The sequence below is a fragment of the Natrialba hulunbeirensis JCM 10989 genome, assembly GCF_000337575.1.
In the GTDB taxonomy this organism is placed as follows: Archaea; Halobacteriota; Halobacteria; order Halobacteriales; family Natrialbaceae; genus Natrialba; species Natrialba hulunbeirensis.
This window is the reverse complement of record NZ_AOIM01000041.1, coordinates 230687-346029: the sequence shown is the minus strand read 5'-3', so window position 1 is coordinate 346029 and position 115343 is coordinate 230687. Positions and strand designations below refer to the sequence as shown.

Annotated in this window: 96 protein-coding genes, 3 tRNA genes and 3 pseudogenes (2 of these 102 running past the window's edge); 52 read left to right on the top strand and 50 right to left on the bottom strand. The window is 62.3% G+C overall.

Annotated elements, in window-relative coordinates; translation table 11 throughout:
• From C483_RS17730 to C483_RS17720, 3 genes are all read left to right on the top strand, one after another.
• Positions 1-548 carry the 3' portion of an Mrp/NBP35 family ATP-binding protein gene (locus C483_RS17730; protein WP_006654740.1) on the top strand. 529 nt of this gene lie to the left of the window's left edge, so 548 of the gene's 1077 nt are visible here — the last part of the coding sequence; its start codon lies beyond the left edge, outside the window; its stop codon occupies positions 546-548.
• The gene (locus tag C483_RS17725) at positions 545-814 is read left to right on the top strand and encodes a hypothetical protein (RefSeq protein WP_006654739.1); all 270 of its coding nucleotides are present in this window, start codon (positions 545-547) and stop codon (positions 812-814) included. The genes C483_RS17730 and C483_RS17725 overlap by 4 nt, the downstream gene beginning before the upstream one ends.
• 92 nt (positions 815-906) lie before the next feature.
• The gene (locus tag C483_RS17720; protein ID WP_006654738.1) at positions 907-1518 is read left to right on the top strand and encodes a uracil-DNA glycosylase; all 612 of its coding nucleotides are present in this window, start codon (positions 907-909) and stop codon (positions 1516-1518) included.
• 23 nt (positions 1519-1541) lie between these two features.
• Here C483_RS17720 and C483_RS17715 read toward each other — a convergent pair whose 3' ends face one another.
• A complete protein-coding gene (locus C483_RS17715; protein ID WP_006654737.1) occupies positions 1542-1766 on the bottom strand; it encodes a hypothetical protein in 225 nt (74 codons plus the stop codon).
• Positions 1767-1935: 169 nt separating this feature from the next.
• On the opposite strand from C483_RS17715, the gene C483_RS17710 reads away from it, so the two are divergent.
• The 3 genes from C483_RS17710 to C483_RS17700 all read left to right on the top strand — a co-directional run bounded on the left by C483_RS17710 (position 1936) and on the right by C483_RS17700 (position 4310).
• Positions 1936-2709: a hypothetical protein gene (locus C483_RS17710; RefSeq protein WP_006654736.1), complete on the top strand. Its 774-nt coding sequence runs from the start codon at positions 1936-1938 to the stop codon at positions 2707-2709.
• Positions 2710-2749: 40 nt separating this feature from the next.
• A tRNA-Ser gene (locus C483_RS17705) sits at positions 2750-2833 on the top strand.
• Between the two features lie 367 nt (positions 2834-3200).
• Positions 3201-4310: a type I restriction enzyme HsdR N-terminal domain-containing protein gene (locus tag C483_RS17700; RefSeq protein ID WP_241431533.1), complete on the top strand. Its 1110-nt coding sequence runs from the start codon at positions 3201-3203 to the stop codon at positions 4308-4310.
• An 84-nt stretch (positions 4311-4394) separates the two neighbouring features.
• Here C483_RS17700 and citE read toward each other — a convergent pair whose 3' ends face one another.
• Genes citE through glmS (C483_RS17675) form a run of 5 tightly spaced genes read right to left on the bottom strand, consistent with a single transcriptional unit; the run spans position 4395 to position 9827 of the window.
• Positions 4395-5438 (bottom strand): L-malyl-CoA/beta-methylmalyl-CoA lyase, encoded by a 1044-nt coding sequence (gene citE / locus C483_RS17695; protein WP_006654734.1) that lies wholly within the window; start codon positions 5436-5438, stop codon positions 4395-4397.
• A 48-nt stretch (positions 5439-5486) separates the two neighbouring features.
• Positions 5487-6626 carry a 2-methylfumaryl-CoA hydratase gene (gene mch, locus C483_RS17690; RefSeq protein ID WP_006654733.1) on the bottom strand — a complete coding sequence of 380 codons (1140 nt, stop codon included), beginning with the start codon at positions 6624-6626 and terminating at the stop codon, positions 5487-5489.
• Positions 6619-7899 carry a methylaspartate ammonia-lyase gene (locus C483_RS17685; protein WP_006654732.1) on the bottom strand — a complete coding sequence of 427 codons (1281 nt, stop codon included), beginning with the start codon at positions 7897-7899 and terminating at the stop codon, positions 6619-6621. The genes mch and C483_RS17685 overlap by 8 nt, the downstream gene beginning before the upstream one ends.
• Positions 7900-7923: 24 nt before the next feature.
• Complete coding sequence (locus C483_RS17680; RefSeq protein WP_006654731.1) at positions 7924-9363, bottom strand: methylaspartate mutase subunit E; 1440 nt, start codon at positions 9361-9363, stop codon at positions 7924-7926.
• Between the two features lie 8 nt (positions 9364-9371).
• Positions 9372-9827 carry a methylaspartate mutase subunit S gene (glmS, locus tag C483_RS17675; protein ID WP_049912884.1) on the bottom strand — a complete coding sequence of 152 codons (456 nt, stop codon included), beginning with the start codon at positions 9825-9827 and terminating at the stop codon, positions 9372-9374.
• Between the two features lie 136 nt (positions 9828-9963).
• Between glmS (C483_RS17675) and mct the strand changes: the two genes are divergently transcribed.
• Together mct and C483_RS17665 are read left to right on the top strand one after the other, a co-directional pair.
• Positions 9964-11151: a succinyl-CoA:mesaconate CoA-transferase gene (gene mct, locus C483_RS17670; RefSeq protein ID WP_006654729.1), complete on the top strand. Its 1188-nt coding sequence runs from the start codon at positions 9964-9966 to the stop codon at positions 11149-11151.
• A 130-nt stretch (positions 11152-11281) separates the two neighbouring features.
• A complete protein-coding gene (locus tag C483_RS17665; RefSeq protein ID WP_006654728.1) occupies positions 11282-12088 on the top strand; it encodes a methyltransferase domain-containing protein in 807 nt (268 codons plus the stop codon).
• A 58-nt stretch (positions 12089-12146) separates the two neighbouring features.
• Here C483_RS17665 and C483_RS17660 read toward each other — a convergent pair whose 3' ends face one another.
• The gene (locus C483_RS17660) at positions 12147-12620 is read right to left on the bottom strand and encodes a GNAT family N-acetyltransferase (protein WP_006654727.1); all 474 of its coding nucleotides are present in this window, start codon (positions 12618-12620) and stop codon (positions 12147-12149) included.
• Positions 12621-12806: 186 nt separating this feature from the next.
• Between C483_RS17660 and C483_RS17655 the strand changes: the two genes are divergently transcribed.
• The 8 genes from C483_RS17655 to C483_RS17620 all read left to right on the top strand — a co-directional run bounded on the left by C483_RS17655 (position 12807) and on the right by C483_RS17620 (position 19266).
• Positions 12807-13133, top strand: a complete 327-nt coding sequence (locus C483_RS17655; RefSeq protein WP_006654726.1) for a DUF5785 family protein — start codon at positions 12807-12809, stop codon at positions 13131-13133.
• Between the two features lie 145 nt (positions 13134-13278).
• Positions 13279-14043: a GTP cyclohydrolase III gene (locus tag C483_RS17650; RefSeq protein WP_006654725.1), complete on the top strand. Its 765-nt coding sequence runs from the start codon at positions 13279-13281 to the stop codon at positions 14041-14043.
• A 139-nt stretch (positions 14044-14182) separates the two neighbouring features.
• Complete coding sequence (locus tag C483_RS17645; protein ID WP_006654724.1) at positions 14183-14818, top strand: CBS domain-containing protein; 636 nt, start codon at positions 14183-14185, stop codon at positions 14816-14818.
• Between the two features lie 187 nt (positions 14819-15005).
• Positions 15006-16220, top strand: a complete 1215-nt coding sequence (locus tag C483_RS17640) for a phosphoglycerate kinase (RefSeq protein WP_006654723.1) — start codon at positions 15006-15008, stop codon at positions 16218-16220.
• On the top strand, positions 16198-16815 hold the full coding sequence (locus C483_RS17635; RefSeq protein WP_006654722.1) for a GNAT family N-acetyltransferase: 618 nt from the start codon (positions 16198-16200) through the stop codon (positions 16813-16815). Before C483_RS17640 ends, C483_RS17635 begins: the two co-directional genes overlap by 23 nt.
• 107 nt (positions 16816-16922) lie before the next feature.
• Positions 16923-16996, top strand: a tRNA-Thr gene (locus C483_RS17630).
• A gap of 773 nt (positions 16997-17769) precedes the next feature.
• On the top strand, positions 17770-18738 hold the full coding sequence (locus tag C483_RS17625; RefSeq protein WP_006654721.1) for a methyl-accepting chemotaxis protein: 969 nt from the start codon (positions 17770-17772) through the stop codon (positions 18736-18738).
• 243 nt (positions 18739-18981) lie between these two features.
• A complete protein-coding gene (locus C483_RS17620; RefSeq protein ID WP_006654720.1) occupies positions 18982-19266 on the top strand; it encodes a HalOD1 output domain-containing protein in 285 nt (94 codons plus the stop codon).
• Between the two features lie 235 nt (positions 19267-19501).
• On the opposite strand, the gene C483_RS17615 is transcribed toward C483_RS17620, so the two are convergent.
• A complete protein-coding gene (locus C483_RS17615) occupies positions 19502-19939 on the bottom strand; it encodes an acyl-CoA thioesterase (RefSeq protein ID WP_006654719.1) in 438 nt (145 codons plus the stop codon).
• 88 nt (positions 19940-20027) lie between these two features.
• Positions 20028-20780, bottom strand: a complete 753-nt coding sequence (locus C483_RS17610) for a ribonuclease H-like domain-containing protein (RefSeq protein WP_006654718.1) — start codon at positions 20778-20780, stop codon at positions 20028-20030.
• A gap of 158 nt (positions 20781-20938) precedes the next feature.
• Between C483_RS17610 and C483_RS17605 the strand changes: the two are divergent.
• A pseudogene (locus C483_RS17605) lies at positions 20939-21913 on the top strand (DUF7547 family protein); the annotation flags it as partial.
• 207 nt (positions 21914-22120) lie between these two features.
• Here C483_RS17605 and C483_RS17600 read toward each other — a convergent pair.
• The 3 genes from C483_RS17600 to hflX all read right to left on the bottom strand — a co-directional run bounded on the left by C483_RS17600 (position 22121) and on the right by hflX (position 25089).
• Complete coding sequence (locus tag C483_RS17600; RefSeq protein WP_006654716.1) at positions 22121-22480, bottom strand: hypothetical protein; 360 nt, start codon at positions 22478-22480, stop codon at positions 22121-22123.
• Positions 22477-23631 carry a thiolase family protein gene (locus C483_RS17595; RefSeq protein WP_006654715.1) on the bottom strand — a complete coding sequence of 385 codons (1155 nt, stop codon included), beginning with the start codon at positions 23629-23631 and terminating at the stop codon, positions 22477-22479. Before C483_RS17595 ends, C483_RS17600 begins: the two co-directional genes overlap by 4 nt.
• A gap of 156 nt (positions 23632-23787) precedes the next feature.
• Positions 23788-25089 carry a GTPase HflX gene (gene hflX, locus C483_RS17590; RefSeq protein ID WP_006654714.1) on the bottom strand — a complete coding sequence of 434 codons (1302 nt, stop codon included), beginning with the start codon at positions 25087-25089 and terminating at the stop codon, positions 23788-23790.
• 585 nt (positions 25090-25674) lie between these two features.
• On the opposite strand from hflX, the gene C483_RS17585 reads away from it, so the two are divergent.
• Positions 25675-26004, top strand: coding sequence for an FUN14 domain-containing protein (locus C483_RS17585; RefSeq protein WP_006654713.1), 330 nt, complete (start codon positions 25675-25677; stop codon positions 26002-26004).
• A 115-nt stretch (positions 26005-26119) separates the two neighbouring features.
• Here the strand turns inward: C483_RS17585 and C483_RS17580 are convergent, their stop codons facing one another.
• From C483_RS17580 to C483_RS17545, 8 genes are all read right to left on the bottom strand, one after another.
• Positions 26120-26845, bottom strand: coding sequence for a ribosome assembly factor SBDS (locus tag C483_RS17580; RefSeq protein ID WP_006654712.1), 726 nt, complete (start codon positions 26843-26845; stop codon positions 26120-26122).
• A gap of 248 nt (positions 26846-27093) precedes the next feature.
• A complete protein-coding gene (psmA, locus tag C483_RS17575) occupies positions 27094-27849 on the bottom strand; it encodes an archaeal proteasome endopeptidase complex subunit alpha (RefSeq protein WP_006654711.1) in 756 nt (251 codons plus the stop codon).
• 4 nt (positions 27850-27853) lie between these two features.
• Complete coding sequence (locus C483_RS17570) at positions 27854-28366, bottom strand: Rpp14/Pop5 family protein (RefSeq protein ID WP_006654710.1); 513 nt, start codon at positions 28364-28366, stop codon at positions 27854-27856.
• 38 nt (positions 28367-28404) lie between these two features.
• Positions 28405-29034 carry a class I SAM-dependent methyltransferase gene (locus C483_RS17565; RefSeq protein WP_006654709.1) on the bottom strand — a complete coding sequence of 210 codons (630 nt, stop codon included), beginning with the start codon at positions 29032-29034 and terminating at the stop codon, positions 28405-28407.
• Positions 29018-29722 carry an RNase P subunit p30 family protein gene (locus tag C483_RS17560; RefSeq protein WP_006654708.1) on the bottom strand — a complete coding sequence of 235 codons (705 nt, stop codon included), beginning with the start codon at positions 29720-29722 and terminating at the stop codon, positions 29018-29020. The genes C483_RS17565 and C483_RS17560 overlap by 17 nt, the downstream gene beginning before the upstream one ends.
• Before the next feature lie 165 nt (positions 29723-29887).
• Entirely contained in the window at positions 29888-30310 is a 423-nt protein-coding gene (locus C483_RS17555; RefSeq protein WP_049912906.1) for a CoA-binding protein, read from the bottom strand.
• Between the two features lie 268 nt (positions 30311-30578).
• On the bottom strand, positions 30579-31397 hold the full coding sequence (gene tbsP, locus C483_RS17550; RefSeq protein WP_006654706.1) for a transcriptional regulator TbsP: 819 nt from the start codon (positions 31395-31397) through the stop codon (positions 30579-30581).
• A gap of 451 nt (positions 31398-31848) precedes the next feature.
• Positions 31849-34107, bottom strand: a complete 2259-nt coding sequence (locus C483_RS17545; protein WP_006654705.1) for a hypothetical protein — start codon at positions 34105-34107, stop codon at positions 31849-31851.
• Between the two features lie 207 nt (positions 34108-34314).
• Between C483_RS17545 and glyA the strand changes: the two genes are divergently transcribed.
• Complete coding sequence (gene glyA, locus C483_RS17540; protein WP_006654704.1) at positions 34315-35568, top strand: serine hydroxymethyltransferase; 1254 nt, start codon at positions 34315-34317, stop codon at positions 35566-35568.
• A 208-nt stretch (positions 35569-35776) separates the two neighbouring features.
• Entirely contained in the window at positions 35777-36307 is a 531-nt protein-coding gene (locus C483_RS17535) for a hypothetical protein (protein ID WP_006654703.1), read from the top strand.
• Positions 36308-36444: 137 nt separating this feature from the next.
• On the opposite strand, the gene C483_RS17530 is transcribed toward C483_RS17535, so the two are convergent.
• From C483_RS17530 to C483_RS17520, 3 genes are all read right to left on the bottom strand, one after another.
• Positions 36445-36825, bottom strand: coding sequence for a type II toxin-antitoxin system VapC family toxin (locus C483_RS17530; protein WP_006654702.1), 381 nt, complete (start codon positions 36823-36825; stop codon positions 36445-36447).
• 1 nt (position 36826) lies between these two features.
• Positions 36827-37066, bottom strand: coding sequence for an antitoxin VapB family protein (locus tag C483_RS17525; protein WP_006654701.1), 240 nt, complete (start codon positions 37064-37066; stop codon positions 36827-36829).
• 291 nt (positions 37067-37357) lie between these two features.
• A complete protein-coding gene (locus C483_RS17520; RefSeq protein ID WP_006654700.1) occupies positions 37358-37849 on the bottom strand; it encodes a hypothetical protein in 492 nt (163 codons plus the stop codon).
• A gap of 353 nt (positions 37850-38202) precedes the next feature.
• Between C483_RS17520 and C483_RS20555 the strand changes: the two genes are divergently transcribed.
• Entirely contained in the window at positions 38203-38361 is a 159-nt protein-coding gene (locus C483_RS20555) for a hypothetical protein (protein WP_169331436.1), read from the top strand.
• A 55-nt stretch (positions 38362-38416) separates the two neighbouring features.
• On the opposite strand, the gene C483_RS17515 is transcribed toward C483_RS20555, so the two are convergent.
• Complete coding sequence (locus C483_RS17515) at positions 38417-39373, bottom strand: TIGR03557 family F420-dependent LLM class oxidoreductase (protein WP_006654699.1); 957 nt, start codon at positions 39371-39373, stop codon at positions 38417-38419.
• 160 nt (positions 39374-39533) lie between these two features.
• Between C483_RS17515 and C483_RS17510 the strand changes: the two genes are divergently transcribed.
• The 3 genes from C483_RS17510 (at position 39534) to C483_RS17500 (ending at position 42943) form a co-directional block, all read left to right on the top strand.
• Positions 39534-41018, top strand: a complete 1485-nt coding sequence (locus C483_RS17510; RefSeq protein ID WP_049912905.1) for a metallophosphoesterase — start codon at positions 39534-39536, stop codon at positions 41016-41018.
• A gap of 126 nt (positions 41019-41144) precedes the next feature.
• Complete coding sequence (locus C483_RS17505; RefSeq protein WP_049912879.1) at positions 41145-42173, top strand: ABC transporter ATP-binding protein; 1029 nt, start codon at positions 41145-41147, stop codon at positions 42171-42173.
• Positions 42170-42943, top strand: a complete 774-nt coding sequence (locus C483_RS17500; protein WP_006654696.1) for an ABC transporter permease — start codon at positions 42170-42172, stop codon at positions 42941-42943. The genes C483_RS17505 and C483_RS17500 overlap by 4 nt, the downstream gene beginning before the upstream one ends.
• 94 nt (positions 42944-43037) lie before the next feature.
• Here the strand turns inward: C483_RS17500 and C483_RS17495 are convergent, their stop codons facing one another.
• The 3 genes and pseudogenes from C483_RS17495 to C483_RS17485 form a co-directional block, all read right to left on the bottom strand.
• On the bottom strand, positions 43038-45497 hold the full coding sequence (locus C483_RS17495; protein WP_006654695.1) for a PAS domain-containing protein: 2460 nt from the start codon (positions 45495-45497) through the stop codon (positions 43038-43040).
• A gap of 187 nt (positions 45498-45684) precedes the next feature.
• Positions 45685-46402: pseudogene (locus tag C483_RS17490) on the bottom strand (DUF420 domain-containing protein).
• Positions 46403-46533: 131 nt separating this feature from the next.
• Positions 46534-49428 (bottom strand): leucine--tRNA ligase, encoded by a 2895-nt coding sequence (locus tag C483_RS17485; protein WP_006654693.1) that lies wholly within the window; start codon positions 49426-49428, stop codon positions 46534-46536.
• 315 nt (positions 49429-49743) lie between these two features.
• Here C483_RS17485 and C483_RS17480 point away from each other — a divergent pair, with 315 nt between their 5' ends.
• The gene (locus tag C483_RS17480) at positions 49744-51645 is read left to right on the top strand and encodes a polysaccharide deacetylase family protein (protein ID WP_006654692.1); all 1902 of its coding nucleotides are present in this window, start codon (positions 49744-49746) and stop codon (positions 51643-51645) included.
• An 88-nt stretch (positions 51646-51733) separates the two neighbouring features.
• Here C483_RS17480 and C483_RS17475 read toward each other — a convergent pair whose 3' ends face one another.
• Positions 51734-53659, bottom strand: coding sequence for a carbamoyltransferase family protein (locus tag C483_RS17475; RefSeq protein ID WP_006654691.1), 1926 nt, complete (start codon positions 53657-53659; stop codon positions 51734-51736).
• A 616-nt stretch (positions 53660-54275) separates the two neighbouring features.
• Between C483_RS17475 and C483_RS17470 the strand changes: the two genes are divergently transcribed.
• Complete coding sequence (locus C483_RS17470; RefSeq protein WP_006654690.1) at positions 54276-55220, top strand: carboxypeptidase regulatory-like domain-containing protein; 945 nt, start codon at positions 54276-54278, stop codon at positions 55218-55220.
• Between the two features lie 661 nt (positions 55221-55881).
• Here the strand turns inward: C483_RS17470 and C483_RS20135 are convergent.
• The 3 genes from C483_RS20135 to C483_RS17450 form a co-directional block, all read right to left on the bottom strand.
• Positions 55882-56706, bottom strand: a complete 825-nt coding sequence (locus tag C483_RS20135; protein WP_152419904.1) for a hypothetical protein — start codon at positions 56704-56706, stop codon at positions 55882-55884.
• Positions 56707-57024: 318 nt separating this feature from the next.
• Positions 57025-58833, bottom strand: a complete 1809-nt coding sequence (gene glmS / locus C483_RS17460; RefSeq protein ID WP_006654688.1) for a glutamine--fructose-6-phosphate transaminase (isomerizing) — start codon at positions 58831-58833, stop codon at positions 57025-57027.
• A 1076-nt stretch (positions 58834-59909) separates the two neighbouring features.
• Positions 59910-60713, bottom strand: coding sequence for a helix-turn-helix transcriptional regulator (locus C483_RS17450; RefSeq protein ID WP_006654686.1), 804 nt, complete (start codon positions 60711-60713; stop codon positions 59910-59912).
• Between the two features lie 521 nt (positions 60714-61234).
• On the opposite strand from C483_RS17450, the gene C483_RS17445 reads away from it, so the two are divergent.
• The 4 genes from C483_RS17445 (at position 61235) to C483_RS17430 (ending at position 66784) form a co-directional block, all read left to right on the top strand.
• On the top strand, positions 61235-62641 hold the full coding sequence (locus C483_RS17445) for a nucleotide sugar dehydrogenase (RefSeq protein WP_006654685.1): 1407 nt from the start codon (positions 61235-61237) through the stop codon (positions 62639-62641).
• Positions 62642-62756: 115 nt separating this feature from the next.
• Positions 62757-63824 carry a DUF354 domain-containing protein gene (locus C483_RS17440; protein ID WP_006654684.1) on the top strand — a complete coding sequence of 356 codons (1068 nt, stop codon included), beginning with the start codon at positions 62757-62759 and terminating at the stop codon, positions 63822-63824.
• A gap of 13 nt (positions 63825-63837) precedes the next feature.
• Complete coding sequence (locus C483_RS17435) at positions 63838-64815, top strand: glycosyltransferase (protein ID WP_049912877.1); 978 nt, start codon at positions 63838-63840, stop codon at positions 64813-64815.
• Positions 64805-66784, top strand: a complete 1980-nt coding sequence (locus tag C483_RS17430) for a hypothetical protein (RefSeq protein ID WP_049912875.1) — start codon at positions 64805-64807, stop codon at positions 66782-66784. The genes C483_RS17435 and C483_RS17430 overlap by 11 nt, the downstream gene beginning before the upstream one ends.
• 561 nt (positions 66785-67345) lie before the next feature.
• Here C483_RS17430 and C483_RS17425 read toward each other — a convergent pair.
• The 3 genes from C483_RS17425 to C483_RS17415 form a co-directional block, all read right to left on the bottom strand.
• Positions 67346-68587: an RNA-guided endonuclease InsQ/TnpB family protein gene (locus C483_RS17425; protein WP_049912873.1), complete on the bottom strand. Its 1242-nt coding sequence runs from the start codon at positions 68585-68587 to the stop codon at positions 67346-67348.
• Between the two features lie 72 nt (positions 68588-68659).
• Complete coding sequence (locus C483_RS17420; RefSeq protein WP_006654680.1) at positions 68660-68848, bottom strand: hypothetical protein; 189 nt, start codon at positions 68846-68848, stop codon at positions 68660-68662.
• A gap of 73 nt (positions 68849-68921) precedes the next feature.
• Entirely contained in the window at positions 68922-69905 is a 984-nt protein-coding gene (locus C483_RS17415) for a DUF1616 domain-containing protein (RefSeq protein ID WP_006654679.1), read from the bottom strand.
• A 386-nt stretch (positions 69906-70291) separates the two neighbouring features.
• Between C483_RS17415 and C483_RS17410 the strand changes: the two genes are divergently transcribed.
• Positions 70292-70978 carry a DUF7344 domain-containing protein gene (locus tag C483_RS17410; RefSeq protein ID WP_006654678.1) on the top strand — a complete coding sequence of 229 codons (687 nt, stop codon included), beginning with the start codon at positions 70292-70294 and terminating at the stop codon, positions 70976-70978.
• A gap of 28 nt (positions 70979-71006) precedes the next feature.
• Here C483_RS17410 and C483_RS17405 read toward each other — a convergent pair whose 3' ends face one another.
• Both C483_RS17405 and C483_RS17400 read right to left on the bottom strand, forming a co-directional pair.
• Positions 71007-71651, bottom strand: a complete 645-nt coding sequence (locus C483_RS17405; protein WP_006654677.1) for a hypothetical protein — start codon at positions 71649-71651, stop codon at positions 71007-71009.
• Positions 71652-71790: 139 nt separating this feature from the next.
• Positions 71791-73515, bottom strand: a complete 1725-nt coding sequence (locus C483_RS17400; RefSeq protein WP_006654676.1) for an asparagine synthase-related protein — start codon at positions 73513-73515, stop codon at positions 71791-71793.
• 252 nt (positions 73516-73767) lie between these two features.
• Here C483_RS17400 and C483_RS17395 point away from each other — a divergent pair, with 252 nt between their 5' ends.
• The gene (locus tag C483_RS17395; protein WP_006654675.1) at positions 73768-75102 is read left to right on the top strand and encodes a polysaccharide deacetylase family protein; all 1335 of its coding nucleotides are present in this window, start codon (positions 73768-73770) and stop codon (positions 75100-75102) included.
• Between the two features lie 163 nt (positions 75103-75265).
• On the opposite strand, the gene C483_RS17390 is transcribed toward C483_RS17395, so the two are convergent.
• The 3 genes from C483_RS17390 to C483_RS17380 all read right to left on the bottom strand — a co-directional run bounded on the left by C483_RS17390 (position 75266) and on the right by C483_RS17380 (position 79158).
• Complete coding sequence (locus C483_RS17390) at positions 75266-76507, bottom strand: PKD domain-containing protein (protein WP_006654674.1); 1242 nt, start codon at positions 76505-76507, stop codon at positions 75266-75268.
• A gap of 227 nt (positions 76508-76734) precedes the next feature.
• Positions 76735-77973 (bottom strand): sugar-transfer associated ATP-grasp domain-containing protein, encoded by a 1239-nt coding sequence (locus tag C483_RS17385; RefSeq protein WP_006654673.1) that lies wholly within the window; start codon positions 77971-77973, stop codon positions 76735-76737.
• A gap of 105 nt (positions 77974-78078) precedes the next feature.
• On the bottom strand, positions 78079-79158 hold the full coding sequence (locus tag C483_RS17380) for a glycosyltransferase family 2 protein (protein WP_006654672.1): 1080 nt from the start codon (positions 79156-79158) through the stop codon (positions 78079-78081).
• A gap of 162 nt (positions 79159-79320) precedes the next feature.
• On the opposite strand from C483_RS17380, the gene C483_RS17375 reads away from it, so the two are divergent.
• Together C483_RS17375 and C483_RS17370 are read left to right on the top strand one after the other, a co-directional pair.
• Positions 79321-80613: a polysaccharide deacetylase family protein gene (locus C483_RS17375; RefSeq protein ID WP_006654671.1), complete on the top strand. Its 1293-nt coding sequence runs from the start codon at positions 79321-79323 to the stop codon at positions 80611-80613.
• A 78-nt stretch (positions 80614-80691) separates the two neighbouring features.
• Positions 80692-81789 carry a glycosyltransferase family 2 protein gene (locus tag C483_RS17370; protein ID WP_006654670.1) on the top strand — a complete coding sequence of 366 codons (1098 nt, stop codon included), beginning with the start codon at positions 80692-80694 and terminating at the stop codon, positions 81787-81789.
• A gap of 304 nt (positions 81790-82093) precedes the next feature.
• On the opposite strand, the gene C483_RS17365 is transcribed toward C483_RS17370, so the two are convergent.
• On the bottom strand, positions 82094-83734 hold the full coding sequence (locus tag C483_RS17365) for an oligosaccharide flippase family protein (RefSeq protein WP_049912871.1): 1641 nt from the start codon (positions 83732-83734) through the stop codon (positions 82094-82096).
• A 354-nt stretch (positions 83735-84088) separates the two neighbouring features.
• On the opposite strand from C483_RS17365, the gene C483_RS17360 reads away from it, so the two are divergent.
• The gene (locus C483_RS17360; protein WP_006654668.1) at positions 84089-85219 is read left to right on the top strand and encodes a polysaccharide deacetylase family protein; all 1131 of its coding nucleotides are present in this window, start codon (positions 84089-84091) and stop codon (positions 85217-85219) included.
• A gap of 20 nt (positions 85220-85239) precedes the next feature.
• On the opposite strand, the gene C483_RS17355 is transcribed toward C483_RS17360, so the two are convergent.
• The 6 genes and pseudogenes from C483_RS17355 to C483_RS17330 all read right to left on the bottom strand — a co-directional run bounded on the left by C483_RS17355 (position 85240) and on the right by C483_RS17330 (position 93993).
• The gene (locus tag C483_RS17355; RefSeq protein WP_006654667.1) at positions 85240-86919 is read right to left on the bottom strand and encodes a hypothetical protein; all 1680 of its coding nucleotides are present in this window, start codon (positions 86917-86919) and stop codon (positions 85240-85242) included.
• 406 nt (positions 86920-87325) lie between these two features.
• Complete coding sequence (locus C483_RS17350; RefSeq protein ID WP_006654666.1) at positions 87326-87988, bottom strand: helix-turn-helix domain-containing protein; 663 nt, start codon at positions 87986-87988, stop codon at positions 87326-87328.
• Positions 87989-88084: 96 nt separating this feature from the next.
• Positions 88085-89917, bottom strand: coding sequence for an alkaline phosphatase family protein (locus tag C483_RS17345; RefSeq protein ID WP_006654665.1), 1833 nt, complete (start codon positions 89915-89917; stop codon positions 88085-88087).
• A 280-nt stretch (positions 89918-90197) separates the two neighbouring features.
• The gene (locus C483_RS17340) at positions 90198-90908 is read right to left on the bottom strand and encodes a hypothetical protein (protein WP_006654664.1); all 711 of its coding nucleotides are present in this window, start codon (positions 90906-90908) and stop codon (positions 90198-90200) included.
• 173 nt (positions 90909-91081) lie between these two features.
• Positions 91082-91606 (bottom strand): hypothetical protein, encoded by a 525-nt coding sequence (locus C483_RS17335; protein ID WP_193787519.1) that lies wholly within the window; start codon positions 91604-91606, stop codon positions 91082-91084.
• A 195-nt stretch (positions 91607-91801) separates the two neighbouring features.
• Positions 91802-93993 (bottom strand): annotated as a pseudogene (locus tag C483_RS17330) (VWA domain-containing protein).
• A 34-nt stretch (positions 93994-94027) separates the two neighbouring features.
• Here C483_RS17330 and C483_RS17325 point away from each other — a divergent pair.
• The 14 genes from C483_RS17325 to C483_RS17255 all read left to right on the top strand — a co-directional run bounded on the left by C483_RS17325 (position 94028) and on the right by C483_RS17255 (position 109338).
• A complete protein-coding gene (locus tag C483_RS17325; RefSeq protein ID WP_006654662.1) occupies positions 94028-98125 on the top strand; it encodes a cobaltochelatase subunit CobN in 4098 nt (1365 codons plus the stop codon).
• Between the two features lie 51 nt (positions 98126-98176).
• Positions 98177-98938: a precorrin-8X methylmutase gene (locus C483_RS17320; RefSeq protein WP_006654661.1), complete on the top strand. Its 762-nt coding sequence runs from the start codon at positions 98177-98179 to the stop codon at positions 98936-98938.
• Positions 98935-99741: a cobalt-precorrin-7 (C(5))-methyltransferase gene (locus tag C483_RS17315; RefSeq protein WP_006654660.1), complete on the top strand. Its 807-nt coding sequence runs from the start codon at positions 98935-98937 to the stop codon at positions 99739-99741. Before C483_RS17320 ends, C483_RS17315 begins: the two co-directional genes overlap by 4 nt.
• A 381-nt stretch (positions 99742-100122) precedes the next feature.
• A complete protein-coding gene (cbiT, locus tag C483_RS17305) occupies positions 100123-100740 on the top strand; it encodes a precorrin-6Y C5,15-methyltransferase (decarboxylating) subunit CbiT (RefSeq protein WP_006654658.1) in 618 nt (205 codons plus the stop codon).
• A complete protein-coding gene (locus C483_RS17300) occupies positions 100737-101564 on the top strand; it encodes a cobalt-factor II C(20)-methyltransferase (RefSeq protein WP_006654657.1) in 828 nt (275 codons plus the stop codon). The genes cbiT and C483_RS17300 overlap by 4 nt, the downstream gene beginning before the upstream one ends.
• A 2-nt stretch (positions 101565-101566) precedes the next feature.
• Positions 101567-102457 carry a cobalt-precorrin-4/precorrin-4 C(11)-methyltransferase gene (locus tag C483_RS17295; RefSeq protein ID WP_006654656.1) on the top strand — a complete coding sequence of 297 codons (891 nt, stop codon included), beginning with the start codon at positions 101567-101569 and terminating at the stop codon, positions 102455-102457.
• A 3-nt stretch (positions 102458-102460) separates the two neighbouring features.
• Positions 102461-103453, top strand: coding sequence for a cobalt-precorrin 5A hydrolase (gene cbiG, locus C483_RS17290; RefSeq protein ID WP_006654655.1), 993 nt, complete (start codon positions 102461-102463; stop codon positions 103451-103453).
• Positions 103450-104328 (top strand): precorrin-3B C(17)-methyltransferase, encoded by an 879-nt coding sequence (locus C483_RS17285; RefSeq protein ID WP_006654654.1) that lies wholly within the window; start codon positions 103450-103452, stop codon positions 104326-104328. Before cbiG ends, C483_RS17285 begins: the two co-directional genes overlap by 4 nt.
• Before the next feature lie 9 nt (positions 104329-104337).
• The gene (cobJ, locus tag C483_RS17280; protein ID WP_006654653.1) at positions 104338-105375 is read left to right on the top strand and encodes a precorrin-3B C(17)-methyltransferase; all 1038 of its coding nucleotides are present in this window, start codon (positions 104338-104340) and stop codon (positions 105373-105375) included.
• A gap of 21 nt (positions 105376-105396) precedes the next feature.
• Positions 105397-105663, top strand: a complete 267-nt coding sequence (locus C483_RS17275) for a ferredoxin (protein WP_006654652.1) — start codon at positions 105397-105399, stop codon at positions 105661-105663.
• A complete protein-coding gene (locus tag C483_RS17270; RefSeq protein ID WP_006654651.1) occupies positions 105660-106397 on the top strand; it encodes a hypothetical protein in 738 nt (245 codons plus the stop codon). Before C483_RS17275 ends, C483_RS17270 begins: the two co-directional genes overlap by 4 nt.
• A gap of 21 nt (positions 106398-106418) precedes the next feature.
• Positions 106419-107651: a CbiX/SirB N-terminal domain-containing protein gene (locus C483_RS17265; protein ID WP_006654650.1), complete on the top strand. Its 1233-nt coding sequence runs from the start codon at positions 106419-106421 to the stop codon at positions 107649-107651.
• A 70-nt stretch (positions 107652-107721) separates the two neighbouring features.
• Positions 107722-108093 (top strand): DUF3209 family protein, encoded by a 372-nt coding sequence (locus C483_RS17260; protein WP_006654649.1) that lies wholly within the window; start codon positions 107722-107724, stop codon positions 108091-108093.
• A 6-nt stretch (positions 108094-108099) separates the two neighbouring features.
• Positions 108100-109338 carry an outer membrane protein assembly factor BamB family protein gene (locus C483_RS17255; protein ID WP_006654648.1) on the top strand — a complete coding sequence of 413 codons (1239 nt, stop codon included), beginning with the start codon at positions 108100-108102 and terminating at the stop codon, positions 109336-109338.
• 269 nt (positions 109339-109607) lie between these two features.
• On the opposite strand, the gene C483_RS17250 is transcribed toward C483_RS17255, so the two are convergent.
• From C483_RS17250 to ribH, 4 genes are all read right to left on the bottom strand, one after another.
• Positions 109608-109711 (bottom strand) — tRNA-Gln (locus tag C483_RS17250).
• A 172-nt stretch (positions 109712-109883) separates the two neighbouring features.
• Entirely contained in the window at positions 109884-110633 is a 750-nt protein-coding gene (locus C483_RS17245) for an HNH endonuclease (RefSeq protein WP_006654647.1), read from the bottom strand.
• A gap of 94 nt (positions 110634-110727) precedes the next feature.
• Positions 110728-111876 carry a pyridoxal phosphate-dependent aminotransferase gene (locus tag C483_RS17240; protein ID WP_006654646.1) on the bottom strand — a complete coding sequence of 383 codons (1149 nt, stop codon included), beginning with the start codon at positions 111874-111876 and terminating at the stop codon, positions 110728-110730.
• A gap of 64 nt (positions 111877-111940) precedes the next feature.
• Positions 111941-112372 carry a 6,7-dimethyl-8-ribityllumazine synthase gene (gene ribH, locus C483_RS17235; RefSeq protein ID WP_006654645.1) on the bottom strand — a complete coding sequence of 144 codons (432 nt, stop codon included), beginning with the start codon at positions 112370-112372 and terminating at the stop codon, positions 111941-111943.
• Between the two features lie 204 nt (positions 112373-112576).
• Between ribH and tuf the strand changes: the two genes are divergently transcribed.
• The 3 genes from tuf to C483_RS17220 form a co-directional block, all read left to right on the top strand.
• Entirely contained in the window at positions 112577-113848 is a 1272-nt protein-coding gene (gene tuf, locus C483_RS17230) for a translation elongation factor EF-1 subunit alpha (RefSeq protein WP_006654644.1), read from the top strand.
• Between the two features lie 120 nt (positions 113849-113968).
• Positions 113969-115225, top strand: a complete 1257-nt coding sequence (locus C483_RS17225; protein ID WP_275039999.1) for a 5-(carboxyamino)imidazole ribonucleotide synthase — start codon at positions 113969-113971, stop codon at positions 115223-115225.
• Positions 115226-115239: 14 nt separating this feature from the next.
• A protein-coding gene (locus C483_RS17220; RefSeq protein WP_006654642.1) for an AIR carboxylase family protein crosses the window boundary here: on the top strand, positions 115240-115343 show its beginning. 547 nt of this gene lie beyond the right edge of the window; 104 of the gene's 651 nt are visible here — the first part of the coding sequence; its start codon is at positions 115240-115242; its stop codon lies off the right edge, out of view.

Genomic DNA, 115343 nt, shown 5'->3' with positions numbered 1-115343 from the left:
CGGTCATCTGGCGCGGCCCGATGGTCCACAAGGTCATCACGCAGCTGACGGAGGACGTCGAGTGGGGCCACCTCGACTACCTCGTCGTCGACCTCCCACCGGGGACCGGCGACACGCAGCTAACGATGCTCCAGACCATGCCCGTTACGGGCGCAGTCATCGTCACGACGCCCCAGGACGTGGCACTCGACGACGCCCGGAAGGGACTCGAGATGTTCGCCAAACACGACACCGTCGTGCTGGGCATCGCCGAGAACATGTCGACGTTCGCCTGCCCCGACTGCGGCGGCGAGCACGACATCTTCGGCTCCGGCGGTGGCGAGGAGTTCGCCGAGACCCACGACATGCCGTTCCTGGGCTCGATCCCGCTCGACCCTGCGGTTCGGGAGGGTGGCGACGGCGGCCAGCCGACGGTGCTCGATGACGACAGCGAGACGGGCGATTCGTTCCGAACGCTCACCCAGAACGTGGCGAACAACACGGGAATCGTCCACCGGCAGGGCGTTTCCCAGAGCCGACAGCACGACACGCCATCGCTGGATCAATGACGGGAGTTGAAGAGACAGCCGTACTGACGGACGGCGGTGAAAGCGCCGAAGAGGGCGAGTTCGCTCCCGACCCAGAGCGCGTCGAACGCATCCGCGCCGTCGCCGACGACGTCCGCGGCGACTCGAGTGAGAGCAAGCAACTCGCGAACATCCTCTACCGGACCAGCGACCTCTACGACGAGTCCGAGGACACGTCGCCGGAGGAAATCATCCGCAACGTCAAGTTCATTCTCGAGGTCAACGAACGCGGCGGCCTGGGTCGCTGACCCACTACAGCGGCAGTCGCGGCGTTTTTAGTCTCGCCACTCGAGTACCCGCTGTGGACGCGAATCAGCAAACGCGGGTGAATCCGTTTAGCATGGACGAGGAGTGTCGGAACTGTCCGGCGCTCTGCGAGACGCGCACGCAGGTCGTCCACGGCTACGGCGACGTCGGCGCGGACTTCCTGTTCGTCGGCGAGCGACCGACCGCGGCAGCCGACGAGACGGGGATTCCGCTAGTATCCCGACCGTCCGAGGGGAACACAGACTCCGAGACGGACCTCCGACGCATCCTCGAACGCCTCGCGCTCTGCGATGCAACGTCGCCCGCAGATCGGCCCGCACTCGAGAACGTGTACCTGACGAATCTCACGCGCTGTCGCGATCCGGAGCGGCCGCCGACCGACGAGGAGATCGGTACCTGCGAGCCCTACCTCAACGCTGAGATTCGGATGATCAACCCCGAGATTCTGATCCCTGTCGGCGAGCGCGCGCTGACCGAACTCGGGATCGAATACACCACGACGCCCGCAGACGAGTTGACGCTGCCCGACGCACACGCGACGACGATCCGCGGCCGTGGCTTCGAACTGGTTCCGATGATCGATCCGCGCGAGCAGTCACAGGACCAGACGCAGGCGTGGGTTGAGCACTTCGCGTCGCTGATGGCGTCGGATTATCGTCAAACGAAGGGACGGCAGGAGCGGTAACGAACGGGCAAGAAGACGCGATACTACCAGTACGGGTTCTGCCGCCAGCGCTTCGAGCGCGCGCCGAGCACAACCAACACTCCCACGACAACCACCGTGAGCCCGAGCGTCGCAATCGTCGGTACGAACAACGCACCGGGGGACTCGAGTAGGTAGCCAGTGACGAATCCGTAGACACCGAGGACGGCCAGCACGCCGATGCTCAGCGCGCCGAGCAGCCCCGGAATCGTAAGTGATCGAGTAGCCATACGTGAGGGCACAGACTCCACGATTATAATACGTCCGAGTTTCGCGGTGCTGTCGGTATCGTGTGCCCGTTCGGTATGACCTGCTCACATCCACACCAACACGACCCGTCTCCGGCAGCGCGCCCACCAAAACGCCGCGTTCAAGAGTTCACGGCCCCGACCACCGCACATGATCGTCGTCGTTCCCGTCGACCCGCCGCGTCCGGGACTCGTGCTGTCGTCGCTCGTCGAATCGACACCACTCACTGACACCGACGCCGTCGCGCTCTACGAAGCCGCCGTCACCGATACACTCCGCGCCGCCGAGCAAAGCGGCGGCGAGGTGCTGCTCAACTACCGCGACGAGGACACACTTCCCGCCGAATTCGTCGACGACAACACAGACGCCGAAGCCGCAGTCCGAACGCTCGCTGCGGATGCACTCGAGTCGGTCGCCGCCGACAGTGCAGACGATGACAACGCCCCCGTCAGATTCGAACGCCAGGTCGGCTCCACGCACTCGGCGCGCATCGGCAACACCGTCACCCACCTCCTCGAGCGAGAGGGGGCTGACGCCGTGGGGGTACTCGAGCCGACGGTGCCGCTGGTCGCCCGGACCGAAATCGACGGGGCGGCGATGTCACTGCGTCGCCACGACACCGTGATCGGTCCGTCATCGAACGGCCGAGCGTACTTCGCGGGCTTCAGCGAGCCGATCGACTTTACGGACGCCTACGAGACGCCGGCGGTATCGACGCTTGCGACGCAGGCAGCGGCCGCAGACCACAGAATTGGATTCGCGCCGATGCTTCCGACGATCGGGATCGAGGCGGGGCTGTGTGCGACGCTCGCGATGCTCGAGGCCCGCGAGCAGGCCGGGCGATTGAATGCAGAGGCGACGGCAGCGGTGGTCTCTGAGCTGGGACTCTCGGTTGGCGATGACGAGCAGCTCGAGCGGTCGTAACCGATAACCCTTTTTGAGCGCACGAGGAAGACGCATGTGAGGTGGGGTGGCAGAGCGGCCTAACGCGCCTGCCTTGAGAGCAGGTGGCTGTCAAGCCTCATGGGTTCAAATCCCATCCCCACCGCTTTTGCGACGAACAATACGTGAGGAGCAAAGCGAATACGTTGGGATTTGAATTAGGGAGGAGCTTTGCTCCGACCGTGGTTCAAATCCCACTCTCACCATTTTGTGGCAAGTAAGATATGTATGCGGAAAATTCTCTTGATTCTTTTACAGAAGGTTACCAGAGATTAGGTTCGAAGTTAACTAAGTCACGACCTCGACAAAAGATATTCTATTCGGTGCAATACAGACCTCTACTGTAACAGAAAGTCGAACTTATTCGTAGGGTTTGATATAGTACCGATGAGATATGACAGCACAGGATGAATAGAGAGTCTGTTCAAGACTATGTCGACCAATCTGAAGCCGTTTTTGATGCCTCGCCTCAGATGGACGAAGCTAACACCAAGGCTGCTGTTTTGTCTGATTTCCTTGATCTTCTTGATTGGGAAATTCCTTCTAATACACAACTTGAGTACTCAGTTGAGGCATTCGGACAGACATACAAAGTGGATTATGCTCTCATTCTTGAAGAAACACCAGTTGCCTTCATTGAAGCCAAGGGTGTAGACACCTCTTTAACAACGGACCATGAGGAGCAGCTATCGTCGTACATGATGAATAAGAATGTTACTTATGGAATCCTCACAAACGGGAAACAGTATCGGTTTTTCCAACGACACGTAAATGCCTCTAAAGTAAATGTCCAGAAGGTGGGGGACACAGTGCTTAGTAACCTCCCCACTCGGGTTACCGTTTTAAAGGCTTATACAAAAGATGCTATTGAATCAGGGGAATCTGGAAAGATTCTAGACCGAATTAACGAATTACGAAAGGCCCGACAAACCCTCGAGGCCGAGAAAGACACTTTGGCAACAAGCATCACGACTCTTTTGAGCAAAAACGTATCTGATTCAATCTCATCTCTTGTTGAGCCTCAATCTAAAGAAATGATTGACAGAATTGTCCGAGATCTTGAAGAAGAAATAATCTCCGATAAGGACTCCATATTATTTGAGAAAGACAGTGATTCCTATACCACATCCATTACTGAAAGTTCCCAAACTGTACTTGAATTACAGTCAAAAGAGGAAGAGAAGAAAGACAGGGACTCTGAGAATAACTCACCATCTGACAAGAGCGTCGGAATTAACCAATTAGACAAATCTGGGAAGTATATTGTTTCTATCCTTGACGGTGGTAATGAAATTGCAGCAGTTAGTAATCGTGAACAAAGCCAAGTGATGGTTGATACAACAAATATTCTCGTGGACTACTACGACTTAATTGCAAAACTAGAGCCTCTTCCGTGGGTCCCAAGCCATGCAAAAGCTATAATCAATAATAAATCCGAGTGGGACAAGGCTGTACCCGTGTATAAAAAGCTAGCTGATGGAAATTATATTGACACAAAGCTGAACAAAGATGGGAAAAAGAGAGAAATTCGAAGAATGGCTGACAAATGTGGTTTAGAAGTGAGGTTTGAGGGCGATTGGTAAGTTTTGTGGGGGTCATGTATGTGGGGCAATATTTTCTACACTCAGTCAAGCTAGGGCTCAAGACCCGTTAGTGAGGAATAACTACTACCGGTAGGACAACTCGAGTTCCCGCGCGCGCTCCAGCAGTGCGTCGTCGTAGTGTTCCTCGGTCTGGGCGGGCCGCGTCTCGTCGATTGCGCGGACCTGCTGGATCGTGTTGCGGAACACCTTGAACGTGGCTTCGTCGACCATCTGGCCATCGAGCGTCACAGCGCCGGTGCCCTCGCGCTTGGCCTCGTTGAACCGCTCGATTTTGCTCACGTCTCGTTCGAGCTCCTCGGATGTCGGCATGTGGATCGTGTTGGCCTGGATGGTCTGCTTCGGGTAGAGCGACCAGGAGCCGTCGAGTCCGAGGTGTGCTTCGTGTTCGACCTGATCCGCGTAGGCGTCGGCGTTGTAGTAGGTCAGCCCGGCGCGTTCTTTGAACAGGTCGTCGAACGGGCCGCCGATCGAGAGCAGGTTGCCAGCACTGGCTTCGTTCGAGAGCTCCTCGAGAAGGCCGTCCCAACGCGGGCGACCGTCACCGAGGTCGCGGCCGCCGAGTTCAGCGGTGTAGTCGACGGGACCGAAGACGAGCGCGGTGAGTCTGGAGTCCTCGCCGAATGTTGCGATTTTCCGGAGGTCTGACTTCGCGCGTCCCGTTTCGATGATGATCGAGAGACCGATCGAGCCGTCGGGATAGCCGTGTTCGGATTCGGCCTCGGCGACGACCTCGGCGGCGCGTTTCACGTCCTCGAGTCGGCCGACCTTGGGGACGACGACGCCCTCGATTTCGTCGCCGAGTTCGGCGACGAGCTGGTCGATCTGGTTTCGCCCCTTCTCACGATAGTCGGCATCCTCGTAGCTCCACTCGACGCGGGGCCAGATTTCGCCGGGGAAGTCGTACTCGGGCACGCGGTCGATGGTGTTCTCCAGGCCCTCGGCTTTCATGTCGGGTGCGGTGCCGTCCTCTAGGTCGGGGACGAGCCAGTCAGGGGCCTGGAAGCCTTCGGCTGCGAGGCCGGAGACGAGGTATTTCGCCGAGTCGTCTTTCGGAACGGCGGCCGGTGCGGTCTGGAAGGTTCGGCAGAGTCGGGTGTCGTCGGTCATATCTGATGTGGGTGTGTTGTCTGTTGGAAACGTGGTCGCACGTACTCGTTAGGCTGTTCGCTTCTGAATCTCTGCAGTCCTGGTCCCTGAGTAGACGGGTTCGTCGTCCTGGTTGAACGCGATGTGTTCGAACCGGACCGTTCCTGCTGCGTCGGTCGCCGCATCGTCTTCGGCGTCGAGGACACGCGTGAACGCGTAGACAGTGTCGCCGGCCGCGACGAACGTGTGGAACTGCTCGTCGTCGAAGCCGACCTCGCGCCAGGTCTGTTCGTCCGAGCGCGCGTGCCCGAGCGCGGTCGACCGGGTCACGTCGCCGTAGGTGACGATGTCACCGGACGGCGAGTCGGCCATCACGTCGATGTTGTGGTGTTGCTTGGCCGTGTTCAGCGTCGCGAGCGGGAGGGAGGCAACGGTCACGTCGTCCTGTGTGCGCCCGCGCTCGTGGCGGTAGGCGACCGCCGCGTTCTCGTCGTCTCCCTCGGCCGTCTCGAGTGCGTCTACGAAATCCTCGAAGTAGCCGCCCGCAGGGGTAACGAACGTTTCGGGGAGCGTCGGTCCGTCGCCGCCGTTTTCTTCGGCGTCGGCCGCTGTCGTACTCCCGCCGTCCGTCGCAACCGGCTCTCGCCGCGGAATCATATTCGTCCGCTCGTACGAGCAGAGCACGTCACCCGTCTCGGCGTCCGTACCGCGCGTTCGCCACGTGACGATGCCGAACTCGGGACGGGAACTCGAGGTCGCCGTCGAGACGACCTCGCTTTCGACGTGGAGTTCGGTGCCGGCGTAGACCGGCGTGCCGGGGAACCGGACGTCGGTCCGGCCGAGGAAGTAGCCGCCCTTCTCGCTCAGGTCCTCGACGGTGATCCCGAGCGTGGCAGCGGTGAGGTAATCCGGATGAATCGGCGGTTCGTCGAAGCCGCGCTCCGCGGCGGCGTCGACGCGCCAGTAGGCCGGATCGTGGTTGAGTGTCTGGCTCATCCACGACTCGTTGCCCCAGCGGGTGAGCGTGAGTCCGGGGTCGTGCTCGAGGAGGTCGCCTTCCGAAAAGTCCTCGAAGTAGTTGCCCTTCTCCTTCGTCTCGACCTGGTCGAGTGCCTGTGCAAACGTGTCGGGATCGGTCCAGTCGATCGGTCGCGGTTCAGGTTGCTCTCCGCTCCCGTTGTCGGAATCTCGTTGTGACTCGTTAGTCATCTGCAGTAATTTCGTCGGTCTCGGTGGTCTGCTCGCGGTTCCGTCTTCGTCGGGCGATGGTCCGTCGCATCTCGTTCTCGACGATCATGTAGCCCTCGTCGAACCCCATGCCGGGCTTTGCGAGCACCTGTGCGGCATCCGTCGCGAGCGCGACGTGTGCGCAGGCGCGTGCGGACGTTTCCGTCTCGTTGCAGGTCCCGCCGAGATAGGCGCGGATCTCAGTGCCCTCACAGTACCGGACGGCCTGTCCGCTGCGGTGGATCCCGCCGAGGTCGGGCGTCTTGATCTGTACGACGTCGGCCGCGCCCGCGTCGACGAACGCCTGCACGTCCTCGAAGGTGTTACACCACTCGTCGGCGACGATGTCGACGCCGACGCCGGCTTCTCGCAGTCCTGTCCGAAGCTCGACCATCGCCTCGATCTGTGCCTCTCGACTTCCCGCATCCATCGGCCCCTCGATCTGAATCGGGTACGGCGCGGCCGCCGTCTCGAGTGCGGCGAAGTAGTCGATCACCTCGTCGCGGTCGTAGGGCGCGCCGAACACCTCACCGATCATGCCATAGACGTCGATGTGGAACCGCGGTTCGTAGCCGTCGGGACCGAGTTCCTGCGAGCGCTCGGCGAGCCACTCGACGTACTCGAGTAGCGTCTCGCCGTCTTCCCCAATCTTCTCGACGCTGTTGATCAGCGCGTGCGGGAGGACGGGGACGCCCTTGATGAACATCTTCTCGGTGTTGGCGTAGCGGTTGTCACCGGACTGTCCGAAGACGGGCACGGGTTCGGTCGCGGGCGCTGTGCCGAGCGCGTCGGCGAGGACGTCGGTTTGGGTCGTCCCCTGGGCTGTGGCCGCGGCGGCGAGCAGCGCCTGGGAGACGCCGTAGCGGATCGCGGTGTGCAGTCGGTCGCCGCCGATCTCGAGGTCCTCGAGGAGGTCCGCGTTCGCGAGGAACTCGGCTGCGTCGCGTCCGGCGAGTGCCTCGGCGACGGGACCCTCGGCGACAGGGGCGTACTCCGCAGCCTGAAAGAGCGGATCGCGTCCGCCTGTGCCGGAGTACTGGACTGCGGCGCAGTCACCGCGATGGGTAGTTCCGTCTGCGAGTTCGATGTCGACGATAAGGGTCTCGCCGGCCTGGCGAATCTCGTCGAAACCGTCGGTGACGGGGTCGCCGTCGTAGGTGAATCCGTCCTGTTGGGCACCCTGTTTGATCGCGCGCTGGTCGTCGAAGAAGAACCCGGAGTAACCGGGCGTCGCGTGGATGTCTGTGATCTGCATTCTCGTTTGAATTCTGTCGTGTTTTTAGACGTCCCCCGCGTTCTGCGGGCGACCGATGAGTTTGCCGTCGCTGATCGCGTCGACGTCGTCTGCCACCATGCGGAACGACTGATCGCGACCCTCGGTGTCCGCACGCCGCGAGAGTCGGGCCTTGTGGATCTCCTTGATGTCGTCGTCCATCGCGAGGTCGGCCCACTCGAAGATGCGGACGCGGCCGTCATCGTCGCGAGCCGGGAGGACCGCACCTCTCGCGCTGTCGCTCGGTGCGAACGGTACGTCGAGTGCTCCAGAGTCGAACGCCTTGATGGTTCCCTGGACGACGTCGCCGTCGCCGTGCTCGAAGATGGTGTCCATCAGACACCGGGTCTCGCGCTCGATCAGGTCCTGTTCCTCCGCAATGCCGTCGATGTCGATCTCCTGTTCGATCGCCATATCGATGACCTGGCGCGTCGTGCGCAGGCCCGAGGCGTTGGCTTCCTTCGTCGGCACGCCCTGGAACTCCTGGGGCGACTTCGTGATCACCTTGTCCGGCTGTGCGATCGCGGCCGTCATTCCGCCGAGGCTGATCACGCCGTTGGCGCGGGCCTCGTCCGGCGGGAAGCCGCCCATCCACTCGTGGAAGACAGTCGTGACGACGACCTCGTCGGGCAGGTACTCGTTGCCAAGCTTCTTGAGTGCGTTCAGGGCCGCAACATCCTGCACGACGTTGCCGACCTGGCCGTAGCCGAGCGTGATCGAGCGCACGCCCTGCGTGGCGGCGAGCTGGCCCTCGACGATCATGATCGCGATTGCAATCGACGGTGGAACCAGGGTTCCCGTGAGGGGACCGAACGGCTCGCGGTTGATCCGCACTCCGCGCTCCGTGTAGGCTCCTGCGAGCCGGTCGACGAACTGCCACTTCTCGATCGTCTCCTCGAGTCCGTGGCGTTTCGTGTACGGAATATTGTAGGAGATCGGTCCGCCCTCGAAGCTCTGGAAGCCGCCGGCGAAGGTGATCGCCGCCAACAGGCGCGCGTCAGGCGTGCCGTGGCGAACCTCGATCGGAGCGTCGATCGCCTCGATCAGGTCCCGGCAGCCTTCCACACCGTGGTTGACCGCCGGAAATCCATTGAGGGTGTCCTCGCCGGTCTCACGGGCCTTCTCGAGTCCCTCCTGTGCCTTCCCGTACTCATTATCGCGCGTGTACGAGTCGATCGTGGTCGGCAGGAGGTCCGCCTGCCCCGATTCGTGGAGGTACTCGAGTAGCTCGATCTGGTCGTCGAGTCGCGGGACGCCGGCTCGTGGCTGTAAGAGCGGTTTATCCGCGTTCTCGAGGACGTCGGCGAACTGTTTGTGGGCGGGCAGCGACTCGTGGTAGTCGATGGCTTCTTCGAAGTCGACTGCGTCTCCTGTCGGCCAGTCGGACCGGATTTCGTCGTCGATACGCCGTAGCTCGTCGGCTGGAATGCGTTCGTCTCGTATCATCGAGGCCTCTAGGAGCTGATGGTCGCGCGCTCGGCCTCCATCGTCGTGAGCTGGAGGTCCTGTCGGAGCGCAGCGATCGCCTCTTCGGGGTCAGTTTCGGAGTCGAAGACTCGGTCGAAGCCGAGCTCTTCGAACGTCTCCCGCGTCTGCTCGAAGTCATCCTGCCCGACGGCGAGGTTGCCGCCGATGTAGGTGAGCGCGTCGACGCCTTCGGCGTCGAGCACGTCGTGGAAACCCTGGCAGTCCTGCTCGGCGTGTCCGTAGAGCGAGGAGACCAGTACGGCCTCGGCATCGTGTGCTACTGCGGCCTCGGCGAACTCCTCCTGGGAGGTCTGGACGCCGAGGTTGATGACATCGAAGCCTGCTGCACTGAATGCCTGCTCGAGGATCGTAATGCCGACGACGTGGGCGTCAGAGCCGATCACGCCGAGGACGACCGTTTGGGACATCGTATGCAGAACCATGATGGACTTCGGTATAAAGTTAATGATCTTCCATGATAATATTCCTTAAACACCTTAACAGCCCCTCAATGTCACAAGTTCACACCTACATGATCAATGGTAAAGGTTTAGATATCGGTATCGCAACGAGACCACCATGGGCGCACTTTCGAATCTGCGCGTGCTGGATCTGACGCAGGTCCTCGCGGGCCCGTACTGTACGATGTTACTCGCGGACATGGGTGCCGACGTGGTCAAGATCGAACGGCCCGGCGGCGACCTCATCCGCTCGAACCCGCCGTTCGTCGACGATCCCGAGGCGGAAGCCTACGGCGGCTACTTCCAGAGTGTCAATCGCGGCAAGCGCAGCATCGAACTCGATTTCAACGACGAGGGCGACCGCGCGGACTTCCTCTCGCTGGTTGAGGAAGCCGACGTCGTCGTCGAGAACTATCGCGCGGGTACGATGGAGAAGTACGATCTGGGCTACGAAACGCTCACCGAGTACAACCCGCAGTTGATCTACTCCTCGATCCGTGGCTTCGGCGATCCGCGTACGGGCGAGACGGACCGACAGGGCCAGCCCTCCTTCGACCTCATCGCGCAGGCACTCGGCGGCGTCATGGAGATCACTGGCCAGGAGGACGGGCCACCGACGAAGGTCGGTCCCGGCATCGGCGACCTCTTCACGGCCACGTTGAACTGCATCGGCATCCTCGCCGCGGTCAATCACCGCGAACAGACCGGCGAGGGACAGTACGTCGACACCGGCATGTACGACTCCATGCTCAGCCTGACCGAGCGTGCCATCTACCAGCAGTCCTACGCCGGCGAGGCCCCCTCTAGACGAGGCAACTCCCACCCGACGCTGTTCCCCTACGACGCGTTCGAAACCGCGGACGGCCACGCCGTCATCGCCGCCTTCGGCACGAACCACTGGAACGAAGTCTGCGACGCGATGGACCGCGAGGATCTCGCCGAGGCGTACCCGACTGCTGCAGAACGCCTCGCAAACCGAGAGTCCCTGCGCGAGGAGATCGCCGACTGGGCCAGCGGACTGACCAACGACGAACTCGTGGGTGCACTCGAGGGCCGGGTCCCCGTCGCCCCGGTCCAGACGACCGAGGAGATTTTCGAGGATCCGCACGTCGAGACGCGCGAGATGCTCGTGCCGGTGGAACAGCCGGGAACGGACGAGGAAGTCGAGATTGCGGGCTCGCCGATCAAGATGACCGAGACGCCGCCACAACCGCGCGGTCGCGCGCCGCTGCTCGACGAGCACCGCGAGGAGGTGCTCGGTTCGGATGAGGCGACGACTGATGTCGAGCAGGCAGCCGACGACTAGCTGACAACGGCAACAGACTGGCTCCGGCCACAGTTCGGATCAGATACCCACTTTTCAGTTTCCTGGTTTGGTTCCATGATACGGTGACACACATGACTAATGATAAGTGAGTCGCGACCTTGCTCCGGATATGTCACCACCTGACGGCACGGACACCAAGTGGGACAGCACCTCCTACGACGGCGACCACTCGTTCGTCTTCGAGTACGGCGAGGACGTCGTCGACCTGCTGGAGCCAGCGCCGGACGAGCGAATCCTCGACCTCGGCTGTGGGACCGGCCACCTGACCGACCAGATCGCACGAAGCGGCGCTGACGTGGTCGGACTCGACGCCTCCGCGGAGATGCTCGCCGAAGCCCGCGAGCGCTATTCCGACCGCGAGTTCGTTCGCGCAGACGCGCGCAACTTTTCCTTCGAGAGCGAGTTCGACGCCGTCTTCTCGAACGCGGCGCTGCACTGGATTCCCGACCAGGACGCCGTCCTCGACTCCGTCGAGGCGTCGCTGCGACCCGGCGGTCGATTCGTCGCCGAACTCGGTGGCACCGGTAACGTACAGTCGATCGTCGACGCGGTACGCGCCGTCGCTAGCGAACGCGGCTACGAGGTCGACTTTCCCTGGTACTTCCCGAGCGTCGGCGAGTACGCGACGGTACTCGAGTCCAACGGCTTCGAGGTCCGGTATGCGACGCTGTTCGATCGGCCGACGGAGCTCGACGGCGGCGCGGACGGGCTGGCCTCGTGGCTCGCGATGTTCGGTGATGGGTTACTCGCGGCGGTGCCAGAAGGCGAACGCGCGGACGTGATTGCGGCGGTCGAGGACCGGCTTCGCGACGAGTACTTCGTCGACGGGACGTGGGTTGCGGACTATCGTCGGCTTCGTGTCGTTGCTGTTCGGCCGTCACAGCGCGGTCTGGTTCACGAGCCGAGTAGTACGTGACCAATCGGTCGGATGCTGTAGCACAACCAGGTTGCCCGCGTTCAGCAGAGAAATCGCCTCACTCCAGCGGCTCTGCGTAGTCGACCTGCTTCTGTCGGAAGCCCGCCTCACGGTAGAAGCGACGCGCATCCTCGTTGTGCCACTCACAGGACACCTTCAGGTGGTCACAGCCGCGCTCGCGGGCCAGTTCTCGCACGCGCTCGACAACTCGTGAGCCGTGGCCCTGGTTCCGATGCGCCTCGTCGATCGCGAGGTTTACGATACGGAGATACTGGGAGTAGCGCCGCGACGGGTGAGCGCCCTCGCGAAGCGTCACGAAGCCGATAGTGGTGTCCTCGTGAACGATCAGGTAGTCGGTAATCGACTCGTCGTCGAAATGCGCTCGAAAGCCGTCGTCGGGGACATCATCGAGGGCGGTGTACTCGAGTTCGTTCAATTCATCGTGGGCTTCCATCGCCGTTGCGAGTGCGTACCAGCGAGAGACGAGGTCGTCGAGGTCGGCTGCGCTGGCTTCGACGAATTCTGGAGTCATACGTCGAGTGGGTAGCGTTCGTTCTTGAACGTGTGGACGGTGTGGGTCGTATTCACAATCGATTTGTGTTGGGTACCGTTCCGCGTGTGCGTTTCTCCCCGTTGGCGGAGCGAGCCGTTGGAGGGGGAGCGGCAAGCGCCGCGAGTAAAGGTAACCCTTTTGCGGGACCCACACACACGTCCGAGTATGAGTTCGGACTGGCCACACGACCCCGACGGGGAGGAAGGCAGCGAGGGGATGCGCAAGTACGACATGGCGATCATCGCCAAGAAGGTCGACGAGGAGGAAGACTTCCCACTCGAGCGCGACGAGTTCGTCGCGGAGTACGGCGACGATCCAATCCGGGTCAACTACCAGCGAGTCGTTTCGCTCAGCGACATCTTCGAGTACGTCGATCAGGAGGCGTTCGAGACGATTACGGACATGCACAAGGCAGTCGGTGCGGCGATGCGCGAGGGTGACTTCTGGGAGTACCACCCGAAGGGAGCCAACCCGGAGAAGAAGCGCGCCTGAGTGCGGTCTCTGTTCTGTCTCCGTTCCTGTTTCCGTTCAGCAACCAGCTTCCGACGTTGGCTCATAGACCCACGACACCGCACGACACATCACGAATCTGGATTACGTATCACTTATACGACGGTGGCCGAAATCTTCGGGTACCGTGACTAACACGCAGGTAACGCTCGTTCAGATCGACAACTACGGACCGTGGACCGTGACGCCGGAGCCGCGACGCGAGGCCGACCTCCAGACGTTGCAATCTCGCCTCTATGCCGACATCTCGCAGTTCGTCGGCAACCGCGGCGGCTACACCTTCTTCACTCGCTTCGACAACATCATCGCGGTGACCAACGGGCTGTCGATGGACGACCACGAACTCCTCCAGGAGTCCGTCGGCAACCGCTACCCCGTGACGCTCAGTCTCGGCGTGGCGACGGGCACGACGCCCGTGCAAGCGCTCGCCGATGCGACTGCACTCGTCCAGGAAGCCGGCAGCGCACAGGACAAAAGCCGTCGGGAGTGTCTCGGCGGGCGGACGATCGACGACGGCCACCGAACCACCGACGACGTCCAGATTGCCCACTTCGACGTCATCGACGCCACCGGCAACTACACCGACGAGCTCAACGCCTTCGACACGTTCATCGAGATCGAACAGGGCTACGCCGAACTCATGCGCCACATGCGCCACGCCCACGACAGTCTCTCGTTCTTCGTCGGCGGCGACAACATCATCGTCGCCTGTCCCGACCTCACCGACGGCGACTACGAGGACGCCATCTACCACGTCGAGGACGCCGTCGACGTCGAACTCCAGGTTGGCGTCGGCCGCGGCGAGAACGCCCACGAGGCTGGCTTCGACGCAAAGCACGCACTCGAGACGTGTCGGGCTGACGGGACGCGTGTTGAACTCGAGTGGGAGTAAGAACAGGACGACGCGAGAACAGCGGGCAGCATGAACGACAGTAGTCGGCTGGTCTGTCCCGCAAGCAGAGAACTTCGCCGGCTGGCCGCTTAAGTGTAGTGGAGGTAGTTTTTAGCCCGACCACGCGGTTTGTTCACATATGGAATCAGAACTGTCGGTCAGGGACGTCTTGACGAGCGAATACGTTGGCGTGAGCGAGTCGGATACTGTTCAGGGTGCAGTTTCACTGATGCGCGCAGAACAGACGGGCTGTGTGCTCGTCGTCCGTGGCTCCGATCCGGTCGGAATTATGACTGAATGGGACGTGCTCGGCCTCGTCGAGGACGGCGGTGACCCCGCGGAAACGACCGTCGGCGAAATCATGACCTCGCCAGTGATTACGGTCGACCCGACGCGGTCAGTGCCGGACGCAGCGACGATCATGGCGCGTGAGAGCATCCGGAATCTCGTCGTCGACAGCAACGACGAGGTTCTGGGGCTCGTCACCCAGCGGGATATTATTGCGGCCGCGGGCTCGTTCCAGCCGACGACGCAGTCTCGATCACGTACTCAGCCGGGCAACCCGGCGGACGGACTTTCGGAGCAAGAATCCGCAGACGAACGGCTCGCAGCCATGCCGCTTACCGGATCCGATCGCGACGCACAGGACCAGATTCAGCCAAACGGCGGCGACGAGTACTCGACGCAGGGCGTCTGTGAGACCTGTGGTTCACTCGCAGACGAACTCTGGGATTCGAACGGCCAACTCGTCTGCTCGGACTGTCGGAGCGTGTAGCGAGACCCGGATTCAGAATCTGGGTTGCGCTTTGTGGCTGGCCCGACAGTTCGCCTCGTCCGTTTTTGTTCGCAGTTACACTCGCACTCACTCGCGCTCGCGTTCACGTTCGTGTTGTTGAATCAGCAGACGGAGACTATCTCTCCGATAGAAAGACCTTTCGGGTGCCGCGGTGGACTGGTCGACAATGATCGATACCCTCGACGACCTCGACGTCGAAGGGACAACCGTCGGCGTTCGCGTCGACGTCAACAGTCCGATCGACGACGACGGGTCGCTCGCCGACGACGCCCGACTCCGCGCACACGTCGATACGCTCTCGGAACTCGTAGAGCGTGGCGGTCGGGTCGCCGTGCTCGCCCATCAGGGCCGCCCCGGCGGCGACGATTTCGTCTCGCTCGCGCCACACGCCGATCGACTGTCTGTCCTGCTCGATCGCCCCGTCGAGTACGTCGATGCCACCTTTACCGATGCCGCACGCCAGGCCGTCCGCTCGCTCGACAACGGCGAGTGCGTCGTCCTCGAGAACACCCGCTTCTACAGCGAGGAGTACATGGAGTTCGACCCCGAGCGCGCCGCTCGTACACATCTCGTCGAAGGACTTGCGCCCGTCCTCGATGCCTACGTTAACGACGCCTTCGCTGCAGCACACCGCTCACAGCCCTCGCTGGTCGGCTTCCCGACCGTACTGCCGGGCTACGCAGGTCGCGTCATGGAGTCCGAACTCGACGTCCTCGGCACCATCGAGGAGACACCCGAGCCGCGAGTCTACGTCATCGGTGGCGCGAAGGTCCCCGACTCGATCGACGTCGCCTGGAGCGTCCTCGAGAAGGGGCTCGCGGATCACGTCCTCACGGCCGGCGTCGTCGGCAACGTCTTCCTCATCGCCGACGAGGTCGACCTCGGCGACGCGAGTTCGGATTTTATCTACGAGCAGGGCTACTGGGACGAAATCGACCGCGCACAGGACCTGCTCGACGCCTACGGCGACCGCATCGCGCTCCCACGCGACGTGGCCGTCGAGCGCGATGGTGACCGCCACGAGCTCGCGGTCAACGCGCTTCCGCCACGAGACGGTGAGGCTGCGATGGATATTGGTCACTCGACACTCGCCTACTACGAACGGATACTCGAGGACGCCGGGACAGTGATCCTCAACGGACCGGCCGGTGTCTTCGAAGACGAGACGTTCGAAACTGGGACGAAGGAACTCTACGGCGCGGCCACGTCGGTGCCGATGAGTATCGTCGGTGGCGGCGACACCGCCTCGGCACTGCGCCAACTCGGTGTCGAGGGCTTTTCACACGTCAGCACCGGCGGCGGCGCCGCGCTTCGGATGCTCACCGCCGAACCACTGCCTGCCGTGACTGCACTCGAGAATGGTCCCCGAGCTAACGATTGAACACGCCACGGCAGACGACATTGACGCAGTCACCGACCTCTGGGTGCAGTTGGCTTACGGACAGCGCGAACACGATGCTGCCGTCCGCGCCGAAGCCAACCGCGAAATGATGCGAGAGACGCTCGCTGCACATCGTGTTTCTGATGGGCTGCTCGTTGCACGGCTCGTTGTGGACGGTACTGATAGTGACCGTGACCGTGACCATGACGACGACAACGAGACGATAGCAATCAGTAGCAGCATTCCTACCAGTACCACCAGAACCACCGATACCACGAGCCTCATCGTCGGCTTCGCCTCCTTCTCACTCGAGCACGGCAGTCTCGAACTCGACCGGACTCGCGGCCTGCTCTCGAACCTCTACGTCGTGCCATCCCACCGCAGCCAGGGAATCGGCTCGAAACTCCTTGCCGCTGTGGCGAGTGAACTCGAGGACCAGGGTGCGGACGCCCTGTTGCTCGAGGTGATGGCCAGAAACGATGCGGCACAGGAATTCTACCGCTCTCATGGGTTCGAGCCGTATCGTCTCGGGATGCAACGCCCGCTCACTGGGGACGGCGACGACGACAGCGACGACAGTCAGGAGCCCTCCTGAACTCGCTGGAACTCGACTCGAGTACCTGCCAGCCACACGAGGGTGTGCCAACGACGGAAACCGAAAACGATACACACTCAAAGGAGGATTCCTAACCAACGGACAGCGCCAGGGGAGCATGGGCGGTTCATGCACTCGACTTGTAATCGAGACTTCGTGGGTTCAAATCCCACCCCTGGCTTGAATCCCTCTATTCAACGCTTTTACCGCCTGGTATCCCCAGATCCGACCATATCAACATGCTGATATACAGACCACACGGTCACCGCTCATTCGGCTACCGAGTTCAATGGGATGTCATGGCGTGGTAGGCGGCCGTTGCGAAACCCGAGGCGGTACACTGGACAACACGATCCAGCACGTCTCTGAGGACCGTAGTTGGATGAGAGTGATGGGGTTGGGTTGGATTCTGTACAATATTTTCTTCTTCATTCGACAGTATCGTATCCATAGCTGCTAATCTATGGTTATAATCCGAATTAACCATCACATTGATGTATGTGCAGGCTAATGAGTCCACTGACAAGGAAGCCACCGTTACTCGTTGTTGCCAACACTACACTTCAACGATACTGACGTCACAACTTCCTTGTCAGTTTGGCTTGCCAGCAGTTCACCACTATCCTGCTGGCAACCATATTCTAGGTGTCCGGTCTCTGCTTCCAGTAGCACGTCCACAGCTCCATATCTGTCGAATGGCTCGCCCGCGTTGGCAACCGCGCTGATACGAACCGTTTCACGAATTCGTCTTCTATAGGCGGAGCAAGGCGAGAACCCCGACCCTTGAGGTCGGGGTTGTTCACACTGTTCTTCCCATCTTGCCGATTCTACCGTCATCGATCGAAGTACTCTGTGGTACTCTCGAGTTGTGTTACTATGCCAGTCAACCGTTCCAACACATAGCATCATATTTGGGCAGAACGTCTAATACGACGGACTGTCTCGAAACTAAACGTGAGACAGGAGTCTTTCGCAGATCAGGAAATCAGTGACGAACTCGACGCCACAGCAGAGGGGAGCGTCGATACTGACGTCGAGTACGACAACGAAGCCGCAAACGAGATGCAGGAGTCGCTTGCGACACTCGGTGAGAGTACGGCCGAAATTGGGGACCGGCTCGAAACCATCCACGCCGAAGCGAGCGAGCAACACCAGGCGATCATGCAAGTCGCAGACGAGACGTCGAATCTATCAGCGTCCGTCGAGGAGATCGCCTCCTCCGCCGAGGAGGTCTCCGCTGCCGGCGAAACGGCCCGCGATCTGGCCAAAAACGGACAGGAGTCGGCCTCCGAAATCGGGACGGCGATGAGCGAGATTCAGGAGGCAGCGAGTGACGTGTCGAACGACGTAGCGACGATCCAACAAAGCGTCGCCGAAATCGACAAGGTTGTCGAAGTGATCAACAATATCGCTGACCAGACGAACCTACTCGCGCTCAACGCCTCGATCGAAGCCGCTCACGCAGACAAGGCCGGCGACGGCTTCGCCGTCGTCGCAAGCGAGGTCAAGACGCTCGCAGAGGATTCCCAGGAACGGGCGACCGAAATCGAGCGCATGATCAACGACGTCGAGGAGAATACGGCAACGGCCGCCGAGAGCCTCGAAGAAAACAACGACCGGATCGAACGGGGGATCGAATCGGTCAACCAGGCAATCGACATTCTCGAAGAGATCCACGACACCGTCGACGAGGTTTCAGACGGCATTGCCGAGGTGGCCGAAGCAACCGACCAGCAGGCCTCGAGTACCGAAGAAGTCGCAAGCATGGTCGACCAGACCGTCGCTAGCGCCGAAAATATCGCCGAACAGACCGAAGAAATCGCCGGCGAAATTCAGAATCAGACGAATCAGGTCGAGAGTATCGACCAGACACTCGAGTACCTCGCTGACGACCTTGCCCCATCACCGGCTCCGTCGCCGTAAGCGGCAAGCGTCGGTTTAGCTCCCGTTACGTCCTGGTTGGTAATTACGGCTACAATCAGTCACTACAGCAAATATATTGTCGCTTGAAGCGGTACAATTCAGCTGAATGCAACTATATCTGGCCGAATTCTCTCCTAAATAAAGTCATTAATAGACAGGTTCCACCACTTATGCACATATATGGGCCACAAGCATGCGTTGAGGCCAGTGGATTTATATATGGAGAAAGAAAGAGTCCGGGCAATGCTACTCTCAGTCGACCGTTCGGAGGCAACCGATTCGCAGTCGCCGAGCTTTGAAGTGATCGCTGCAGTCGCCGAGCAGGAGGGTGTCGATCCGACCGATATCGAACCGCCAGAGTACCAGGCGCTGTACGATGTCGTCAACCCCGAAGCGCTGGATTCTCTGTTTGCACCCCGACAGGACGGCTCCGACCGGCTTCCGGGACGCGTCGAATTTATGTTTAACGGCTATCAGATCATCGTCGAAGGCGAGGGAGACGTTATCGTACAGGACTCTTCAGTCTAAACAAAAAGCAGCGCGAGTTCCCCGCCCTTCCGAAAACCGCAGGTTTTCGGCGTTCGCAAATCTTTGATTTGCGTCAACACCGTGGGCGGGGGTGAAGCGCGTCACTCCGGTGCGTGTTCCGTCTCCTCGATAACAGCACGGCTGAGGGAACCAACAAAAGCCTCGGGCCACCGCGCCCGAGGTTGTTTACGCAGTGTACGTCCGCTACTCGAGTGCTCCATCTCACATCCTGTCGTTACTCGAGTTGATACTGTTCGAGTCGGGTACGCCACTCGTCCGGGATGGGCCGAGACTGTTCGCTCTCGCGGTCGATAAACACCTGAACTGTGCTGGCAGTGGCGACACGAGAGCCGTCGGCACGGATCTCGTAGCGCATCGGTAGACTGGCCGTCCCGAGGTCACCGACTGCAAGCGCGATGGTGACCGTCGCATCGGCCTCGATTGGCCGTTCGTAGTTGAGTTCGACGTTGGCAAGGACGGTGTCGAGATTGACGAGCGACGTGTCGAAAACGTCCGTGAAGAACGCCTCACGAGCCTGTTCGAGGTACGTTGCGTACGTCGCGTTGTTCACGTGGCCCATGAAGTCGATATCCCGCAGTCGGACGTCGACTTCGACCTCGTAGTCCGCGTCGAACGACTCGTCCGTCTCTCGATTGTCGGTATCTGGAGTCATGGTACCGGCTGACGAAGTCGACCACCGTATCGTTGCTGGTTCAGGCTGCGTTTTCGGTCAGTCTGTTGTTGTGTTCCGACTATGGCTCTCAGGCCGTCCGCTGAACGGATTCGAAGACTTCCTCGTGGAGCCGTGTCGCAACGCGGTCCATCAGTGGTTCCATGTTCTTCGTGTCGGCCCGATTGTACTCGACGAGCGTCTCGAGTGCTCCCTCGTCACCACGTTCATACTCGTGCCAGAGTCGAACCGCGTCGCGGCCGCTGATATCGGGCATCTCGCGCTCGATGCCGAGGTCCTGCTCGATCGCCTTCAGGCCGCCGTCGAGGCCGACCTTCTTGCAGGGGTACATGAGATCGACGTGTGGTGTCGTCACGTCGATGTCGTAGCAGGTCTCGAGGAACGGCACGTCGAAGCGCTGGCCGTTGAAGGTAACGAGCAGCGAGGCGGACTCGAGTTCGGCTGTGAGTCGGTCGCTGGTCAGGTCGCGGTCCTTGACGAACGTCTTCGTCTCGCCGCCGCGGTGGAGGCTGACCGTCGTCACGTCGTTACAGCTCGCGTCGAGGCCGGTGGTCTCGATGTCCAGAAAGCACGTCTCCTCGCGGACGTTCTCGTAGAGTCGCCAGCGACTCGAGGCGGGAAGCGCCTCGGCGAACGGCGTGAGGTTGCCCTGATCGAGGTGCTGGCGGCCGTCTGCGATGAAGTCCTCGATTCGATCGGCGAGCGTGTCACCGACGACGCTGCCGTCGAAGTCGTCCCAGTGGGTGATCCCGTGTTCCCAGAGGCGGCGCTCGGTCGTCTCGCCGACGCCGCGGACCGGGATGAAACTGTTCTCGATTCGCACACCAGTGGAGGGGAGCGGTGGAAGGAAAAGCGCTTGGATCTGTCCGGCCGTCGCGACGCGTCGACCGCCACGCTCTCGTTCCTTGCCCGTCAGCCGTGGTCCTCTTCGACCACCAACACGATGCCCGGATTTTCATACCGGGGCCCCGTAGGATGCGTATGAGCGATCCCGACACTGGTCCCGACGCCGACGCTGGCTCCGGCGGCCCAGAGCCGACGGACGAGCTCGCCGATGCCGTCCACGAACTCACGGAGACGATTGACGAACTGCGCGAGGAACTCGCAAACGGAACCGGCACGCGGCGGAGAACGCCTCCGCGACCCACGTCACGTCTCCGGCCGCCGACACCCGGCGACGTGCTCTCCTTTACCGACAAGGTCGCGATCCCCGCTGCAATTACTGTACTCGAGTCCAGCGTGCGCGCACTCGAGACGTTCCAGCGCGGACTCAAACTCGTCCGGACGGAACGCGAGGTCAGCGACCGTACGAGTGAGGCCGCAGAAGCGACGAGCGAGCGCGCGACCGACCTCCGGAGAACGACACTCTCACAGCTCGATACGGTCCTCTCACAGCTTCAGCGAGCAGCCTCGTCGGGTGCACTTCCGGCGGACGAGGACGCCCGCGACCTGCTCACCGAAGCGCGCGAGCTTCGGGACGAGGTCGATACTCGGCTGCGCGATGCGACGAGTGGGAGTTCGGATTCGGCGGCCAACGCTGGCAGTTCCGACGCGGCCGACGCAACCAACAGCGGCCAGCAGGATGCGGTTCGAATCGATATTACAGATGACGAATCGGAAGCGAGAGCAGACGGCCGTAGCGAGGGTGGGACGGTCGATGTCGAATCGACGAGCGAACCCGAGTCGACCGTCGACGTCGACGCCGAACTCGAGACGCTGCGGGATCGATACGGGTCACCCGACGAACCGGGAGTTGACGAGCCGTCTGCGAACGATGGGGCTGCTGTAGACGATAGTCAGGATGGGCAGGCCGATAACAGCGACAGCACCGACGGCAGTGCTGACACGGATAGTAGCCACGGCAGCACCAGCAACAACGAGAGCACTACCGACGCAGGCAGCAGCAACGACGACACTAACGGCGCAGACAACAGCAACGGCGACACTAATGGCACAGACGACAGCAACGACGACATCAACGGCGCAGACAACAGCAACGACGACATCAACGGCGCAGACAACAGCAACGACGACATCAACGGCACAGACGACAGCAACGACGACATCAACGGCACAGACGACAGCAACGACGACATCAACGGCGCAGACGACAGCAACAACAGCAACAACAGCGACGACTCGCAAAACGGCAACGACCGCTGATCAGACCGGTTCGAACCGGTAGCCGTCCCACTTCTGACTCTCAGGCTCTCGGATTCCCGCACCCGGCTCGCGCAGTTCGTCGACGTGAACGGGCTGAACCTCGTCTCCAGTCTCGACATCACCAGTCGTAAGCTGGCCGAGCGCGCGGACGATTTCGCCATCAACGTCGAACTCGACGATCGCGAGATGGTTCGGCTCACGGACACCTGGCGGGGTCGCCATCGAGGTCGTCCAGGTGACGACCTCCGCGGTGTACGCACTCAGATCGACCGTCTCGACCGGCTCCGTTCCGCCCGGCCCGCGCGGGTGGCCGGGGTAGCTGATCGTGCCGTCCTCGTACCGCGTCGCTTCCATCGTCATTGTGCTGCCTCCATGATGGTCGTAATCACACAGTTACCGAACCCGCCGACGTTACAGCAGAGGCCGACCTCCGCCTCCACCTGTCGGTCGCCGGCTTCACCCATGAGCTGTTCGTAAATCTCGACGCCCTGTGCAACGCCGCTCGCCCCCAGCGGGTGGCCCTTCGATTTGAGCCCGCCCGAGGTGTTGATCGGCAGTTCACCGTCCCGTTCCGTCTCTCCCTCCTCGACCAGCTTCCAGGCCTCGCCGTGCTCGGCGAAGCCGAGTCCCTCCATCTGGAGGAACTCGAGTATGGTGAACATGTCGTGGAGTTCGGCGACGTCGATATCGCCAGGGTCGCGGCCGCTCATCTCGTAGGCCCCGTCGCCGCTCTCGACGACACCGCCCATAATCGTCGGGTCCTCGCGTTCGTGGACGACGTGGGTGTCCGTTGCGCCGTCGATACCCGAAATAACGACGTACTCGTCCGTGTACTCCTGTGCAACTGACTCGGGACAGCACATGAGCGCCGCCGACCCGTCCGTAATCGGACAGAAGTCGTACAGTCGGAGCGGGTCGGCGACGATGGGGGACTCGAGTACCGTCTCCAGATCGACCTCCTTCTGGAACTGGGCGTGGGGGTTGTGGACGCCGTTCGCGTGGTTCTTGACGGCGACCTTCGCGAGACTCTCGCGGGGTGCGTCGAAGCGCTCCAGGTAGTGGCGTGCGGTCAGCCCCGCGAAAGAGGGGAGCGTCACGCCCTGTTTGTACTCCACTGGGTGGGTCAGCGAGGCGATCACGTCGGTCGCCTCGCCGGTCGTTCGGTGGGTCATCTTCTCGCCGCCGACGAGCAGGGTCATGTCGCTGGCACCGCTCGCGACGGACTGCCAGGCGGCGTAGATGCCCGCACCGCCGCTCGAACTCGTCTGGTCGATTCGCTGGGTGTACGCTGGCGTCGCGTCGATATCTTGGGCCAGCGCGTTCATGATGCCGGTCTGGCCTTCGAACTCGCCGCTCGCCATGTTCGAGACGTAGAGGTGGTCGACGTCGGCCGCGTCGACGCCCGCGTCGTCGAGACAGTCAAGGCCGGCCTCCGCGAGGAGGTCCAGAATCCACCCGTCTCGTTGCCCGAACTGGGTCATCGACGAGCCGATTACAGCAACACGTTCCATATCCTACTGCACACAGGTCTGTGTTTTATAAGATTGGGTCACCCGTCCTGCGGTCTCTCCTGCAGCCGTTGGTCCGTTGGTCCGCCGGCCCACCGGCTAACCGGTCTCGGACACGAGCAAGTAAGAAACGTATCGAAGTTGGGTGTGCCAGCAGGGTCAGGCCGAATCCGCCACAGTCGCCTGTAGCTCACTCGCTCGCGAGCGCGCCTGCGAGATAACTGCAGGGCGGGCCTCGAAGGAAACCAGTACGTCCTCGTCGCCGTAAGTCACGTCGTCGACGTGGGCGTTGTCGTGAATCCAGGAGACGACGCTCATCGTCTCGTCCGTCATCGGGAGCATGAGTCGCTCCTCCTCCCAGTCGGGCAGTTCGTCGTCGATCCGATCGAGCAGCGCGTCGATGTTCATCCCCTCCCGCGCGCTGACGGTGACCGGATTCGGTGCAAGTGCCGAGAGCGCCTCGCGCTTCTCCTCGAGTTCTGTCTCGTCGACGGCGTCGATCTTGTTGAGCACGGTAACGATCGGGGCCTCGTTTCGCTCGTAGAGGGTGTCGTGGCTGGTGACGAGTTTTTCGTGGATGTCGTCCACGTCTTCGCTCACGTCGACGACGAGAAGGACGAGATCGGCGCGGTAGACGGAGTCGAGCGTCGACTTGAACGATTCGACCAGCCAATGAGGGAGGTCGCTGATAAAGCCGACAGTGTCCGTCACGAGCACGTCACGCGGTTCGATGGCGGCGCGTCGGGTTGTCGTCCCGAGCGTGGTGAACAGTTTGTCCTGGGACTCGGCGGTCGCGTCGAGGTCCCGGTGGAGGTCCTCGTTCTCCTCGACGTCCAGATCTTCCGAGAGCCGCCGCAGCAGCGTCGACTTGCCGGCGTTCGTATAGCCCGCGAGTGCGACCAGATCGAAGCCGGAATCGCGCCGGCGCTCTCGGCGGTGTTCCTCGGTTTGTTCGATGCGCTCGAGTTCATCATTGATCCGACTGATCTGGTTCTTGATGTCCTGTTCGCGGCTCTCGTCGTACTCGCCCAGGCCCATGAAGCCGGGGTGCTCGTCGCGCTTTGCGAGGCTGGTCTTGGCCTCGGCGCGCGGGAGTTCATAGCGCAGTTCGGCGAGTTCAACCTGTAGCTGTGCCTTCCGGGTCTGGGCGCGCTGGCCGAAGATTTCGAGGATCAGCGTGAACCGGTCGATGACCTCGACGCCCTCGGGCAGCAGTTGGCCGAGGTTGTACGTCTGGTAGGGGCCAAGACGATTGTCGAAGATGACGGTCGTGGCCTCGGTCGCTTCGACGACCTCGGCGAGTTCCTCGGCTTTCCCCTCGCCGAGTTGGAGTGCGGGATCAGCCCGGCGGGACTGGGTAACCTCGCCGGCGACGGTGTACCCTGCTGCGGCTGCAAGGTCGGAGATCTCGCTCGTATCTGGCGTTCCGGAGTCGACGCGCTTTGCGATGATTGCTCTCATGCGGATTTGAGTGTGGGTTCTGTTTCGGGTTCGGGTTCGGATTCGGGTGTGGTTCCAGGTTCGATTTCGGGTTCGAATTCAGACAGAGACACAGACGGAAACTCGGATTCGAAGAGCGGTCGCTCCGTCGTGACTGCGAGCGGACGTTCTGCAGAGACGCGACTGGTTGCGCGTCGCTGTCCGTGTGATGTCTCGTGTGACTGCGGAGAGAAGGGACGATGTCGCCGCGGCGCTCGTGGTGGTTCCCTGTGTCGTCGTCTTCGCAACGCCGCCGGGATGCGATCAACCACGCTCGTCGTGCCGGTCTGCCACCTCCGTTAGACGATCCACAGCCATACTCGCGCGTACGGTTCCAAGCGTCTTGAATCCCGTGCTCGTCCCACAGATTCCTCACGCCACCGCCCTGACAACCCGCTATACACAGTTCACTACACCAGAACTGTCCCACTCGGTTCACCATGCCTACTCCACTCCAGCCAGTTCATCGTCCTGATCCACCCCCAGTTCACCACGCCCAACCTCCCACGCAACGAGACACTCACTCGATCACAACAGTCATTATCGGCGCTACGAATGCTCGCGATAATGGTCTCTGTCGATCCGACGACGCTCGCACTCGAGTTCCTCGCCGGCGCGATCCTTGGCGGACTGCTCGGCTTTGCGACCAAACGAATTGCGAAGGTGCTCGCGATTATCTTCGGTGTGCAGCTGATGGTGGTTCGCTATCTCCAGTCGCAGGAGATTCTCATCGTCGACTGGGATCGGCTGTCGGCGGGGCTTGTGTCGACGAGTGAAGGAGCAGCGGAGACCCACCAGGCCGGGATGGACGTCCACTGGCTCGAGTCGCTGCTCTCAGTTGGGGCGATTGCAGTCGGCTTCACGAGCGGATTTCTGATCGGCTACCACCGAGCCTGACTGGGACCACTGACGAACAGATACACTTCATCGAAATTAAATGCCAGCCGCTCGTCTCACGAACAGACACAGTACACCGCTCTAAAACACTGCTACCGCGCCTGTGTGGCGCAACTCAGCGCGTCTGCAGGTCGTCCTTATCCTTGACCAACTCCGTCTCCGCCTTGCCACTCGAGTGCTCGTTGACCACGTCGTAGAACTCGTTTTGCATCCCTGCCGGGAACGTCACCACGCCGATCCACGAGCCGTCGGGTTGCCACTCCTCGCGTTCCAGGTCGCCGAACTGGCGAACCTGCGCCTGTGCGCTGCCCGCGTAGTCCGCCGGAATCTGGACCGCGATCGTCACTTCTTCGAACCGGATCGGAATCACCGGCCGGAGGTCGTCGAGCGCCTCATCGACCTGCGACTCGACCGTCTCCATCGGGTCGACCGTAAAGCCCGCCTCCTCGAGTGCGTTCTCGATCCGCTCTGGCGGGTGGGGCGCGTTGTCCATCTGCGGGTTGACAGCGTTGCGCGCGATGGTGTTGATCAGCTGTTTGCGCTTCTGTTCTTGCATCTCGCGGCGCTGTTCGGCCGTGATCTGGATCTCTCCCTCTTTGACGACCTCGGGGATGATCTCGAGTGGGTCGGTCGTATCGAAGACCGTCTCGAGGTCGTCCTCGGCGGGGCGGTCCCCGCGGGAGGCGTTCTCGAAGACGTCCTCTGCGGCGATGACGTCCTCCAAGTCGCCGTCGAATTCGTCGCGCTTGATGGCGAGCGCGGCGTCCGGGTCGACCAACACTTCGAAGCGCGCCCCGTGGGATTCGAGTCGCGCTGTCACCGCCTCGTCGAGTGATATCATAGCAGAGAGTTCCGTCGGCCGCCTAAAAGAGTTTTTCCTGCTGGTGGGCTGTTGGGCGGGAGTTGTGCCGGAGAGTTTGGCGACAACACGAAGTTGGGGCCCAGACACGAAGTTGGGACTCAGGTCGGAGTGGCGGGTTCGAAACGGCTGGTCGAGAAGGAGTGCGGTTCGCAGTCCGCGGTTTGCCGTTTGGTGTTCGTCGCCTGTGACGACGTGCGGTCACTCGCCGTGGTGGCGTTCGATTGCGATTACTCGTCTGCGTCCTCCTCACCGTCGTCGAGGAGGTCGTTTTCTTCTAGGTGGTCCGCGATGCGGTCTTGCTCGAACTGCTCGAAACTCTCGCTTTCGGTGTCGATAGTCGCGAGACCGACCTCGCTTGGCAGCAGCGAGCCGTCGTTGACCGACGCGAGTGCGTCGAGGGCGAGCTGGATTCCGCCGTCCAGGTCCGCCTCGTCGTCGTAGTTCTCTTCAAGGTAGTTCTGGAGTTCGCTGCGGTCGGCACCGACAGCGAGGGCCTTCCACTCGTACGGCGTGCCGGACGGGTCAGTCTCGAACAGGCGCGGTTCGCCGTTCTCGACGCCGCCGACGATCAGTGCGACACCGAACGGACGAGCGCCGCCGACCTGGGTGTACTGCTGGATGTGGTCGGTGACCTCCTTCGTCAGCGTCTCGACGCCGATCGGTTCGCCGTAGCGCAGCTGGTTGACCTGCGACTGGCGGCGCGCGAAGTCGATCAGCTGGCGCGCGTCGGCGACGTGGCCGGCGCTCGCGATGCCGATGTGGTCGTCTGCCTTGTGAATCTTCTCGACGCTCGAGTCTTCGAGCAGCGGCGAGGGAACGCGCTTGTCGACGGCCAGCACGACGCCGTCGTCGGTTCGAACGCCAATACTCGCCGTGCCACGCTTGACCGCCTCGCGGGCGTACTCCACCTGGTAGAGTCGGCCGTCGGGCGAGAAGATCGTGATGCCTCGGTCGTACGCCTGCTGTTGGGCTTGTCCCTGCATAGTATCACGCTAAATCGTAATCGTAGTCGGAATCGTCGTAATCGAGGTCTGTCGTCCCCGCGAACGCCGCATCGAGTCGCACGTCTACAGATCCATCGCGCACAACGGCGACTCGCTCCTCGTTCCCGAACACGACGTGTCTCTCTTCAGAATCTTGCCCGCGGCGTCCTAAATACTTTTCTTCAGCGGCACGGATCGTGCCACTGATACCGCTGACCCGCACACCGACCGGCTCGCCGTCGATGGCGTCGATACAGGCGATCGCTGCCCGGGCCTCGTCGCTCCAGCCGTGTCTGACCTTGACGAGCGCCTCGCCGACGCCTGCCGTCGAGTCGAAGTCGAACTGCAACACGGAGAGATCGGCGCGGGCACCCCCCGGATCGCCGAGCAAGTTCTGGCCGGCGTACCAGCACTCGCGCTGAAACGCCCGCCGATCGATCGAGGAATCGGGCCAGCACTCGAGTTCGACTGCCAGATAGCGCCAGCGCGGGCGGAGGTGTTTGGGAAGATGTTTCATTGCGACTTAGGGGGGTGTTTCATTGCGGCTTCGAGGTGTTATTGGGCGTCGGTTTCGTCACGACTGTGGCCACGCTCGGCTACCAGTACGCCCACCTGCTCGTGGACGCGCTCGACGGCTGTCAGCGAGAAGCCGGCATCCGTGAGCGCGTCGGCGAGGAAGCCAACGGTCGCGGGATCGTCGACCTCGGGTGAGTAGAACGGCTCGTCGGGGTTGGGCTCGCCGAAGAACATCACGTCGCCGAGGACGAACCGCTGCGGGCCGAGGCCGCCGATCACGGAAATTGCCTCGCGCTTTTCCTCGTCCGAGAGGTGGTGCATCGCGAAGTTGGAGGTGACGACGCTGACCGTGCCGTCGTACTCCGGCTCGCGGAACGTCCCGTGGCCGAACTCGACGTTGTCGATCCCCTGATCGGCCGCTTTGGACGCCGCTTCCTCCATCATGCCTTCGCTGATATCGCGGCCGACGACGCGTTCTGCGTCGGGGGCCAGCGCAAGCGCAATTGCGCCGGTCCCGGTGCCAAGGTCGAGAACGACCTCGTCCGCGTCGGGCGCGGCGTGCTCGATTACCAGGTTCGCACACGCACGATACTCTTCGGAACTGTCGTCGTCGTACTCGCTTGCGGCCTCGTCGAAGCGGGCGGCGTGTTTCTCAATGCTCTTCTTCATACCTACCCCGTTTGACCCCCGGCTCAATGAACGACTCGGACTGAATCCGACGATTGCGGTCGGCGAGGTGGCCCCACTCGGCGAGCCCCTCCTCGATGAAGGGCTTCGAAAAGCCGATCTGTTCGCCGAGTGCCGCTAGCTCCCTGGGTGCACGCAGTTCGAGGTGCGACCGCGGCGTCGCACTCACGACGTAGGGTGCGTCGTAGTAGCCGATGATATCTTCTAACTTCCGTAGCGACTGGATGATCCGGACTCGCCTGCCGCCGTGGGTCCGGAGCACGCCTGAGAGGTCGAACTCGAATCGGACGCCGTTCTCGGCTGCCGCCTTCGCGAGCACGTGATTCACGTCGCCGCTGTCGGTCATCGGATGGGCGAGCACGTCCACCTTCTCGTTCTCGACGGCAAAGCGGTTCATCGTCGGTGAGCCACCCGAAACCGTGACGATGGTCTCATCAGTTCGGTAGTTCCCGACCGCGCCGCTTGCCTGCTCGACGCTGTCGGCGTTGATCTCGACACCTTCGACGACGTCGACGTCGTACGCCGCACTGATCTCGTCGGCATCGAATTCTGCGCGAGTACTCGAGTCGTTGCGCACGACCACGCCGTCGAACCCGTAGTCAGCCGCCGTTTTCGCGAGTCTGGCGACCGTGCTATCTCCGTCGGGGTGGGCGTGGACGGCCTCATACATACGAGTCCTCTCACGCGGCGCGAACTTGGGGTTTGCGTCATCCGGTTGCGGATCCGCGGCGGGGTTAGCGGTTGCGGACTCGGGGAGAGAGGTGTGAGTCACAGGATGGAAGTTGCGGGCAGAGTGGTGGGACCAGCACCCGAGAACGGGTGTCTGCGGTCCGACTCAGTTCATCGGGTTTCGGATGAGTTGGCCGTGTTCGACTTTCATACAGCGGTCCTGAACGACAGCGATGCCAGCGGCTTCGGCCGCACGTGCTGCCTCGTCGTTCTGCGTTCCTGGCTGCATCCAGATGGCCTTCACACCGTCGCGATCCAGCGCCTGTGAAACGATGTCCGGAACTTCCTCGCTCGGCCGGAAGATCTGGACGATGTCGACGGGGTCCACAACGTCGGACAGTGAATCGAACGCACGTTCTCCGAAAACCTCGCTCGCGTGCGGGTTGACTGGTCGAAGTTCGTACCCGTGTCGCTGGAGATACGCTGGGACGATGTGTGCTGCTTTCTCGTGCGAGGTCGATGCGCCGACGACTGCAACGCGGTCGTATTCGAGAATCTGCCGGAGCTTATCTGGGTCTTCGATTGGCACAGCCATACCTCGTTGCCACGACAAATGAATCCACACCCGACCGTACGACGGCTACCTGACCAGTGTGTAACCAGTCGCAGTTGGTACTATCGGCTGTTCACGCTACCGACTGCGTCGCGTGGACTTACGTGGAAACAGTGGAAGCGGGAATCGGCGTCGAAAGACATCCGCCGCGAACTCGAGTACGGTGGCTCAGTGAAAGACGATACTGTGAGCGGTGTGAATTGCTCAACTGATGATGGGTGAGAAAACCCGTCGCAGTCGGATGCTAGTTCAGAATCGACTGTGCGACCGTCGCGAGCTGTCCGTTGTCGGCCTCGCGCAGGCGGTCGTCGCCGATCTTCAGACGCAGACGCGGGCGGCCAACGTCGATCGGAACCTTCTCGGTGTCGATCAGGCCCATGTCCTCGAGTTTGGTCTTCGTGCGGCTGAACGTCGCCTTGCTAGCGATGCCCACGTCTTCGCCCCACTTGCTGATGTCGTACAGCAGCGCCTCGTTCTTCGCCGCGACGAGCAGCGAAATCGTGACTTCGTCGAGGCCGTCGCCATCGCCACGGGCGGTCTCGAGCGAGTTGAGAATCGCCGTGAAATCCTCTTCCGCGTCGGGACTGATCTCGTCAGCGAGCGTCTCGCGAACGTCCGTAATCGGTGGTGTTCGGAGGTTAAAGGCGGAGGCGTCCTCCCAGCGGGCCGCGTAGGTATCGAAGGTGTCCTCGACGAAGCTGTCGTCGTCGGTGACGAGGCCGCCGACGCGGTCGCCGGCGTGGACGACGGCGATGACGCGCTCGTCAGTGACGAGCAGCGAGTTCTCGGGTGCCTCATCGAGCGTGTGGAGTGCGAGTGCGCCCTCGCTGATGAGGTCCGCTGCGTTCGAGGCGACGATGAAGTCGTCCATGACCGCTTTCAGGGTGCGTTCGTCGGCAAGCATGTGGACCGATGGGAGTGAGCCGTCGAACGCTGTGGCGACGGAAATGAACTCTTCGATGGCCTCCCGTGACGGGTTGACCATGTACACGTCACCGCTTGCGTCTTCGAGAATCGATTCCAGTATATCGTCAATCTGGTGGTTGAGTAAATTCGAAGCCATCTCTCTACAGAAGTAAACGAGAGCGCGGTACTTAATTTTGGTGGCCATCATCACGGCAGAACTTCTCACCTGATTGACGAACCAGTAATTTTTGTCCGTTCGAAGTTCATTGCATCGACACGTTCAACTGATCTACAGAGATGGGTACCGAATCTCAACGAGCCAGGTACTGATGTTTAGTACAATCTCGGAAACCGATAAAATTTGCGTCAGTTATATGTTTTGGTTCTGGCATTGGTAGATTGTATGGACACGATGCCTCCCCGACCCTGGATTGACGCTTGGCCCCTCCACCACTCCGTTCTCGCAGTCTCCGCACAGATTCGGGAGACGCTTCCACGGCTCAGGTCAGAGCGTGTGAGCACGTACGGCGGACCATAGTTCGCGATCGGCACGGCTGTAGTTCCAGTCGCGACGACGGGTCGTGACCCCGCGACACATACTCTGTGACTCACGATTCGAACGTCGGCCAGATCGCATGCGACCACTCGATGTCGCCGTCGTAGATCACCGACGCCGACGTCTCTTTGAGCAACGTTACGAGTTCCGATGCCGAGAGTACGAACGTCGACTCAGAGCCACAGAGGTATGCCAGCTCGTTGTCTGCAGTGTGGGGAAAGTAGTACGACCCCGTGAGACGCGGCGAGTAGCAGTCGAGGGTGACCAGATACTGCACGTCACCAGTTTCAGCGTCAATTTGGGGATCGGTGTTGACTCGGGGGTACTCGAGTACGGTGTCGGTATTGGGTGTCGTGTCGGTATTGGTCCCGGTCCCGGTCTCGGTCCCGGCATCGTTCGTTTCCGGTCGTGGTTCCGACCTCCTTTCTCCAGTCGCTGCATCGAGCTCATCGACACGAACCGTCGTCGGGAGGCGGTGTTCGCCCTGTGTCAGCGAGTGGGTGCCGTCGCCGACGACGGTGTAATCTTTGCCCATGATGATCCGCCGTCGGGCGAGCGCCATCGCCCGCTCGATGCTGAACCCGTGGACCAGCAACTTCGCGAAGGCTGAGCCGACCTTGACGGCGTGTTCGTTCAACACCTTCCTGACGGTGACGGCTCCGGCGACGCTGCCCTTCTCAATCAGTGTCCGCCCCTCGTAGAACGACCCACAGGCGTTGAGAAAGAACGTTTGTGTCTCACAGCGATCGAGACTCGTCATCGACAGGTGGCCGTCCGGACAGCGCAGCCCGGCTTCCTCACAGTGGCCGATGTAGTGGACGAAGTCGAAACCGTCCTCGAAGATTCGCGCGAGTTCGGCCGTCGTAACCCCTTCGGTGACCCTGACAGTCATCGGTAACTCACCCGACCGTGTGCGATAGATTTCCGAAACGTCGTTGTGCTCGCCGGCCATCTCCGGATCGTTCAGGACGACACAGACCGAGGTCTCCTCGCTCGCCCGCTCGAGGTACTCGAGTCGGTTCGCGTACGCTTCAGGGGCGGCGTTGAAGACATCGATCGGGACGCCGTCTGCGAGCCAGCCGTGGACTCGTCCGTGGCGCAGTTCGGGTTTGACGATGTCGACGGAGGCAACCTCGCCGCTGGATCCGGATCTGGATCGCTCGCCACCGCTGTAGGACGCGGTAAGCGACCGGTCGACCAGCTCCTGCCCATCGAGGTGTGAGGTCTCCGGTCGGTAGAGCAGACTGAGTCGATCCAGCAGGAACGGGAGCGTCTCGACGTGCTCGTACTCGGGGGCAACGTACGTCGCGAGGTGCCACTCCGGCAGCTGGGACTCGATGGCCTCGAACGGAACGTCGAGGTAGGCTGCCAGCCGCTCCTGGGGTGTCGCCTCGTAGAGCCGTGCCGGCTCGATGTCGACCCGCTCCTCATCGAGCACCGCCTCCTCCGCTAACGCCGTTCCGTAGGGGCCGGCGTTGCGAACCAGACAGTCGAGGAAGAACGTCTGTCGGAGGAGTTCTGTGACCGCGGACTCGAGTGCGGGCGGGCCGGCGAGGTGGTGGTCGATGCCGAGGTCAGAGAGGCGGAGCACGACACCGGTTTCTGCGTCGGGGTACAGCGACGCGTCGGTCCGAAGCCGTGCCTGCAGGTAGTATGCAAGTGGTGCGACGAGATAGATCGACTCGTAGCAGGGCGGGACGACGAGTTCGATGCCAGTCTCGGGCGTATCGGCTCGGATGCAGTCAGGGACGTGCAGTTCGTCGCCGAACTCGAGAAGCGGCGGGTGGCCGCGCAGGGTTGGATAGGATCGGTCGGCGCGCGTCGTCTTGTGTGAGGAGGATAGATGCGAAATGGCGGTTGCGAGTGCAGAGGGCGAGTCCGGGACGGTAATGCTGCCGGCGGGGAACTCGTGGTGGCTGCGAAAGCCGAGGTCGACGCTGGTCCGTTCGGGAAAGGAGACGACGACGGATTCGAAGTCGTCAGTGCGTTCGATGCGAGCCGAACTGTGAAACTGGAGGTAGCTTTTGATCTCGGTGTCGATGTCCACGACGTACTCACCGGGCGGGAGCGACAGCGGGTCGCCACAGGGGTCGAGTTCGATCGGTGCCGACGCCGAATCCAGTGGGAAGGCGTAGACGACGGCGTGTGGAAAGCGGAGTTTGCTCGCGCGCACCGAGACGGTTTCGTCGACCGGACGTGGGAGTTCGGGATTTCGGTCGCGGATGACAAATTCTTCGCCCGTAATCGCCAGTGTAGCGCTGTCGGTGTCGGTAACGCGAACGCCGTCCTGTCGTTCATCCCACACGAGCATGTCATGCGATAGATCCGACGCAACGCAGTTAGTTGTATCGGATGGTAATCGCTTGCAAGGGACACGATAGTCGGCAACAGACTACCACCGAACGTCGGAACAGCCCACAGTCGAAACCACCATCGTCACCAGCAAACTCGCTTGTGTTCGTGTCTCGGTTTGCCGAAGAGAGGTACACTTATACAGCAGCCAGACACCACTTCGCACATGGACCACGAGCACGTTCGGGAAGTCGATCCCGCCGTCGCCGACGCACTCGAGGGAGAGGTAGAGCGCCAGCGATCATCCCTGCAGATGATCGCGAGCGAGAACCACGTCAGCGAGGCCGTTATCGACGCCCAGGGGAGCGCGCTGACGAACAAGTACGCGGAGGGCTACCCCGGCTCGCGCTACTACGGCGGCTGTGAGTACGCCGACGAGGTCGAGGAACTCGCCATCGAACGCGCCACGGAGCTGTTCGGTGCCGACCACGTCAACGTCCAGCCCCACTCGGGCACGCAGGCCAACCAGGCTGTCTACTTCGCGATGCTCGAACCTGGCGATAAGATCCTCTCGCTGGATCTGACCCACGGCGGGCACCTGAGTCACGGTCACCCGGCCAACTTCGTCGGCCAGTTCTACGACGTCGAACAGTACGAGGTCGACGCCGAGACCGGCTACATCGACTACGACGGGCTCGAAGCACAGGCCGCCGAGTTCGAGCCGGATATCATCGTCTCGGGTTACTCCGCCTACCCACGCGAAATCGAGTGGGAGCGCATTCAGGACGTCGCCGACGATGTCGACGCACTCCACCTCGCCGACATCGCCCACATCACCGGGCTCGTCGCCGCCGGCGTTCACTCCTCACCGGTCGGCACCGCCGACTTCGTCACCGGCTCGACCCACAAGACGATCCGCTCCGGTCGCGGCGGCATCGTCATGTGCGAAGAGGAGTACGCCGACGACATCGATTCCGCCGTCTTCCCCGGCGGCCAGGGCGGCCCGCTCATGCACAACGTTGCCGGCAAGGCCGTCGGCTTCAAGGAAGCACTGGAACCCGAGTTCGAGGACTACGCCGAACAAACCGTCGCCAACGCGAAGGCACTCGGCGACCAGCTCGCAGAACACGGCTTCTCGCTCGTCTCCGAGGGCACCGACAACCACCTCGTGCTCGTCGACCTGCGCGAGAGCCATCCCGACACAAGCGGCGGCGACGCCGAGGAGGCACTCGAGGACGCCGGCATCGTCCTCAACGGCAACACGGTCCCCGGCGAGACCCGCTCGGCGTTCGATCCCTCGGGCATCCGCGCCGGTACGCCGGCGCTGACGACCCGCGGCTTCGATGAAGACGACTGCCGAACGGTCGCCGACCTCATCGCGCGCGTGATCGACGACCCGGACGACAAGGAGGTACTCGAGTCGGTTCGTGCAGAAGTCGACGAACTCTGTGCGGCGAATCCGCTGTACGAAGACGCATAACGTCGCTGCGGTAGTCAATTCGACGGGTTTTCTGGTTTTGTATTCGCTATATCGACCACTTCTTCTTCACCCAGCTTTGCGTGCGCTTCGCGGGTAATACAGGGGATTCAGTCTTGTGAGTACTTCACAGGTAGTTCAGGGGACAGTGACCAATGGCACCAATCTGCTCTCTGAAAGTATTTATCCATTGACAACGATTGGCCTGCCAATGATGCTCGTGAGACGGACCATTCTCACCACATTTGTCGGTTTGCTCGGGCTCCTCGCTGGCTGTTCGTCTGTGCTCACGACTGAATCGGACTCGGATCCAGCCCTGGACCCGAACGAGCACGTCGACGATTGGCAAGACGACCCAGTGCGCGCCACAGCGGCCACACTCGAGTTCGAACGACCAGACAATGGAGAGGGGGCAACCGAAACACAGTGTGTCTCGGCTTCGAAAGAATACGTGGAGGCCCTTCTCGAAGACCGACTCAGCGAAACGGACTCGGTGTCGGTTGCCCTCACGACAGCGGCTGGTTCGGAGCGACTCGGAATCGACGACGGCCGTGTACTCATCGTGAGCCGACAGATCGTTGTCTCTCGATCAGGAGTGGTTCGTTCGACGCCGCCGGTCTCGTTCGAGACGATCCGACAGTCGACACCCGAAACGATTCGCATGACTGGGAGTTCGGATACTGACGACCTGTCCTGTCGCGTTCCCGTTTACGTACACGACGAAATCCTCGTTGAAGATTGACCGACCCGCCTGCCGACCAGGTTTCGCTGCGCGGGTTGCTGTTGAAGCGACCGGCGATCTCAGCTACATCATAGAGATGGGAGCCTACTGAAACTCAGACTGGAACTGGCGACTCAATCGACTGGACATGCTCACCGTCAATAATCGACTAGTTCCAGACCGGGAACAGCCGTAAAGTCGCCGTTGTGCGTGACCAGCGACGCACCGTGATGTCGACAGATGCCGGCGATCATCACATCGGCCGCGTTGATCGGCATCCCGTTTTCGAGCAGTTCCGTATGAATCTGCGCTGCTTCTCGACTCGCACCCGCGTCGAACGCCAGCGGCTCTGTCCAGTCGAGCCCCGCCAGTACGTCCTCGACCGATCGGCTCTCGGCCCAGGCCGCTTCCCGGGCGACTTCGAACAGCGCCAGCGTCGGCACGTAGTAGACCGGTTCGTCTCGCTGCTCCAGAAACGACCGTGTTGCCTCGACGCCGTTCAGATAGTCGATCACGAACGACGCATCCAGTGCGATCATCTCAGAGGCTCCGGTCCCGTCGCTCCCCTCGCTCGTCGAACGCCTCATCGAGATCGACTCGAGTACGCTCGCTCGAATCTGGGAAGCCATCGTCCTCGGCGAGCATGCCGAACCCTTTCAGTACGTCCTTGTCTGCCTCGGTGAGGCGCAGGATCGTGTCCGTAAAGCTCTCGTCCTCTCGTTTGTGCGCTTTGAGAGTCTGGTACGCTTCCGTCGTGATTGTGATGTTCTTCGTTCCCATACGTCTACGTGTACGTGTACACGTACACGGCTCGGTCCCTTAGGCGTATCGGGGCTCTCGGGATACTGTAATTTCGGTACCTGACGCGAAGACGGACTAAACTGACGGCTCTGTTGAAACCCTCACAACCGGACAAGAGAGGCATGCTGAATACAGAGGATGAGTGCAGCACGCCACCTCCGTTTGTTTCGCGCCGCAGGCAGTGAACAATCCGCACACTACACGTGCGTACTGACCGCGATTTTCATGCCTGGTTCCGAATAAAAGAACTGGATTACCGACCCTGCTAACTTAATTCCTTTCGCTATTGAACTTTCTATCGATTTCGAAGGGATAATTCTGGATTTCAGTCTGTTGTGTCGTATTGTTCATTATCCGGTAGGTAACTGAGTATGTGAACTCCTCTGATTCAGTCAGTTGCGATGAGTCGGTAACACCGCCACGACACTCTAACTGGACGTAAAACTCGTCTGTACTATCGTTCGAGACTGAGAGGGATGTACAGTTGGTTATCACGTTTTCATCGTCATGGACTGTGTGGTTATGGCTTGCAAGGAGGTCGTTATAGAACAGTCTCTCCTCGTAGGTAACAGTGTAGCCCGCGACATTCGAGGAATTCAATGGAGTCGGTTTTTCGGGAGCGACGGGGTAACTCTCAACATCCGAAACCCCCTCGTCCGGCGTATCAGGCTGAAACACACCGGTGAACATCCCTGCTCCAACAAGTAGTACGACGGCAAGAAACCCGAGTAGGATAACTAATAATTTACGTCTGGAGGACATTTCGTAAAAGAAAGCAGTCAATGCGGATATTCTTTCTCCCGCACTTACTGTTGGTTATAACATATTTAGGTTATGCTGGATGGTATGTGATTTACCTGTACTGAGCGTTCGACTCTTCGTGCAGATCGCGCTCTACCGGGTGCCACATTTGCGACCTGTATTCAGCACGGTTGCTGAAGCCTATCACCGATTGAGGGTTTCAACAAGGCCAAACTGACTGATCAGCACTGAATCTCTCTAAGCGTCTGGAATACGGCTGTTTCGAGTACCGATTCCCTCCCAATCATATTCTCTGGAAACGTGTTGGGACGAAACAGTAAGGTCTCGACACCGTGTACTGCCGAGACAGAGCGATGCTCGAGTTCCTCCTGTTCGTCGTGGTGCTCGTCGTGGGTGGTGTCCTGCTCTTCCTGCCAACCCTCGCGATGAGCTGGTGGCAGTCGGAGCGCCAGAACGATGGCCGTTCACGGGACGGGGGCGGGGACGGGGACGAGGACAAGGACGGAGAGTGAGCACGGCGGCCGAGAACGGATCACTGGAACTACGACTGTCCTGAACCGCTCGTTCTCACCGAACCGCGGGCAGCACCTCTTCCTCGTAGAACTCGAGTGCCTGTTCCTGCTCAGGGCCGATCTGGTGGACGTAGACGTGGTCGTAGCCCGCGTCGATCGCCTGTTCGATGCTGTCGATGTGAGCGTCTGGGTCCGGGCCGGTTACGGTGCTGCCTTCGGCGATGTCTTCGCGTTCGACCAGCTGGGCGGCCTGTTGGAAGTGTGCCGGCGTGGGGAGTTCTTGACCGAGTTCGCCCGGAATCGAGCCGTTGGGCCAGTACTCGTAGACGGTGTCGACGGCCTCGTCCTCGCTCGAGGCGTAGCACATGTGCAGTTGCGTGTAGGCTGGCCCCTCGCCGCCGGCCTCTCTGTACGCCTCGACGACCTCGCCTTTCGGACCGGAACACCAGATGCCGTCGCCGTGATCCGCAGCCCAGCGGGCCGTCTGCGGACCGAACGCGCTCGCAATGGTGGTCGGCTGATCGTCGGGTACCGTGTAGAGACGGGCGTTCTCGACCGTGTAGTGCTCGCCGTGGTGGCTCGTCGTCTGGCCGGTCCAGAGCTTTCGCATCACCTCCATCGACTCCTCTAGCATCTCGAGACGAACGTCGTGTTCGGGCCAGCGCTCGCCGGTGACGTGCTCGTTCAGGTTCTCGCCGGTCCCGACGCCGAACGTGAACCAATCGTCGAACATCACGTCGACAGTCGCGACCGCGTGGGCGACGTTGACCGGATGGATCCGCATCGTTGGGCAGGTAACGCCGACCCCGACCTCGATCTCGTCGGTCGCTGTCGCGATGCCACCCAGGGTAGACCAGACGAACGCCGACTCTCCCTGCGCGGACACCCACGGATGGAAGTGATCCGAAATCGAGACGAAGTCGAAGCCGATCTCCTCGGCACGCCTCGCGTATTCGACGAGTTCGGTCGGGCCGTGTTCCTCACTCGAGAGGGTGTAGCCAAACTGTGTCATTCCGGGCTCGCTACCACGAACCCGAGGGTAACGGTTGAGCCTGCACGAGCGCGGTTCTGGTCGGCTGGCTGGCGACGCCGGACTCGAGTTCGACTGGCTCGTGGCGACCCCAGACGACAACACCTTTCGAAGTGGAGCCACAGACTGGGAACATACACGAATGGGTACCGAATCCGACGATGGCGATGGTGACGAAGACGGCGTCAACGAGGCCGAAACTCCCGTCGAGGACGAGACCGACCACGACGACCGGGTTTACTACGTCATCAGCGACCTCCACATCGGCGGCGACGAACAACTCGAGGAGGTCGAGTTTCTGGACGAACTGCTCGCCTTCCTCGAACAACTCGAAGCGACCAACGAGAACGCCGAACTCGTGATCAACGGCGACGCGTTCGGGCTCTGGGAGTTCACGACCGTCGAGGGCGTCGAGAAGTTCGACGTCCTCGAGGAGACGTATCCGGAGCTGTTCGAGCAGTTCCGGGTGACGGGCGAGAACATCCCGATCACCCTGATTCCGGGGAATCACGATCACGAACTGGCGGCCTACGACGAGTTCGTCGAGCGCTTTGCCGAGTACAACGTCGACCTCGTCCAGGAGAAGTCGATCACTCGACCCGTCGGGGACCAGGCGATTCACTTCGAGCACGGCCACCAGCAAGATTCGAACAATCGGATCGAGGACTGGGGGAATCCGCACGCGACGCCGCTTGGGTACTACTACAACACGCTCGTGACGAGTCGCGCGGGCCAGTTGTCGAACCGCGGGCGATACAACTGGCTGAAAGATGTCCAGGCGGTGACGCCGACCGAACGGATGCCGATCTGGCTCTTTTCGAAGTATTTCTACCGGGAGATGAACCCGCTGATCCGGTACTCGCTGGTGCCGTTCCTGTTGCTGTTCAACATCAGTGCACTGCTCGCAATCTTCTCTGGGTTGCATTTCGCTGGGATCTGGACGCTGCCGGTCGAACAAACGATTACCTTCCTCGGCCAGTTCGGGACGGCCGGAACGGTGGCCTGGTTCCTGCTCCTGGTCAATATCGGCGTTGCCGGGATGCTCGTTCTCGTTGGGATTCCGCTCCACTTCATCCGCCAGGATATCAAGAAGACGATCAATCGATTCGGCGTCTTCGAGACCGATCTCACGGTCGATCCGACGGCATCTTACAAGGAGACCGCCCGCGAACTCTTCGCGAACGACCCGGAGACGACCATCTTCTGCTTCGGTCACACGCACCGACCGATGCTCAAGGAAGTCGACGGCGGCGTCCTCGTCAACACCGGCACGTGGCTCAAACGCCTTCACCGACGCGACGGCATCATCGGCATCCTGCCGCCGGTGTTTTACCCGTCGTACCAGCTTGCAGCGGTTCGAATCGCAGCAGAGCAACCGTCTGCGTCCGACGCCGCCACTGTGACCGCAGACGACGTCGCGACCGAGACAGAATCGCCGCGTGTCACCGTCGGCTTCGAGCAGATCACCAAAGCGAGCCCCGCCTCGGAGGAACTCACTCGCACCGAGCGCTTCTTCACCGTTGGCCGGGAACCCGAACCGGATCTGCCGGAGCGCCACGTCGTCGATCCGTCGGGTCAGCGCGCAGAACCGGTAGCGGAGACGGCTTCCGCGCCGGCGGACGACTGATACGGATCGTTGTCGCGTCTTGCCGGTGATCGCCGCCCTCGCCGGAGATATCGCCGGTAGCGAACGACAACAGATCGTATGGCGCGAACCGAACCCCTTACCCACGCTGCATCGCTATCGTCGGACATGACTGCCGTAGTCGAGGCAACTGCCCTCGAGAAGCGCTATGGCGAGACCGTCGCCCTGTCAGGGGCGTCGCTCTCGATTCCAGCCGGTGAGGTCTTCGGACTGATCGGCCCCAACGGTGCGGGAAAGACGACGCTCGTCCGTGCACTGACGGGGACGACGGAGCCGGATTCAGGTACGGCGACGGTGCTCGAGACGTCACCGACGGCGATCGACCGTGACCGCCTCGGCGTCCTCCCGCAGGACTTCTCACCGCCGGATCGTCTCACCGCCCGCGAACTGCTCGCCTACTACGCCGGTCTTTACGACGACCCGCGCGATCCCGACGCCGTGCTCGCAGACGTCGGCCTCGCCGACGCCGGCGATACCTGGTACGAGGACCTCTCCGGCGGCCAGCAACGACGCGTCTGCGTCGGCTCGACGCTCGTCAACGATCCAGACGTGCTCTTTCTCGACGAACCGACGACGGGCATCGACCCCGCGGGCCGCCGCACCGTCTGGCGACTGATCGAGGAGCTCGCAGCCGGCGGGACCACCGTCCTGCTCACGACCCACGATATGGCCGAAGCCGAACGGCTGGCCGACCGCGTCGGCCTGCTGGCCGACGGCTCACTGATCGCACAGGGCACCCCAGACGCGCTGGTCACCGAGTACGGCGGCTCGAGTCGACTCGAGATTGAGACGGCCGCCGACCCCGACGCACTCGCCGGACTCGAGTACCCCGTCGAACGCGCCCGGAGCCGAACGCACACGGCTGCCGACGATACGGTGTCGTCGTCGACACCGGACGACACCCTCGTCGTGCAGGATATCGACCCTGCCGCAATCGGGTCTGTGGTCGAGAGCCTCGACCGGCAGGGACTCGAGTACACTGGGCTCTCGTGGACCGAACCGGATCTCGAGGACGTGTACCTCGAACTGGCAGACCGGATGGAGCGCGAGCGGACGGGGAATGCAGGCGACAGTGGTGCGGCGACGTCCGACGATGGGGATGCCACTGACCTCACGCAGACGGGTGAGACCGCATGAGCCGCCTCGGACGTATTCGATCCGCGACGAGTGCCGGCTGGCGGTCGTTCATCCGCCGCCGGACTGCGGTGTTCTTCACGTTCTTCTTCCCGGTCATCCTGATCGTCATCTTCGGCGCGCTCGTGCGGACGGACCCCGGCGACGGTGGCCTGTTTGCCGAGCCGGCGGCCTACTACGTGCCGGGCTATCTGGCCGTCGTCGTCCTCTTTACGCCGTTCTCGCGAATGGGGAGCGAGGTTGCACGCCACCGCGAGGGTAACCGATTCGAGAAACTTGCGACGACGCCACTGACGCGAACCGAGTGGCTGCTCGCCCAGACGGCCGTCAACGCGGTCATCATCGGGCTCGCAAGCCTGCTGATCCTCGCACTCGTCGTCCTCCTGACGGGTGCCGAGATCACGTTCTCGGCGCTGCTCGTGCCGTACATCCTGGTCGGCGTCGTCGGCTTCTGTGGTATTGGCGCGATGCTCGGCAGCTACACCGACTCCCAGGACGGCGCGGTGACGGCGAGCAACGCCATCGGTCTGCCGCTGTTGTTCCTCTCGGAGACGTTCATCTCGCTCGATCAGCTTCCAGGTTGGTTCGAACCGCTCGTGAATCTCTCGCCGTTGACGTACTTCTCCCGCGGCGTTCGTGCGGCAACTGATCCTGCTGCGAATCCCGCGACTATCGCCGGACTCGACCCGGCACTCGCGAACCTCGCGATCCTCGCAATGCTCTCGCTGATTACGTTCACACTCGGTGCGCGGTCAATTCCGCAGACTGATTGAGTCTCGAGTCTGTGGTTCGGTTGTCTGTAGTTCGGTTCTACTGGTGTGTTCGCGCTTGCACGTTCACGGTTCGTATTCGATCGAGTACTGACGCTCATTCCCCGCCAACGTCGTCACGTTTCGTCTCCTGACCCAGAGTCTCGGGCTTGGGCTCAGACCCAGACTCAGACTCAGGCCCAGGCCCAGACCCAGACTCTATCGGTTCGAGGTCAACAGTGTCCAAGCGCGTTGGAAGCGTAAACGAAAACGTTGCCCCCTCGCCCAACTCGCTATCGACCCAGATTTCGCCATCGTGGCGCTTGATAATCCGCCGGCAGAGCGCCAATCCGATCCCACTCCCCGTATGCTCGTCACCGGCGTGTCGGCGCTGAAACAGTCCAAAGATGCGGTCGGTGTCATCGGGATCGATACCAGTCCCCTCGTCGCTCACCGAAATCACCCACTCTGACCCGGTGTCGTGGGCCGCGATATCGATCTCAGGCGGCTCCTCACCCGAGTACGCGATCGCGTTCGACAGCAGGTTCTGGAACACCTGGCGCAACTGGTTGCCGTCGCCTGCGACTCTCGGCAGTTCCTCCGCGGAAATATCCGCGTCGTTCTCGACGATTTTCACACGCAGATCCCGGACGACGTCCTCGAGTACCTCGTCCAGATCAACCGGTTCGAACGGCTCTCCCTGTGTCTCGACGCGGGAGAACTCGAGTAACCCGTTGATCATCTCCCGCATGCGGTCGGCACCGTCGACGGCGTACTCGATGAATTCCTGGGCGTCCTGGTCGAGTTCGTCTGCGTATCGCGACTCGAGCAGTTCGAGGTAGCTGCTGACCATTCGAAGCGGTTCCTGCAGATCGTGGGAGGCGGCGTAGGCGAACTGCTCGAGACGTTCGTTTGACTCCTCGAGTCGTCGTCGGTACTCCCGGCGGTCGGTTACGTCCCGGAAATAGACCGAGGCTCCGGTTTCGGAGGGGTAGATCGTCACCTCGAGCCAGGCGTTTGCTGGCTCGTAGTAGTGTTCGTAGCTGGTCGGCTCCTGTGAGTTCATCGCCTCCTCGAAGCTGTTCCGGACGACATCTTCGTTCGCCGACTCGGGGAACACCTCCCAGAGCTGTTCGCCGAGTAGTTCCTCAGGCGAGCGCTGCAGGAGTTCCTCGGCCCTGTCGTTGACGTGTGTATACCGAAAGTCCTCGTCGAACGCACAGATTGCCTCCTCGACGCGACCCAGGATCTCCTCGAGTCGCGACTCGAGTTCCCGGCGCTCAGTGACATCCCTGAAGGCGTAAATGACGCCGTCGAACTCGCCAGCCGAGTCGTACAGGGGACTGCAGTGTATCGAGAGCCAGACGCGCTCGCCGGAGGGACGGCTGATGCCGACGACCTCGTTTCGTACCGGCTCCTCGGTTTCGATGACACGAGTGAACGGGAGGTCGGTGAACGAGATTGGGTTGCCGTTGTCGTCGACCAGCCCCCAGCGCTCGTCGTCGTGAGTGAACGTTCGCAGTTCTGAGAGTGGCCGTCCGGTGATTTCCTCTGCGCGCCTGTTCGCGAAGACGTTCATCCCGTCTGTGTCGACAAGTGTGATACCCACCGGTGTGGCGTCGAGCACGCTGTCAGCCCAGGTCGTCGCCTCGTCGCGACGGCGCTGTGCCCTGGTCCGGTCGAGTGTCGATGCGAGCACGTTGGCAACCGTCGTGAGGAACGCAGCGTCCGCATCGGTAAAGTCACACTCCGCGGTGGTATGAACAGTCAGTACGCCCCACGGGACGCCGTTTTCGTGCGTTTCGTCACTCTCGCCACTCTCGTCGTTCTCGTCACTCTCGCTAGTGTCGCCGTCGTCGTCACGAAGTGACTCGGTGCTGGTTCCCGCCGCCTGCACCGTCCCGGCCGTAAAATCAGTCTGCTCGCTCGTTCCGATTCTGACGGCTATCCCACTCGTCGCCGCATCCGACACCGGCTCACCTACCGACGAGAGCTGATCAGTCGACGCTAGCTCCTCGACCAGCACCGGCTCGGTGGACTCGAGTGCCTTGCTGAGTTGTGTCGCCGGCTCGATCGGAATCCGGTCCTGGGTCGAAGCGGCGACAGGCGTTGGCTCGTCGGAGTTGTCTGCAGCGGCGCCGGACGTTTCGGTGTGGGGTTCGGTTTCACTCTCGGTCGTCTCTCCTGACTCTGTCTCGGTCTCCACACAATCGGTTTCCGCATCCCCGCTAGTCCCGCACTCCTCAGGTGTCGGTCCCGCAGCCGCCACAGAGACTCCCGCGCGCAGCCGGAACAGCTCTCGGTCGCCGGCTACCTGCAGGACGTACGCCGAATCGGCATCGAACACCGCCGCAACCTGCTCGGTCGTGAACTGAAGCAGGGACTCGAGTGTCCGCGGGTGGTCGGTGGCCGAGTCGGTGCAGGCGACCTCGTCATCGGTTTCATTTTTCGGCTGTGTTTCCCACCCGTCCCGTTGGCCACCCACTGACAGCGCCCAGTCACTGAGATCCGCCAGTAGTTGCTGCTGGCGGAAGTGTCGCGACTGTTCGGCGTCGGTTCCACAGGGCGACGAATCCATGACGACTTACATACTCTGTCGTTCCCTGTAAATCCTGCCCCGAGAGCGCCCAGACGCCCAGAGATGGTGATTTTTCGTGACTCTCTCTGTACTGTGGTAACGGGAATTTCCAGTGCGCATCAGTGTGTGCCGAACACGGCTCTGTACCTCTATCGGCACAACAGGCCCGTACCGACCCAGTATCGCGCTATCCGACAGGAAACAGCGAGACGAGCATCGACGGAAACTCGTAGTCGAAGATGTGGTTCAACAGCAGGTAGGTGACGACACCGAGAACGAGGCTCAGAATCCACGCCGAGGCTGCGATTCGGCCGACTCGGGCGTGTGCCGTCCGGCGCAACTCGGCGGGTGTATGGGTGAGCCCGAGGATCAGCGCGTAGAGGACCACCGGAACGGAGACGATCGAGAGGACGATGTGGATCGCCAGCATCACCAGATAGGCGTAGTAGNGTATGGGTGAGCCCGAGGATCAGCGCGTAGAGGACCACCGGAACGGAGACGATCGAGAGGACGATGTGGATCGCCAGCATCACCAGATAGGCGTAGTAGACCGAATCCGGGCCGACGAACTGCTTTTCGCCGCCGCCACCGCCGACGCGGGTGAGGTAGACGACCAGGAAGAGGATGATCAGGATGAACGCGCCGATCATCGCGAGTCGGTGTTTCTCGACCTCGTCGACGCGGATCCAGTACCAGCCGGCGATCAGCAGGACCGTCGTCGCCAGGTTGATCACCGCAATCGCGTGGGTGAACAGGTTCACCTGGGCGTTCGTCAGCTCCGGATAGATCGGCAGTTCGAACAGAAAGGTTCCGATAACCAGCGCATAGCCGACGATCGACAGAAAAATAGTCGCACCGAGGGGGTGCTCTCGGAGCCGCTCTCGTGTTGCGTCGGCAGTTGCCATTATCGGCCGTTAGGAGAGGCGACCTATCTTTCTTGCTGTTCACCGGCAGGCGATTCGGTCGCGCGGCCACTCGGCCGCACATCTTCGCCCGAACAGCGCGTTCGGCTCTCGATCGGCTGGCAGACTGTCGCTCACTGAATACTGATCGCCGGCTTCCCCGGTCGGGCACGAGACGCGACGTCCGCGTCCGGGACGTCGCCCGCTGCAGCGTCCGCTGTATCGTCTTCGGCGTCTACCGCCGTCGCCGACCGAACGCTCACAGTCACGCCGAACTCGTCTGCGAGCAGCCACGCCGCCTGCTCGAGAAGCGTCTGTTCGCGCGTCGCTGTGAGTCCCTGCGAGGCCGAGTGTTGACCGTCGGTACGCTGCTGGTCCGCGACGAACTCGGCGAGTACATCCGTCTCGACATCCACCTCTTCGGCCAGCGCGTCGATGTCGAGAGCGCTATCACCCACGCTGTCGCCGGCCTCAGCCACGCTGTCGCCGTCCGCCTCACCAGTCGACGTCGTGAGGCGCGTCGCAACCTCGTACTTCCAGGGCTCGGCCACCACGAGATCGATCTGGGCCGGATCGTCGATCGACGCCACGTCGAGAATATCGCGCACGTCAGCCCGTGTCGTCTCCACTAACTGGCGCTCTCGCTGGTACTCCGACTCGATCGTCGCCGGATCGGACTCGAGTACCGGCCAGTCGGCTTCGACGACGAGGCCGTCGCCGCGGAGTTTGTTCCAGAGTTCTTCGCCGAGGTGTGGTGCGAGCGGCGAGATGAGCGCCGCGATGGTGAGCAGCCCGCGGCGGTAGACCTCGCCGTGGATGCGGTCGTAGCCGCGGTACTGGCGCAGGAGGCCGGCGAGCTCCTGCACCTCGGTCACGACGCGGTGGAACCGGAAGCGCTCGAACTCGGTGCGGGCGGCGACGATCGTGCGGTCGATTTCGCGGTCGATGAACTCGTCGTGGCCCGCCCGTTCGACGCGAGTCTCGCCTTCGTCGACGAACGCGGTCGCCATGCTGTACAGCGTCTGTTGAAGGTCGTACGCGCCACGCACGTCGTTCGCCGTCCACTCGAAGTCCTGTTCTGGGTGGGCCGCCGAGAGAACGAACAGCCGGGTCGTCTCCGCGCCGTACTCATCCGGTGTGACGACGTTCCCACTCGAGGAGGACATCTTCTCGCCCTCGTAGAGCACCGTCCCCTGGCTGACGAGTCGCTCGACGGGTTCGCGCCGGTCGAGAAAGCCAAGATCCGCCAGCGCGCGCGTCACGAACCGAATGTACAGCAGGTGCAAGATGGCGTGCTCGTCGCCGCCGACGTAGACGTCGATGGGGAGCCACTCGTTCGCCAGCTCGGTGTCGAACGGCGCGTCCGCGAGGTCGGGCGAGAGGAATCGCAGGAAGTACCACGAGGAGTCGACGAAGGTGTCCATCGTGTCCGTCTCGCGCTCTGCGGGGCCGCCACAGTCCGGACAGCTCGTCTGCTTCCACTCCTCGGCGGCGTCGAGCGGGTTCCCCGTGGTCTGGACGAACTCGGGTAACTCGACCGGTAGCTCCTCGTCGGGAACGAGGACGTGCCCACAGTCCTCGCAGTGGACGACCGGAATCGGCGTCCCCCAGTAGCGCTGGCGCGAGATCAGCCAGTCCCGGAGTCGGTAGGTCACGTCGGGGTCGATCGCCTCGTGATCGTCGACGAGGTGGTCGCGAACGTCCTCGCTCGGTTGGCCGTCGTACTCGCTGTGCGAGGTGGACTCGAGTACCAGCGTGCCCTCGGCGGTGATGGGAGCGTCTGTGAATGCGACGTCGCTCGACTTTGTTGTGCCGTCGCCGTCCGGAGCGACGACCGTCTCGATCGGCAGGTCGTGCGCCTGGGCGAACTCGGAGTCGCGCTCGTTGTGTCCGGGGACGCCCATCACTGCGCCCGTTCCGACGTCCGCGAGGACGTACTCGGCGACGTAGACAGGAACCTCCTCGCCCGTGAGCGGGTTCTCAGCCGTCGCGTCGGTTTCGATACCTGCAGTGCTGAAGTCGTCGCGTGCGGCGTGACCGGTGTCGGGTGCACTCGTTCGCGCCTGGTCGACGAACGTTGCCACGTCCTCGTCCGCGCTCGCGAGTTCGCTCGCCAGGTCGTGTTCGGGCGAGATGGCGACGAACGTCGCGCCGAAGACTGTCTCGGGGCGGGTGCTGAAGACGTCGACGGCGGTCTCTGACTCGTCGGCTGCCGTCGATACGTCGAACGTGAGCCGTGCGCCCTCCTGTCGGCCGATCCAGTTGCGCTGAATCTCGCGGACACCCTCGGGCCACTGCTCGAGGTCGTCGAGTCCGTCGACCAGTTCGTCGGCGTAGTCGGTGATCGTGAAGAACCACTGGTCGAGTTCGCGCTGTTCGACTGGGGTTGCACAGCGCCAGCAGACGCGGGCGGTGGTGTGGTCGTGCGTGCCGTCGTCCCCGTCACCGCCGGCAGCGGTGCCATCGTCGGTACCGTCACCGACTGCCGAGTCTCGTTCACTCCCGGGCTCCTCGAGTACAACCTGCGCGTCAGCGAGTACCGTCTCGCAGTCGGGACACCAGTTGACTGTCGCGCCGGTGAACTCGACGAGACCGGCCTCGTGGAATCGCTTGAACAGCCACTGGTTCCAGCGGTAGTACGACGGGTCGCAGGTCGTAATCTCCCGCGACCAGTCGTAGCCGAAACCGAGCGTCTCGAGTTCCTCGCGCATTCGGCGGATGCACGCGCGGGTCCAGGATTCGGGGTCGCTGGCCCGCTCATAGGCGGCGTTCTCCGCGGGAAGACCGAACGCGTCCCACCCCATTGGGTGAAGGACATCGTCACCGCGAAGTCGACGGTAACGGGCGTAGGCGTCGGTAATCGCGTAGTTTCGGACATGACCCATGTGGAGCGTCCCGGAGGTGTAGGGGAACATCCCGAGGACGTAGGTTGGGTCGACGGCCCCGTCCGGGAGTTCGGCGACGCCGTCGCGTTCCCAGACGTACTGCCAGAACTCCTGTACTTGCGCGTGATCGTACTGGTTTGTCATGTGGCGTTGCTCGTTGTCCCCAACTCTGGGGGCCGCCCATATCATTGTTCGGCCCGGACTCGGTCCGTGTGGTCCGGGTTTGACCTGTGTTCAGGTCCAGCACCAGGCCGGCACCTCGACTAAGCCACGCCGCTTAGCACCCTGTTAAAGCCCGAAGACAGCCCACTGCTGCCGTCTGGCCCGTCCCAGCCAGTCCCTGTGCCCTGCTTTTTGTGCCACGTACCGTCCGCACACCGACCCGAAACAGTTCACGCCAGCACAATTAACGGCTCTATTAGAAAGTGTCCCCGAACGCGAGCGGGAAGTGATCACAGCATGACGCGTGGACTCTCTCGGCGACAGTTGGTGGCGGCGCTCGGCGTCACGTCGACAGCAACGGTTGCGGGCTGTCTCGACGCACTCTCCGGTGACGAGTCGCCGGAGGCGGACTCCAACGGCGACTCCGATTCGAACGGCACTGGAGACGGTGGAAACGGCGACGATACCAGCACCGATAGCTGGCCCGCAATCGACCACGGCGAACTCCTCTCGGACTTCGAGTCGGCCGACGAGTGGGTCGCCGTCACCGGCGAAACCGAGACGGTCTCGGACGCCCCGACGGGATCGCAAGCGCTCGCCGTCGAGAGTGACGGCGACCAGGCCGCAATGCGAATAGAGTTCCCCCGCGGCATCGACCTCGACGGCTGGGACACCTCACTGGCGATCCGCGCAGATGCCGTCGACCAGGTCCATCTCGAGTTCATGGCACCGTCACGGGGCGACCACCTGACCAGCATTCGCCACGTCCCCGACGACTACGAGGGCTGGCTCCGCCTCGATTTCGGCTACATCCAGAAACACGGCGAGCCGGACCTCTCGGACGTTCGCCGACTGAACGTCGTCGCGGTCGGTCCCGAGGACGGCACGCGACTCGTCGCGGACGACCTCCGAAAGACCGAAGCAGCCGACAACGGCAAGGCGATCCTCTCGTTCTACGACGGCCACGCCTCTCACTACGAGCACGCACTCGACCGCCTCGACGAGCACGACTGGGCTGGCGCAGTCCCGGTCGATCCGGATCAGATCGGCTCCGGCGGACGGATGGATCTCGTCCAACTCGACGAGCTTCATGAACGCGGCTGGGACATCTGTGGCTACCCGAGCGTCAGCACGCCGCTGCCAGAGATGCCCGAAGACCGCCAGCGCCAGGTCGTCGCGAACGTTCGCGATACGCTCGCCGATCTCGGTTTCGAGGACGGTTCGCGACACTTCTACACCCCAGCCGACCGAATGGACGACTCGCTTCAGACCGTCCTCCGGGAGGAAGTCGAGTCTGCGGTCCTCGCCAGCGGCTCGCCCACCGGTGCGCCGCCGACGAACACCCATATGCTCTCCCAGATCTGGGGGCCGGACCTCCACGGCGGCGTCCGCCGGGCGATCAACCTTTGCGATCAGTACAACCAGCTGGTCGTTCTCCGAATTCCGCGTATCGTCGAACTCGAGGACGACGAGGAGGCAAGCGGGAACAGCATGTCACTCGAGGACTTCGAGGAACTGCTCGACCACATCGAACACCGCGGACTCGACGTGGTGACGCCATCCGACGTGGTCGACGGGACGATGGCTGGCGGCGACGAATCGGACGCGGAGTCAGGCGACCAGCAGGGCATTATCCTTGACGCCGGCGAGCACCACTCCTTCGGTGGTATCGAATCGAACACGACAGACACGTTTGCACTCGAGGAGGGCATCGTCACGGCCGACGTCTCACACGACGGCGATACGGATCTGACCATAGAACTGGTGCCAGCCGGCGACACGAACGGCGACGACCGTGTCATTCCAACGACGAACACGGCGACTCGATCCGGCGAGTCGATCATCACGGTCGAGGAAGGAACGTACCGGCTCGAGGTCGACGCAGACGGCGCGTGGTCGCTCGATCTAGACCAACCCGAGGTCCACAGCGACGATCTGACGGCGTTGCCCGCCGATGTGTCGGGGTCGGGCTCCTCGTACGTCGGTCCGTTCGACACCGATGGCAACGTCTCGCTCGACGTGACTCACGAGGGCGACGACCTGTTCATGGTCGGCGGCTACGGCGCGGACGGCCGCTCGGAGCAGTTGATCCATCAGCACGGCGCGTTCGATAGCTCACGATCCTACAGCGCGGGTGGCGCGGTCTGGCTCAACGTCGAGGCCGACGGCGACTGGACGATCGCACTCAGCGATAGCTGACTCTTTGCGATCGCGAAAACGAAGCGTATCTTGCGTATCCTGCGTATTCTACTTGTTCTACCTATTCTGTACATACCGCGTATTGCACTTATCGATCGGTGCCGAGATTCGAGAGGAGACGTGCGGTCACGGTATCCTCACCAGTAACCGGTGTGTCGTCGAACGCTCGCTCGCCACTGGCCGTTTCTCGCTGTTGTCCACTGTCGTCCGACCTCGAACACGTACTCGACCGGGTCCCCTCCTGGCCAGTACGACTCGTCGTCGTCACATCGATCGTCTGCGCCTGCGTTGTTGCTGGCGCATCCTTCTCGAGTACGAAGTCCTCGAGGACCAGCACGTCGAGGCCCATGCCGTAGAAGTCTTTGACCGCCTCAGTGGGGGTATTGACGATCGGTTCGCCGTGGTCGTTGAACGAGGTGTTGAGCAGGACTGGCACGTCGGTGATGGCCTCGAACTCGGTGAGTAGACGATGGTATCGCGGGTGCTGGTCTTCGCGAACCGTCTGGGGACGAGTGGTCTCGTCTGCGGGGTGGACGACCGCTGTCAGATCGTCCGCCTTCTCCGGATCGACGTCGAAACTGTTGATCATGAACGGCGCAGGCTGGCCGTCGACGAGGTACTCCGCGGCCGCTTCCTCGCGCATCGAGGGGGCGAACGGCCGCCACTCCTCGCGGTGCTTGACGAAGCGGTTAACCCGGTCGCGTGAGGCCGCAGTGCGCGGATCTGCGAGAATACTTCGTGCGCCGAGGGCGCGCGGGCCGAGTTCCATCCGGCCCTGGAACCAGCCGACGAGCGCGCCGTCTGCCAGCCGTTCCGCGACGTACCGCTCGAGATCGTCCGGTTCGGCGTAGTCGATCTTGTTCGTCTGGAGCTGTGACTCGATCTCCGCTGTGTCGTACTCAGGGCCGTAGTAGACGTCCGTCAGCGACTCGACAGCAGACGGCCGCTTGCCAACCCAGCCCGCACCGAGTGCGAGCCCTGCGTCGTGGGCAACGGGCTGGACGAACAGGTCGTCGACGACGGCGGTCTCCCGGATCGCCTTGTTGAGTTTGCAGTTGAGCGCGACGCCGCCTGCAAGCGCGACGTTCCCCGAACCGATGCCGGGTGCGTAGGTGCGGACGATGTCCGTGACGATTTCCTGGAGTATCTTCTGTGCCGTGTAGGCCAGGTCCTTCTCCCACTGGGTGAACGACTCGGGGTCCTCCTTCTGCGTCCGGCCGAACTCCTTCTCGAGTCGCTCGACGCCGTAACCGGTCCCCCAGCGCTTGGTCAGTTCGGTCACGTCGTACTCCGCACCGGTGTCGATCAGGTTCCGCAGGGTGCGTTCGATCTCGGGGTTCTCCTCCCCGTAAGGTGCGAGCCCCATCACCTTCCCCTCGCCGTTGAACATCCGATAGCCGAGGAATTCCGTGATGATCGCGAAGAACAGCCCCAGACTGTTCGGGTGCTCGTACGTTTTGACGCGTGTGAGCCCACCCTGGTGGCCTCGCCAGATCACCGTCGAGTCGAACTCGCCTTTCGCGTCGATCGTCAACACCAGCGCATCGTCGAACCCTGACGGGTGAAATGCGCTCGCGGCGTGACAACGGTGGTGTGAAAGCGTCTCGATCGGCGGCACCGGCGTTCCGATCTCCGCCAGTCGGTTCTCGATCTTGCGTGTCGGCGCGACCTTGCTCTGGACCTCCGAGACGAGGGTCTCCTCGAGTGCGGAGAGTTTTCGCGTCACGCCGGGTGCACGAAGGGCGTCACTGATGTAGTGTGAGCGGATTCGGGACCGGAGTTGCGGGTCGTAGGGTAGATAGATCTCCTCGAGATCAGCGAGTTCGAGGTCGCGGTAGTCGAGACAGGCGGTAATCGCGTTCGTTGGAAACGTCTCTGGGGCGTGTTTCTGGCGCGTGAGCCGTTCTTCCTCGATTCCAAACACCGGCGTCCCGTCCTCGAAGAGCACGGCACTCGGGTCGTGTTGACCGTAGAGACCGATCGCCGGTTTGAACGCGAGCGTGTAGTCTCCCATACCCCGTTCTTCGAACAACGTACCCGATACTATGGGGCTATTAAACGACCGTTCGGTACGCTGCATCCGACTCGAGGCGCTCTGTCACCACGTTCGACTGGTGGCCTGTGACCCGGCAACGAGACGGCTGGACAGCGGGGTCATCTTCCTGTTGCAAAACGACGAGTGTACTCGAGTCGAGGTGTGAGTGAGCGGGGTGGTTCCCACCACTGTCGTTGACTGTCAACGAACCGGGAACGTCACTCTCGACCTGTTTTCTGTCTGATCGGTACAGATGTATGATGGAAGGTGTCTGGGGAGTGGTGAGGGTTGATGAGGGTGAGAGTAAGGGTAAGGACAGGGGTGAGGGTGGTGGTCGGTTCATGCGAATTCACGCCAACAAACTGACCTTAGCACGTGTATAGTGAACCGCCGAAAGCGAGAACGGTTTTCGTAATGCAACGACTCCAGTATCGCCCGCTACGTCGTGACAGACCGCCTGGGTCGCAGCCAGTGTGCCGGATGCGGCCATACCACACTATTGATCGGATGAGTAGCCACTTTGGGACGATTTCCTCAGTGACCGCTGTGGCCCCAGTGACCCCAGCGAGCACCCGTTCATCACACTGCTAGGACCATGTCAAACAGTACTCGCCGACAGCCCGCGGAGACGCGCTCGATCCAGACAGGTGTACAGGTCATGCTGACGGTTGCCGGCGTCGTGTTGCTGGTCGCCGGTCTCGCACTCGCCGCGAGCGGTGCCTCGATCAACGGGGCGCTCGGACCGTTCGGCGACGACTCCGACGAGACAGAGCCCGGAGCGGATGATCCGGCTGCCAACGGTGGTGACGATGAATCCGCAGCCGACGATGGTGGTGATGGTGATGGCGACGCCGATGCCGGCGATGACGACGACGCTGCCACAGACGACGATGGCGACCCGGACGATGGGACGGATAGCGACGAGTCAGACGACGGCACTGGCGACGATGGAGACGGGGACGGCAACGGCGACGAAAACGGCAGCGATGACGGGGATGACGACGCGGACGAGCACACCCTCACGGCCACCATCGAAGACGACGACGGCGACGAAATCGACGGCGCAACGGTCGAACTCACCAGCGGCGTCAGCTCCACGGAGCGAACCGCTGACGACGGAACAGTCGAGTTCACCGTCGACGATGGCGAGTACACGCTCACTGCCAGCGCGGACGACTACGAGGACGCCGAGACCGACGTCGAAATCGACGGCGACGACGAGGACGAGACGCTGGTACTCGAGAGTGAGGACGACGAGGACGAAGACGAGGATGACGACGCAGACGAATACACCCTCACGACCCTCGTCGAAGACGACGACGGCGACGAAATCGAGGACGCGACGATCGAGTTCTACAGCGGCTCGCAGCTCTTCGGTCCGGACGCTGAGGCGACGACCGACGACGACGGAGAAGCCGAACTCGACGTCGAAGAAGGTGAGTACACGGTGGTCGTCTCGGCGGACGACTACGAGGACGCCGAGTTCGATCTCGAGGTCGACGACGACGATGAGTTCACGGTCGAACTTGAGGAGGGCTGACCGCAGGGTTCGCGTAGACATTGATCGAGTCTTCTGTTTTTATACTCATCTTTCCAAGTAAACCACAAGCGGGGGTCCCCAAACCCGGACATGTTTATGAAGATTAGATGCTCTGGCAAAGAGCAAATAAACCGTGGATGAACTACTCTATTTTGGCTACTCGAGGTAAGATCGTACCTGACTTAGCTGAACAGCAGATATTTGAATAACCTACGAATGCATGTGTGCAATGTCCGTTGAGAATGGTATACGTTTGGTATTGATACGACTACTTACTGAGTCACGCACCAGAATCGGATAAATGACTGAATGTGGTTGAAGACATTTCCATTGCAGATACGAGATAGAGAATTGCATTGCCAGAAAACACCACATATAAGTCACCTCAAATGACAGTGGTAAACAACTGCCATCCTGAAATGAAATATAAGTGGTGTACATGATAGTAGATGTGATAAATTTAGTAATTCTGTTCTTCCTAATATCATTAGCTTCTTATATTGGAACAAGAGTTGCATTGGAGAATCACTGCGGGCAGAAGGATCAAAACTCCCCATTATATAATATGGTGACAGGAAGGTTCTTAACTCCTAAACATGAGGATTATCTCCAACCTGATGAAAACGACACAAAAAAACAAGAGGACTAACCACCCACTACTTTAACAACCTTCTTTTTCACCTAAGTGTGTTTCCCATTGACCCCCCCACTCTTCATCTTGTATGTCATCATCAATGAACAAGAGACCCTCAGTTGGATTAAGCGAGAGGGTGAAATCGTGGGTTTGGTAGGTGTGCTTATATTCGGCATTTAATTTCTTCGCATTATCTGGGGCATCGGGGTCATCATCCCACATTTCGAACGCTAGGATACCTCCAAAAGCATTGGAATCTGGAGAATCCCAAAAGTCTTCGTCAATATTATATTCTACAGCGAGACCTTCTGCCCCATCAACACCATATGATCCACAGTCACCGTTTTCTGGATAGCAAATGTGATTCGTCACAAATTCTGTTCCCGATTGTCGAACAAGATAGTCATTTGAATACAGGGCAACTGCATCAATAGGTGCTTCAGCGTTGGGTAGACAATCCTTATTGTTGTCATCACATTCATACCATTTCCAATCAAATTTAGCCCAATAGTTATCGGACCCGCACATGGATGAGATACTTAGATTAAACCAGAATTGATTCTTTCTCACATAGTTATCCTGGACAGAGGCCTCAGAAGGTTTCTTGGCGGGAACATCATGACTCCCGTTCACCACGTTGGTATCAATATCATGTGCATTTAAGTAATCTACATATGCATCATGATTACCAGTATTTTCTAAAATTTTTGTAGCCTGTGTACAATGGTCTAAGAACTGACTATTATCATCATTCTCAGAACTGGCACCCACTGTCCCTATTGCTGGTGCTGCTGCGATAGCGGTCGTCGTTGCCTTCAGTACATCTCGCCTTTCTATATTATTTTTCTTCATTCTTTATCGCACCCAATAATTTATGGTGAATAGTAATATACTTTTCGATTGGAAATTTCTATTGGACATTAGTGTCTGACGTTGTTGGGTTACCTTTGTTTCGTCGTTTATAGAATCAATTGAGATGAAGAGTGTGGGTTCTAAGAACGTATTATTAATGATCATTGTTTTATGGGATGGAAACCCGGCGTAACGAGTCACCGCTCGGTCACCCCGGACGCAACTCAAAACCAGACGACTGCACTGCAGTGGACCGCGCAGGTCGACCCCCGATGCAGTTACACGCACCCGGTGGTCGACAGGCTGTATTCGTCAACCCTACTCGACGGTCACACTCTTTGCCAGATTCCGCGGCTTGTCGATCGGCCGCTCGAGCAGTTCCGCCGCGTGGTAGGAGACAAGCTGAAGCTGCACGTTCGCCAGCAGCCCCGCCCAGACCGGATGCGTTGCCGGCACCGAGAGGTGCTCGTCCGCCACGTCGACGAGCGCGTGCTCTTCCGGCCCGACCGCGACGATCGGCGCGCCGCGGGACTGCGCTTCGATCGCGTTCGTCTTCGTCTTCTCGTCGCCGTCACCCGTCACCACTGCAAAGATCGGTGACGCCTCGGTCACCAGCGCCAGCGGCCCGTGCTTGAGCTGTCCCGACGCGAATCCCTCCGCGTGCTCGTAGGTGATCTCCTTGAACTTCAGCGCGCCCTCGAGTGCCACCGAGTGGCCGAGGCCGTTCCCGATGAAGAAGAACGAATCGCTGTCGAGAGTCTCCTCAGCGAGGGTCTCCGCGCGGGTGGACTCGAGTACCTGTTCGACGTACTCGGGGAGGTGCTGGAGTTCGGCGAGCATCGCTTCGCGGTCCGCAGCGGGTGTGGCCTCGGGAACGTCGGCGGCGATGCGCTGGGTGAGCAGGGAGAGGGTGACCGCCTGCGAGGAGTAGGTCTTGGTCGCGGCGACGCCGACCTCGGGGCCGGCGCGGATGTAAACCGCGTCGTCGGCCTCGCGAGAGATGGTCGAGCCGACGACGTTGGTGACGGCGAGCGAGCGTGCGCCGCGGTCGGTCGCGGTGCGGACGGCGTCGAGCGTATCGGCGGTTTCACCGCTCTGAGTGACCGCGACGACGAGAGTGGTCTCGTCGACGGGGCCGGCCGTCGACTCGTACTCGCTCGCGCGAATGACTTCAGTTCGGAGGCCGGCTTCACGGAGCAGTTGTGCACCGTACATCGCGGCGTGGTAGGAGGTTCCACAGGCGACGAATTGGACTGTTTCAATTTCTGCAAACGTTCCTTCTGAAAGGTCTTCGAAGGCCACGTCGCCGTCTTCGACGCGACCCTCGATGGTGTTCGAGAGCGCGGTCGGCTGGTTGTGGATCTCCTTCAGCATGTAGTGGTCGTACTCGCCCTTGCCCGCATCCTCCGGATCCCAGTCGACGGTGTCGACCTCGCGATCGACTGGCTGGCCCTCGAGATCCGTGATCCAGTAGGAGTCCGGCTCGAGTGTGACCAGATCGCCGTCCTCGAGGTAGATGACCTCGTCAGTGTGATCGAGGAACGCCGGTACGTCGCTCGCGAGGAACCACTCCTCGTCGTCGAGTCCGAGGACGAGCGGCGACCCCTTTCGGGCTGCGTAGACGCGCTCCTCTCCGTCGACGATTGCGGCGATGGCGTAGCTCCCTTCGAGCGTGTCGACCGTCTGGCGGACGGCGATTTCGGTGTCATCGACGTCGTCGAGGTACTCGTTGATGAGGTGGGGAATGACCTCGGTGTCGGTGTCGCTCTCGAACTCGTGGCCCTTCGCCTGGAGATCGGCCTTGAGTTCGTCGTAGTTGTCGATGACGCCGTTGTGGACGACGGCGACGTCGCCGACGGTGTCCGTGTGCGGGTGTGCGTTCTCGTCAGTCGGCGGCCCGTGGGTCGACCAGCGCGTGTGGCCGATACCCAGGTTTCCGTGGGGCTGACCGTCGAGCTGGGACTTGAGCTCCGAAACCTCGCCCGAGCACTTGTGGACCTTGACGCCGGAGCCGTTCTGGACGGCGATGCCGGCGGAGTCGTAGCCGCGATACTCCAGATTTTCCAGGCCGGTGAGCAGGGTATCTGCGGCTTCGCCCTGCCCAATTCGGGCGATGATACCGCACATTAGCCGTTCACCTCCGTTACCGCTGCCTGTGGCGACCAGACGTGCAACCACGTCGATCCCACGTGCCCTCCTGTAGGGAATTGGGTTCGACGGCGATGGCGATGACGCTGGCGTTGCCGTTGCTGGTGCCCGTGTTCGCCGATCGTAGCTGTGTCTTCGGACGCGACACTGCGTTCGGACTCGCCGGTGACCGCGACTCCGCCCGCGACGTTGGTCGTCGCATCCGTCGTAATTCGGCTCGAGACAGCTGCCCGTGGATCGGTGCTGTTCAGTGTCATGGTTTTGAGCTGCGTGTACCCGCTTCCGCCTACACGGCGGATCCGAGCATCTACCCGAAGCGAATAGTCCTGCAGGCATTACTATAGAGCGAATAAGACGGTGGCCCTGAGAGACAGACAGCGAGGACGTTCCCCTGTATTGGAACGACACACGCTGAGGCCGACGATAGTAGGCTTCTCGGGGTTCTGTTGGGCGTCCGTCATTCCGCCACGATTGCGCGTCGTCGTCCACTTACGTGCTCTCCGTCAACGGGGGTCGTTCGCACTGTTTCACACAGTACATTCCTGTTTAGCAGGCCAGTAAGGCACTTCTCAGGCGGTTTGTGGGAATTCGTCACCGACCGTTCGGTCAGCGGTCGTTGCCTCGTAAGCAGTGGAACGAACGACCCGCAACGCGGGCGAACACCGCGGAGGCAAGCCCCGCGGCTTCACTGTTTTGCGGCCTTCAATCCACGTCGCAACTGTGTCTATCGGTACGTTGACACGGTCAGTAGAGCTTACGCGACTCACCATCGAGGCACTCTCGCTGCATCTCTGTAGAGAATCGGTGTGTCGCTGTGAACGCGACGACCGGTCTGTCTGCGCAGCCCTCTCTACGAAACGCGGAGGACTGTACCGTCCGAGAACGGAGAACGTGTGGAGAACACGTACTGCCGTGCCTCTGACACGCACGACACTGCAAAGCGGCGTCATTTCGGTCGGTCGTCGTTTGCTGTTCGCTGGTGGTCGCTCGTCGCTCGTCGCTCACCGCTCATCGATCATCACCAACCGTGCCGTAAGGACAGGCAGCCTTCGCAACTACGGCACTGGACTCGTGTTGTCGGTCGCTGCCGACGCGTCCTCGCCAATCGGCCGGTCCGGAAGCGAGATCACGTTCTCTCGGCCAACGGAGGTTTTCTCGATCGTGCCGTCGTCGTACATACTCGAGAGGATGCGGCTGACTTTCGACTTCGACCAGCCCGTTTCGTCGGCGATCTGGTGTTGTCGAATCTGGCCGCCGTGTTTCACGAGCAGGCGGACGACACGTCCTTCGTCGCTGAGTAACTCTGGTGGTGTGTCAGCGGAGACGAGGTTCTCGTAGGAGCGTGCCTGGTCGGATTCGGGATCAGTACCGGTTGCACCGGCGGCTCCGGTAGTGGGTTGTGTCTCTGCCGTTGCGTTCGCATTCGTGTTCGCGGGTGCGCTCGCACGTGCAGAATTTGCGCCAGCGGGATGCTGTGGCTCTGTTGAACCGGGAGTGGGGCCAGAGCCGGAACCGGACTCAGCGCCACCGGTCCGAGTTCCGGTGCCAATCTGTCGGACAAGCGCTCCGAAGCCGTCGACGGAGAGCGCTTGCACGACGCGGATGCCGACCAGGAGGGCGATCATCAGGAACAGAATCGCGATGAGTGACACCTCCCAGGTCGACGCATCACGGATCGTCGACAGCCAGTATGACGATCCTCCTGCTGGTTCGGTTTCGCCCAACCCTGGGAAGGGTATCGTCGCTCCAACCGTGTACGCGTCGACTGCAGCGGCCGGAACCGAGCCGGTGACGGACTCGGGGCTCGTCACCGATGCGTGCGGTCCGGCGCCAATCTGAATACTGGGTAGTGGTGCCATGGTTTCGCGCTTCTGTCTCTGGATCGCTCGTTCTGTGTCTGTCGCGGCCTCTCGGACCGAGACGTGGTTGTATTCGTGCGTACCCGGTTGCCCGGCTGCGTCGGAGTTTCCCTCCGAATCGCACGACGGTCACGACGACCGCATCGACACTGCACCGTGTGGCACCTTCATTATGGGTCGATACAAGCAGGTTTAGCGGACTGCTAAGCCGATCTGTAGCCGGCATTCGGGCATCGCGCCAAATTACCTTCGAGAGCCGCTACTGGCCCAGATCTCGTTCCCGTCCGATCACTGCAACAGTTTATCAGCGCTATAGTAAACCGCTCATCCCTGCTTGTCCGGATCGAGACCAGTCCCGCTTCGGTGGGACCGCGGACGAATCCGTGTCTCGGGCATGAACGACACGGACCCGACCGAAATCGAACGGAACCGACCCGCAATCGATCCAACTCGAATCCGAAACCGAACCCAATCGCCGGCACACACCGGGTGCGCCGGAGACGAATCCACACAGGACACCCATGACACCGACAATCAGCGACACCGAGAACCGATCGGACGACCGACTGCACGGCCACCAGGTACTCGAGCATCGCAGCTCGAAGACGACCACGCTCGAGCACGTCGAGGAAGACCATCATACCCGAGAAGCGACGATCTGCGTCGTCGGCCTCGGCTACGTCGGCCTCCCGCTTGCGGTCGGCTTCGCCCAGTCGGACTACCAGGTTATCGGCTACGACGTCGACGAATCCACCGTCGAACAGCTCAAAGACGGCGAAGACACGACCGGCGACCTTACGGACGAGGCCGTCCAGAACGACGACATTTCCTACACTACGAACGCGGGCGCGATCAGCGACGCCGAGTACGTCGTTATCGCCGTCCCGACGCCGATCCAGGACGACGACCGACCCGACCTGAGCTACGTCGAAAGCGCCGGCCAGACCGTCGGCTCGAAGATGAGCGCCGGCACGACGGTCGTCCTGGAATCCACCGTCTATCCGGGCTCGACCCGCGAGGTACTCATCCCGGCACTCGAGGAGACCTCCGGGATGACCGCCGGTGAAGACTTCTTCGTCGGCTACTCGCCCGAGCGTGCGACGCCGGGCGACGAGGAACACGGCCTCTCGGACGTCGTCAAGGTCGTCAGCGGTCAGACCGAGGCAGTTCTCGACGACGTGGCGGAGCTCTACGGCTCCGTTGTCGACGCGGGCGTCCATCGCGCGCCCTCGATCGAGGTCGCCGAGGCATCGAAGGTCGTCGAGAACACCCAGCGGGACCTGAACATCGCGTTCGTCAACGAGCTCTCGGTTGCACTCGAGCACATGGACGTCGACACGCAGGACGTGCTCGATGCGGCCGGCACGAAGTGGAACTTCCACGACTACCAGCCCGGCCTCGTCGGCGGACACTGCATCCCGGTCGATCCGTACTTCCTCTCGTATCGCGCCGCGCAGGAGGGCTTCGAGCCGGAACTGATGCAGATGGGACGGAAGGTCAACGAGTCGATGCCGGGCCACGTCGCCGACCTGACGATCAAGGCGCTCAACACGTGTCACAAGACGCTCCGGGACAGCCGCGTGCTCGTTCTCGGCCTTTCCTACAAGCCCGGCGTCGGCGACCTGCGCAGTTCGAAGGTCTCGAACGTCGTCGACACCCTGAACGAGTACGATATCCACCTTGAGGGGTTCGACCCGATCGCGAACCACGAGGCGGCCTGCGAGACGTTCGATCTCGAGGTCCAGGACCAGCTCTCGTTCGAGGGCTTCGACGCAATCGTGCTCGCGACGCCCCACGAGGAGTTCACCGGGATGGACCTGGAGGCAATCGCGAGCGAACTCGACGACGATCCCGCGCTGGTCGACGTCGCCGGTGCGATCGACGAGGACGAGGCCGCTGCGGCGGGCTTCACCTATCGACGCGTATGATGGGACGGGGGGACGCTATCGGGATAAGGGACGACCGGTCGCGAGTGGCGAGCGAGAACGCCGCCGACCCAGTACCGACGCCAGCTACCACCGCAGACAGTACGGAGGCTACATAATGCGCATCATCGTCACGATCCAGCACCCTGGCCACGTCCACTTCTTCCGGAACGCGATCGACGAACTCGAGTGCCGTGGCCACGAGGTCCACGTCTTCGCCCGCGAGAGCAGCGTGGCAGTCGCCCTGCTCGAGGGCTACGACATCGACCACGAGGTGTTGGCCGGCGACGCGGACTCGCTCGCCTCGCTCGCGGCAGTACAGGCCACCTACGAGGCGAAACTCCTCCGGCGTGCGCAGGCGATCGATCCCGACGTGATTACGGCAATCGGCGGCGTCGCCGCAGCACACGTCGCGACGGCGCTTCGCGCGAAGAGCGTCGTCTTCTACGACACCGAGCACGCAACGCTCATCACGAAACTGGGCTACCCGTTCGCCGACGTGATTTGCACGCCAGCGTGCTACCGCGAGGAAATCGGCGCGAAGCAGGTCACCTATCCCGGCTACCACGAACTGGCCTACCTCCACCCCGACCGATTCGAGCCCGATCCAGCGGTACTCGAGTTAGCCGGCGTCGAGCGCGACGAGACCATCGCCGTCGTCCGCCTCAGTAGCTGGGACGCGTCCCACGACGTGGGTCACGGCGGCTTCGACGACCCGCGCGAGGTCGTTTCCCGACTCGAAGACGCGGGCGCGACGGTCCTCCTTACGGCGGAGGGTGAGCCACCCGCCGACCTCGCCGAGTACCAACTCGAGACGCCGCCCGAACTGATGCACGACCTGCTCGCCTTCGCGGACGTCGTCGTCGGCGAGGGAGCGACGACCGCGGCAGAGGCTGCCGTGCTCGGCACGCCCTCGGTTTACGTAAACTCGCTCTCGCTCGGCTACACGGCCGAACTCGACGCGGAGTACGGCCTCCTCTTCGAGTTCAACGACGAGGATCGACACGTGCGGGCACTCGAGCAGGCGGTGTCGATCGTCGAGCGCGACGACGAGCCGTGGGCGGCGCGACGCGAGCGCCTGCTCGCAGAGCGGGTTGACGTAACGGACGTAATCGTACAGGCACTCGAGACGACTGCACGCGGCGAGCGGCCGGAGCAGCCGTCGCTTGCGACGAACCCCGGCTAGTGTGAGTGTGACAATGAAGGTACTTCAGGTAGTGACCACGCCACGACCGTTTTTCGACCAGCAGGTGTCGGTACTCGAAGAGCGCGGCGTCGACTGTACGGTAGTCGGCGTGCCGGGCGAACACCACGGCGATTCGGGCCGCACGGCCGTCGACTACGCCCGCTTGTATCCGAAGATACTCTCGGAACTCCGCTCGGACGAGTACGATCTGGTGCACGCGAACTACGGGCTCGTCGCCCCCTTTGCGCTCGCCCAGCCGACTCGGCCGGTCGTCCTGACGCTGTGGGGAACGGACCTCATGGCCGACCAGGAGTGGCTCCGATCGCTCAGCCGGCACGGTGCACGTCGTGCGAGCGCGACCGTCGTTCCGAGTCCGGCGATGTCGCGCCAACTCGAGATCGACCACGAACTGATCCCCTTCGGCGTTGACACGGAACTGTTCCGTCCGATTCCGCAGGCAGAGGCCCGCGAGCACCTCGGCTGGGATACCGATCCCGACACCAACATCGCGCTCTTTCCCTACGACCGCGAGCGCGCAGTCAAGGACTTTCCGCGGGCGAAACGGCTCGCCGATCGGGCGGGCGTCGACGTCGAACTCCGGACCGTCAGCGGCGTCGACCACGCCGAGATTCCGTACTACATGAACGCGAGCGACGTGTTGCTCGTGACCTCGAAGCGCGAGAGCGGTCCGATGGTCGTCAAGGAGGCTGCGGCCTGTAACCTGCCGGTCGTCTCGACCGACGTCGGCTTCGTCGCCGAGACCGTCGAGGGGCTTCCCAACTGCTTCGTCAGCGACGCCGACGACGAACTGGTCGTCGGGCTCACGGTTGCACTCGAGAACGGCGGTTCCTCACAGGGTCGTGGGCGCATCGATGGGCTGAGCCTCGATTCGATGGGTGACCGGCTCGTGTCGCTCTACGAGCGCCTGCTCGATCCGACGGCGCTGTCCGGTTCGGAGGCTGTACGGCGAGGTGTCTCCAGTGGTGTATAACAAAATTTCGCAGCTACGACCGCTGCGACTCGACACAGTCGCGGCGATCGTCGGACTCCTGTTAGCACTCGTACTCCTGCCGCTTCGGCTGCTGGCATCACAGATTTACCTCAACACGGTGCCGTTCGTGCTCGGGACGGCGTGTGCGCTGTACCTCCTCGCGCTGTATCAGCAGGATACGTCTACAGCGCTGCCGCGTCTGCCCCGCCCGGTCGCGATGACGCTCCCGAGTGTTGTGCTCGCCGGACTCGGCGCGCTGGTCGTCCTGACAGTCCTGCAGGGAGCGCGCACGCCAGTGTACTTCGCTGTCGCGAGCGTGCTGGCAACGCTCGTCGTCGTTCAGATCCTCTTTACGAGCGAGGAGGCGTTCAACCGGCGGCTACTGTTGCTCCAGGTCGTCCTCTTCGCGCTCGTCTTCCGATTTACCGCACTGTACGCGACGCCAGGCTACATCGGGATCGACGTCTGGACGCACATGGAGTTCATCGAGGCGATCTACGCCGAAGAATCCTTGAGTGCGATTTCACACGACAAACACTACGCCTCGCCGTTCTACCACCTGCTCGTCGTCGCATCGTCGCTCTTACTCGACGTGCCGCTGCGACTCGCGCTGTACCTCTCCGTCGGGATTCTGATGCCGCTGTCGGTGCTGCTCATCTACGCGACGACGAATCTGCTCGTTTCCGAGCGCTGGGCCGTGCTGGCGACGGCGCTGTTCGCACTCACCAGTCACGTCACCATGTGGGGGCTACACCTCATCCCGACGAGCCTCGGGCTGGTGTTCTTCCTCGCGATCCTCTACGCGCTCATCCGCGTGATGCGCATCGAGTACACGATGCGTGACTTCTCGCTGTTGATCCTGTTGAGCGTCGCGGTCATCCTCACCCACCAGGTGTCGACGTTCATCACGCTCGTCCTCTTACTCGCTGCGTTCGTCGCACAGGTCGTGTTCGTCATCGGTCCCTTCGGGCTCACGCGTCTCGATACGAGCGTTTTCCGGGCGAAGAAGCCGGTCAACCTGATCGGGCTCGTCGTCTTCAATTTCGGGCTGACCATTTTCGTCTGGTCGCTGACACCCTACCGCGAGCAGTCGTTCCTCGCGACGGTCCTCAGTTTCTTCACGCAGACCTTAGAGGAGAGCGCTGGCTTCCTCAACATCGCGAGCGGCAGCACCGGGGACGAAACAACGGAGGCAAGTGCCGAGGCCGCGCCGACACTGCTCGAACAGGCAGTTCCCTACATCGACGCGCTCGGCTTCCTGTTCCTGCTCGGCGCGACGTTCGCCGGCTGTCTCTACGTCGTCCACCGCCGGCGCGCCGAGCAGTCGGTGTTCACGCTGTTGCTCGCCGCCGCGATCATGCTGGTATTCGTCCTCGTCTTGCCAATGTTCGGCATCCGGAACTTTATCCCGACGCGCTGGTTCGCGTTCCTCTACGCGCCGATGGCCATCCTCGGCGCAATCGGTCTTCGAACGCTCGTTCGCGGCCTGTCGCCGGGCGTCGTCGTCACCGTCCTCGTGCTGTTCGCGCTCATCTACCCGGGTGCAATGCTCTTCGCCGTCGAGAGCAACGCCGAGAATCCGGTGTTCTCCGACCAGCACGAGCAACTCGCCTATACTGATGCCGAGCTCGCAGCCGTCTCGAGTATCGGCGAGCTCACTGGTGGTCCAGACGGCCAGGAAATCCGACCGGATCAGCAGTTACACACGGACCACCCCTATCAGACGGTGATCAGTCGAACCGGGGCCTATCCGTCCACGACGACAGCGACGGTGCCCGATGATGGCGTTGCAGACCACGAGTACGTCGTTCACCGGACGACGCAGTCGACCGATGCGACGTACTTCAACGACGCGGACGGCGAGGGTCGGATCGAGCAGGTCTCCCAGGACCGGCTCTGTCAGCCACACCACGCGACGGTGTACACGAACGGTGAGGTGACGATGTGTACGCCGTCGCCGACGACGTAGGGTTTTCAGGCTGCTCCTCGCTGGCGATTATTCACTTCGCGCTTCGACTGCTCTTCGCTCTCTGTCCCCGCTGACTCTGGCCACTGCTGGCGATCGCTGCCGAGCGCTGCCGAGCACTAAACGTTCTCCCACCGGCCTCGCTGCGTTCCTTCGCCGAGACTCGATCATCACTGTAGTCGGGCACTCGAGTACCCACCGTCCGTCACAACGCCCGTTAGCAGTGCCGATACTAGTCTCCTGCACGAACTGTGTACTGACCTCTCCGTCTCCGTCTCTCGGACATCTCGTTACGTGCTGGTTGCTGACTGAACGGTTGCACTCGAGTCGAGTACAGCGGCAGACTCGACAGCGAGCATGATGTCCCAGGGTGAGAGGTGAGGAGTCGCGAGCGGTTGCGTTACCGATCAGTGTCGTTCTCCGCATCGGCGGTCGCGTCACGGCTGGCATCGTCTCCGTTCGCCCCCTCGGTGGGAGCCGACCCAGCAGCTGATTCAGACGCGTTCTGATCGTCTGTTGGGGAGAGATACTGCTCGTGATTCGGCCGCGTGAATCACCCCGCCCTCAAGGGGCGGGGCTTCCCGTTTCTACGACATGACGTGCAGTTACTCGCTGAAAGCCAGCGGCATCCACAGCGGTCACAGTCTCCACGGGCGTTGATTCGGGCCATCCCAGCCCTAATTCAGAAAAGCCTCTCTGCAACACGTTCATCGACGCATTCGCATCCCTATCCGTTTCAAACCCACACGCCGGACACGAGTGTTCACGAACCCAGATAGGCTTCGCCGTCTCCACTCCACAACACGCACACTCTTTCGTCGTTCCACGAGCAGGTACTTTCACAACGTGGGTGCCGTATAAGTCACCCTTGTATTCGAGCAAGGTGATGAACTGCCGCCACGCGGCATCCTGCTTGTTCCGAGCGTTCCCGTCGCCCTGAAGCATGCCAGCCACGTTGAGGTCTTCCACGAACACGGCGTCGTACTCTGTGACGAGCCACGTCGTCAGCTTGTGCTGGTAATCCAGCACTTTTCGACGAATCTTCCGCTTCACCTTGGCGACTTTCCGACGCTGTTTCTCGTAATTCTGACTGCTGTGTTCTTTCCGCGAAAGTTTGCGTTGCTCGCGGCGCAGTCGCTCGTACTCGGTTTCGAGGGTGAGCCACTCCACTGTTTTACCGTCTGATGTGTGGATGTAGTTGAGGATTCCAAGGTCGATTCCCACGCTGTTGGTCGCATCGAGCGAGTCCAGTGCGGGTTTCTCTGGAACGTGTTCTTCACTGGTTTTGAGGCTGAACGAGACGAACCACTCATCGGTCACTTCCTTTTTGAGCGTGACTTCTTTGATGGTCGCGTGTTCTGGAATCTCACGGTGGTAGCGGATTTTCACCCAGCCAATTTTGCTGAAGCGCACGTACGCATACCCGTCGCGGCCCCTCTTGTTATCGAGGTCAAAGCCTGACTGGTTGTACGTAACGCTTCGGTACTCGGCGGGTGATTGTCGCTTGAGCCACCCGACGTTGTGTCCCCTCTCTTTCTTCTTGCGAAGATTCGAGAGGTTGTCATGGAAGCGTGCGACAGTGGCCTGTGCGGCTTTCGAGTGCAGCTCCGCGAATACAGGCCACTGTCGTTTCCACTGGGTGAGCTTCTTGTTTTGCGTATACTCGCTCGGCTTGTCGTCGTCGGGACTGTTCGTGTAGTCCCAACGGACGTGATTGTAGAGTTGGCGATGAAGATCCAGGTGATGTTCGGCAGCCATCGCTACTTCGTCGCTTGGGTAAGCGCGGTAACGGTGGCTATGTTCCATCGCTGTCTACTGGTTAGAAATCTGTCTATTTAATGGTTAGCTTCGCTCTGCCTATCGGATTCATCCCCGACCTCAAGGGTCGGGGTATTCTCCTGTGGCGCTGATAAAACGCGGCGTCAGCCGGTGGCTGAGAGCCATCGTCTCGCCCAGTTCCCCAGTCGTCTGTCGGTGGAACTGACCGAGCGCGAGCATCGTGCCGAGGTACGCCGCAAAGACCAGCACTGCGAACTGGAGGGCGAACCCGACGAGGTCGTAAATCATACATTCACAGAACTGACAGGCCGTGAAAATACTGTCTGTCTCTCTACAGCAGTACCGAATGCAACCGTCCCGCTCACTCGACGACAACCGGCAACTCGATCACTCGATACGCCGACTCCGCATCCGGCTCTGCCGGCGCGTCACCCTGGTAGAGTAACAGCGTCACCTGCAAATCGTCACCCTGCATCGACGGGGTGAACTCGAGTGTCGGTTCTGCCGTGTCGCCATCGGCAACCGTGGTGGACGTGCTCGCGAGTTGCTCTGTCTCGCCAGTGGGTTCGCCCGACTCGTCGACACGTTCGAGCAGTGCGACGGTTGTGTACGTCTGCTCGCTGTGTTCCTGGTTCGTGATCGAGGCGGTCAGGTCGGCCGGGTCGCCGGCAGTGTACGTCGCGTCGTACATCGTTTCGATGTCGCCGTCAACCTCGGTCGTCTCGACTGCAAACTCAGTGTAGCCCTCGTGCTGCGGTGGGTTGGCGACGGCGAATCCAGCACTCAACAGCAAGACACCGAGTGCGAGGACGATGGCGATGTTGTACGGTCGGGGATTCGTCTCGGAGTAGGTGGTCGGCCGGAACCGTGGGAAAAATACCGAGAGTTCGGTCCGAGTCGGAGCGAACCGCTGTTCGGGTGGGCATCGATACCGAGTACCAATTGCGAGCAGCGAGAGACTAATTGTTGTCAGGGCGACACCGAGGAGCACCGGATCGAGCGTCACACCCCTAGGGGTTGCGCTCGCGAAAAGGGTGATCGCCGGAACGATGGCTACGCTAAACACGATTGACAGGATACCGCGCTCGATCGGCTCGAGTCCCCGGGTCAACAGCAGGGGATTTCCGAGGCCGGTTTTCTCCTCGTCGAAGTCCTGGTACGTCTCGTCTGCTTTGTCGGGAAACAGGGCAGATACCAGTGCATACCCCGGCAGAAACAAGACGAGTGGGAGGGCGAGTGCGATGCGGAGAGGGCCCGAAATCGCGGTGAAGAGACCGATCGAAAGCGCCCCTGTCGTTGCGATGACGACCGCCAGATCGAGAAACCACCAATCGGTGTCGCTCATACCGACAACATGGCTCTCAGAGGGGTTTATTATCACCCTGGTAAGCCCGAATCAGGGGGAAATACACCCCACTCGTAGCACCCGATATACCACAATCCCGACACTGTTATCGGGGAGGGATAGATCGCTCACACGTGATACTCCTATACAGCAGAACTATCGAAAATTCGGGTTTAATTTCTAGAATTATCTCCCCATACGACTGTGTAATAAAATCCATATGGATATATTGAACGTCCCGATATCGTGTGTTTGGGGCAGTAATAGGCCAATATAAAATATCGTGAAACAGAAATCCGGCTGATGAAACGTCGTGAAACCGAATCAATTGAACTGGTCGGTTTCTACACTTTATTACCCACTCCTGATTAGGGAAGACTGGCTCGATGAAAGCGAAACATATCAGCTCGGACGCACCGGAACTGGAGGAACAGTCCGCAGACGAGGCTGAGGAACGTGAGAGCGGTGAGGAGTCGGCGGATGACGACGAGACGTTCACTGAAGACGAAATATTCCACCTACTGCAAAACGAGCGCAGACGGCTTGTACTCCGTTATCTCCGCGGAACCAACGAACCCGTCCGCATGCGTGATGTCGCAGAGCAGGTCGCAGCCTGGGAACACGACACTACTGTCGCCGAACTGACCTCGACACAGCGCCAGCGCGTCTACATCCCGCTATACCAGTCACACCTCTCGAAGCTCGACGAAGCCGGCGTCATCGACTATCAGCAAAACCGTGGCATCGTCGAGCGCAAGCCACTCGCAGACGAAGTCGACCAGTACCTGCAGGTCACCGAGCAGAACGGGCACATGAACACGAGCATAAACACGAACACGAACACAAACACAAACGGAAACGCAGATACAACCGCAAAGAACGCCACGGACGAGAACGACTCCGCGATCTCGATCGGTGACGACTACTACATCGGTGCGACCGCAGTCTGTTACGTCGCGCTGCTGGGTGCCGTCTTCGAACTCCCAGTGCTCTCGATTCTCTCGGGAATCGGACTGAGCGCACTGATTCTGTTCCTGTTCACGCTGGTCACCGCCAGCCGATTCATCAATTGACCCGACTCACTACTCCCCGAAAACGGGCTTATATAACTCCGTAGGCCGGAAGAAACCAGACCGCAAACGTCGTCGCCGCAACTGTCACTGTTACTGCCGTATACATCGACGCCGTCACCAGCACGGCCAGTACAAAGAGGAGTCCGATCGAAACCATCCCGGCAACCGCAGGAGAGCGGAGCAGCCGACTCATTGATCCCGATTCACTACAGTCGACAGTGCCACACGTCGGTTCGAACTCGAGTACCCCCTCTTCGTCGAGGCGGGGAAGTCGGTCCTGATGGAGTTCTTCGTGGATCGTAGCCCATGTTTTGACGGGGACTGTGGCATCGTCGGTTGCAGGAGGCGGTGTCGACGACGCTGTATCCGATGCTGGCCCTCCTGGCTCCGGGGGGTCTGCCCTCGAAATCAACGCATCGACCAGTTCATCGACAGTCACGGGTGTCGACAGATCTTCGAGTATCGCACACAGCGTCGCGTCCGAATCGGGCAGAAATGCGTCGGCAGGTCGGTCGTCACGGATGGCATTTGTTTCACTCTCTGGCTCTCCTGGCGACTGTATTCCGTCCGCCGAATGGTAGATCGGGACGTCGAGTGAGGCGTCGCCATCTACTGATTGCTCTTCTGGGGTATCGGCCGATGAAGAGCGAATCCAAGACGGCGTCAGACGCATATTCCAGCCTAACTCGTCGTGGTATATAAGTATTCTCACGATTCAAATACGATAAACGGTCTATCCGGTCGTTAGCGGCGGGTTCCGGAAATATTGACCGCAGTATGGCTCGGAGAACAATCGCGAAGGCGGTGCTATACTATGACATAATCCGTGGCGATTGCTGCAACCATGGCAGTACCGTGTCACTTCCTGCGTTCCAGGAGTCGAGCCACGTCCGCAGATCGTTCACTCGAAGTTTGTGTCTCGGTGGCAGCGAATGTAGATGCGGTGTCGACTCGAGAAGTCGCTGATCCAGTTCGTAGCGGTCGAACAGTTCTCGACGGTCCGGCCACGGTGGCTCGAACGACGTAAGCAACGGCGTCTTGCGCCGGACGAACCCCTCGACTTCGTTCAGGAGCATCGTCCCGTGAGGCCGATCCGGCGGCCGGTGACGAAGGATCTCGTCGTCGAGTCGCTCACACGCCCGCAGGAACGTCTCGGTCGTGCGATGCTCCGGCGGCGTCCGCAGATGCCACTCGAGTAGCTCGATATCCGTCGCGAGAAACGGGGTAAAAAACTGGTCTGCGAGGTGGTTGTGAAACGGGACAGAGGGCTGGTTGGCGATGCCACAGCAGGTGAGTGCGTTCTGGATAGAGTTCGCTCGTGAGCGGTTGGTGGCGAACTCGGCGGCGATAGCTTCCCTGACAAACGCTTCGGGGTCGTGGTCGAGATCGATCCGCTCGGCGAGGTCGACGCTTGCGTCGCGTCTGTAGCCGTACTTTCCAAGGAGCGACTCGACGGGGTCGGGGTCCGGGTCGAGACGGTTGAACGGGACGCGCGCGCCGAGGACGTCGACGCCGTCCTGGGCGGTGAAGTGCCCGCGGAAGAAGGTGTCACAGAGGAGGCCGTGATACATCGTTTCGACCTCGGCTGCGAGTTCGTCGGTGTAGCCCGCGTGGTGGATGTGCAAGGACTCCTTGATCCCGTTTGTGTACTGTACTTTGGAGTCGTCGGCGTACAGATACCGGTCGTCCGGTGTGAACGCGGTGTGGGTCGCGCCGTACTGGGTTGCGACCTGTTTCGCACCCTGGACCTCCTGTGCGGTGGGGGAGCCGACGGTGTAACAGTGATCGATTCCGTCGACCTGCGAGAGAACGATCCGTGAATCGTACCCCGCAGAGAGCAAGACTCCTTTCGGTCCGGGATTCGACGAGCGGCGGCGTATTGCCCGGTCGAGCCGCGAGGCGAGTTCCTCGACGTAGTCGAACTCGTCGAGATCCGCCGGTCGGTAGACGAACCGCGACAGCGCGTCGACGCCGTCGGGCGTGAGCCGGCTGTCGAGCGGGAGTCGCGACACTTCGTCTACCCAGGTTTTCTCGCCGAGCGAAAGTCCAGTGTGGAGGAACTCGAGTATCCCGTCGGTGTCAGCCGTTGGATCTGAAACGGTCCGGCCGACAGCGGCAGCGTCGGTGCCGAACACCCAGCCATCACAGTCCGAACGGGCGTCGTGTACTGCAGTGTAGAAACACTCGCGCGACCGAACGGGGTCTGCTGCGACGAACGGTTCCTCGCCGCGAACGTCGAGAACGGCGAGATACGAGCCGTTGAGCGAGTGGAGTGCATCGAGCCCCTCGGCGTCGTAGCGCTCGAGGAGCCAGCGTGCGGTGTTTTGCTCGTCGCCGGGGACGTACGCCTCACCCCAGATCACACAGCAGCCACTCTCGTCGGCGTGCGTCGCGCTCCAGCCGTCGTACTCGAGACCGGGATCTCTGATGCCGACGGTGAGCGACGAGCCACGGAGGAACTCGTCGAACTCGTCAGGTGATCGAAACCGCTCGAACGTCTCGCTGTCGCCGAATACACCGAACAGTTCCTTGTTCATCGTTGGTAATCGTTGGAATTTTCGTCGCGAAGACGCGGGCAGACACTAGCTCGAGGAACAGGCGTGGGACTCGGCTACTCGAGTGCCTCCCGCAAGTGTTGTCTCACGTCTGCGGCCGTGTGGCCATTAACTATGCCGTTGTTAAGTCTCGAGACGGCGATATTCGACGGATTCAGCGAGTCGACGAGACCCCCTCGTGAGCGGCTATCGGATCCATAATAATGGGCTCACTGGCGGTACGGACGAGGTACCATGGCAGACAACCGAATGACACGACGACGGCTGCTCGCCGGCTCGAGCGTTGCTGCGGCCGCTGGACTCGCGGGCTGTACCGACCGCCTGAACGACCTGCGCGGCGACGATGGCAACGGTGAGACGCCGGGGAACGAGTCGACCGGTGCTGACGAGACGGACGTGTCTGCGCTCGCGAACGGCGTCCCGGAACTCGAAACTGCGTACAACAGCCGTGAGGAGTACGGCCACCCCGGCGACTCGCTGTACGACTTCGAGGACAGCGACGCCTGGGAGGTCACGCAGGGCGAGGGAGAGGTCGACGAGGATGTCGTTTTCGACGGGTCACAGAGTCTGCGCCTGACCGGTGAGGAGGACGAAACGATCGTCGCGGAGATCGACGTTCCGGACGAGGACCTCACCGACAAGGACTTCTCGTTCGCGATTCGGACGACCACGCCACAGAACATCACGGTCAACCTGCGCGTCGTCGACAACTTCGGCAGCGATCGATACTACTCGCTGCGAGAAATTACCTATCGGGCACCCGACGTTGGCTGGTTCCGCTCGAGTCCGGGCGTCTTCGAGGAGAGCGAGATCGAGCCAGCGATGGACGAGATCGACCGACTCGAGTTCCAGGTGTTGCACTCGATGGACGAAGCGGAGGTCTGGATCGACGACATCCGCACTCACGACCGGCCCGAGCAGGGGTACGTGATGCTGGTCTGGGACGACGGCTTCCGCGACTACTACGAGACGGCCTCGCCGATGCACGACGAGTTCGACTTCACGACGATTCAGGCCCCTGTGCCGCAGTGGACCGAGGAGGGTCGCGACGAGATCATGTCGGTGTCGGAGCTGCAAGAACGGCAGGAGGAAGGCGACCAGATCGTCGTCCACGGGACGCACAATCCGATCCACGAGTACGAGGACGAAGACGAGATCGAGACGCGCATCCGCGGCGACAAACACTGGTTTATCCAGAACGGCTTCGAGGGCGCGAACTACATCGTCTACCCACACAACAGCTACGACAAGACGAGCCTCGAGTACTTCACGGACTACCACTACTGCGGTGGTTTCAACCAGTCCGGGAACGTCAACCTGACCAACGTCTACGGCTTCGACCCGCTGGCGCTACCCCGCACCATCGGCCACGACCTCGACATCTCGAAGCGCTGTGTCGACCTCGCCGAGGCGCACAACCAGTGTACTATCCTGAACTTCCACGCCTTCGACCAGGATAACACGATGAACGAGGACGACTACGAGGAGCTACTCGAGCACATCGATCAGGCCGACGTCGAGGTTATCGACTTCGACGACCTGTGGGAGCTTCGAACGGACCCGTTCTAACGCCGTTTCTGGCCGTACGCGTCTCGTTTCTTGGAGTGGGTGTTGAGCCATCGGATAGCACCGTCATTGTGAGATAGCGGTGGCTCTCCCACGCGCGATCTCGAATGTGATACTAAAAAATCGATGGGGGATCCGGATTGGCTGTCGAGTTGCACCAATCGCGTTAGGCTGCCGTCAGCGTCACTTCGGTCGTCTCGCTCGCACCAGCATCGTCAGTCACTCGCAGCAACACGCGGTGGTCGCCGCTCGCACTGACGGTTACGTCGACTGTCTTCCCGGACTCGTTGAACGTGCCGTCGTTCTGGATGCTCCACTCGTAGCTGACGAGTTCGCCATCCGGTGCCTCCGAACAGGTTGCATCGAGGGTGATCGTCTGCTCCGGCTCGAGTGTCGTCTCGATCGCGCTACTTGGGTCGGAGCGGATCTCGGCGACCGGTTCGGTGTGGTCGTCCGGAATGTCGTCATCCGTTTCGCTATCGTCACCGTCGTCACCGCCGTTGTCGTCGTCTGCAGGCGGGTCCGCTGGCTCGTCTGGTTCGTCCTCGATCGGTTCTTCCGGCTCGTGACCGTTGGTCGGCTCCTCGTCGGGGAACAGTTCGTCCTCGACCAGTCGCTCGACGACGGCCGAGTGCCAGGTGACCCGCTTCTCGAGTTCGTTCTCGGTCGAGAGTGTCTCAACGAGATAGGCTTCGGAGCCGAGTTCCCGCGCGGCTTTGTGGACGAGCAGGCCTGTTGGCTCCGAATCCGGACTAGAGAAGTGTCCCGTCTGGAAGGCGCGTTCGGAGATGTCGATGTAGTTGTCGTTGGCGTACTCGACTGCGCTGTCCGCAGTCGTTCGGTCTTCGTCGCGATTGGCGTGGAAGATTGCCTGCCCGACGCCGTCGACGGGGTCACCGGCATAGATTCCGCGTGACTCGTGGAGATCGACGACGACGGCCGGATCGAGATCGACGACGAGATCCCAGATCGCCTCTGCGAGCTCGGTCTGGGGCTCGCTCCCCTCGGGGAACTGCCGGTTGAGGTCGATACCATCGTCGTCGACCCGTGTTCCGCGGTCGATAGCGACGACGTCCGCTCGCGGCAGTGTGACGAGCGTCCCGGCGTCGATCGTCCACTCGGCAATCTCCTCGGCGGCGACGTAGCCGGCCGTCTCGTTGCCGTGAACGCCGCCGATGACGAACACTGTTGGCCCGTCAGTTTCGGACTCGGTCACGTAGACTGTCGTTTCCTTGTCCGTTCCCTCCATAATCTGGAACGACTCGCGCGCCACGTGCTCGTCGTCTGTCGCCCCTGGGGCGGATTGAGGACTATAGCTCGTCTGTGCACCGGTCGCGACACCCGCACTCGCCAGCGAGAGACCGGCGAGAGACAGTACTGATCGTCGTGAGAGTGAATCCCGCTGCATTCCAGTTTTCACTCTCTGCCCGGATTTGTTTACTATAGCGCGCGTAAGACCGTTACAGCGGCGGTTTTGTACTCGAAAACGGTTCGGTGAAATCGCCGGCCGGAAGCGGTTCGTGCCGTTGCAAGACGGCAATGGTCGTGAGCCTAACTATTCTCTCCGCTCTTGGTGATGCGACTGTCTCTCTTGCAAACGGCTAACTCGACTGCCACCGGAGCAACTGGGTCTACTTAACAGACGCCGTGGCGCTCGTAGAACCGTCGCACCCTGTTGTCCGTCAACAGCGGCCCGTGCACCTGAATCGATTTCAGCCCCGGATAGCTGTTCGCCTCGATCACCGAGAACGACCCGTCGTCGTCCGTGACGATCACGTCCCAGCCGATGTACGGCAGGAACGACGCGGACGAGGCCATCTCGAGTACCCGCGAGCGAATCCCCTCCCAGTTGGGGATGTGTTTTCCTTCGATCTGTGCGCCGGTATCGGGGTGTGTCGTGTGCCAGGAGACGGCGCCTTGTCCGGAACCAGAGCCGGAGCCGGAGACGGAGCCGGAGACGGAGCCGGAACTGGAGTCAACATCGGCTCCGGACTCGGCGTTCGGTGGACGCGCACCGGGCCCCAGCTCCCCAGTGTCGAGGTCGATTTCGGCGGAGAGACCACCCTGTGTGAAGTTGTCGAGTGGCTCCGAATCGGTCGTTCCGATCCGGTGGATCCCCGCGGCGATGAACGGCTCGTGGCTCTCCTCGTCGTACATCGTGATGAGCCGAAGCGTGTTCGGCGTCTTCGGATACAGGTCGGCGGGGAACGGACCCTGCTCGACGTGCTCGCAGACGAGGTATTCGGACAGATTCGAGACCAGTGAGCGGAACTCGGCGTCCGCGTAGTGCTCGCCGTTGACCCGATAGCCGTCCTCGGTCTGCGAGCAGAGGTAGACGTTGTTTCCGCCGCCCCCACGAACCCACTTGAGGACCAGTTTCCCGTCGCACTCGAGTTGCTCGACGACGCGCTGGGCGGCGTTGTTGGTGTGCGGGGTGTCCGCATGCGGGGTGTCCGTATGCGCGTTGTTCGTGTGCGGGGAGTCTACCGAACTGGGAGACTGAACACCGCCGTCGGTACTGAGACGAGCGCCGTCAGTGTCGGTGGCGTGGAACGAGCCGTTGTTCACCATTCCGTACACGGTCATGCGCTCGTCGTCGAACGGCTGCATCACCCGGTGAAAGAGGAGTTTGTTCGACAGCGCGACGGACCAGGTGCCGTTGATACGTTTCGTTCGCACGTAGCGCTGATAGTCGGTGATATAGTCCTGCACGCGGTGGTTATCGATGTCGTAGATCGCATCCGACCGGCTCAGGAACCCGCGTCGCCAGAGCCACAGGCGGCGACGAAGCGACGGGCTGACATCGCTGTCGTACTCGGTTCCGGCAAGTCCCTGTATTCCTCTGGCCGTGTGGTACAGCCTGCGGACGTTCATGTCCAGCGCTGTCAGGCCGACCGTATTAGTTACCGAATCGGAAAGACCGTTTCACCGACCGAGAGTCGGTTGCACAGACTGGGACTCCGTTGTACTGACCGGAATTCACTCTTCCGGCTCGTCCTCAGGATTGATCGTAACTGGCGTGTCCGCTGCCGAGAGGTCGTCGATATCGGGACCGATCTGGTCCGCCACCGAGATACGCGCGACCGCCGCAATCATCGTAATGGCGACCAGCGCGACAACGGCGGTCCCCGCGAGAACGGTCTTCGGGCGGCGACGCACACCCGTTCCCGCAGCCCAGCAGAGGCCGGGACAGCGCCGCGGCGACGTCGCCGCCCCGCGGAGGTGCCACGCGCCCCGCAAGAAGCGCCCCTCTGCGAGGTAGCGCTTTGCGAGCACGAGCTCGTGACTCGAGCGAATCTCGCACCCTGCCGCCTCGAAGCACTCGACCTCGTCCTCGTACCGCGAGAGGTACTGCTCGTCCGCCTCGCGGATCACGTCTGCCGGCGGGTGGCCCGTCTCCTCGCGAACGACAAGTTCCTCGTCGACGTACGCCAGTTTACCCTCGCCGAGCACGCGCAGGCAGAACTCCGGATCCTGAAACCGATCCAGGTCCTCGTCGAAGCCGTCGACCGCCCGCGCGACCTCGGTTTCGACGACTAACGTCGAGCCCGCGCCAGGCTGGACGTTGTCCGCGAGAATCTCGCCGATCAGTTCGTCGTTGCCCTCCCGCACTGGCTCCGAATCCGAGCGAGCGAGCAGCGACGCCACGAGCCCGCGCGCCCGGTCGCTCGTCTCGGATAACTCGAGTGCAGTATCACAGTAGACGCCGATCCAGTCGTCGCCGCGGTTGGCAAGTGTCTCGAGTTGGCGCGCGAGTTTGTCGGGGTGCCACTCGTCGTCGGAGTCGAGGAAAGCGACGTACTCACCGCGGGCGTGATCGATGCCGGTGTTGCGGGCGACGTTCGCGCCCTGGTTGGTCGCGTGGACGACGGGACGAACGCGGGGGTCGTCGTAGTCTGCGAGCACCGAAGCAGTGTCGTCGGTGGAGCCGTCGTCGACGACGACGACCTCGATATCTGACGCTGGAAGGGTCTGCTCGAGGGCGCTGTCGATGGCTCGCGGCAGGCTCTCGGCTCTGTTGTACGTCGGAATAATGACGCTGACGCGCGGCTGTGACATTGGTTGCGTTTCGGTGGCCGCGGCCCATTATTATCGAGCTACTAACCGCCGTGTACGGCTTGATTCGCGGCGGTATGGCTGTTGGACCCAGTCGAACTGGCGTCGGTGCTGGGGCCACTAAGAGGTGTATAAGAAAGACCCGAACGGTCCTGCCTCGAGCCAATGACGGACAGCAACCGACGATCGTTCGTGGCGGCGACTGCAGCCGTCGGCACGCTCGGCGTCGCTGGCTGTCTCTCCACCATCGACGGCTGGGGCGACGGCGGTGACGGTGAGGGTACCGGTGACCACGACGACAACGGCTCCGAGGATGAGCCGGACGACACACGGGAGTTCCACTACCACAGCGCCGACGAGCTACCGGGAGAGACGCTCGTCTCCTTCGACGACCTCGACGGCTGGGTGACGATGCTCGACGCCGGCGACCTCGACGCCGACGAGGACGACCCCTATAGCGGGCCACAGTCCGCCTCGCTTACGGCAGCGGAGGGCACCGAGTACGCAGGCATCTACACGACGCGCTCCGGCGGCGAGGATCTGACCGATTCGACGCTCTCGCTGGCAGTCCGCTTTGCCGACCAGGAGCAGCTCGTGCTCACCCTCGAGTTGTTCGCACCGAACTCGAGTCGTTCGGTCACGCTGCGTCGGACCCTGATCGGGCCGACGGATCGCTGGACGCGCGTCGACTTCGGAACCACAGGTGTCGACGGCGAGCCGGATCTCTCGAACGTCCGTGAGATCCGACTCACGGTGCGCCGGCGCGGCGCGACCGACGGCCCGATCGACTGTGCAATCGACGACCTCCGTGTCGCATCCCGGCCAGACAGGGGGAAGGTCATGCTCCTGTTCGACGGGACACTCGAGAGCCACCATGAGGTCGCACTCGAGGCACTCTCCGAGTACGACTTTGCGGGTGTCGAAGCGGTGATTCCCGAGACGGTCGGCAACGACGGCCGCCTTTCGCTCACCCAGCTCGACGACCTCGTCGAGGCCGGCTGGGACGTGGCCGCTCGCCCGCGAACGGGCGCACAGAACATCACCGACTACTCCGACACCGAGCAGGAGGGACTGCTTCGACAGACCAACGCCTGGCTCGAGAACCGCGGCTTCGAGGAGGGGACGGCGACGTTCCTCACCCCGCGAAACGTGATGGGGCCGACGACACGCGACCTCGTCGAGGAGTATCACGACCGCGCGTTCCGCTACGGCGGCGGAACGAACGGGCTCCCGATTTCGGATCCGTACAACCTCGGATTCTTCTCCGGGAACGCCGGCGAGGACACCAAAACCTACGTCGACCACGCCGCGGCCCACGGCGAACTCGCTGTGCTTCACTTCGAGGAAATTGGCCCGAACAGCATGAGCGAACTCGCGTTCGAGGACCTGCTGTCGTACATCGACGACGCGGACGTCGATGTCGTAACGACGGCAGATCTGGTCGAGTACGAGCCGTGACGCCAGGCCATAGTTGACCGTGAACACGCACAATGAACGACCACACCGCCACGAACTGACGACAACACAGCACACATTATGTACCGAGATTGTAGCGTCGGCGTCGTGATCCCGGCGTACAACGAGGAAGGGTTCGTCGGCGACGTCATCGCCGACATGCCGGCGTACGTCGACCGACTGTACGTCATCGACGATCAGTCGACCGACGACACCTGGACCGAGATTCGCGAGGCTGCAGCGGCGGACCGAGACGTACGAACGGACTCGAGTGGGCACGAACGAGCCACCGGTCAACGCTACGCCCGCAGCGAGGATGGCTACGCTGGCGTCGCGACTGACGGCGGCACCTCGGCGCTGGCGACTCGCGCACGGGTCCACGATCCGATCGGCCGCGTCGTGCCGATTCAGCACCGCGAGAACCTGGGTGCCGGCGGCGCGATCAAGACCGGCTACCTCGCCGCCCGCGAGGATGGTGTCGACGCGACCGTCACCGTCGACGCGGACGGCCAGATGGACCTCTCGCAGATGCCGCGCCTTCTCGACCCAATCGTCGAGGGTACGGCCGACTACACGAAGGGGAACCGCCTCCTCTCGGCGGAGTACCGCGAGGCAATGCCGCGCTTTCGGTTCGTCGGCAACACCATCCTGACGTTCCTGACCAAGGTCGCCTCGGGCTACTGGAAGACGATGGACCCCCAGAACGGCTACACCGCCATCTCGCAGGAGGCACTCGAGTCGGTTGCACTCGAGGAGCTCTACGAGTACTACGGCTACTGCAACGACCTGCTGGTGAAGTTAAACGTCGAGGATATGGCCGTCGCGGACGTGGCGATGCCGGCGGTCTACGGCGACGAGGAGTCGAGTATCACCTACTCGGAGTACATTCCGAAGGTCTCGACGATGCTCCTGCGAAACTTCTTCTGGCGACTCAAGACGAAGTACCTCGCACTTGACTTCCATCCGCTCGCGTTCTTCTATCTCTTTGGGGCGGCGACCGCCAGCGTCGGCGTCTTCGCTGGACTCTGGACGCTGTTCATTGCGCTCTCGCAGCTATCGGTGCCGTTCCTGGAGGGTGTCGCGAGCGTGCTGGTCTTCGCGCTTGGCGTGTCGCTCCTGCTGTTCGCGATGGTGTTCGACATGGCCCAGAGCGAGCAGCTCGAGGCACAGGTGTACTGAGACGGTCTGTTGAAGCTCTGGGCCCTTGCCTTTCGTTCTCCTCGTCGTCCTGTTCTCCTCTCACTGGTAGCTCGTTGGTAGCGACGTCTGTTGACTAGCGGAACTCTCTCCTCGAGACGAGTCCTCCCTCTGAGACGGCGTCCGAGACCAGTATCTGGCGAACGAGGTTCAACGAGCGACGAGCAGGAGGACGAAGAAGCGGAAGCAGAAGCGAACACCGCATCACACTATCGGCAGTTACTCAGTACAACTCTCGGGAGAAAGACAGCCGGGTACTCGAGTCCCTCCTGACTCAAACGAACACTCAGAACAGTGTGTCGACTGCTGGGCCGAGGAAGCTAAGCGCGAGTCCTGAGGCGAGCAGCGAGAGGCCGACGACGAACAGCAGTCGCTGGAGCCAGCCCCGTGAGCTGGCACCGTGTCCGGCAGCCGAGCGCTCGAGTCGGTCGTGAATCGCGTCGGCCTTCGCGCCGATCGGATCGGGGAAGAGGCCGAGAATTTCGAACGGTTCCGTCGGATCGAGTGCACCCACGAGAATCGCGAAGCCGACGAACAGCAGGAATCCGATGGGGGGAACGATCACGAGCGCAAGAATCGGGTGCGAGATCGCCGTCGAGAGCGCGAAGATCGGCCCACCGGAGAGCAACGCAGCGAGGAACCCGCGCCCGAGTCGAGCGTCCGCGAGCGGGTCGAAGCCAATCTGGCGCGCGCTCACGCAGTGGAAGACGAACATCGAGCCGTAGCCGACGCTCGTCGCGACCGCCGCACCGTGCATTCCATAGCGCGGGATCAACAGTCCGTTGAGAATCACGTTGATGAGCGCCGCGACACCGGTTGCGGCGACGGGGTACCGGAGCGTGCCGTTACCCTGCGAGATGGCGAGCACCGGTCGCGCGAGCGCGAAGCCGAGCGCGCCGGGGAGCAAGAGCAAGAGCGGCTCGATCGCGGGCACTGCTTCCTCACCGAAGTAGATCGGGACGGCGATGTCGGCGAGTGCGGCGAGGCCGACCGCCATGATCACCGTCAACAGCAGCGTGTAGCGGGTCGTCCGCGAGGCGAGTTCGGTGATCTTCCGGTGGCGGTTCTGCGACCAGAGTTCAGACGTCGAGTGGACGTATACCGTCTGGAGGGCGAGGGGAACGAACCAGAGGAACTCAGCGAGCGTGAGCGCGGCGCGGTAGTTCCCGACGTCTGCGCTCTCGCGGAACTGCTGGAGCATCACGATGTCGATGTGATAGAGCGACATCAACAGGAAGACGAGCGCGATGCTCATCGAGTTGAACGTGAGCATCTTCTTCCGCGGGAAGTCGGCGTTGGGCGTGCTGAACACGCAGGAGAGCGAGATCCGACGGTGGACGATGAGCAGTCCCACCGTCGCAACCAGCAGGCTCGCAAAGAGGTGGCCAGCAAGCGCGCCGAGGACGCCAGCGCCAGCGTAGACGAGTGGAATCGCGACGACGACGAAACCGACCTTGTCGAGCACTTTCAGCGGCTCGGAGTAGCGCTCGAGTCCGAACCCCATGAGCGTCTTGCGCGCGTAGTCGCGGAACTGCGCGGTGATGACGAGTAGTGCAAGTGCGTAGAAGTAAATCGCCAGTTCGTCGCCGAACGCGTAACTGACGAGTCCGAACTGGGCGCTTACGAACAACAGTACTGCGCCCGCGATGGCGAGGATCACCGCGAGCCGAAGATAGTAGCCGACGACGTGCTCGCTCCAGTTGGGTGCGCTTCGGTCCTCCGCGAGAAACTTCCGGACGCCGTCCGTGATGCCGGAACTCACGAAGATCATGTAGATGGCGAACACCGACATCAGGAAGGAGTAGTCGCCGAATCCCGACGCACCGAGGAACCGGTACAGCAGCGGCGTCGAGAGGGCAGTGACGATAAGCACGATCACCTTCGTACTGACGACCGAGAAAATACCGCTTGCAATGCTTCTATTCATAAATCAGCCTCCAACGCCGCCGATCGCCACTGCCGAACGCTCCGCTGTCCATCCATCCCATTCATCGATCGCGCACGATCGGGAGCCACAGTGATCGATCGGTGACGCCGACGGGGCCTTATTATACCCAGGTTAAACGGCGTGAGCGACCGCTGACGTCCACAGCCGATCACACTGCTATGTGTGGTGCTCGCACAGCATCTGTCCAATCAGTATCAGACCAGCGACGAGCGGACCCACGGCGGCCGAATACAGTACGACCGTTCGACGACAGCAGACGGTTCTACACTACCGACCAGCCGGTTAACTGACTTATAAGTATGAACGGGCGACGGCAAGCGAGTGACAACACCAATGGGTACCGAACCGACAGGACGCCGCCTGAGCCGGCGTCGACTCATCGGCACCGCCGGCCTCGGCCTCGCGGGCCTAACTGCCGGCTGTACCGACCTCCGTTCGTCGGACGACGAGCCAGCATCGAACGACTCGAGTACGGATGGCGCTGACGATGGTAACGGCGACGCGTCCGGTGATGGTGGAGCGGCTGATGGCGACGATGGCAATGGAGAAGGCAACGGGGACGACGAGACGGCTGACAACATCCCCGAAATCGACGGCGGCGCTGTCGCCTTCGTCTACGACGACGGCCCGATCGAAGACTACGAGCAGGCGTTCCCCGTCCACCAGGAGTTCGACGCGCCCGCGAGCGCGGGTATCGTCTCCGAATGGATCGGCCGCGAGGACTTCAACGGGACCGACTGGATGACCGTCGAACAGATCGCCGAACTCGAGGACGCCGGCTGGGAGATCATGTCCCACACGACGGATCACACCGCCCTCGGCGCGTTCGATCTCGTCGAAGACGCTGGTCCGGACGATACTCGCGTCTACCCCGAACAGCGAAACCACGGCTTTCACCACGGCCACGACGTCGAGATCACCGACAGTGAGACGAGCGTTCGCCGAACCGTCGTCGACTCGGATACTGACGACACTGGCGGCTATCTCGAGTTTGACGAACCGCTCGGCGAGTCGTTCGCCGCAGGAGAGGCCGTCGAGCGCTATCCCGAGGACGTGATGGACGACTTCCTCGGACGTTCCAAGCAGGAACTCGAGGAGCACGGCTTCGAGATCGACACGCTGCTTGCACCCTACGATATCGTCGACGACTGGGCGGTCGACCACGCCCGCGAGCACTACGACGGCATCGCGAACGTTAATCCGGGCTCGATGCACAACGATCCGGACGCGTTCGACCCGTTCGACACGAACCGCGACTACTTCATCGAGTTCACGACACGCGAGGAGATCCAGCGGGAACTCGACCAGCTCGCCGCAGACGAGGGGCTCGGCATTATCGGTGCCCACACGTTCAAAGAGGAGGTGACCGCGGATCGAATTCGCGAGACACTCGAGTGGATCGACGAGCGCGACCTCGAGGTCGTGACGTTCCGGCAGCTGATTCGAGCAGCGGCAGCCCGGTAGGAAGATTGTGAGTCTCGACTTCAGACGATCGTGTTCCGCCAGGTGACGACGTTGCTAGCACCGAGGTCGTCGATGCCGTTTGCAATCTCGTTCACTCTGAGTTCGGGACTGTCGATGCCCGGGTAGAGGCGAACGCCTTCGAGGTTCGGATTGTGAGATTCGGTCGTCGAGTTCCGGAGGTGGTTGCCGTTCCCGTTGTCGATGTAGGGGTACTGGCTCGCCTGGAAGGTACAGCGATAGAGGGTGGTGTCGTCGCCGGCGAGGTAGATCCCGTTCCGGTCGACACCGTTGCGACCGGGCTGGTCGACGGTGACGTTGCTGAACCGACAGCCGTTGCGCCCACAGCGGATGCCGTCGCGGAAGCCGGCACCGGTGACCCCGCCCTCACCCGAAATGTCGAGCAGTTCGACGAGCACCTGGTCGTCCTTGTCGCTGTCGCGGATCCAGAACGGGTAGCCACCGGCCGCTTCGTGGACGATCTCGCCGCCGTAGACGTGCGTGTAGCCGGCGTCCGGCGAGACGACGATGCCGTGGTTCACCTGATCGCCGCTGATCTCGATCGAGGTGTTCTCGATGCGCGAGGAGTGGCAGGTGTTCATCACCGAGACGGCGTGGCTGGTCGGCTGTGGCGACGTGATCGAGATATCCACGTTGTCGACGTGGAGTTCGTCGCCGTTCTCGAGGCGAACCGCACGCTGGCTGTTGTCGTACGAGCGTGTTCGGTCGATCTCGACGGTTGCACCGCGGACGATGCTTCCCTGGCCGCCGACGCGAACGTTCGCGCCGTTGCTGTTGCGGAACTCGCCGCCGTTGACGTAGACGGAGCCCTCCTCGTTGATCGCGTACAGACCGTTGTCCGGGAAGCCGCCGAGTTCGCAGTCTTTGAACTCGATGTGGCCGATGTTGGTGTTGGCCTCGATACCGATCGGGCCGCGCCAGATGTTGCCCGCGTTCGGAGTCTGATCCGCGTGGAGGCCGCCGTCGGGTGCACGGAACCGTTCGACGATTCCCTCACCGTTCGGGTCCGCCATAGCGAACATACCTGGTCCCCACGTGCCGCTGTCGTGCTCGCCGTGGACCGTCACGTCACGGACTTCGAGATGATCTGCGATCGTCGCCTCGATGACTCGAATCCCCGTGTCGGGTGCCGTCTGGTCGACGTCGATTCCCTCGAAGAGAAGGTGGCCACCCGGGTTGTACGAGACGCCGAGCCGAAACAGGCGAAACTGCGGCCCGTCGAAGTCGTGATAGTTCGCCGGGATGAGCGTGGCACCGTCCCCGACGATGCCGAACTTCTCGAACCCGGTGAACCGGAACTGCTCGTCGATGTAGTACTCTCCTTCCGGGAAGAGCAACATCGTGTTGTCAGCACGGACGCTCTCGAGTACCGGCGTAATCGACTCCTGGCCGGTCGGGTCCGCGCCGGCGTCGACCATGTTGACGACGTTGTCGAAGTCCTCGCCGTTTTCGTGGACAGCCGTTGCGGGGCTCGTTGCGGCGGCCCCGAGGCCGAGTGCTGCAATACCGGCGATCGATGCGCCCTGGAGGAAGGTTCGTCGCGATCGAGTCGGTGGATTCTCACTTCCGGCTTCGGTCCCGTTCAGGTTCCCATCCCCAGCAGCCGAGCCAGTTGTAGAATCCGTGTCAGCGTTCGGTGTGTCCGTTTCGTCGCATCTGTCCCCAAGTACCGCGTTCCGCATACCACTTCGTTCCGACATTGATAGTCACTTTACTTTGAGTAATCTCTAGGTCCAGTATCTATGGATTCGGATAGCAAGCCTTTAAGTTCGATATAACAGTCTGCTGAGATCATATTCTCCCTTGCTGTACGAACTGCAACGATTGCATACGATGAAACATGCATGAGAACGCCACACAGGGCAGGTGCGGCCCCAGTTTGCGAATACTGTTTAACAGGTAGTTAAGAGAGTATCCAGAACTAGATCCCGGGAATCACGTAACGGTATGAATCCGAACGAACCAGAGAGTGCACTCGAGTAGGGGACGCTGCCGCACGTCGCGAGTGGCGGATACCGAATATCAAGCGGGGTGTGGCGAGCGAAGCGCGAAGCGTGAAGCGAGACTGTGTAGACCGGAGACACCGGACTACCGGTACTCGTCGGGGGTCCGCTCGTCGTCGAGCGTGGCTCCGATCAGCTCACCAACCGCACGGCGCAGACGCTGTGAGACCGCAGAGTCGGTAATATCGAGCTGTTCGGCGAGGTCGTCCTGTGTGACGCCACGGGGAATGTCGTAGTAACCCGCGTAGTACGCCATCGAGAGAATCTCGTGTTGTTGCTCGGTCAGAAAGTACGTGCCGTCATCGGAGGCCGAGGACTCGTAGAGTTGGTTCACACGGAACGTCATCCCCTGTTCGCGACAGTACTCGCGAAACGCGGCCAGCGTCTCACGGTTCGGGAAGTGAACGCGGGCGTCCCAGCCGCCGTCGCCGCTCGTGATCGTAAAGACGAACAGTCCCCGTTCGGCACAGCGCTCGGGAACCAGGTGCCGGTCCGTCTCGACGCGAACGCGGTAGATCGCTCGGTTCTCGAACGTCGCGATACAGGCGGGATCCGAGACCGTTGGATCCGCTTCCATCGTCGCCTCGAGATGGTCGTACTCGTCAGTAAAGACCGAGACGAAGTACGTCATCGTCTCCGCAGTTTCAACCTCGTACTCGTACCTGATCGTCACGTCCGGATGATGATCGATCGTTGGCGCGAGCACGAGTTCGTCGTGAGCGACGTAGATCTCTGCGATGAACCCCATAGCGGTCTCTGTTCGAACGACTGTCGGTTTCGCGACCCCATACTTATCGTGTGTCTAAGCCGATTGTAGCGGCTGGAACTGTCTGATTCGACTGTCTCAGTTCATGTACCCCAGGTCCGCGAGTCGTTCCGTGACGTCGTCGTCGGCGTCGGGGCGCTCGCGGTCGCGGTCGCGGTTGCTTTCGTTCTCGTTTTCGTTTTCGTTTCTGTCTTCGGCAGTTCGTTCCCGATCTTCTGTCTCGTCCGCCCCGTCTCGGTCTCGGTCTCCGGCACCGACGCCACTGTAGGCTGGATACGCAATCGCTTCAGTTGGTTCGACGACTGGCACGACCTCGCCGTCCATCCGCTCGCTGGTGGGAACACCCATCGCAGCCAGCACGGTCGGGGCAACGTCGAAGAGGTGCGCGCGGTCGATCGCAGCCGTCTCGTCGATCCCCTCTCCCGCGGCGACGAAGATTCCGTCGAGTTTGTGATTCCACGGCTCGACCGGTCCGAAGTAGTCGTCCGCATCCTCGCGGAATTGTTCCGAGAGGGCGTGTTCGAAGTCGGCCGGAATCGTCACGATGTCGACCGTCTCCCCGACGTTCTCGCCGTGGAAGTACTCCTCGCGAGGTGCGACCGTCTCGAAGAACGGTTCACCGTCCGGCGTCTCGACGCGACGTAGCGTCTCCATGAGTTCCTCGCGGAGGTCGTCGTACTCCGCGGGCGGAACGACGCCCATCGGCTCGCGTCCCTCGAGATTGATTCGAACACCGAGTTCCGTCCGAGCACGAACGTAGGCCTTCGACTCCCCGAAGTCCACCTGCTCGTTCGCGGTCCGGGAGACGCCGCTCGGCGCGTACTTGATCGCCAACTCCGCGAGGCCGACGCGCTCGAGTACCGTCCGAATTCGACTGGCGGTAATGCCGAATTTGGCGGCGACAGAGGCTGCGCGCGCAACCGTCCCCGGCTCCCAGGTGTCGTACTCTTCGCCTTCGCGAAGTCGCCGTCGCATCGGCGTCCAGGAGGGCATCCCCTTCCCGCCCGTTGTCGTCTCGAGGAACCCCTCGTCGCGCAGGAACTCGTTGAGCCGGAACTCGTACCCCTCGTAGGGCCCCATCCCGTGGTCGCTTACGAGGAAGACGCGATCCGGTTCACACTCGTCGAGCACCTGCGCGATCGCCTCGTCGGTCGCCTCGTAGACGGCGTTAACCTTGTCCTCAGCGCCCGCGAACTCGTGGAACACCGTGTCCGTCTTCTGGAACTGCAGAAAGCCAAAGTCGGGGTCGTACTCGTCCGCGAGATAGCGGAAGGCGTCACCGCGCATCCGGACCAGCCGCTGGTACTCGTCGATTTTCGCCGACTCGGACACCGAGTCGTCATCTCGAGTGTAGTTCGGATACACCCGATACTCGCCGATTTCGTCGCGTACCTCGTCGAGCAGTCCGGCAGGCTGACACGGTGGATCCTCCGGCCCGAGGAAGCCGGGAATCACCGCGCCGTCGAACTCGTCCGGCGGATGCGTGACCGGCGCGTTGACGACGACACTCGAGTGCCCCTGCTGGTCGAGCAGCGTCCAGAGCGGGTGTGCGTCGACGTCGTCGTTGCTGGTGACGTGCCAGTCGTAGCCGTCGTAGCCGACGAAGCCGATCGCGCCGTGTTTGCCGGGGTTCTGACCGGTGTAGACCGACGGCCAGGCGCTCGGCGTCCACGGCGGAATCTGGGACTCGAGTGGCGCGGCCAGCCCGTCCGTACAGAGGCGTTCGATCGTCGGGATGCGGCCCTCCTCGAATAGGCGCTCGAAGACCGGCATACAGCCTGCGTCGATGCCGATGACGAGGGTGTCGAGCGAACTCGTCGATGCTGACTTCGAGTTCGGTTCGTCGTCGATGTTCGTGGGAGATTCCTGTGCGTTCGATGCTGTCTCGTCGCGGCGGGACGTCCGACTCATCGTATCATTCGTAGGTTTCTGAGAGTGTGGTTCGGCGACGACAGCGGTCGGCCACACTGGCCGACTGCAGTCGCTGTCCGAGCTGTCCGTGCACGTGTCTTGGTCGGCGAGAAGCAGACGAGACTCTTCATTATCGGTTTGTTAAACCGTCAGCGGCTCGTCAGGCGACGATACCAAAACCTGCGTCGGCTGCCGATTGGCACTCACTCGGCCCGATTCGTGGTCATCGAGCTCCGGTCGGCCGTACTCGAACGACTCGCTCTTAGTTTGCCGAACAGACTCACTTGGACGACTCGCCCTCAGTATCGTTCCCGCGCTCGTCTGCGTCGTCGGTACCCTCCTCCCCGACGGTGGACTCGAGTACCGTTCGGCGTTCGGCACGCTGGTCTCGAGTTGTGTCCTCGCTCTCATCGTCTGTGGGCGTCGCTGTGCTGTCGTCAGGATTGGCCGTCGACGCGTTCGACGCTGCGTCTGCATTTGTGTCCGGCCCCGCAACACGGTCTGCGAGGAGTTCCGACATTGGGTCGAGCGAAACGTAGACACGCGCTGCGAGGATCGCGAGCGGTGGGAGGGCGATCGCGAAGAACACGACGTCGTACACCCAGGTCGCACCCTCTAGCAGCGGGGTGATCGCCGGTGCCATGCCGCTGTGGGCGACCAGTACGGCGACGAGGACGACGAACAGGTGAACCACCGAGGCGATATCGTCGACGACCTGCTGCGGGCCGTCGAGCGTCGAACGGACGAGTTCGGCGAGTCCGGGTGCGAGTACGAGCAACAGCCCAACCACTGCAATCGTCGCGACGAAGCTCACGATCGCCATCACCGTGATCGGGGTTCCCGGAATGACGCGGTCGACGCCGGGGAGTACCGAGACGAGGCCGACGAACGCGAGCAACGCGATGGTCCCCAGCAGGAGCTTGCTGATCGACTGGATCGTCTCGTAGCGGACCGACTGCGACGTGGCGTGTGTGGATTGATCTGTGGACATTGCTGTACTCGAGGCTCCATCAGTACAGTACAAATAAACGACTGGTCGTCCGCACTGTTTTTAGTCGTTTCTCGTCACTTCATGCTCGTTTATGGAGTGCTAAAGCGCTGCATAGCAACACTGCCAGCGTGGCCAGAACGGCTTGACTGGCCCGAAGCGAAACAAGATGGACGTCACTGCTCGCGACCGCGCCAACTCCACAGCCCAAGTACAATCAACACGAGCGCGAGGACCCCCAGGACCAGCCAGGCTGCCCACTCGTCGACGGCTGTCTCGGGACCCTGTACGACCGCGGTCTCCTCGAGAAGAAACAGCACGAGCAGGAGCAAGCCGAACATCGAGGCGATCGCCACGCCGATTCCCTCGCGGACGAGCCATCTGAACTCCTCGGCATCCACCTGTGCAGCGTCGGTTTGATGTTCCGGTGTGCTCTCACTAGCGTCGGGCGTTCCGGACGCTGCGCCAGACCCACGGCCGGTACCGGTACCAGTACCAGTGCCAGTACTGGCCGTCGTCCTGACTCGAGGGGCTCTGAACGACCCGACGACGTACGAGAGTGCGAGCACGGCTAGCATGATCGACACGAACGAGAACACCGCCGCGAGCGCAGATGGGGGGGTGAAGATGATCGTCAACACGGCAGCGGCGACCGCGGCGCTGCCGGCCATCACAGTGAAGCGTTTGTATGTCTGTTCCATACCATCTCTAGTCGGCACAGCGCTATAGTTCTATCAGGCCCGAACACCGCAGAGATGACTTCAGGCGGCATTTCTGACTCTCTGCTACCCCGTCAGTTCTCGCGTCCTTCGTTGGTCGTTGGGAAGCGTGTACTCGAGTACAGGAGCAGGTTTCAGAGACACTGCCGACGAGACCAACGCCACAGAGGAATGGAACTACTCGGTAGTCGTCGAGTCGATGACCGAGCGAACGAGGTCTGCCGAGAGAGACGACAACGGAACACGTTCACCGTCGGCAGTATCAGCAACAAGAGCCGAGAGACCAGCCCGAGACTCGTCACCGGCATCGACGACGATGAGTTCTGTCCCGGTGCGTGCAAGCCGTCGCGCCTCGTTTCGCGTCGCGTCAGTCGGACTTCCGTCGGCCACGTTTGCTCTTCCATCGGTAACGAGGACGACGATGGCCGTTTCGGTGTCCGATTGCTCGACGACCAACCGGGCGGTTTCGAGACCGGCTGGAAGCGGCGTTCGGTCGCCAGACGGAAGCTCCTTGAGGTGACGCGCGGCGAGGGAGACGCTGTTCGTCGGTGGGAGCAACACGTCAGCTTCCTCGCCCGCGAACGCGACGAACGCGACGTCGTCTTTCTGCTGGTAGCTGTCTCGCAAAAGCTCGAGGACGACACCTTTCGCGGTCCGCATCGCGGGCCGCATCGATGCGCTCGCGTCGACCGCGAAGACGATCGTCGTTGACGTTTCGCCAGTTCGGACGGACTGGCGGAGATCGCCCGCCTCAACGGTCGATGCGCCGCGAGCCGCAGCGGATCGGACCGACGCCGCCGCATCTATCGGGCCCGCGTCCGACGCGGCTTCCGTCCTGATGCGGGCACCCCGATTATCGGCGTCGGGTGCGACGCTCGCACGAGAGCCGCTCGTATTTGCGGAGCGTTCGGCGGTGGCGTCCGGCGTCTCCAGCTCCGGCGCGCTCGCGTCGCCGATCTCGGCCCGTCGTTGACCGGGAACGAGCGGACGGGCGCTCTCGTCACCGCTCTCGTCAGACTCCGTCTCTGCTTCGGATGTCTCGGCAGAGTCGTCGCGATCGCTGTGCTCTGCGTGCTCGTTCTCGGCTGAAGCCGATCCCCTGTCCCCGTTTGGCCGCCGTCCGTGGCCGGCGTTTTCGGATTCTGCGTCGTCAGTATCTGAACCGTGCGAGTCGCCGTTGTGGTCGTCGTTACTCTCACTGGACTCGTCGCGTTGGCGACCATTGCCGTCGTCAGTCCCGCGCTCGCCGCCGTCCGCGGGTGCGGGCTCTCGTTCACTGCTGTCTCTTATACACATCTNGATGTGTATAAGAGACAGCCTTTCTCCTCCCCCCGCGATTCCTCCTCGAACCGATCCTCGAGCAGGTCGTCGAGCTCCGGTTCGTCTTCGAACGGTGTACTCCGGAGGCGGTGTGGCAGCGTATAGGCGGCCGCCTCGCGAACGTCCGACTCGATCACGGTCGTTCGGTGCTCGAGTGCGGCCAGCGTCGCGGCGGTTCTCGCCGTGGCGATGTCGCCGCGGTGGCCGTCGACGCCGGCATCGAGGCACAGCTCGGCGATTTCGGCTTTGAACTCGTCGGGAACGCTGACGCGGGGCAGGCGTTCGCGCGCCTCGGTTACCGTCTCGACGAGTCGCTCGACATCGGCGTCGTGGGCTTCGGTTGGATCCGGGTCGGTACCGCGGTCGATCGCTCGGTCGATGATCTCGACGCGGTCCGCGATATCTCGACAGCCCTCGACGGTTGCCCGAAGGGCGAACCGATCCCGGAGCTGCGGCCGGAGATCGCCCTCCTCGGGGTTCATCGTCCCGATCAGCGTGAAGTTTGCCGGATGGGAGACGCTGACGCCGTCACGCTCGACGGTGTTGACGCCGCTCGCGGCCGCATCGAGAAGGACATCGACGAGGTGGTCGTCGAGCAGATTGACCTCGTCGACGTAGAGGACGCCGCGGTTTGCGCGAGCGAGTAGGCCGGGATCGAACTCGGCCTCGCCGGCCAGCGCGTCTTCGACCGAGAGCGTTCCGACGACCCGATCACGGGTCGCTCCGAGCGGGAGCGTGATGAGGGGGACGGGACGGGTCTCGACGGAGAACTCGTCAGCATCGCGTTCTCGACAATCCGGGCACTGGCGGCTCGGATCGTCGGGTGCACAACTGAATCGACACTCCGCAACGACGCGCTGTTCGGGCAACAGATCGACGAGCCCTCGAACAGCGGTCGATTTCGCGGTGCCTTTCTCGCCGACGATTAACGCGCCGTCGAGCGAATCGTTCACGGCGACCGTCAGCAACACACGCTTGAGTTCCGGTTGGCCGACGATCGCCGGAAAGGGGATCGACGACAGGTTTTTGCCCCCGGCGTTTACAACCATAGTTGCGCTAATACAATAGAGGTTTAAAAATTCGATGGCACATATCGGGATCTACACCGCGACGGAGAACGAACTCGGATCGATCGGCCGTGCGGCCGAGCGCCTCGAGGATGTCGAACTGGTCGTTCGCTCAGAGAGCGACTTAGACGACGAGGCGGCGATCGACGAGTTCGTCGACGAACTGCACGACGCCGGAGCAGCGATCTTCTGGCTGCACGGTGCTGAGGACAGCATGCCGGGCTACGATTACGCGACGGGGGCACTCGAGGAGGCGAACGTTCCGCTGATCGTCAAAGCGACGGGCGACGCCTTCGCGTTCGAGGACACAACGGTCGCCGACGACCATCGTGACCTCGCCTACGAGTATCTGGAGAAAGGCGGTACGATCAACGTCGCCAACCTGTGTCGGTTCCTCGTCGCCGAGTACGAGGACCGGGTTCTCGAGTACGACGAGCCCCAGGAACTGCCGACGGAGGGGGTTTACCACCCCGACTATCCGGGGGTCGGCTACGAAGAACTGCTCGAAACCCACGACTCCGACCGGCCGACGGTCGCGATCTGGTTCTACGAATCCCACTGGACCCACGAGAACACCCGGTACGTCGATCGGCAGGTCCGGGCACTCGAGGAACAGGGCGCCAACGCCCTCCCGATCTTCTGTAACCCGGCGACCGACACAGACGAGCAGGAGGACGCCGAGTGGGTCACCGACAACTGGCTGCTGGACGAAGACGGCGAGGTGTCGGAGACGCCTCGAGAAGGCGGTGAAACCGCCGGTGGCCAGCCCGTCGTCGACGCCGTCCTGTCGTCGTTCATGTTCTCACTGTCGATGGACGAGCGCGGCCGGTCGGCCAGCGGGGAGGGATGGAATCCCTCTGGCAGCCGGACGCAGTCCGGCGACGACGAGGGCGAGAGCGCGGAGGACGTCTTCCTCGATCGACTGGGCGTCCCGGTCCTCCAGACGGTCACGACGATGCGCTCGCGCTCGCGGTACGAGTCCAGCGACACCGGCGTGATGGGGTTCGAACTCGCCCTCTCGGTCGCCCTCCCCGAATTCGACGGGAACGTCATCACCCATCCCATCTCGGGCAAAGAGCGCACCGACGACGAGGCCGGCATCGGCTCCGCGCCGAAACACCACTTCCCGATCGACGACCGGATCGACCACGCGACGCGGTTGGCGGTCAACTGGGCACAGCTGCGCCACACGCCCAACGAGGAAAAACAGATCGCCGTCGTCCTCCACAACTACCCGCCGAGCGACGACGGGATCGGCACCGCGTTCGGGCTCGACTCGCCCGAATCGACTGTGAATCTGCTGGGGGAACTCGACGAGCGGGGGTACAACCTCGACGGCGAGATGCCCGACGACGGCCAGACGCTCGTCGAGAAACTGACCTCGCAGCTCACGCTCGAGGACCGCTGGGTCGCCCCCGAAGACGTTCGCGACCTCTCCGTCGACGTTGTCTCCCCCGACACCTACGAGGAGTGGTTCAGCGACGCCGACGAGGGGTTCCAGGAGAACGTCGTCGAGGAGTGGGGCGAGGCGCCCGACCGCCCGTTCGCGATTCCGGGCGTCGAGTTCGGCAACGTGCTCGTGACGGTGCAACCGCCCCGTGGATTCGGCATGGACCCCTCGAAGGTCTACCACGATTCGGACCTCCAGCCGCCACACGACTACTACGCGTTCTACGGCTGGCTGCGCAACGAGTTCGAGGTCGACGGGGTCGTCCACCTGGGAACGCACGGGAGTCTCGAGTGGCTCCCCGGCAAGACGGTTGGCCTCGATGGGGAAAGCGCGCCCGACCAACTGATAGACGATGTCCCGAACGTCTACCCCTACATCGTCAACAACCCCGGCGAGGGGACCCAGGCGAAACGGCGCTCCTACGCCGCCATCGTCGACTACCTCACGCCGGTCATGCGGTCGGCGGGCACCTACGACGAACTCGCGGAACTCGAGGAGCTCGCGAATCAGTACCGCGAAGCGGGCATGGAAGACGCCCGCGCGGACGACGGCGAGCACCTCGAGGAACTCATCCGGGAGAAAGTCGAGGAACTGGACCTCGCGGTCGAACTCGGAATCGCCGGCGAGATCGACGAGAGCGAGGCGCCACGCGCCTCGGAAAAGTCGAGTGGGGAACGAAGTGACCCGCGAGACGAGAAAGCCGACGTTCGTGGCCCCGACGAAGCCGGTTCGACACTCGCCGAGGGAGACGTAGACGGCGACGAGGTCGACGTTGACGAACTCGTCGAACGGGTCCACGAGTACCTCACGGACGTCAAGACGACCCAGATTCGACTCGGCCTCCACACGATGTCCGAGCCGCCGAAAGACGAGCGGCTGGTCGAGTACCTCGTCGCGCTGACCCGACTCGAGAACCCCGGCGCGCCGAGCCTGCGCGAGAGCGTCGCCGGCGCGCTTGGTGTCGACTACGAGACGATGCTGAACGCGCCTGGTGAGTACGACGAGGACCTGGGCATGACCTATGCCGAAGCCGCCGACGTAGTCCACGAGACCAGTCTCGACCTCGTGGAGACGCTGGCGGAACACGATTTCGACGTGCCGGAATCCGAGCGTGAAATGGGGTCCGACGACGTCTCGTCCGAGCAGCGCGAGGACGAGGCTCGTCAGACGAAGTCTGACGTTGAGGTCAACATGAACCTGCTCGTCGTCGATCTCGAGACGATCGGCGACGCGCGGGCCAAATCGGGCGCCCACGACGACCTCCGGAAGGCGCTGGCGTACATCTGCGAGGAGGCCCAGCCCCGCGTGCAGGGAGCCGAGGACGAGATTCCGCGCACTGCGGACGCGCTCTCCGGCGAGTACGTCCCGCCCGGTGGATCGGGTGCGCCGACTCGCGGCGGCGTCGACCTGCTGCCGACCGCGCGGAACTTCTACACGCTCGATCCGCGCAAGGTACCCGCAAAGCCCGCCTGGCAGGTGGGTCGAGAAGTCGCCGAGGGCGTCCTCGAGCGTCACCACGACGAGAACGACGAGTACCCCGAGGAGATCGGCGTCGTCGCCTGGGGCACTCCGACCGTACGAACGCGCGGGGAGACCATCGCCCAGGTGCTTGCCATGATGGGCGTCGAACCGCAGTGGACCGACGCCGGGCGGATCGACGATGTCGAGCCGATTCCGCTCGAGGAACTCGATCGACCGCGGATCGACGTGACCACGCGCGTCTCCGGTCTGTTCCGCGACGCCTTCCCGGCCGCGGCGGGGGTCATCCACGACGCGGTCGACGCAGTCGTCGATCTCGACGAACCCCACGAGATGAACTACGTGAAGAAACACGTCGAGGAGGAGGCCGAAGAACTGCAGGACGAGGAGGGCCTCGACGAATCCGACGCCCACAAGGCCGCGAAACACCGCGTGTTCACGACCAAACCCGGCGGCTACGGCGCCGGGACGAACAAGGCCGTCGACGAGGGCAACTGGGACGACCGCTCGGACCTCGCGAGCGTCTACGTCCAGTGGGGCGGCTACGCGATGGGCTCTCGCGGACGGGTTTTGGACGCCCACGACGCCTTCGAGCGGCGCCTCTCGAGTGTCGACGCGACTGTGAAGATCGAAGACACGATGGAACAGGACGAGTTCGACTCCTCGGACTGGTACGCCTTCCACGGCGGCTTCATCTCGGCTGTTAGCGAGATTTCGGGTGAGGAGCCAGCCTCCTACGTCGGCGACTCTTCGGACCCCGACAACGTCGACGTCTACACGAACGAGGAGAAAGTCCGCAAGGCGATGCGCTCTCGCGTGCTGAATCCCGACTGGCTCGAGTCCATGGAGGAGCACGGCTACAAGGGCGCCGGCGACCTCTCGACGACCGTCGACGTGACGCTGGGCTGGGACGCGACGACCGGCGTTGTCAGCGACACGCTCTGGGAGGCGGTCGCCGAGAAGTTTGCCTTCGACGAGGAGCGCCAGGAGTGGCTGCGCGATGTCAACCCGTGGGCACTCGAATCCATCACGGACACGCTGCTCGAAGCGATCGAGCGCGACCTCTGGAACGCCGACGAGGAGACCGTCGACCGCCTGCGCGATCTGAATCTCGAGGTCGAGGGTGATCTCGAGGCGCAGACGACCAACGAGGCCGTCGGCGCGGGGGTAACGACCGATGACTGACGAACCTATTCGGCAGACGATCGAGACGACAACCGACGAGAGTGAGACAGTATGAGTAACAGTGATAGCCAGACGTTCGAGGAAGAGTACGCCGACCTCGGTGCGACGACCCAGAACGCGATGGACATCGCCGAGACGAGCATGGACATCGTCCGGCAGTTCGTCCCCGACGAGACGTTGGCCGACCGGCTGCGACAGAAGTCAGTCCACTCGATGGGCGACATCGAGTTCCAGCACCTGATCCGCTTTACCGGCAGCGACGACCTCGGCGACGACGAGGACGCGCCCGTTCGTGCAGGCGCGCGGGCAGTGCTCGAGGCGACCGACGTAATTACGGACATCACGATGGTCAAAGCCGGCATCACGGGACGAGGCCACGACTGCGAGGTCTCCAAAGCCATCGGGAACGGGAAGGAACTCGCAAAGAAGACAGGGATGACTCGGACCGCCGCGGCGGTGCTCGAACTCGACAAGGAGGACGCCTTCGAGGGCACGATCGTCGCGATCGGCAACGCGCCGACGGCCGCACTCGCACTCGCGGACTGCATCGAACAGGGGACCCGGCCTGCGGTCGTGGTCGCCAACCCCGTCGGCTTCGTCAAGGCCGAGGAGAGCCGCCAGCGCATCCGCGAGGTCAGCGAGGCGTATGGCGTCCCTGCAATTACCCACGTCGGCCGCCGCGGCGGGAGCGGTCTCGCCGCCGCGCTGACGAACGAACTGATCCACGTCGCCACGGACATCCGCACCGACGAACTCGAGTTGGAGCGTACAGCGGACGAGCGTGCGACCCGAGCCACAAGCGAGGACAAATGAGCGGCGAGTACGACCTCGATGCAGGGCCAGATCCGGCGACGTTTGCGGCTGCGGCGGCCGAGTCGGCCATCGACGAGGAGGCGGACGATCCCGTCTACGCCGTCGGCGTCGGTCCGGGTAATCAGGAGTTCCTCACGCCGCGCGGTCGGCGGGCGATCGAGGAGGCCGACGTCGTCGTCGGCTTCACGACCGTCGTAGAGTTCGTCGAGGACCTGACCGACGCCGATCTGCTGACCTGCGGCTACAGGGACGAGGCCGAGGCACTCGCGGAATTCGCCGAGCGTATCGCGGCCGGCGAGTCGGGCACTGCCGTCGCGATGGGCGACCCCAACCACTCGGGCTACCAGTTCGTTGGGAAGGTTCAGGACGCCGTGAGACGAGAAGCGGACGCTCGAGACGTCGAGCCGCGGCCGGTACGCGTCGTCCCCGGCATCTCCTCGTTACAGGTGGCCGCGAGCCGCGCTCGGACTCCGATGGAGGATACCGAGTTCGTCACACTCCACAAGAGCGGCGACCTTGGGGCCGACGTGGACCGACTCGCGGCGGCGGTTGTCGAGGACGACCGCCACTTGCTCGCGCTCCCGCGGCCGTTCGATCAGATGCCAGGGGATCTCGCCGAGTTGCTGCTCGAGCGTGGTGCCGACCCCAACCTCGAAGCGCTGGTCTGCGAGAAGCTGACCCACGAGGACGAGCGGATACACCGGTTCACGCTAGCCGAACTGTCGGAACACGCGGGCGGCGGTGGCCGGGAGGACACGCCGTTCTCGGATCTGGTTGTGCTCGTGGTCCGACAGCCTGTGTAGTCGCGACAGGTTCTGCTTTCCCGTTGAAAACCGGTCGACGCTGAACGCACAGCCGTTGTGAACCGCCTTGTTCACTTGTAGACCACTCACCACAGACGTTCTCGAGGTCACCGATCGTTTCGTTCGTCTGACCATCGATGGGGCCGAGTTTCCCGACGGTGTCCCCTTTTCGGTCTCCCACTCGCCGATCGGACACGACGAACGCAGATCGGCGGTCTGGCTTCCGAGTCAGTTTGGCACTCGAATCTGGTTCGCCGCGCTCGTCGACCAGGACGGCACTGAATAAACGACACTTTCACTGGTCCAACCCAGAATGAGCAATATAATTTGCTCTAACTCAACCAAAATTGTTTTAGTGGATGCGACAGTCATCCACGGGTGATGCCACCCATCGCGCTGCCACACGATGCGAAGGCCGGACCGACCAAATCAGAGGTCCGCGCCGTCGTCCGCTCGAAGCTTGCACTCGAGTCGGACGACCACTTCGCGGAGGTCGGCTCCTGTACGGGGGCCGTCACGATCGAGGCTGCACAGCGGGCCGGGCGGGTGACCGCCCTCGAGCGAACAGCCGACCGACTCGAGACGACCGAGAAGAACCTCGTGGCCAACGAGGAGTCGATCGTGGCCGACGTCGAGTTGCGCAACGCGGAAGCTCCGGAGGGGCTGCCCGACGACGCCGACGCGCTATTCGTGGGCGGGAGCCGGAACTTCGAGGCCGTGCTCGATTACGCCGTCGAGACCGAAATCGATCGCGTGGTGATGAACGTCTCGCGGCTCGAGGTCGCCGGGCAGGCGACCGAGGCGTTCCGCGAGCGGAACCTGCTGAAGGAGGTCGTTCAGTTCCAAGTGAGCCACGGCTATGACCTCGCTGGCGCGACGAGCTTCGACTCCGATAACCCGGTCTACATGCTGGTCGGGAGTGCGACGCCAGATTCGGACGGTGAGGACGACGACGGGAAAACCGTCGCTGCAGACGGCCGTGGAGGGGAGCAGCGATGACCCTCTACGGCGTCGGCCTCGGTCCCGGCGAAGCCGACCTCGTCACCGTCCGCGGCAAGCGGATTCTCGAGACCGCCGACGTGGTCTACTCGCCGGGGCGGCTCTCCCGCTCAGTCGCACTCGAACACGTCGACGAGTCGAAAATCGGGGATCTGGACTTCCCGATGACGAAAGACGAGGAGAAGCTGCGAGCGGCGTGGAAGGAGGCCGCCGCGGAGGTCGCCCCCAAGGCCCGCGAGGGCGACGTCGCCTTCGTCACGCTGGGCGATCCGAACGTCTACTCGACGTTCGGCCACCTGCGGCGGACGATCGACGCGTTCCACCCCGACGTGGATCTGGAGATCATCCCCGGCGTCAGCGCCGTGACGGCCTTCGCGACCGCGATGGGGGTCGAGATCGAGGCCGGTGCGGGGCTCTCCCTGCGCGAGGCCGCCAACGGGGCGAGCCCGACGGGGGCGGACCGGATGATCCTGTTCAAGGTCACCGACGCGCCGGCGACCCACGAGGGGCTCGTCGCGGCCGGCTACGAGGTGACCTACGGCCGCCGCCTGTTCATGGAGCAAGGCGAGACGATCATCACCGACGACCCAACCGAGATCGACGAGCGCGACTACTACACGCTCGCCTACGCCGAGAAGGCGGATCTCGAGATTGAGCAGGCGACGGCGGCGTTTCTGGAAGACAGCGACGAGTCGGTGGACGAGGCAAGCGATGGCGACGCGGACGGCGAGTCGACGAGCGGTGAACCCATCGCGGACGGCGGGGCGGTAGTCAGCGAAGAGATCGCCGAGGGCTGTGCGCACGGCGACTGCGGAGGACACTGAGTATGACGGACGATACTACCGGCGACGACCCTCAGGACGCGATCGACTCCCAAGGCGAGCGCCGCCACGAGGAACTCGACGATCGGATTTTCGAACACAGCGCCGGCGACGAGCAGGAGGGGATTCCCTTCGTCGGCGCTGGTCCCGGCAACCCGCGCTTGCTGACCGTCGCGGGGAAGGAGCTACTCGAGTCGGCCGACCTCGTGGTCCACGCGGGGTCGCTGGTCAACAGCGAACTGCTCGCGGAGTACTGCGACCACGCCGAACTCGTCAACTCCGTCGGGAAGGATCTCGAGGAGCTGATCCCGCTGATGCGAGACGCCTACGAGGAGGGCCGGAACGTCGTTCGGCTCCACAGCGGTGACCCCGCCATCTACGGGGCCGCTCTGGAGCAGATGGACGCCTTAGAGCATGAGGGCGTGCCGACGTACTTCGTGCCGGGCGTCACCTCGGCGTTCGCCGCGAGCGCGACGCTGCGGACTCAGCTGACGCTCAACGAGGTCTCGAATCACGTCGCGTTCACCCGGCCGCAGGGCAAGACCCTGGAGCCGGAGGAGGACCACATCTCCGAGTTCGTGGCAATGGGCGACGTGACGACCTGTATCTACCTCGGGACCCACGCCGTCCGCGACACGATGGATCGGCTGCTCGCGGACGGCCACGATCCCGAGACGCCGGTCGCGGTGATCTATCACGCCTCCTGGCCGGACGAGGACGTGATTGTCGGCTCGATCGGCGATATCGCGGACAAGGTCGAGGAGGCGGGCTACCGCGCCTCGGCGCTGGTCGTCATCGGCGACGCCGTGACGGGCGCGGGCTACGAGCGCTCCTATCTCTACGGCGACTGGGCGAATCGCGGACCGAACGACGCAGACGAAGCCGAGAGTGACTGACCCATGAGTACGGACAACCCAGACAACACCGACGCGACGGACGACGGATCGGACGGCGGTCACTGTTCCACGCCGGATTCGGACGGCGAGGTCGCCGAGGAGATTGCAATCGTCTCCTTCGAGCGCAAGATGGAGACCGCCGAGGAGATCAAAGCCGAACTCGCGGATCGGTACGAGACGATCGACATCATCGAGTACCACGGCGACGTCTTCGAGGAGCACTGGGGCGAGTACGACTGTTTCGTCGGCCTGATGGCCTCGGGGATCGCGATGCGCAAGACGGCCCACCTGCTCGACGACAAGTGGGACGATCCCGCGATCTGCGTCGTCGACGAAGAGTTGACGTGGGCGATCCCGATCACGGGCGGCCACCACGGCGCGAATCAGGTCGCGCAGGATCTGGCGACGATGGGTGCCGTCCCGGCGATGACCACCGCCTCGGAGGCCGCGGGCAAACAGGGCGTCGAGTCCCGCGCGAAGGCGATGGATACCCATGTCGTCAACGGCGACTCGACTGTCAAGACGAACCTGGCCGTGCTCGACGACAATCTCGGACCCGTCGAGCGACTCGTCGGGCCGAAAGCGGTGCTGGTCGGCGACGACGTTACCGTCCTCAAGCGCAACAAAGACGACGGCGTCGTCATCGGTACCGGCAGCGTCTCCGGCGCGAGCAAGGAGTCGTTCATTGCCGCGTGGGAGGAGGCGCTTGACCAGACCCCCCACGACCTCGCGGATGTCGAATTCGTCGGGACCGCCACCCGCAAAGAGGACGAGGAAGGGTTGCTCGAGGCCGCGCAAGAACTCGATCTGGGCGTCGTCGCCTTCGACAAGGAGACGCTGCTCGAGCACGAGGGGCCGACGCCCTCCAAATCGAAGGAGCTGATCGGCTGGCCCGGCGTCTCCGAGGCCTCGGCGATCGCCGGCGGCCGCGAGCAGGAACTGGTACTCGAGAAGATCAGCTACGAGGACGAGGTCACGGTGGCGATCGGCAAATGAGCGTCGACGACGCAGACGCGAGTTCCGAGACCGCAGGCACCCCAGCCGACCACGGCACCCTCTACGTGGTCGGTATCGGCCCCGGCCTGCCCGACCACATGACCAAACGGGCTAAGGAGGTCATCGAGTCCGTGGACGTGGTCATCGCCTCGAGTCTCTACCAGGAGTTCCTGCGGGACGACGGGACCATTCCGTCGGAGGAGCGGACCGACGAGGACGGCATCGCGACCCGGGAGGACGGCTTCGAACAGGAGATCGTCCGCTCGTCGATGGGGCGCCAGATCGAACTCGCCCGCGCGGCCTTCGACTACGTCCGCGAGGGGAAAGACGTGGCCCACGTCTCGGGCGGCGATCCCTCCGTCTACGGCAAGTCCGACCTCATCTTCAAGATGGCCGAGGAAGAGTCGGCGACGGACGTCCCGATCGAGGTCGTCCCCGGGATGACGGCGGCGCTTGGCGGCGCGGCCAACGTCGGCGCGCCGCTGTGTAACGACTTCTGTACCGTCTCGCTGTCGGACAAGTGGCGCGGCTGGGACGAGATCGAGGAGAAGCTGCGGGCGGCCGCGATTTCGGACTTCGTGATCGTCCTCTACAACTGCTGGCGCAACTACGAGCAGGCCGTCGAGATCGTCCGCGAGGAACGGACCGACGACGCCCTCGTGGCGATCGTCAACGACGCCGGCCGCGCGGACGCCGGCCGAAACGGCGAGAGCCAGCACATCACGACGCTGGGTGAGGCCGCCGACCACGACGACAAGGTCTCGGGGATGGGCACCTCGCTGATCATCGGGAACCACGAGACTGAGACCTGGCGCAACGACGATCGAACGTACCTCGTTACCCCGCGCGGCGGGCGTGACGTCGACGACTTCTGACTACCGACCATGAGCACGGACACCAACTCCGACGCTGACGGCGAATCGACTTCCAAGTGCGGCGCATCGACCACCGACGAGACCGAGAGTTCGAGCGCCTCCAACTGCGGGGCCTCGAGCGACACATCCGAATCCGAGGCCTCCTCGGGTTCGAAGTGTGGCGCCTCTTCGAGTTCGGACGACTCGAGTGAGTCCAAGTGCGGAGCCTCCTCGAGTTTGGACGATGACTCGAACGAGCAGGAGGTCGGTGCGACGATCGAGGACTTCGATGCCGAGCCCGGCCAGCTGATCGCCGTCGGACTCGGTCCCGGCCATCCGGAGGGGATGACCCAGCGCGCGAAAGACGCCCTGCTCGAGGCCGATCACATCGTCGGCTACACGACCTACATCGAACTCATCCCCGACGAGATCACCGAGCAGGCCGACGACATCTACGACACGCCGATGTGCGGCGAAGTCTCCCGAACCGAGGAATCGATCGACCGCACGCTCGCGGGCAACGACGTCGCCATCGTCGGCAGCGGCGACCCCAACGTCTACGCGCTCGCTGGTCTGGCGCTGGAGATACTCGAGTCGAAGGGCGCGACGGCGTCGATGGTCGACTTCGAAGTGGTGCCGGGCGTTCCGGCGGCCCAGTCCTGCGCCTCCCGCCTGGGTGCGCCGCTGGTGAACGACACCGTCTCGGTCTCGCTGTCGGATCACCTTGTCCCGATGCCCGAAATCGAGTCGCGACTCCACTCCGTGGCCAGCGAGAACTTCACGATCACGATCTACAACCCGTGGAGCCGCAAGCGCCGCGATAATTTCGAGAAGTGCTGCGAAATTCTCCTCACGCACCGCGAGCCCGACACGCCGGTCGGCATCGTCCACGGCGCCGGCCGCGAGGACGAGCAGGTGATGATCACCGAGCTCGGCGAACTCGAGGAACTGGGCGAGAGCGAAATCATCGACATGACGACGACGATCGTCGTCGGCACGGAGGACACCTACGTCTGGGACGACCGGATGGTCACGCCCCGCGGATACGAGACGAAGTACGACTACTGAGCAGCAGCTTCACCACCCACAATGCCACGATACGAAGTCACCATCGAGAAAGACGCCTGCGACGGCATCTTCGCCTGTCTGACCCGCGATCCGCGCTTCGTCGAGGGCGAGGACGGCCTCGCGACGGTCGACCCCGGCGCGGATCCGGTCTACGACTGCGAGGGCGAGGTCACCGACAACGAACACCGGGTCGTCGCGACGTTCGACGACGACCGCATCGGCGAGGCCAAACAGGCCGCGGCGGCCTGTCCGACCGATGCCATCGTCGTCGAGGAGGTGGGCGAATGAGCGACGCCGGCGCCCCAACCGAGGTGGCCGACGCTGACGACGCCACCGACTCACCGGCCGAAATCGAACTCCCGACCGACCCGCTCGCGGGCCACCCCGCGTCGGCGTACTTCTGGGGCCACGTCGCCGGCAGCGGCGATGTCTCGGACGCCGGCATCGAAGTCGTTGCCAACGACGAGGAATCCGCGCAGGTGCTCGCGGCGGTCGCCGGTGGCGACCTCGAGCACGACACGACGACCCGCGACTACGCCCACGACACGTCGATCACCCGCACGGAAGACGAGTACACGCTGACGATCGACAGCGACAACGGTAACGAGTCAGGGCTGCTCGGCCGCAGCGGCGCGCTCGGCCTGCCCGTCGACGGTCGCGGCAACTACCGCTTTGGCGCATTCAGCGAGTACGACCGGGAACTGCTCCGGGGCCTGCTCGAGGGCTGTGGCACGATCTGCTTCAAGTCCTCGAGCGGCACCGTCGGCATCTCGTTCGTCCACGACGATCGGGCACTACTCGAGTGCGTTCAGGAACTGATCGACGACTGTCCGATTGAGACTCCCTACGACGAGCTTTCGGAGACGTCTTCGGGCGGCTACTGGTTCGGCGTCGACGACGCCGTCGCACTCGAGTTCGGTACGTGGCTCTACGAAGACTGCGAGCAGACCGGTCTCTTCGCGCCGAGCCGCCGCCGGAAGCTTGAGCGCAGCCTCGAGCAGGCAAAAGCGTACGACGAGTAACACTGCGATCCCATCCATCCGATGAACACACCCGACGAATCCACGTCCGTAACGACCGCTGCCTTCGACGACGAGGCCGTCCTGCTGGTCGGCCACGGCTCCCGCCGCGAGAAGTCCAACGAACAGGTGCGCGAGCTGGCGGCCGGCCTCGAGTCCCGGCTCGAGATTCCGGTCGACGCGGCGTTTCTCGAACTGGCGGAGCCGGCGATCGACGAGGCGTTCGCGACGTTCGAATCGGTCGTCTCGCGAGTGACGGTCGTCCACTGCTCGCTGTTCGCCGCGAGCCACGTCAAGAACGACGTACCGCTGGCGATCGAGCAAGCCCGCGCGGCCTACGACCTCGAGATCGAAAACGGCGCGCATCTGGGTATCCACCCGGCGATCATCGACCTGCTGGACGACCGCGCCGCCGAAGTGGAAGCCGAACTCGGCGTTGACCGTGAGGACGACGGGGTCGCCGTCGTCCTCTGTGGCCGGGGCTCGAGTGACCCAGACGCCAACGGCGACGTGCAAAAGCTCGCGCGACTGCTCTACGAGGGTCGCGACTTCAACCGCGTCGAGGCGACGTTCATCGGCGTCACGGAGCCGACGCTCGAGGATACCCTCCACGGCCTCTCGAAGCACCGGCCGGACGCGGTCGTCGTGCTTCCCTACATGCTCGGCGACGGCGTGCTCACCCAGCGGGTCCGGGACTGGACGGCCGACTTCGACGACGACTACCCCTACGTCAGCGCGCTGGCCGGTGACCCGCTCGGCACGGACTCGCGGCTCCTCGACGTCTTCGCGGATCGCTGGCAGGAGGCGCGGTCGGGGAGTGTCGAGATGTCCTGTGACACGTGCAAGTACAAGGTCGATCTCGAGGGCTACGAGGAGGATGTCGGCGGGGCACGAGCCATGCTTCGTGCACTGGCCCACCAGGAGGCTCACGCTGCTCGGGAGGATATCGACGACGAACCACACAGCCACGACGCACCGCAAAAGCACGTTACGGTCTGTACGAATCGAACCTGCGCCGACGCGGGATCGACCGCGGTGCTCGAACGCATCCGGCAGGAGGCTCGCAACTCCGAGCGCTGCGACGTCCGTATCACCCGTTCGTCGTGTCTGGGTCGCTGTGGCGACGGACCGATGGTTGCGGTCTATCCCGACGGAATCTGGTACGGCGATGTCGCGGCCGAAAACGCCGACCGAATTGTCACCGATCACCTAGAGAGTGATCGCATCGTCAGTAATCTCGTCGAACAGATCCTCTAGAACGGTTCACAGAATCAGTACTGCATCGCACTCGAAACAGACAGCGAAGACGAACCAACACAACACACGTATGAGCTGCTACGAAATCGAAGCACTTCGACTCGGACTGATGAACGTCCTCGGCGTCGAGGATCAACACGCCCGCGACCACGCGGAGAAAGAACTCGAAGGACACCTCGAAGGCCCTATCGAAGGGCTCTCGGAGGCCGAGAGCCTGGCAGAGATCGAACGCCATCTCGACGCCGCGCTCGTCGACCTCGAAGAGACCGTTACCTCGATGGATGCCGACGATCCGGAGTACGATTACACTCGGGGTCGATTGCTGGCCGTTCGCGATGCCGAGCGCGCCGTTCATCGGCTGCGGGTACAGGGTAAAAGCATTACCGACGGTCTCGGAGAGGCACACGATCTGCTCCACGAAACCTTTCCCGTCGAGGATTAAGCGCGAATGGCAGAACGCACACACCGGTTCGACCGACGCCCGCTCGGCAAGATCGACAGTGCAGGGAGCCGGCAGATGTGGACGCGCTCGAGCGTCGAGCTGGCCGACGACGTTGTCATTGCTGGACGGTGGGGCGGGACAGTCACCGCCTTCGACAGCGAGTCACTCGATCCTCGCTGGGAGGTCGACCATCCGGAGAGCGCCGTCTCGCTAGCAGTCACCGACGACACGCTCATCGTCGGGGGGCGCGGCGAGGACGGAGTCATCGCGGGGTACGCCCTCGAGTCGGGAGAGCGACGCTGGTCTGTCGACGCCGCAGCACACGTCGGGACGCCCACGAGCGACCGACTGTTCTCCCTGCCGTACGTCCTCGCGATCGAGGCCGATGACGACGGGGACTCCCTGTATGCGGCCGCGCGTCGTTACGAGCGCGATGGCGACAAACGCCGCTGGCAGAGCGCCGTCTACGGGATCGAGCCGGACGGCGCGATTCGGTGGCGGTACGAGACCGATGCCTCACCCATCGCACTCTCACTCGACAGTGACCGGGATCGCCTGGCTGTCGGTTACAACCGCTGTACGGGAACGCACGATTGCGGTGTCAGTGTCCTCGATTCGGAGACAGGTGACCCTGAATGGATGTGGGACCCTGTAACGGATGGCGACCGCCGTGTCGGCGACGTTTCGTTTACCGGCGAGCACCTAGCCGTTGCAAGCCACGGCGACAAGCGTGGCTACCTGCTCGAGGAGGGCGGTACCGAACGGTGGACGGTTGATCTCGCGGTCGAGACCGACGTCGACGGCGAAACGCTGTATGCGTACCCGAATCATGCCTACGCAAACGACCGATACGTGGCGTTCGTCACCGGGAATACGTACGCTGTTGACAGCAGAGAAACGTCGTCTCGGCATCCGAACGAACACCGTATCGCCGCCTTCGATATCGATGGCGAGCCGTTGTGGGATGCGTCCGTTCGGGGATTCGTCACCGAACTCGCTGCACGTGACCGCGCGATCGTCGCTCCGTGCGCCCAGAACTTCCGCGTTCGTGATTCAGAGACCCACGCGCTCCGCTGGTTCGACCTCAAAAACGGAGAGCAGGACAAACAGGACGTCACGGGTATCGCAACGGCTGCGGCCATCGATAGCGAACGGATCGCCGTGATCGAAGAACCGGTCGAGTATCACGACGAACAGCGAGTCCACGGCGAGTACGCCCTTGGTATTGGATCACGTTTTGTGTAGCCGAGACGGGGTTCGTCGTGTTCGGGTACAGAGTGTCATAACCGAACATTCGAGGCACAATGCCACGGTTTCCGGTTACTGAACAGAGTTCATATGATGGCATTGAGGGGAACAGCGCAACGGAATCAGTGGTAACCGGGAGTGGCACTACTTCGTAATCTTGTGAGAGTCACCAACGCGGCTTGAGTCTATACTATCGGTTGGGAGACTCCCCTTCGATTCACGGTTCCAGACGGATTCGTCGCTCGCGGTTTTGCTCGCGGCAGAAGTAGTCCCGGGCGGATTCGAACCGCCGTCATGGGCTGTCTTCCGTAAACGGCCGAAACCGATCACGTCCAAAGGCCCATATGATTGGCCACTACACCACGGGACTCCGTCGTTCACTTGTCGTCCCGTGTACTTCGCAGTTTCTTCGAAACTGCTCACCACCACGGGACTTCTCACACCGTTCGAAGCCCCGTGCGGATCGCGGTTCCTTCGGAACCGCTCACCACCACGGGACTCCTCACGTCACTCGCTGGATAGCGCGCCGTTACACAATAGTGTTACTTTTCGTCTCGAGGACCTGCGGAGATCGTCCCCTCCTCTGCGTGTCTGTGGCATTGTCGACAGAGCGACACCACGTTCTCCAGTCGATGCGCCTCCGCAGGCTCGTCGAACGATCGAACCCGCTCCAGATGATGCACGTCTGGATTCCGACCAAGTTCGTCCGCGTCGACACCACAGTGTTGACACGTGTAGTCGTCCCGCTCGAGTGCACGCCGGCGAACCGCCCACCACTTCTGTCCATACGTGATCGTTCCACCCTCCCACTGGTGATGAGCCGGCCCGACGACGTTGTCCGAGAGCCACGTGCCATAGCACTCGAGTGTACAGAAGAATCCACGTTCTTGCGACTCGCGTGCGGCGGGTCGAACTGAGAGGGGCGCATCACAGGCGCGACATGCAACCGTCACTCGGTCGACGGTTTCGGCGTAGTTCTCCGGGAGTAATCCGTCTGCGTCCGCGACGCAGTCGGGGCAGAACACGCCCTTCTTCGAGGAGGGGTAGTACGAAAAGTCCGCGTCACAGTGGGTGCACGTCGTCGTCTCTTTCGCGTCGCGCCAGTTGCCGTTGTTCGAGCCGGCGTTTGGATTGCAGTCGTCGCAGTACGATCTGCGCGCTTTCGGATCGTAAAAATCCGTCTCACACCCCGTGCAGGTTCGATTCGGGAGTGGCTCGCTGTGTACCTTCGTATGGTGCTGGCGCATTCCCTGTTCGGTACTGAGCGATTTCCCGCAGGTCGGGCAGTCCATGCCGCGTTTGGCCGCGCTATCACGTATAAACTCGAGGAACCACCACTATGCGGTGTTCGAACGGCAGCAAATGGCGCGAGCAGTGAGCGGTACGTTACAGGTAGCCTTCCTCAGCCAGCCGCTCGATACCCTCCTCGAGTCGCTCCTCGCTCGCGGCGTAGGAGATTCGCGCGTAGCCAGGGGTTCCGAACGCACTGCCGGGAACCGTTGCGACGTGGGCGTCCTCGATCGCACCCTCACACCACGCCTGATCGTCGTCCGCAACAGGGAGCATCATGTAGAACGCTCCGTCCGGCACCGCGACGTCGACGCCGTGGTCGTCGAGCAGGTCGATGACGAGTTCGCGGCGCTCGCCGAAGGCTTCGACCATGTCGGCGACTGCATCGTTGGTGTTCTCCAGCGCCTCCACGCCGGCGTGCTGGACGAAGTTGACGGCCGAGGAGACCGAGTGGCTGTGGAGTTTGCCCGCCTGGTCGATCAGGTCTTCCGGGCCGGCGAAGTAGCCGAGCCGCCAGCCGGTCATCGAGTAGGCCTTCGAGAAGCCGTTGACGGTGATCGTGCGATCTGTCATGCCCTCGAGTGTCCCGAGACTCGTCGGCTCGACGCCGTAGGTAATCTCCTTGTAGATCTCGTCCGAGATGACCGTGATGTCGTGTTCGACCGCGAGATCACGGACGCCCTCGAGTGCGGCGTCGGTGTAGACGGCACCGGTTGGGTTCGACGGCGAGTTGACGATCAGCAGTTCGGTCTCGTCGGAGACGGCGGCTTCGAGGTCGTCAAGTGCGGGCTCGAGCTGGAAGTCGGTCTCGGAGAGGTCGACGCGGGTGAGGTCGCCGCCGGCCATCTTGACCATCGCCTCGTAGGAAACCCAGGCGGGGTCGAGCAGTGCGACTTCGTCGCCGTCCTGAATCAGGGCCTGGATGATCTCGTAGAGCGCCTGCTTTGCGCCAGGGGTGACGATGATCTCTGCTGGGCCGTGGTCGAGGCCGTCGGCTGCGAGTTTCTCGGAGATGGCCTCGCGGAGTTCGAGGATGCCGGCAGAGGTAGTGTAGCCGGTGTGACCGGCATCCATGGCCCCCTGGCCGGCGTCGATGATGTTCTGTGGCGTGGGGAAGTCGGGTTCGCCGACGGAGAGGTCGACGACGTCTGCGCCGTCCTGCTCGAGTTCGGTTGCGAGCGCGGAGATGGCGAGGGTTGCTGACGGTTCGACTCGGGTTACGCGGTCGGTGAATTCCATGGTCATGTGTTGGTGAACTGTTGTCGGTGTGGGTGGCTGGTGACGAGTCGTGAGTTGTGTGGGTGTCTCGCTAGTCGGTTGTCGTATCCGGGTCGGCAGCCGGCAGCTCGTCGACGAGATCGATCGCGCCGTCGACGGCTTTGCCCGCGTTCTCGATGCGTTCGCGCGCTTCGGCCGCGGACATGCCGGGGCCGGTGACGCCGAGTGTAACCGGCGTGTCACGCTCGAGACTGACGTCTGCGAGTTGCTGGGCGGTCGCATCGGTGATAACCTGATCGTGGTTGGTATCGCCGGTGATGACGGTGCCGATGACAGCGACGGCGTCGACGTCCGACCGTCGGGCGAGTCGGTCCGCCGCGAGCGGGGCGTCGTAGACACCAGGGACGCTGACGGTGTCGTAGATCCTCGCACCCGCAGCCTGTGCTGTTGCTTTGGCCTCTTGCTCCATCTGCTCGGTGATCGGTCGATTGAACTCCGCGACCACCAATCCGAGCGTGGTCATACGCGAGCCGAAGTGAGCGCGCCTAAAAGAGGTACCGTTATTGGCGAATACACCGGTCGAACGGAAGCTGTCTCGAGGGCGACCGGCGGCCACCATACGAACGCATCACAACAAACGACAATTGTGGATTCTGAACGGTTCAGTCGAGGGAGAACAAGGGTTTAGGCGCAAACCCGAGTACCATTGCTAGGGGACCACATCACTATGAGTGACACCAGTCAACACCAGAACCTGGCCATCATCGGCCACGTCGACCACGGCAAGAGCACGCTCGTCGGACGACTCCTCTACGAGACGGGGAGCGTTCCCGAGCACGTCATCGAACAGCACCGCGAAGAGGCCGAGGAGAAGGGGAAAGGCGGCTTCGAGTTCGCCTACGTCATGGACAACCTCTCCGAGGAGCGCGAGCGCGGCGTCACCATCGACATCGCCCACCAGGAGTTCTCGACCGACGCGTACGACTTCACCATCGTCGACACGCCGGGCCACCGCGACTTCGTGAAGAACATGATCACGGGCGCGAGTCAGGCTGATCACGCTGTCCTCGTCGTCGCAGCGGACGACGGCGTCGCACCACAGACCCAGGAACACGTGTTCCTCGCGCGCACCCTCGGCATCGACGAACTCATCGTCGCCGTCAACAAGATGGACATCGTCGACTACAAGGAATCGACGTACGACGAGGTCGTCGAAGAAGTCACCCAGCTACTCAACCAGGTCCAGTTCAACACCGAAGACGCCTCGTTCATCCCCGTTTCGGCGTTCGAGGGGGACAATGTCGCCGAGCACTCGGAGAACACGGACTGGTACGACGGCGAGATCCTTCTGGAGGCGCTGAACGGCCTGCCAGAGCCCGAGCCGCCGACTGACGCGCCGCTTCGGCTCCCGATCCAGGACGTCTACACGATTTCGGGTATCGGCACCGTCCCCGTCGGCCGCATCGAAACCGGCATCATGAACGTCGGCGACTCCGTCTCGTTCCAGCCGAGCGATGTCGGCGGCGAGGTGAAAACGATCGAGATGCACCACGAGGAGGTTCCGGAGGCCAGACCCGGAGACAACGTCGGCTTCAACGTCCGCGGCATCGGCAAGGACGACATCCGCCGCGGTGACGTCTGCGGGCCGGCAGACGATCCGCCGAGCGTCGCCGAGACGTTCCAGGCCCAGATCGTCGTCATGCAACACCCATCGGTCATCACCGCAGGGTACACGCCAGTCTTCCACGCCCACACCGCACAGGTCGCCTGCACGATCGAATCCATCGACCGAAAGATGGATCCCTCGAGTGGGGAGGTCGCAGACGAAGACCCGGACTACATCCAGTCGGGTGACGCCGCGGTCGTGACGATCCGCCCGCAGAAGCCACTCAGCATCGAGCCCTCGGGCGAGATTCCCGAACTGGGTAGCTTCGCGATTCGGGACATGGGCCAGACGATTGCGGCGGGCAAGGTACTCGAGGTACACGAGCGCAACTAACTGCGCAGCCCACCGCAACCCAGACCCGGTGCTGCGAGTCGGCGACACGTCCCGTGCAACGCCAGACATATCCACATCGGTGCGTATCGAGGAGGTCAACTACGCGCACTGTGTGCGCAAATTTGCAAATTCTTAAGCGGAGCCGCCGATAACGAGCGCGCAATGACGACGTTACAGACGCCAGGTCCGACGATCGGCGTCGTCGGTGGTGGACAGCTCGGGCGCATGCTCGCCGAAGCAGCCGCGCCCCTCGGCGTCGAGGTCATCGTCCTTGACCCCACGGCGGACTGCCCCGCGGCTCCCGTCGCCCGCGACCAGATCGTCGCCGGCTTCGACGACGAGGCGGGCATCCGCGAACTCGCTGCTCGCGCCGACGTGCTCACCTTCGAAATCGAACTCGCAGATCAGGACGTGTTAGAACGCGTCAGCGAAGACTCCGGCACGCCGGTCCACCCGAAACCCGCGACACTCGAGACGATCCACGACAAACTGGTCCAGAAACGTGAACTCGAGTCCGCCGGCGTTCCGGTCCCACCGTTCCGGGCGGTCGAGGACGCCGACGACATCCGGGCGGCGATCGACGACTACGGCGCACCGGTAATGCTCAAGGCGCGTACGGGTGGCTACGACGGCCGCGGCAACGTCCCCGTCGAGTCGGCCGACGAAGCCGAGGATGCACTCGAGTCCGTCGCCGGGCCGGCGATGGTCGAGGCGTTCGTCGACTTCGAGCGCGAGATTTCCGTGATCGCCGTCAAGGGTGACGACGAAATTGCGACGTTCCCGATCGGGGAGAACATTCACGAGGACGAGATTCTGCGGGAGACGGTCGTGCCGGCGGGCTCGGCCGACGCTGTCGAGAAGCGCGCCCGCGAGGTCGCTGCGGATGTCCTCGAGGTAATGGAGGGTCGCGGCGTCTATGGAATCGAACTCTTTGAGACGAGCGAGACGCGTAGCGCCTCGGAAGATTCGAGCGAGGGGGGCCCGCGAGAGTGGGACGGGGAGATTCTGCTCAACGAAATCGCGCCACGTCCGCACAACTCCGGTCACTGGACGATCGAGGGCGCACAGAGCTCGCAGTTCGAACAGCACGCCCGCGCGGTGCTCGGGTGGCCGCTCGCGGCGACGGACCTTCGGTCGCCGACGGTGTCAGTGAACCTGCTCGGTGACGTCGAGGAATCCCAGTCAGCGGCGCTCCAGAACGTCGATCGGATTCTCGAGACGCCCGGGGCGAACCTCCACTGGTACGGCAAGCGCGAGGCGCGTCCGCTGCGCAAGATGGGCCACGTTACGCTGTCGGGTCGCGACGAGGAGACGACCGCCGAGTTGTTGACGGCCGCTCGGGAACTCGAGGAGTCCGTCACGTTCACGTCGAAGTGAGTAAACGAGAGAGTATGAGCGAGACCGTTTCCGACCTGATCGATCGACTACACGCCGAGGCCGACCAGGACCGGCCCGACGCCGAAACACCGGACGTGGGAATCGTAATGGGCAGCGA

Bases quoted from the DNA above. Each gene is read 5' to 3' on its own strand.
- C483_RS17300 (WP_006654657.1), top strand. From the start codon at position 100,737: ATGACCCTCTACGGCGTCGGCCTCGGTCCCGGCGAAGCCGACCTCGTC.
- C483_RS17495 (WP_006654695.1), bottom strand. From the start codon at position 45,497: ATGGATTCGTCGCCCTGTGGAACCGACGCCGAACAGTCGCGACACTTC.
- cobJ (WP_006654653.1), top strand. From the start codon at position 104,338: ATGAGCACGGACACCAACTCCGACGCTGACGGCGAATCGACTTCCAAG.
- C483_RS17395 (WP_006654675.1), top strand. From the start codon at position 73,768: ATGGCAGACAACCGAATGACACGACGACGGCTGCTCGCCGGCTCGAGC.
- C483_RS17365 (WP_049912871.1), bottom strand. From the start codon at position 83,734: ATGAATAGAAGCATTGCAAGCGGTATTTTCTCGGTCGTCAGTACGAAG.
- C483_RS17265 (WP_006654650.1), top strand. From the start codon at position 106,419: ATGAACACACCCGACGAATCCACGTCCGTAACGACCGCTGCCTTCGAC.
- C483_RS17615 (WP_006654719.1), bottom strand. From the start codon at position 19,939: ATGACTCCAGATACCGACAATCGAGAGACGGACGAGTCGTTCGACGCG.
- C483_RS17565 (WP_006654709.1), bottom strand. From the start codon at position 29,034: ATGAAGAAGAGCATTGAGAAACACGCCGCCCGCTTCGACGAGGCCGCA.
- C483_RS17720 (WP_006654738.1), top strand. From the start codon at position 907: ATGGACGAGGAGTGTCGGAACTGTCCGGCGCTCTGCGAGACGCGCACG.
- C483_RS17510 (WP_049912905.1), top strand. From the start codon at position 39,534: ATGGGTACCGAATCCGACGATGGCGATGGTGACGAAGACGGCGTCAAC.
- C483_RS17370 (WP_006654670.1), top strand. From the start codon at position 80,692: ATGTACCGAGATTGTAGCGTCGGCGTCGTGATCCCGGCGTACAACGAG.
- C483_RS17685 (WP_006654732.1), bottom strand. From the start codon at position 7,899: ATGCAGATCACAGACATCCACGCGACGCCCGGTTACTCCGGGTTCTTC.
- C483_RS17700 (WP_241431533.1), top strand. From the start codon at position 3,201: ATGGACGAAGCTAACACCAAGGCTGCTGTTTTGTCTGATTTCCTTGAT.
- C483_RS17345 (WP_006654665.1), bottom strand. From the start codon at position 89,917: ATGAGTCGGACGTCCCGCCGCGACGAGACAGCATCGAACGCACAGGAA.
- cbiG (WP_006654655.1), top strand. From the start codon at position 102,461: ATGAGTACGGACAACCCAGACAACACCGACGCGACGGACGACGGATCG.
- C483_RS17660 (WP_006654727.1), bottom strand. From the start codon at position 12,620: ATGACTCCAGAATTCGTCGAAGCCAGCGCAGCCGACCTCGACGACCTC.
- C483_RS20135 (WP_152419904.1), bottom strand. From the start codon at position 56,706: ATGAAGAAAAATAATATAGAAAGGCGAGATGTACTGAAGGCAACGACG.
- C483_RS17410 (WP_006654678.1), top strand. From the start codon at position 70,292: ATGAAAGCGAAACATATCAGCTCGGACGCACCGGAACTGGAGGAACAG.
- C483_RS17360 (WP_006654668.1), top strand. From the start codon at position 84,089: ATGGGTACCGAACCGACAGGACGCCGCCTGAGCCGGCGTCGACTCATC.
- C483_RS17665 (WP_006654728.1), top strand. From the start codon at position 11,282: ATGTCACCACCTGACGGCACGGACACCAAGTGGGACAGCACCTCCTAC.
- C483_RS17595 (WP_006654715.1), bottom strand. From the start codon at position 23,631: ATGGAACGTGTTGCTGTAATCGGCTCGTCGATGACCCAGTTCGGGCAA.
- C483_RS17285 (WP_006654654.1), top strand. From the start codon at position 103,450: ATGAGCGTCGACGACGCAGACGCGAGTTCCGAGACCGCAGGCACCCCA.
- glmS (WP_006654688.1), bottom strand. From the start codon at position 58,833: ATGTGCGGTATCATCGCCCGAATTGGGCAGGGCGAAGCCGCAGATACC.
- C483_RS17640 (WP_006654723.1), top strand. From the start codon at position 15,006: ATGATCGATACCCTCGACGACCTCGACGTCGAAGGGACAACCGTCGGC.
- C483_RS17710 (WP_006654736.1), top strand. From the start codon at position 1,936: ATGATCGTCGTCGTTCCCGTCGACCCGCCGCGTCCGGGACTCGTGCTG.
- C483_RS17435 (WP_049912877.1), top strand. From the start codon at position 63,838: ATGAAGGTACTTCAGGTAGTGACCACGCCACGACCGTTTTTCGACCAG.
- C483_RS17530 (WP_006654702.1), bottom strand. From the start codon at position 36,825: ATGATCGCACTGGATGCGTCGTTCGTGATCGACTATCTGAACGGCGTC.
- tuf (WP_006654644.1), top strand. From the start codon at position 112,577: ATGAGTGACACCAGTCAACACCAGAACCTGGCCATCATCGGCCACGTC.
- C483_RS17415 (WP_006654679.1), bottom strand. From the start codon at position 69,905: ATGAGCGACACCGATTGGTGGTTTCTCGATCTGGCGGTCGTCATCGCA.
- C483_RS17525 (WP_006654701.1), bottom strand. From the start codon at position 37,066: ATGGGAACGAAGAACATCACAATCACGACGGAAGCGTACCAGACTCTC.
- C483_RS17480 (WP_006654692.1), top strand. From the start codon at position 49,744: ATGACGCGTGGACTCTCTCGGCGACAGTTGGTGGCGGCGCTCGGCGTC.
- C483_RS17445 (WP_006654685.1), top strand. From the start codon at position 61,235: ATGACACCGACAATCAGCGACACCGAGAACCGATCGGACGACCGACTG.
- C483_RS17400 (WP_006654676.1), bottom strand. From the start codon at position 73,515: ATGAACAAGGAACTGTTCGGTGTATTCGGCGACAGCGAGACGTTCGAG.
- ribH (WP_006654645.1), bottom strand. From the start codon at position 112,372: ATGACCACGCTCGGATTGGTGGTCGCGGAGTTCAATCGACCGATCACC.
- C483_RS17320 (WP_006654661.1), top strand. From the start codon at position 98,177: ATGAGTAACAGTGATAGCCAGACGTTCGAGGAAGAGTACGCCGACCTC.
- C483_RS17645 (WP_006654724.1), top strand. From the start codon at position 14,183: ATGGAATCAGAACTGTCGGTCAGGGACGTCTTGACGAGCGAATACGTT.
- C483_RS17500 (WP_006654696.1), top strand. From the start codon at position 42,170: ATGAGCCGCCTCGGACGTATTCGATCCGCGACGAGTGCCGGCTGGCGG.
- C483_RS17580 (WP_006654712.1), bottom strand. From the start codon at position 26,845: ATGATATCACTCGACGAGGCGGTGACAGCGCGACTCGAATCCCACGGG.
- C483_RS17485 (WP_006654693.1), bottom strand. From the start codon at position 49,428: ATGACAAACCAGTACGATCACGCGCAAGTACAGGAGTTCTGGCAGTAC.
- C483_RS17585 (WP_006654713.1), top strand. From the start codon at position 25,675: ATGGTCTCTGTCGATCCGACGACGCTCGCACTCGAGTTCCTCGCCGGC.
- psmA (WP_006654711.1), bottom strand. From the start codon at position 27,849: ATGCAGGGACAAGCCCAACAGCAGGCGTACGACCGAGGCATCACGATC.
- tbsP (WP_006654706.1), bottom strand. From the start codon at position 31,397: ATGGCTTCGAATTTACTCAACCACCAGATTGACGATATACTGGAATCG.
- mch (WP_006654733.1), bottom strand. From the start codon at position 6,626: ATGACTAACGAGTCACAACGAGATTCCGACAACGGGAGCGGAGAGCAA.
- C483_RS17470 (WP_006654690.1), top strand. From the start codon at position 54,276: ATGTCAAACAGTACTCGCCGACAGCCCGCGGAGACGCGCTCGATCCAG.
- C483_RS17335 (WP_193787519.1), bottom strand. From the start codon at position 91,606: ATGGAACAGACATACAAACGCTTCACTGTGATGGCCGGCAGCGCCGCG.
- C483_RS17340 (WP_006654664.1), bottom strand. From the start codon at position 90,908: ATGTCCACAGATCAATCCACACACGCCACGTCGCAGTCGGTCCGCTAC.
- C483_RS17405 (WP_006654677.1), bottom strand. From the start codon at position 71,651: ATGCGTCTGACGCCGTCTTGGATTCGCTCTTCATCGGCCGATACCCCA.
- C483_RS17570 (WP_006654710.1), bottom strand. From the start codon at position 28,366: ATGAAACATCTTCCCAAACACCTCCGCCCGCGCTGGCGCTATCTGGCA.
- glyA (WP_006654704.1), top strand. From the start codon at position 34,315: ATGGACCACGAGCACGTTCGGGAAGTCGATCCCGCCGTCGCCGACGCA.
- C483_RS17725 (WP_006654739.1), top strand. From the start codon at position 545: ATGACGGGAGTTGAAGAGACAGCCGTACTGACGGACGGCGGTGAAAGC.
- C483_RS17680 (WP_006654731.1), bottom strand. From the start codon at position 9,363: ATGATACGAGACGAACGCATTCCAGCCGACGAGCTACGGCGTATCGAC.
- mct (WP_006654729.1), top strand. From the start codon at position 9,964: ATGGGCGCACTTTCGAATCTGCGCGTGCTGGATCTGACGCAGGTCCTC.
- hflX (WP_006654714.1), bottom strand. From the start codon at position 25,089: ATGAGAGCAATCATCGCAAAGCGCGTCGACTCCGGAACGCCAGATACG.
- citE (WP_006654734.1), bottom strand. From the start codon at position 5,438: ATGACCGACGACACCCGACTCTGCCGAACCTTCCAGACCGCACCGGCC.
- C483_RS17635 (WP_006654722.1), top strand. From the start codon at position 16,198: ATGGTCCCCGAGCTAACGATTGAACACGCCACGGCAGACGACATTGAC.
- C483_RS17545 (WP_006654705.1), bottom strand. From the start codon at position 34,107: ATGCTCGTGTGGGATGAACGACAGGACGGCGTTCGCGTTACCGACACC.
- C483_RS17620 (WP_006654720.1), top strand. From the start codon at position 18,982: ATGCTACTCTCAGTCGACCGTTCGGAGGCAACCGATTCGCAGTCGCCG.
- C483_RS17390 (WP_006654674.1), bottom strand. From the start codon at position 76,507: ATGCAGCGGGATTCACTCTCACGACGATCAGTACTGTCTCTCGCCGGT.
- C483_RS17425 (WP_049912873.1), bottom strand. From the start codon at position 68,587: ATGGAACATAGCCACCGTTACCGCGCTTACCCAAGCGACGAAGTAGCG.
- C483_RS17295 (WP_006654656.1), top strand. From the start codon at position 101,567: ATGACGGACGATACTACCGGCGACGACCCTCAGGACGCGATCGACTCC.
- C483_RS17535 (WP_006654703.1), top strand. From the start codon at position 35,777: ATGATGCTCGTGAGACGGACCATTCTCACCACATTTGTCGGTTTGCTC.
- C483_RS20555 (WP_169331436.1), top strand. From the start codon at position 38,203: ATGCTCGAGTTCCTCCTGTTCGTCGTGGTGCTCGTCGTGGGTGGTGTC.
- C483_RS17350 (WP_006654666.1), bottom strand. From the start codon at position 87,988: ATGGGGTTCATCGCAGAGATCTACGTCGCTCACGACGAACTCGTGCTC.
- C483_RS17260 (WP_006654649.1), top strand. From the start codon at position 107,722: ATGAGCTGCTACGAAATCGAAGCACTTCGACTCGGACTGATGAACGTC.
- C483_RS17560 (WP_006654708.1), bottom strand. From the start codon at position 29,722: ATGTATGAGGCCGTCCACGCCCACCCCGACGGAGATAGCACGGTCGCC.
- C483_RS17375 (WP_006654671.1), top strand. From the start codon at position 79,321: ATGACGGACAGCAACCGACGATCGTTCGTGGCGGCGACTGCAGCCGTC.
- C483_RS17245 (WP_006654647.1), bottom strand. From the start codon at position 110,633: ATGGACTGCCCGACCTGCGGGAAATCGCTCAGTACCGAACAGGGAATG.
- C483_RS17385 (WP_006654673.1), bottom strand. From the start codon at position 77,973: ATGAACGTCCGCAGGCTGTACCACACGGCCAGAGGAATACAGGGACTT.
- C483_RS17420 (WP_006654680.1), bottom strand. From the start codon at position 68,848: ATGATTTACGACCTCGTCGGGTTCGCCCTCCAGTTCGCAGTGCTGGTC.
- C483_RS17475 (WP_006654691.1), bottom strand. From the start codon at position 53,659: ATGGGAGACTACACGCTCGCGTTCAAACCGGCGATCGGTCTCTACGGT.
- C483_RS17450 (WP_006654686.1), bottom strand. From the start codon at position 60,713: ATGGCACCACTACCCAGTATTCAGATTGGCGCCGGACCGCACGCATCG.
- C483_RS17505 (WP_049912879.1), top strand. From the start codon at position 41,145: ATGACTGCCGTAGTCGAGGCAACTGCCCTCGAGAAGCGCTATGGCGAG.
- C483_RS17325 (WP_006654662.1), top strand. From the start codon at position 94,028: ATGGCACATATCGGGATCTACACCGCGACGGAGAACGAACTCGGATCG.
- cbiT (WP_006654658.1), top strand. From the start codon at position 100,123: ATGCCACCCATCGCGCTGCCACACGATGCGAAGGCCGGACCGACCAAA.
- C483_RS17315 (WP_006654660.1), top strand. From the start codon at position 98,935: ATGAGCGGCGAGTACGACCTCGATGCAGGGCCAGATCCGGCGACGTTT.
- C483_RS17270 (WP_006654651.1), top strand. From the start codon at position 105,660: ATGAGCGACGCCGGCGCCCCAACCGAGGTGGCCGACGCTGACGACGCC.
- C483_RS17355 (WP_006654667.1), bottom strand. From the start codon at position 86,919: ATGCGGAACGCGGTACTTGGGGACAGATGCGACGAAACGGACACACCG.
- C483_RS17520 (WP_006654700.1), bottom strand. From the start codon at position 37,849: ATGTCCTCCAGACGTAAATTATTAGTTATCCTACTCGGGTTTCTTGCC.
- C483_RS17600 (WP_006654716.1), bottom strand. From the start codon at position 22,480: ATGACGATGGAAGCGACGCGGTACGAGGACGGCACGATCAGCTACCCC.
- C483_RS17380 (WP_006654672.1), bottom strand. From the start codon at position 79,158: ATGTCACAGCCGCGCGTCAGCGTCATTATTCCGACGTACAACAGAGCC.
- C483_RS17240 (WP_006654646.1), bottom strand. From the start codon at position 111,876: ATGACCATGGAATTCACCGACCGCGTAACCCGAGTCGAACCGTCAGCA.
- C483_RS17275 (WP_006654652.1), top strand. From the start codon at position 105,397: ATGCCACGATACGAAGTCACCATCGAGAAAGACGCCTGCGACGGCATC.
- C483_RS17715 (WP_006654737.1), bottom strand. From the start codon at position 1,766: ATGGCTACTCGATCACTTACGATTCCGGGGCTGCTCGGCGCGCTGAGC.
- C483_RS17255 (WP_006654648.1), top strand. From the start codon at position 108,100: ATGGCAGAACGCACACACCGGTTCGACCGACGCCCGCTCGGCAAGATC.
- glmS (WP_049912884.1), bottom strand. From the start codon at position 9,827: ATGGTTCTGCATACGATGTCCCAAACGGTCGTCCTCGGCGTGATCGGC.
- C483_RS17655 (WP_006654726.1), top strand. From the start codon at position 12,807: ATGAGTTCGGACTGGCCACACGACCCCGACGGGGAGGAAGGCAGCGAG.
- C483_RS17515 (WP_006654699.1), bottom strand. From the start codon at position 39,373: ATGACACAGTTTGGCTACACCCTCTCGAGTGAGGAACACGGCCCGACC.
- C483_RS17440 (WP_006654684.1), top strand. From the start codon at position 62,757: ATGCGCATCATCGTCACGATCCAGCACCCTGGCCACGTCCACTTCTTC.